Annotated in this window: 103 protein-coding genes and 2 tRNA genes (2 of these 105 only partly in view); 49 read left to right on the top strand and 56 right to left on the bottom strand. The window is 64.0% G+C overall.

What is annotated here, in order from left to right; all coding sequences use genetic code 11:
- From HWE04_RS05985 to argH, 6 genes are all read right to left on the bottom strand, one after another.
- Positions 1 to 224: the 5' portion of an ABC transporter ATP-binding protein gene (locus HWE04_RS05985; RefSeq protein WP_006463332.1), read on the bottom strand. The gene continues 508 nt to the left of window position 1, outside the view; the window shows 224 of its 732 coding nt (coding positions 1-224); the start codon lies at positions 222 to 224; the stop codon falls past the left edge of the window.
- Positions 221 to 982, bottom strand: a complete 762-nt coding sequence (locus tag HWE04_RS05980) for an ABC transporter ATP-binding protein (protein ID WP_006463333.1) — start codon at positions 980 to 982, stop codon at positions 221 to 223. The genes HWE04_RS05985 and HWE04_RS05980 overlap by 4 nt, the downstream gene beginning before the upstream one ends.
- A complete protein-coding gene (locus HWE04_RS05975; RefSeq protein WP_006463334.1) occupies positions 982 to 1857 on the bottom strand; it encodes a branched-chain amino acid ABC transporter permease in 876 nt (291 codons plus the stop codon). Before HWE04_RS05975 ends, HWE04_RS05980 begins: the two co-directional genes overlap by 1 nt.
- 1 nt (position 1858) lies before the next feature.
- Complete coding sequence (locus HWE04_RS05970; protein ID WP_013234894.1) at positions 1859 to 2740, bottom strand: branched-chain amino acid ABC transporter permease; 882 nt, start codon at positions 2738 to 2740, stop codon at positions 1859 to 1861.
- A 271-nt stretch (positions 2741 to 3011) separates the two neighbouring features.
- On the bottom strand, positions 3012 to 4169 hold the full coding sequence (locus HWE04_RS05965; RefSeq protein WP_006463336.1) for an ABC transporter substrate-binding protein: 1158 nt from the start codon (positions 4167 to 4169) through the stop codon (positions 3012 to 3014).
- A 451-nt stretch (positions 4170 to 4620) separates the two neighbouring features.
- On the bottom strand, positions 4621 to 6015 hold the full coding sequence (argH, locus tag HWE04_RS05960; protein WP_166757955.1) for an argininosuccinate lyase: 1395 nt from the start codon (positions 6013 to 6015) through the stop codon (positions 4621 to 4623).
- A gap of 459 nt (positions 6016 to 6474) precedes the next feature.
- Between argH and HWE04_RS05955 the strand changes: the two genes are divergently transcribed.
- Positions 6475 to 7299 carry an HDOD domain-containing protein gene (locus HWE04_RS05955; protein ID WP_077235139.1) on the top strand — a complete coding sequence of 275 codons (825 nt, stop codon included), beginning with the start codon at positions 6475 to 6477 and terminating at the stop codon, positions 7297 to 7299.
- Between the two features lie 109 nt (positions 7300 to 7408).
- On the opposite strand, the gene HWE04_RS05950 is transcribed toward HWE04_RS05955, so the two are convergent.
- Positions 7409 to 8347 (bottom strand): dienelactone hydrolase family protein, encoded by a 939-nt coding sequence (locus tag HWE04_RS05950; protein WP_241811843.1) that lies wholly within the window; start codon positions 8345 to 8347, stop codon positions 7409 to 7411.
- Between the two features lie 404 nt (positions 8348 to 8751).
- A complete protein-coding gene (gene ppc, locus HWE04_RS05945; protein WP_241811842.1) occupies positions 8752 to 11664 on the bottom strand; it encodes a phosphoenolpyruvate carboxylase in 2913 nt (970 codons plus the stop codon).
- Between the two features lie 209 nt (positions 11665 to 11873).
- Here ppc and hemC point away from each other — a divergent pair, with 209 nt between their 5' ends.
- The 5 genes from hemC (at position 11874) to ppa (ending at position 16821) form a co-directional block, all read left to right on the top strand.
- Positions 11874 to 12830, top strand: coding sequence for a hydroxymethylbilane synthase (hemC, locus tag HWE04_RS05940; RefSeq protein ID WP_182992322.1), 957 nt, complete (start codon positions 11874 to 11876; stop codon positions 12828 to 12830).
- Complete coding sequence (locus tag HWE04_RS05935; RefSeq protein WP_006463342.1) at positions 12814 to 13611, top strand: uroporphyrinogen-III synthase; 798 nt, start codon at positions 12814 to 12816, stop codon at positions 13609 to 13611. The genes hemC and HWE04_RS05935 overlap by 17 nt, the downstream gene beginning before the upstream one ends.
- A gap of 35 nt (positions 13612 to 13646) precedes the next feature.
- Positions 13647 to 14861 (top strand): uroporphyrinogen-III C-methyltransferase, encoded by a 1215-nt coding sequence (locus tag HWE04_RS05930; RefSeq protein ID WP_241811841.1) that lies wholly within the window; start codon positions 13647 to 13649, stop codon positions 14859 to 14861.
- A 20-nt stretch (positions 14862 to 14881) separates the two neighbouring features.
- Positions 14882 to 16081, top strand: coding sequence for a heme biosynthesis protein HemY (locus HWE04_RS05925; protein WP_006463344.1), 1200 nt, complete (start codon positions 14882 to 14884; stop codon positions 16079 to 16081).
- Between the two features lie 206 nt (positions 16082 to 16287).
- Positions 16288 to 16821, top strand: a complete 534-nt coding sequence (gene ppa, locus HWE04_RS05920; protein ID WP_006463345.1) for an inorganic diphosphatase — start codon at positions 16288 to 16290, stop codon at positions 16819 to 16821.
- A 243-nt stretch (positions 16822 to 17064) separates the two neighbouring features.
- On the opposite strand, the gene HWE04_RS05915 is transcribed toward ppa, so the two are convergent.
- Positions 17065 to 18762: a peptide chain release factor 3 gene (locus HWE04_RS05915; RefSeq protein WP_006463347.1), complete on the bottom strand. Its 1698-nt coding sequence runs from the start codon at positions 18760 to 18762 to the stop codon at positions 17065 to 17067.
- Positions 18763 to 18907: 145 nt separating this feature from the next.
- On the bottom strand, positions 18908 to 20482 hold the full coding sequence (locus HWE04_RS05910; protein ID WP_241811840.1) for a DUF3300 domain-containing protein: 1575 nt from the start codon (positions 20480 to 20482) through the stop codon (positions 18908 to 18910).
- A gap of 413 nt (positions 20483 to 20895) precedes the next feature.
- On the opposite strand from HWE04_RS05910, the gene HWE04_RS05905 reads away from it, so the two are divergent.
- Positions 20896 to 21354, top strand: coding sequence for a GNAT family N-acetyltransferase (locus HWE04_RS05905; RefSeq protein WP_006463349.1), 459 nt, complete (start codon positions 20896 to 20898; stop codon positions 21352 to 21354).
- A 454-nt stretch (positions 21355 to 21808) separates the two neighbouring features.
- Positions 21809 to 23884 carry a TonB-dependent siderophore receptor gene (locus HWE04_RS05900; RefSeq protein ID WP_039875293.1) on the top strand — a complete coding sequence of 692 codons (2076 nt, stop codon included), beginning with the start codon at positions 21809 to 21811 and terminating at the stop codon, positions 23882 to 23884.
- Between the two features lie 60 nt (positions 23885 to 23944).
- Here the strand turns inward: HWE04_RS05900 and HWE04_RS05895 are convergent, their stop codons facing one another.
- Complete coding sequence (locus HWE04_RS05895) at positions 23945 to 24850, bottom strand: LysR family transcriptional regulator (RefSeq protein WP_241811839.1); 906 nt, start codon at positions 24848 to 24850, stop codon at positions 23945 to 23947.
- A gap of 162 nt (positions 24851 to 25012) precedes the next feature.
- Between HWE04_RS05895 and HWE04_RS05890 the strand changes: the two genes are divergently transcribed.
- The 3 genes from HWE04_RS05890 to HWE04_RS05880 all read left to right on the top strand — a co-directional run bounded on the left by HWE04_RS05890 (position 25013) and on the right by HWE04_RS05880 (position 27292).
- A complete protein-coding gene (locus HWE04_RS05890) occupies positions 25013 to 25489 on the top strand; it encodes a PACE efflux transporter (RefSeq protein WP_006463352.1) in 477 nt (158 codons plus the stop codon).
- 78 nt (positions 25490 to 25567) lie between these two features.
- Complete coding sequence (locus HWE04_RS05885) at positions 25568 to 26203, top strand: FMN-binding negative transcriptional regulator (RefSeq protein WP_241811838.1); 636 nt, start codon at positions 25568 to 25570, stop codon at positions 26201 to 26203.
- Between the two features lie 180 nt (positions 26204 to 26383).
- Positions 26384 to 27292, top strand: coding sequence for an AraC family transcriptional regulator (locus HWE04_RS05880; RefSeq protein ID WP_241811837.1), 909 nt, complete (start codon positions 26384 to 26386; stop codon positions 27290 to 27292).
- Between the two features lie 74 nt (positions 27293 to 27366).
- Here the strand turns inward: HWE04_RS05880 and HWE04_RS05875 are convergent, their stop codons facing one another.
- The 5 genes from HWE04_RS05875 to HWE04_RS05855 all read right to left on the bottom strand — a co-directional run bounded on the left by HWE04_RS05875 (position 27367) and on the right by HWE04_RS05855 (position 30860).
- Complete coding sequence (locus HWE04_RS05875) at positions 27367 to 28926, bottom strand: sensor histidine kinase (protein WP_241811836.1); 1560 nt, start codon at positions 28924 to 28926, stop codon at positions 27367 to 27369.
- An 82-nt stretch (positions 28927 to 29008) separates the two neighbouring features.
- Positions 29009 to 29410 carry a response regulator transcription factor gene (locus HWE04_RS05870; RefSeq protein ID WP_241811834.1) on the bottom strand — a complete coding sequence of 134 codons (402 nt, stop codon included), beginning with the start codon at positions 29408 to 29410 and terminating at the stop codon, positions 29009 to 29011.
- Positions 29411 to 29659: 249 nt separating this feature from the next.
- The gene (locus HWE04_RS05865; protein WP_102661912.1) at positions 29660 to 29902 is read right to left on the bottom strand and encodes a DUF1427 family protein; all 243 of its coding nucleotides are present in this window, start codon (positions 29900 to 29902) and stop codon (positions 29660 to 29662) included.
- 13 nt (positions 29903 to 29915) lie between these two features.
- Positions 29916 to 30083, bottom strand: coding sequence for a DUF1427 family protein (locus tag HWE04_RS05860; protein ID WP_006463358.1), 168 nt, complete (start codon positions 30081 to 30083; stop codon positions 29916 to 29918).
- Between the two features lie 87 nt (positions 30084 to 30170).
- Complete coding sequence (locus HWE04_RS05855; protein ID WP_241811833.1) at positions 30171 to 30860, bottom strand: hydrolase; 690 nt, start codon at positions 30858 to 30860, stop codon at positions 30171 to 30173.
- Between the two features lie 305 nt (positions 30861 to 31165).
- Between HWE04_RS05855 and HWE04_RS05850 the strand changes: the two genes are divergently transcribed.
- From HWE04_RS05850 to HWE04_RS05830, 5 genes are all read left to right on the top strand, one after another.
- On the top strand, positions 31166 to 33049 hold the full coding sequence (locus HWE04_RS05850) for an amidohydrolase (RefSeq protein WP_241811832.1): 1884 nt from the start codon (positions 31166 to 31168) through the stop codon (positions 33047 to 33049).
- 2 nt (positions 33050 to 33051) lie between these two features.
- Entirely contained in the window at positions 33052 to 33474 is a 423-nt protein-coding gene (locus tag HWE04_RS05845; RefSeq protein ID WP_241811831.1) for a DoxX family protein, read from the top strand.
- A gap of 44 nt (positions 33475 to 33518) precedes the next feature.
- Positions 33519 to 34346 (top strand): alpha/beta fold hydrolase, encoded by an 828-nt coding sequence (locus HWE04_RS05840; protein WP_241811830.1) that lies wholly within the window; start codon positions 33519 to 33521, stop codon positions 34344 to 34346.
- A 5-nt stretch (positions 34347 to 34351) separates the two neighbouring features.
- On the top strand, positions 34352 to 34885 hold the full coding sequence (locus HWE04_RS05835) for a Dps family protein (RefSeq protein WP_241811829.1): 534 nt from the start codon (positions 34352 to 34354) through the stop codon (positions 34883 to 34885).
- A gap of 141 nt (positions 34886 to 35026) precedes the next feature.
- Entirely contained in the window at positions 35027 to 35902 is an 876-nt protein-coding gene (locus HWE04_RS05830; RefSeq protein ID WP_241811828.1) for an AraC family transcriptional regulator, read from the top strand.
- 45 nt (positions 35903 to 35947) lie between these two features.
- On the opposite strand, the gene HWE04_RS05825 is transcribed toward HWE04_RS05830, so the two are convergent.
- A complete protein-coding gene (locus tag HWE04_RS05825) occupies positions 35948 to 36568 on the bottom strand; it encodes a response regulator transcription factor (protein WP_102661917.1) in 621 nt (206 codons plus the stop codon).
- A gap of 308 nt (positions 36569 to 36876) precedes the next feature.
- Between HWE04_RS05825 and HWE04_RS05820 the strand changes: the two genes are divergently transcribed.
- Positions 36877 to 37563, top strand: coding sequence for a YoaK family protein (locus HWE04_RS05820; RefSeq protein ID WP_006463366.1), 687 nt, complete (start codon positions 36877 to 36879; stop codon positions 37561 to 37563).
- Positions 37564 to 37599: 36 nt separating this feature from the next.
- On the opposite strand, the gene HWE04_RS05815 is transcribed toward HWE04_RS05820, so the two are convergent.
- Together HWE04_RS05815 and HWE04_RS05810 are read right to left on the bottom strand one after the other, a co-directional pair.
- On the bottom strand, positions 37600 to 38175 hold the full coding sequence (locus HWE04_RS05815) for a TMEM175 family protein (RefSeq protein WP_241811827.1): 576 nt from the start codon (positions 38173 to 38175) through the stop codon (positions 37600 to 37602).
- A gap of 88 nt (positions 38176 to 38263) precedes the next feature.
- Positions 38264 to 38923, bottom strand: a complete 660-nt coding sequence (locus HWE04_RS05810) for an HAD family hydrolase (protein WP_241811826.1) — start codon at positions 38921 to 38923, stop codon at positions 38264 to 38266.
- A gap of 237 nt (positions 38924 to 39160) precedes the next feature.
- On the opposite strand from HWE04_RS05810, the gene HWE04_RS05805 reads away from it, so the two are divergent.
- A complete protein-coding gene (locus HWE04_RS05805) occupies positions 39161 to 40261 on the top strand; it encodes a hypothetical protein (protein WP_241811825.1) in 1101 nt (366 codons plus the stop codon).
- 223 nt (positions 40262 to 40484) lie between these two features.
- On the opposite strand, the gene HWE04_RS05800 is transcribed toward HWE04_RS05805, so the two are convergent.
- On the bottom strand, positions 40485 to 41165 hold the full coding sequence (locus tag HWE04_RS05800) for an MgtC/SapB family protein (protein WP_241811824.1): 681 nt from the start codon (positions 41163 to 41165) through the stop codon (positions 40485 to 40487).
- Between the two features lie 251 nt (positions 41166 to 41416).
- Complete coding sequence (locus HWE04_RS05795) at positions 41417 to 42718, bottom strand: UDP-N-acetylglucosamine 1-carboxyvinyltransferase (RefSeq protein WP_077235165.1); 1302 nt, start codon at positions 42716 to 42718, stop codon at positions 41417 to 41419.
- A gap of 258 nt (positions 42719 to 42976) precedes the next feature.
- Between HWE04_RS05795 and HWE04_RS05790 the strand changes: the two genes are divergently transcribed.
- Positions 42977 to 44152: a serine hydrolase gene (locus tag HWE04_RS05790; RefSeq protein WP_446719206.1), complete on the top strand. Its 1176-nt coding sequence runs from the start codon at positions 42977 to 42979 to the stop codon at positions 44150 to 44152.
- On the opposite strand, the gene HWE04_RS05785 is transcribed toward HWE04_RS05790, so the two are convergent.
- The 7 genes from HWE04_RS05785 to xylF form a co-directional block, all read right to left on the bottom strand.
- Entirely contained in the window at positions 44133 to 45650 is a 1518-nt protein-coding gene (locus HWE04_RS05785) for a sensor domain-containing diguanylate cyclase (RefSeq protein ID WP_241811822.1), read from the bottom strand. The two genes, HWE04_RS05790 and HWE04_RS05785, sit on opposite strands and share 20 nt — an antisense overlap.
- 130 nt (positions 45651 to 45780) lie before the next feature.
- Positions 45781 to 46707 (bottom strand): amidohydrolase family protein, encoded by a 927-nt coding sequence (locus HWE04_RS05780; RefSeq protein WP_241811820.1) that lies wholly within the window; start codon positions 46705 to 46707, stop codon positions 45781 to 45783.
- Position 46708: 1 nt separating this feature from the next.
- Complete coding sequence (locus HWE04_RS05775; RefSeq protein ID WP_006464775.1) at positions 46709 to 48493, bottom strand: IlvD/Edd family dehydratase; 1785 nt, start codon at positions 48491 to 48493, stop codon at positions 46709 to 46711.
- Positions 48494 to 48526: 33 nt separating this feature from the next.
- Positions 48527 to 49318: an SDR family NAD(P)-dependent oxidoreductase gene (locus HWE04_RS05770; RefSeq protein ID WP_241811819.1), complete on the bottom strand. Its 792-nt coding sequence runs from the start codon at positions 49316 to 49318 to the stop codon at positions 48527 to 48529.
- Positions 49319 to 49397: 79 nt separating this feature from the next.
- Entirely contained in the window at positions 49398 to 50555 is a 1158-nt protein-coding gene (locus HWE04_RS05765; protein WP_199181529.1) for a sugar ABC transporter permease, read from the bottom strand.
- 21 nt (positions 50556 to 50576) lie between these two features.
- Complete coding sequence (gene xylG, locus HWE04_RS05760) at positions 50577 to 52136, bottom strand: D-xylose ABC transporter ATP-binding protein (RefSeq protein WP_241811818.1); 1560 nt, start codon at positions 52134 to 52136, stop codon at positions 50577 to 50579.
- Positions 52137 to 52258: 122 nt separating this feature from the next.
- The gene (gene xylF, locus HWE04_RS05755) at positions 52259 to 53275 is read right to left on the bottom strand and encodes a D-xylose ABC transporter substrate-binding protein (protein ID WP_006464779.1); all 1017 of its coding nucleotides are present in this window, start codon (positions 53273 to 53275) and stop codon (positions 52259 to 52261) included.
- Positions 53276 to 53567: 292 nt separating this feature from the next.
- Here xylF and HWE04_RS05750 point away from each other — a divergent pair, with 292 nt between their 5' ends.
- From HWE04_RS05750 to HWE04_RS05720, 7 genes are all read left to right on the top strand, one after another.
- Positions 53568 to 54863 (top strand): DNA-binding transcriptional regulator, encoded by a 1296-nt coding sequence (locus HWE04_RS05750; protein WP_241811817.1) that lies wholly within the window; start codon positions 53568 to 53570, stop codon positions 54861 to 54863.
- Positions 54860 to 55924 (top strand): aldose epimerase family protein, encoded by a 1065-nt coding sequence (locus tag HWE04_RS05745; RefSeq protein WP_241811816.1) that lies wholly within the window; start codon positions 54860 to 54862, stop codon positions 55922 to 55924. The genes HWE04_RS05750 and HWE04_RS05745 overlap by 4 nt, the downstream gene beginning before the upstream one ends.
- A 229-nt stretch (positions 55925 to 56153) precedes the next feature.
- Entirely contained in the window at positions 56154 to 56579 is a 426-nt protein-coding gene (locus HWE04_RS05740; RefSeq protein ID WP_241811815.1) for a DUF4160 domain-containing protein, read from the top strand.
- The gene (locus HWE04_RS05735) at positions 56579 to 57031 is read left to right on the top strand and encodes a DUF2442 domain-containing protein (protein WP_077235172.1); all 453 of its coding nucleotides are present in this window, start codon (positions 56579 to 56581) and stop codon (positions 57029 to 57031) included. The genes HWE04_RS05740 and HWE04_RS05735 overlap by 1 nt, the downstream gene beginning before the upstream one ends.
- A gap of 265 nt (positions 57032 to 57296) precedes the next feature.
- Entirely contained in the window at positions 57297 to 57908 is a 612-nt protein-coding gene (locus HWE04_RS05730) for a (2Fe-2S)-binding protein (RefSeq protein ID WP_274620047.1), read from the top strand.
- Positions 57905 to 60154: a xanthine dehydrogenase family protein molybdopterin-binding subunit gene (locus HWE04_RS05725; protein WP_241811814.1), complete on the top strand. Its 2250-nt coding sequence runs from the start codon at positions 57905 to 57907 to the stop codon at positions 60152 to 60154. Before HWE04_RS05730 ends, HWE04_RS05725 begins: the two co-directional genes overlap by 4 nt.
- 18 nt (positions 60155 to 60172) lie before the next feature.
- Positions 60173 to 61531, top strand: coding sequence for a c-type cytochrome (locus tag HWE04_RS05720; RefSeq protein WP_241811813.1), 1359 nt, complete (start codon positions 60173 to 60175; stop codon positions 61529 to 61531).
- Positions 61532 to 61588: 57 nt separating this feature from the next.
- Here the strand turns inward: HWE04_RS05720 and HWE04_RS05715 are convergent, their stop codons facing one another.
- Complete coding sequence (locus HWE04_RS05715) at positions 61589 to 62623, bottom strand: XdhC family protein (RefSeq protein ID WP_241811811.1); 1035 nt, start codon at positions 62621 to 62623, stop codon at positions 61589 to 61591.
- 364 nt (positions 62624 to 62987) lie between these two features.
- On the opposite strand from HWE04_RS05715, the gene HWE04_RS05710 reads away from it, so the two are divergent.
- Positions 62988 to 64037, top strand: coding sequence for an NAD(P)-dependent alcohol dehydrogenase (locus HWE04_RS05710; RefSeq protein WP_241811810.1), 1050 nt, complete (start codon positions 62988 to 62990; stop codon positions 64035 to 64037).
- 185 nt (positions 64038 to 64222) lie between these two features.
- Here HWE04_RS05710 and HWE04_RS05705 read toward each other — a convergent pair whose 3' ends face one another.
- The 7 genes from HWE04_RS05705 to HWE04_RS05675 form a co-directional block, all read right to left on the bottom strand.
- A complete protein-coding gene (locus HWE04_RS05705) occupies positions 64223 to 65668 on the bottom strand; it encodes a c-type cytochrome (RefSeq protein ID WP_446719205.1) in 1446 nt (481 codons plus the stop codon).
- An 11-nt stretch (positions 65669 to 65679) separates the two neighbouring features.
- The gene (locus HWE04_RS05700) at positions 65680 to 67461 is read right to left on the bottom strand and encodes a GMC family oxidoreductase (RefSeq protein ID WP_241811808.1); all 1782 of its coding nucleotides are present in this window, start codon (positions 67459 to 67461) and stop codon (positions 65680 to 65682) included.
- A gap of 69 nt (positions 67462 to 67530) precedes the next feature.
- Positions 67531 to 68241: a gluconate 2-dehydrogenase subunit 3 family protein gene (locus tag HWE04_RS05695; RefSeq protein ID WP_241811807.1), complete on the bottom strand. Its 711-nt coding sequence runs from the start codon at positions 68239 to 68241 to the stop codon at positions 67531 to 67533.
- Between the two features lie 174 nt (positions 68242 to 68415).
- Entirely contained in the window at positions 68416 to 69675 is a 1260-nt protein-coding gene (locus tag HWE04_RS05690; protein ID WP_241811806.1) for a nitrate regulatory protein, read from the bottom strand.
- A 152-nt stretch (positions 69676 to 69827) separates the two neighbouring features.
- Entirely contained in the window at positions 69828 to 71168 is a 1341-nt protein-coding gene (locus tag HWE04_RS05685; RefSeq protein WP_446719210.1) for a YncE family protein, read from the bottom strand.
- A 120-nt stretch (positions 71169 to 71288) separates the two neighbouring features.
- Positions 71289 to 71759 (bottom strand): DUF305 domain-containing protein, encoded by a 471-nt coding sequence (locus HWE04_RS05680; protein ID WP_274620046.1) that lies wholly within the window; start codon positions 71757 to 71759, stop codon positions 71289 to 71291.
- Positions 71760 to 71877: 118 nt separating this feature from the next.
- Positions 71878 to 72711: an oxidoreductase gene (locus HWE04_RS05675; RefSeq protein WP_241811804.1), complete on the bottom strand. Its 834-nt coding sequence runs from the start codon at positions 72709 to 72711 to the stop codon at positions 71878 to 71880.
- A 175-nt stretch (positions 72712 to 72886) separates the two neighbouring features.
- Here HWE04_RS05675 and HWE04_RS05670 point away from each other — a divergent pair, with 175 nt between their 5' ends.
- Positions 72887 to 73774, top strand: coding sequence for an AraC family transcriptional regulator (locus HWE04_RS05670; RefSeq protein ID WP_446719209.1), 888 nt, complete (start codon positions 72887 to 72889; stop codon positions 73772 to 73774).
- Positions 73775 to 73792: 18 nt separating this feature from the next.
- Here HWE04_RS05670 and HWE04_RS05665 read toward each other — a convergent pair whose 3' ends face one another.
- Complete coding sequence (locus tag HWE04_RS05665; protein WP_241811801.1) at positions 73793 to 74500, bottom strand: YitT family protein; 708 nt, start codon at positions 74498 to 74500, stop codon at positions 73793 to 73795.
- A 264-nt stretch (positions 74501 to 74764) separates the two neighbouring features.
- Between HWE04_RS05665 and HWE04_RS05660 the strand changes: the two genes are divergently transcribed.
- Together HWE04_RS05660 and HWE04_RS05655 are read left to right on the top strand one after the other, a co-directional pair.
- On the top strand, positions 74765 to 75613 hold the full coding sequence (locus tag HWE04_RS05660) for an AraC family transcriptional regulator (protein ID WP_241811800.1): 849 nt from the start codon (positions 74765 to 74767) through the stop codon (positions 75611 to 75613).
- A gap of 53 nt (positions 75614 to 75666) precedes the next feature.
- Positions 75667 to 76074, top strand: coding sequence for a DUF2000 family protein (locus HWE04_RS05655; protein WP_241811799.1), 408 nt, complete (start codon positions 75667 to 75669; stop codon positions 76072 to 76074).
- A 70-nt stretch (positions 76075 to 76144) separates the two neighbouring features.
- On the opposite strand, the gene HWE04_RS05650 is transcribed toward HWE04_RS05655, so the two are convergent.
- Positions 76145 to 77026, bottom strand: coding sequence for a MurR/RpiR family transcriptional regulator (locus HWE04_RS05650; protein ID WP_241811798.1), 882 nt, complete (start codon positions 77024 to 77026; stop codon positions 76145 to 76147).
- Positions 77027 to 77325: 299 nt separating this feature from the next.
- Here HWE04_RS05650 and HWE04_RS05645 point away from each other — a divergent pair, with 299 nt between their 5' ends.
- The 7 genes from HWE04_RS05645 to HWE04_RS05615 are packed head-to-tail and all read left to right on the top strand — an operon-like array spanning position 77326 to position 82341.
- Complete coding sequence (locus tag HWE04_RS05645) at positions 77326 to 78159, top strand: transporter substrate-binding domain-containing protein (RefSeq protein WP_102661951.1); 834 nt, start codon at positions 77326 to 77328, stop codon at positions 78157 to 78159.
- A 22-nt stretch (positions 78160 to 78181) separates the two neighbouring features.
- The gene (locus tag HWE04_RS05640) at positions 78182 to 78817 is read left to right on the top strand and encodes a DUF1989 domain-containing protein (protein ID WP_241811796.1); all 636 of its coding nucleotides are present in this window, start codon (positions 78182 to 78184) and stop codon (positions 78815 to 78817) included.
- Positions 78818 to 78822: 5 nt separating this feature from the next.
- A complete protein-coding gene (locus HWE04_RS05635) occupies positions 78823 to 79458 on the top strand; it encodes an urea carboxylase-associated family protein (protein ID WP_077235188.1) in 636 nt (211 codons plus the stop codon).
- Between the two features lie 16 nt (positions 79459 to 79474).
- Positions 79475 to 80164, top strand: a complete 690-nt coding sequence (locus HWE04_RS05630) for an amino acid ABC transporter permease (protein WP_241811795.1) — start codon at positions 79475 to 79477, stop codon at positions 80162 to 80164.
- A gap of 1 nt (position 80165) precedes the next feature.
- The gene (locus HWE04_RS05625) at positions 80166 to 80870 is read left to right on the top strand and encodes an amino acid ABC transporter permease (protein WP_077235190.1); all 705 of its coding nucleotides are present in this window, start codon (positions 80166 to 80168) and stop codon (positions 80868 to 80870) included.
- The gene (locus HWE04_RS05620; protein WP_241811793.1) at positions 80867 to 81682 is read left to right on the top strand and encodes an amino acid ABC transporter ATP-binding protein; all 816 of its coding nucleotides are present in this window, start codon (positions 80867 to 80869) and stop codon (positions 81680 to 81682) included. The genes HWE04_RS05625 and HWE04_RS05620 overlap by 4 nt, the downstream gene beginning before the upstream one ends.
- Complete coding sequence (locus HWE04_RS05615; RefSeq protein ID WP_234293897.1) at positions 81679 to 82341, top strand: DUF1989 domain-containing protein; 663 nt, start codon at positions 81679 to 81681, stop codon at positions 82339 to 82341. Before HWE04_RS05620 ends, HWE04_RS05615 begins: the two co-directional genes overlap by 4 nt.
- Positions 82342 to 82377: 36 nt before the next feature.
- On the opposite strand, the gene HWE04_RS05610 is transcribed toward HWE04_RS05615, so the two are convergent.
- On the bottom strand, positions 82378 to 83265 hold the full coding sequence (locus HWE04_RS05610; RefSeq protein ID WP_006464815.1) for a LysR family transcriptional regulator: 888 nt from the start codon (positions 83263 to 83265) through the stop codon (positions 82378 to 82380).
- A gap of 126 nt (positions 83266 to 83391) precedes the next feature.
- Here HWE04_RS05610 and HWE04_RS05605 point away from each other — a divergent pair, with 126 nt between their 5' ends.
- The 6 genes from HWE04_RS05605 (at position 83392) to HWE04_RS05580 (ending at position 89685) form a co-directional block, all read left to right on the top strand.
- Positions 83392 to 84345: an amidohydrolase family protein gene (locus tag HWE04_RS05605; protein WP_446719208.1), complete on the top strand. Its 954-nt coding sequence runs from the start codon at positions 83392 to 83394 to the stop codon at positions 84343 to 84345.
- 11 nt (positions 84346 to 84356) lie between these two features.
- On the top strand, positions 84357 to 85709 hold the full coding sequence (locus HWE04_RS05600; RefSeq protein WP_241811791.1) for an MFS transporter: 1353 nt from the start codon (positions 84357 to 84359) through the stop codon (positions 85707 to 85709).
- Positions 85706 to 86626, top strand: coding sequence for an SMP-30/gluconolactonase/LRE family protein (locus HWE04_RS05595; protein WP_234293893.1), 921 nt, complete (start codon positions 85706 to 85708; stop codon positions 86624 to 86626). The genes HWE04_RS05600 and HWE04_RS05595 overlap by 4 nt, the downstream gene beginning before the upstream one ends.
- 47 nt (positions 86627 to 86673) lie before the next feature.
- Positions 86674 to 87363, top strand: coding sequence for an RraA family protein (locus HWE04_RS05590; RefSeq protein ID WP_006464819.1), 690 nt, complete (start codon positions 86674 to 86676; stop codon positions 87361 to 87363).
- A complete protein-coding gene (locus tag HWE04_RS05585; RefSeq protein WP_241811789.1) occupies positions 87360 to 88301 on the top strand; it encodes a hydroxyacid dehydrogenase in 942 nt (313 codons plus the stop codon). The genes HWE04_RS05590 and HWE04_RS05585 overlap by 4 nt, the downstream gene beginning before the upstream one ends.
- A 61-nt stretch (positions 88302 to 88362) precedes the next feature.
- Positions 88363 to 89685: an MFS transporter gene (locus HWE04_RS05580; protein ID WP_077235196.1), complete on the top strand. Its 1323-nt coding sequence runs from the start codon at positions 88363 to 88365 to the stop codon at positions 89683 to 89685.
- Between the two features lie 107 nt (positions 89686 to 89792).
- Here HWE04_RS05580 and HWE04_RS05575 read toward each other — a convergent pair whose 3' ends face one another.
- Entirely contained in the window at positions 89793 to 90722 is a 930-nt protein-coding gene (locus tag HWE04_RS05575) for an amidohydrolase family protein (protein WP_241811787.1), read from the bottom strand.
- Between the two features lie 790 nt (positions 90723 to 91512).
- Between HWE04_RS05575 and HWE04_RS05570 the strand changes: the two genes are divergently transcribed.
- Entirely contained in the window at positions 91513 to 91755 is a 243-nt protein-coding gene (locus HWE04_RS05570; protein ID WP_182992273.1) for a hypothetical protein, read from the top strand.
- Positions 91756 to 91952: 197 nt separating this feature from the next.
- Here HWE04_RS05570 and HWE04_RS05565 read toward each other — a convergent pair whose 3' ends face one another.
- Positions 91953 to 93197 carry an alpha/beta hydrolase family protein gene (locus HWE04_RS05565; RefSeq protein WP_241811786.1) on the bottom strand — a complete coding sequence of 415 codons (1245 nt, stop codon included), beginning with the start codon at positions 93195 to 93197 and terminating at the stop codon, positions 91953 to 91955.
- A gap of 274 nt (positions 93198 to 93471) precedes the next feature.
- On the opposite strand from HWE04_RS05565, the gene HWE04_RS05560 reads away from it, so the two are divergent.
- Entirely contained in the window at positions 93472 to 93858 is a 387-nt protein-coding gene (locus HWE04_RS05560) for a hypothetical protein (RefSeq protein ID WP_241811785.1), read from the top strand.
- A 564-nt stretch (positions 93859 to 94422) separates the two neighbouring features.
- Here the strand turns inward: HWE04_RS05560 and HWE04_RS05555 are convergent.
- Positions 94423 to 94845, bottom strand: coding sequence for a hypothetical protein (locus tag HWE04_RS05555; RefSeq protein WP_241811783.1), 423 nt, complete (start codon positions 94843 to 94845; stop codon positions 94423 to 94425).
- A gap of 623 nt (positions 94846 to 95468) precedes the next feature.
- On the opposite strand from HWE04_RS05555, the gene HWE04_RS05550 reads away from it, so the two are divergent.
- Both HWE04_RS05550 and HWE04_RS05545 read left to right on the top strand, forming a co-directional pair.
- The gene (locus tag HWE04_RS05550) at positions 95469 to 96383 is read left to right on the top strand and encodes a hypothetical protein (protein WP_241811781.1); all 915 of its coding nucleotides are present in this window, start codon (positions 95469 to 95471) and stop codon (positions 96381 to 96383) included.
- Positions 96376 to 96837 carry a hypothetical protein gene (locus HWE04_RS05545; protein WP_241811780.1) on the top strand — a complete coding sequence of 154 codons (462 nt, stop codon included), beginning with the start codon at positions 96376 to 96378 and terminating at the stop codon, positions 96835 to 96837. The genes HWE04_RS05550 and HWE04_RS05545 overlap by 8 nt, the downstream gene beginning before the upstream one ends.
- A gap of 271 nt (positions 96838 to 97108) precedes the next feature.
- Here HWE04_RS05545 and HWE04_RS05540 read toward each other — a convergent pair.
- From HWE04_RS05540 to HWE04_RS05485, 12 genes are all read right to left on the bottom strand, one after another.
- Positions 97109 to 97185 (bottom strand) — tRNA-Arg (locus HWE04_RS05540).
- Positions 97186 to 97298: 113 nt separating this feature from the next.
- Positions 97299 to 97375: transfer RNA gene (locus HWE04_RS05535), tRNA-Pro, on the bottom strand.
- A 67-nt stretch (positions 97376 to 97442) separates the two neighbouring features.
- Positions 97443 to 100223 (bottom strand): nitrate reductase, encoded by a 2781-nt coding sequence (locus HWE04_RS05530; protein WP_241811779.1) that lies wholly within the window; start codon positions 100221 to 100223, stop codon positions 97443 to 97445.
- 16 nt (positions 100224 to 100239) lie between these two features.
- Complete coding sequence (locus HWE04_RS05525) at positions 100240 to 101481, bottom strand: NAD(P)/FAD-dependent oxidoreductase (protein ID WP_241811778.1); 1242 nt, start codon at positions 101479 to 101481, stop codon at positions 100240 to 100242.
- A gap of 1 nt (position 101482) precedes the next feature.
- Positions 101483 to 101845: a nitrite reductase small subunit NirD gene (nirD, locus tag HWE04_RS05520; RefSeq protein WP_234293887.1), complete on the bottom strand. Its 363-nt coding sequence runs from the start codon at positions 101843 to 101845 to the stop codon at positions 101483 to 101485.
- A 15-nt stretch (positions 101846 to 101860) separates the two neighbouring features.
- On the bottom strand, positions 101861 to 104434 hold the full coding sequence (gene nirB, locus HWE04_RS05515) for a nitrite reductase large subunit NirB (protein WP_241811777.1): 2574 nt from the start codon (positions 104432 to 104434) through the stop codon (positions 101861 to 101863).
- 11 nt (positions 104435 to 104445) lie between these two features.
- Complete coding sequence (locus HWE04_RS05510) at positions 104446 to 105753, bottom strand: MFS transporter (RefSeq protein WP_006462975.1); 1308 nt, start codon at positions 105751 to 105753, stop codon at positions 104446 to 104448.
- A 376-nt stretch (positions 105754 to 106129) separates the two neighbouring features.
- Positions 106130 to 106447, bottom strand: a complete 318-nt coding sequence (locus HWE04_RS05505) for a YnfA family protein (RefSeq protein WP_241811776.1) — start codon at positions 106445 to 106447, stop codon at positions 106130 to 106132.
- A 12-nt stretch (positions 106448 to 106459) separates the two neighbouring features.
- Positions 106460 to 106951, bottom strand: coding sequence for an MgtC/SapB family protein (locus tag HWE04_RS05500; protein WP_006462977.1), 492 nt, complete (start codon positions 106949 to 106951; stop codon positions 106460 to 106462).
- Positions 106952 to 107209: 258 nt separating this feature from the next.
- On the bottom strand, positions 107210 to 107614 hold the full coding sequence (locus HWE04_RS05495) for a hypothetical protein (protein WP_241811774.1): 405 nt from the start codon (positions 107612 to 107614) through the stop codon (positions 107210 to 107212).
- A 165-nt stretch (positions 107615 to 107779) separates the two neighbouring features.
- Positions 107780 to 108601 carry a helix-turn-helix transcriptional regulator gene (locus HWE04_RS05490; protein WP_006462980.1) on the bottom strand — a complete coding sequence of 274 codons (822 nt, stop codon included), beginning with the start codon at positions 108599 to 108601 and terminating at the stop codon, positions 107780 to 107782.
- 30 nt (positions 108602 to 108631) lie between these two features.
- Positions 108632 to 109198, bottom strand: coding sequence for a kinase inhibitor (locus tag HWE04_RS05485; protein WP_241811772.1), 567 nt, complete (start codon positions 109196 to 109198; stop codon positions 108632 to 108634).
- Positions 109199 to 109433: 235 nt separating this feature from the next.
- Between HWE04_RS05485 and HWE04_RS05480 the strand changes: the two genes are divergently transcribed.
- Together HWE04_RS05480 and HWE04_RS05475 are read left to right on the top strand one after the other, a co-directional pair.
- The gene (locus HWE04_RS05480; protein ID WP_077235206.1) at positions 109434 to 109847 is read left to right on the top strand and encodes a nuclear transport factor 2 family protein; all 414 of its coding nucleotides are present in this window, start codon (positions 109434 to 109436) and stop codon (positions 109845 to 109847) included.
- A gap of 49 nt (positions 109848 to 109896) precedes the next feature.
- Positions 109897 to 111327, top strand: coding sequence for an NAD(P)/FAD-dependent oxidoreductase (locus HWE04_RS05475; protein WP_241811771.1), 1431 nt, complete (start codon positions 109897 to 109899; stop codon positions 111325 to 111327).
- 79 nt (positions 111328 to 111406) lie between these two features.
- Here the strand turns inward: HWE04_RS05475 and pdxR are convergent, their stop codons facing one another.
- Positions 111407 to 112918 (bottom strand): MocR-like pyridoxine biosynthesis transcription factor PdxR, encoded by a 1512-nt coding sequence (gene pdxR / locus HWE04_RS05470; protein ID WP_241811770.1) that lies wholly within the window; start codon positions 112916 to 112918, stop codon positions 111407 to 111409.
- A gap of 68 nt (positions 112919 to 112986) precedes the next feature.
- A protein-coding gene (locus HWE04_RS05465) for an ABC transporter permease subunit (protein WP_241811769.1) crosses the window boundary here: on the bottom strand, positions 112987 to 113633 show its 3' portion. The gene runs 265 nt beyond the window's last position; only the last 647 of its 912 coding nucleotides appear in the window; the start codon falls outside the window, past its right edge — the gene reads right to left on this strand; it ends in the stop codon at positions 112987 to 112989.

Here is a 113633-nt window from a genome sequence, read left to right as displayed (position 1 = left end):
AGCAGGTCCTGGCCATTGAGGAGCACGCGGCCGCGCTGCGCCTTCACCAGACCCGAGATGGCCAGCAGCGAGGTGCTCTTGCCGGCGCCATTGGCACCGACCAGGGCAGTGATCTCGCCTTCGTTCAGCGACAGGCTGATGCCCTTGACGGCTTCGATGTGGCCATAGGCCACGGCCAGGTCTTCCACCTGGAGGATGGGTTGCTTGTTACCGCTGGCGCTCATGCTTCTTCCTTGCCGAGATAGGCCTCGATCACTTCCTGGTTGTTCTTGATCTGGTCCGGGGTGCCTTCGGCGATGATCTTGCCGAAGTTGAGCACGGCAATGCGTTCGCACAGGCCCATGACGAAGCGCATGTCGTGCTCGATCATGAAGATGGTGAAACCGCGTTGCTTGATGTTGACGATCTCGCTCATCAACTCGGTCTTCTCGGCCGGATTCATGCCGGCCACCGGTTCGTCCAGCAGCAACAGCTTGGGCTTGGTGGCCAGCGCCCGGGCGAACTCCAGCTTGCGCTGCTCGCCATAGGACAGGCTATCGGCCAGCATGTGCGCCTTGTGGTCCAGGCGCACCCAGGACAGCAGTTCCAGCGCACGTTCACGGGCTTCCTTCTCTGCCTTGCGGAAACCGCCCAGGTTGAACAGCATGCTGGCCACGCCATAGTTCAGGTGCTCGTGCATGCCGACCACGACGTTTTCCAGCAGCGTCATTTCCTTGAACACGCGGATGTTCTGGAAGGTGCGGGCGATGCCGCGTTCGGTGATCTTGTGCGGGGCGACGGCACCGATGTCGTCGTCGTTGAAGCGGATGCTGCCCGATGATGCGCGCAACAGGCCCGTGATGAGGTTGAAGACGGTGGTCTTGCCGGCGCCGTTGGGGCCGATCAGGCCGAAGATCTCGCCTTCCTTGACGTTGAAGTTCACGCCCTGCAGCACCTGCAGGCCACCGAAGTTCTTGCTGATGTCGTTCAGTTGTAAAAGCATTACTTCACCTTCTTCTCAGCGTTGCGGCCCAGGAAGGCGCGGATGCGGCGCGGGTCCCAGATGCCCTTGGGCAGGTACAGCACCACCAGGATCAGGATCAGGCCGTTGATGGCCAGGCGGAAGTCCTTGAAGTGACGCAGCACTTCCGGCAGCAGCGACAGGATGGTCGAGCCGATCATCGGGCCGATCAGGTTGCTGGTGCCACCGAAGACGGCCATGGTCAGGATGTCCACCGCATTCTCGAAGCCATAGTTGTTGGGGCCGATGGTGAAGGTGTAGTGGGCGTTCAGGCCACCGGCGACGCCGGCGATGGCGGCACCGATGACGAAGGCCAAAAGCTTGTAGCCGGCCACGTTCACGCCCATCAGGCGGGCCGCCACCTCATCTTCCTTGATGGCCTCGAAGGCACGCCCGGTCTTGGAGCGGCGCAGGCGCGCCAGCGCGTAGATGGTCACGCCCAGGATCAGCACGATATGCCACCACTCGGTGATGGGCGGCACACCGTTCAGACCCATGGGGCCGCCGGTGATGTCCAGGTTCAGCACGATCACGCGTACCACCTCGCCAAAGCCCAGTGTGGCCATGGCCAGATAGACGCCGGACAGGCGCAGCGTGGGGATGCCGATCACCAGCGCCACCAGCGAGGGCAGCACGCCGCCTGCGGCCAGGGCGATGGGGAAGGGCAGGTCGAACTGCATCGTCAGCAGCGACGCGGTGTAGGCGCCGATGCCCATGAAGGCGGCATTGGCCAGCGACAGCAGGCCGCAGGACAGGGTGACGTAGATCGAGAGTGCCAGCATGGCATTGACGCCGATGCTGAAAATGACGGTGTTGTAGGTGGCCCAGAAGCCATCCCACCATTCCATGAAGCCCATCTTATGCCTTCCTTTCCAGCACTTTGCCAAACATGCCGGAGGGTTTTACCAGCAGGATCAGGAACAGGAGGCCGAAGGCCACCGCGTCGCGGAAGTCGCTCGAAATGTAGGCGACCGTCAGCACCTCGGCAAAGCCCAGGAACAGGCCGCCGATCATGGCGCCGCGGATATCGCCCATGCCGCCCAGGATGATGACGGCGATGCCCTTGTGCAGCATCGGCTGGCCCATGAAGGGGGAGATGGCGTTGAAGGACACCCCCACCAGCACGCCGGCAGCACCGCCCAGGGCGGCGGCGGCAAACGAGGTCAGCAGGAACAGGCCTTCGACGTTGATGCCCAGCAGGTAGGCTGCCTTGGGGGATTCGGCGATGGCGCGCAGCGCCCGGCCCAGCTGCGTCTTGCGCATCACGCCCAGCAGCACCACCATCAGCACGAAGGCGATGACGATGATGGCCACTTGCACGGCGGTGATGTGCAGGTTGCCCAGGCTGACGCTCTCTTCAGGGATGGTGCCCTGGGGGAAGCGCTTGTTCTCGGCGCCGAACAGGCCCTGCGAGATGTTGGTGATCATGATGGCCACGCCGATGGTGGCGATCATGGGGATCAGGTGAGGCGCATTGCGCTTACGCAAGGGCTTCAGGACCAGCACGTCGATGATGAGGCCCAGCAGGCCCGTGGCCACCATGGCCAGCAGCAGGGCCACCCACAGGGGCAGTGCCATCTGTTCGACCAGCAGCAGGGCGGCATAGCTGCCCAGCATGAAGATCGCTCCGTGCGAAAGATTGATCACGCCCAGTACGCCGAAGACCAGCGTGAAGCCGAGCGCGAAGAGCGCATACACGCTGCCCAGCGAAAGGGCATTGATGAGCTGTTGTTCTAACATTGGAACCTGCGATAGGTGATGGGGCGCGGCGCTCGCTGCCTGCACTGCATGCATGGCGCGGACGAAGTCCCTCGTTACGTCGTATTGCCGGAATCAGCGGCCTGTCATCCCGACTGGCTGCCTGTGGTTCCCCGTTCCGGCCTGGCAGTGTCTTGCGCATCCCGCGCCAGGATCGCCGCAGGGACAAGGCAATGCCCCTGCGGCGGAACTGCGGGAGAGTATGGTTGCAGCTGCCGGCGTACCGGCAGCCTTGCCTGCAGGCGTCGTGTGCTTACTTCAGCAGCACGAACTTGCCGCCCTTGGCGATGTTGACGATGGCTTCCTGGTCAGCATCGAAGCCGACCTGCTTGCCGGCCACGGCCGGGGCTGCGCGGAAGGCGAACTTGCCGGTGGCGCCATCGATCTTCACGGCCGGCAGCGCGGCGCGCAGGGCGTCACGATCCTTGGCCAGGTTGCCCGACAGCTTCACGTTCTTCAGGGCATCGGCCACGATGTACATGGCGTCATAGGCTTGCGCAGCGAACTGGTCAGGATCGGAACCGAACTTGGCCTTGTAGGCCGCGATGAAGGCCTTGTTGGCCGGAGTCTGGTTCTCGGCCGACCACGGGCTACCCATCAGGGTGTTGTCGCCGGCATCCTTGGCGATCTCGAACAGCTTCGGCGAGTTCAGGCCATTGCCGCCGATGAACGGCTGCTTCATGCCCAGTGCGCGGGTCTGCAGGATGATGTTGGCTGCTTCTTCGGCCAGGCAGGAGCAGACGATGGCGTCCGGGTTGCCGGCCTTGATCTTGGTCAGCTGGGCCTTGAAGTCGACGTCACCCTTGGCATAGGCCTCGGTGGTGGTGACGGGGATCTTCTGCTGTTCAAGGGTGGCCTTGAAGACGTCGTAGCCGGACTTGGTGAAGGCGTCGTCGTTACCGTAGATCACGGCGACCTTCTTGATGCCGAAGTGCTTCACGGCGGCCTTCACGGTCACGGGCAGCACGTCGGCTTCCATGACGGAGTTGCGGAAGGTGAAGGGGCCCATGGCCGTGATGCCGTCAGCGGTGTTGCTGGTACCGAAGACCACCACCTTGGAGGCGTTGGCGATCGGGTCGGCAGCGAAGGCCGAGTTGGACAGGGTGGGGCCGAACACCGCCAGCACCTTGTCCTGGAAGATCAGTTTCTTGAAGACGTTGATGGCTTCTTCCTTCTTGCCTTGTTCGTCTTCGATCACCAGGGCCAGCTTGTCGCCGTTGACGCCGCCCTTGGCGTTGATTTCTTCGGAAGCCAGGGTGAAGCCGTTCTTGATGGCTACGCCGTACTTGGCGGCCGGGCCGGTCAGGGCTTCAGCGACGCCCAGCTTGATGTCGGCGGCCAGTGCGGCCGAGGACAGGGTGGCACCGATCAGCAGGGCCGGAATGGTCTTGAGCATGGTATTGAATTGCATCGAGTTCTCTCCTCAGTTAGATATTGTAGAAACCGTCCCCGTCAGGCAGCGCAGACCAGCGCCACGTCACAAGGCGATTCCTTCATCGAGGATGATGCAAAAGACGCCCGGGATGGCCGGGACTTGTGCTCCATCCTCTGAAGACCGTTTTGCGGCCTCTTTCGATACAGCCGGCACAGCATACCCGAAAAAGCAGGCTGCGCCAGCAATTACAACCCGCCGCCACGCACCCGGGTAGGGTGCGCCGCAGCGGCATGCGAATGTCGTCCGGCCAGCGGACGGGGTGGTGCTGTTGCCTGGTGCCGTGGCGAAATCCATCTATTCCCGTTCGGACTGAGTAGGCCCGTCAGGGCCGTATCGAAGGCGCAGCAATGGCGCGCCTTCGATACGCGGCTACGCCGCTACTCAGTCCGAACGGGTATTGAAAGGAAAACGGGTTCGCCACCTGTGTTTAGTTCAGTTCCTTGCGGATATGGGCGATGGCCGCGCGCACCTGGTTGGGTGCGGTGCCGCCGATATGGTCGCGTGCGGCCACCGAGCCCTCCAGCGTGAGGACCGCGAAGACGTCTTCGCCGATCAGCTCCGAGAAGGCGCGCAGTTCGTCCAGCGACAGGTCGGCCAGGTCACAACCCTTGTCCACGCAGGTACGCACGGCGTGGGCGACGGCTTCGTGGGCGTCGCGGAAGGGCAGGCCCTTCTTGACCAGGTAGTCGGCCAGGTCGGTGGCGGTGGCGTAGCCCTGCAGGGCAGCAGCGCGCATGGCATCGGGCTTGACGCTGATGCCGCGGGCCATGTCGGCGAAGATGCGCAGGGTGTCGGTGAGCGTGTCGACGGTATCGAACAGCGGTTCCTTGTCTTCCTGGTTGTCCTTGTTGTAGGCCAGGGGCTGGCCCTTCATCAGGGTCAGCAGGGCGATCAGGTGGCCGTTGACGCGACCGGTCTTGCCGCGTGCCAGTTCGGGAACGTCCGGGTTCTTCTTCTGCGGCATGATCGAGGAGCCGGTGCAGAAGCGGTCGGCGATGTCGATGAAGCCCACGCGCGGGCTCATCCAGATCACCAGCTCTTCGGACATGCGCGAGATGTGGGTCATCACCAGCGCCGCGGCGGCGCAGAATTCGATGGCGAAGTCACGGTCCGAGACGGCATCCAGCGAGTTGCGGCAGACATCGTCGAAGCCCAGGGTCCTGGCCACGCGCAGGCGGTCGATCGGGAAGGTGGTGCCGGCCAGGGCGGCGGCGCCCAGCGGCAGGCGGTTGATGCGCTTGCGGGCGTCCAGCATGCGCTCGGCATCGCGGCCGAACATCTCGACATAGGCCAGCACGTGGTGGCCGAAGGTGATCGGTTGCGCGACCTGCATGTGGGTGAAGCCCGGCAGGATCACGTCGGCGTGTTGCTCGGCCAGGTCCAGCAGGGCCAGGCGCAGTTCGCGCAGCAGGCCCACGATGTCGTCCACGGCGCCGCGCATGTAGAGGCGGATGTCGGTGGCGACCTGGTCATTGCGCGAGCGGCCGGTATGCAGGCGCTTGCCGGCATCGCCGACCAGCTCGGTCAGGCGCTTTTCGATGTTCAGGTGGACGTCTTCCAGGTCCAGCAGCCATTCGAACTTGCCGGCGTCGATCTCGCCCTTGATCTGGGCCATGCCGCGCTGGATTTCGGCGTGGTCGGCCGCGCTGATGATGCCCTGGTGGGCCAGCATCTCGGCGTGCGCCAGCGAGCCCTGGATATCGACCTGGGCCAGGCGGTTGTCGAAGAACACCGATGCGGTATAGCGCTTGACGAGATCGGAGACGGGTTCAGAAAAGCGAGCCGACCAGGCTTCGCCCTTTTTAGCAAATTGGTCTGTCATATTGGGAATTCCGGAGAATGGGCGATTATAGCAAGCACAACTGCGCCAGGCCACGCCAATGCAGCCGGAAATGCTGCGGGGCGCGGATTTTTCGCATTTGCCAGCCGTCAGCCTGCACGCTTTTTTCGTCCCTTCTCGCCCGATGGTGTTGGAGAGCTTCCGTTGGCCTCGATGAAATGTGATTATTTCCACATGGCATCATTTTTGCTTGTTGTTTTTGCGCAAGTCTTCCTGCAGCGCAAAAAACCCTTGTACTGATGACAAAAGCTAAGGCTATACTCGATTGGCGATGACTGATCCGGGGAGCGGGAATCCCGGTGAGGAAAGGGCTACCTCTTCCGGCCAGGCCGGCATGAACCGATGCAAAATCGGGACGACGGCGGGTCGCAGTTGCCACGGGGGTGGTCCTGTTAGCGCTCATGAGCAAGATGTTTGGGGGTCGTCTTACAGGAGAGAAGCATGAATCTGGAAGCACTGTTTCAGCAGCAAACTGCATTGCCGAGCATTCCCAAGGTAGTGCAGGAAGTCATCGAAAGTTTCAACAACGAGTCAGTCTCGATCGAAGAGATCGCCAAGAAACTGGCCGCCGACCAAGTCCTCAGCGCCAAGATCCTGCGCCTGGCCAATTCCTCCTATTACCACGTCTCGCGCACCATCGGCACGGTGGAGGACGCGGTCCTGATGCTGGGCTTCATGACCGTGCGTACGCTGGTGGTCAGCACCGGCATGGCGGGCAGCTTCAAGAAGCTGCCGGGCGTGGACCTGAAGCTGTTCTGGCGTTACAGCCTGGATACGGCCGTGGTGTCCAAGTGGCTGGCCAAGCAGGCCAAGCTCAATTCCGATTTCGCCTTCACCGTGGGTCTGATGCATGCCATCGGCCAGCTGGTGATGCATGCGGCCATGCCGGAACAGGCGCTGCAGGTGGACAAGGTGGCCGGTCCCCTGGACGCCCGTCGCCTGGATGTGGAACGCAAGTCCTTCGGTTACGACTTTGCCGACGTGGGCGCCGAACTGGCCCGCCGCTGGCGCTTCCCGGACGAGTTCAGCCAGGTCATCAAGGCCTTCCCGCAGCCGCTGGAAGGCAAGTTCGATCCCTTCGCGGCCATCGTGCACCTGGCCACTTGGCGTGCCCGGGCCGAAGAAAACAAATACTCCGCCGATGAAATGGAATCGACCTTCCCCAGCGAGGTGGCCGCCAAGCTGGGCCTGACGCTGGCGACCTTCACCGAAGAGATGCCGCCGCTGCCGGAACTGAGCGAGGGCATGCAGGAACTGGTGGCCTGATCGCCTTTTGCCTGCTTCTGGCAGACCACAAATGACAAATGCCGGCACCCGCAAGGGGCCGGCATTTTGTCTTGGTGCTTCCGCAGTACGGTCAGTGTGGCCGCTGCGCTCAGTAGTTCAGCTTGGCGTCCAGGAAGTTGAGCATGGAGCGGTAGGCCTGGCTGCGTGCGTCCGGGTTGCCGCCGCTGGTGACGCCTTCGCCCCGCTTGCCCACGCCGGCCACGTCCATGCGCACATGCACCGGCAGGCCGGGCGCGTCGAAGTCGTGGTAGGTGTCGGGGTAGAGGCGCAGGGCGATTTCGGTATCGCTGCCCTGCATCTTCTGTTCGATCGCTTCGCAGGCCTGGGGTGGGGTCCAGTCGTCGTTTTCGCCCATCAGGATCAACAGCGGCGCGGCCGGCTTGAAGGCTTCGCCGGTCTTGGCATAGGGGCGGCAGTCGGGATAGAAGGCCACGGCTGCGCGCGGCTGGATCTTGCGCACGGCCACATCGGTTTCCGCCAGGTTGATCGAGGCCAGCAGGGTCGAGGCGCCGTGCGACCAGCCCAGCAGGGCGACGCGCTTGACGTCCACATCCGGCTGGGAGGTGACCCAGTGCATGGCCGCCTGCACATCGAAGCGCCGGTTCATGGCACTGATCTCGCGCTGGGCCACGGTGTCCTGGCAGGTGGAACGGCGGCCACGCGGGGTAAAGCTGTCGGGGAACAGGACGTTGTAGCCGGCGTCGGTCAGTACCCGCGCCATGGCCAGGTGGCGTGGCGTGAATTCGCCCTTGCCATCACGCACCATGCTGTAGAGACCGCCACAACCATGCAGGGCGATCACGGTGGGATAAGGTCCCTTGCTGTTGAGCGACTTGCGCGCCTTGATCCACACGCCATAGAGCGCGGTCGCCTTGCCACCCTTGATGTCCACGCTGGTCAGCGAGACGCGGCGGGCTTCCAGTGGCGGCGGCGGTGCGGAATTGGGCGCAGCCTGCACGCGTGCGCCGATCAAGGCCAGCGTTGCTGCAATGCAGAACGCAGCTACCGGTTTTCCCCAGTGTTGCATAGTGTGTGATTCCCCGTATCGATGCCGCACCGTCTTTTTCCAGGCCCGCCCCATGGCCCGGGAAAATGGTCTCTGAAGCAATATCCTTCAGGGTTTGCGACGGTGACGTGTTCTAAATTCGTTCAGCCTTTATTTTACAAAAGTGAAGAGCTCGTCGGCGTGGCAAATCGGTTTTTTGCGCTGCAAAAACCTGATCCTGCACAAACCTCGGGCGCGGCTGTCCATCCTTCGCAACAGCTTGCCGTCTTGCCAAATGTCACTTCATCCATCTGTTATCGGCATGTAAAGCCTGAACTTGAGACGAGGCGTCTCCCGGCGATGATCGCTCTTCTCATGGCAGGGCGAAAAAAAAGCTGCCCGGTCATCCCGGGCAGCTTGCGGTGAAACACCTGATGGGGCGACGCTCAACCGGTATTGCGCAAGCCGGCGGCCACCCCGTTGATGGTGAGGTGGATGCCGCGCTGCACGCGTTCTTCCGGCGTGCGCTTGGCCGCTGCGGTGGCGCGGTGGCGCTTGATCAGTTCGACCTGCAGGTGGTTCAGCGGGTCGAGGTAGGCGAAGCGGTTCTTGATCGAGCGTGCCAGCAGCGGGTTGGCGGCCAGCCGTTCCTTGCTGCCGGTGATGGTGGAGAGCACGGCGCTGGTGCGTTCATGTTCGTCGGTGATACGGCCGAAGATGGTATTGCGCAGCTTGCGGTCGGCCACCAGCCCGGCGTAGCGCGAGGCCACGGCGAGGTCGGTCTTGGACAGCACCATGTCCATGTTCGACAGCAGGGCGGCGAAGAACGGCCATTCCTTGCACATGGCGCGCAAGATCGCCAGGCGCCTGGGCGTCTCCTTGGCGTTGCCGGCCTCGCCCAGCCAGCCCGAGACCGCGCTGCCAAAGCCATACCAGCCCGGCAGCAGCAGGCGGCACTGGCCCCACGAGAAGCCCCAGGGAATGGCGCGCAGGTCTTCGATGCGCTGGCTGGCCTTGCGTGACGCCGGGCGCGAACCGATGTTCAGTTGCGCGATTTCGGCGATCGGCGTGGCGGCAAAGAAGTAGTCGGTGAAGCCCGGGGTTTCATAGACCAGGTTGCGGTAGGCCTGATAGGCGCGTTCCGACAATTCCTCCATCACCCGCTCGAACTCGGCCAGCTTCCTGGCTTCCTTGCTGTCGGTGTTGGTCGGCATCAGGCTGGCCTCCAGGGTGGCGGCAACCAGCAGTTCCAGGTTGCGGCGACCGATCTCCGGGTTGGAGAACTTGGAGGCGATGATCTCGCCCTGTTCGGTCAGGCGGATCTGGCCGTTCACGGTGCCCGGCGGCTGCGCCAGGATGGCCTGATAGCTGGGGCCGCCGCCACGGCCGACGGTGCCGCCGCGACCATGGAACAGGCGCAGCTTGACGCCGGCCTCGTTGAACAGCTCCACCAGCTGGTTCTCGGCCTTGTAGAGCTCCCAGTTGGAGGTCAGGAAACCACCGTCCTTGTTGGAGTCCGAGTAGCCCAGCATCACTTCCTGCAGCTTGCCGTGCTTGGCGATGAGGCCCTTGACCTGGGGTTGGGTCAGCCAGCCGCGCATGATCTCGGCGGCGCAGCGCAGGTCGGGGATGGTCTCGAACAGCGGGATCACCATCAGCTCCAGCGCCTGCAGCTGGTTGCCTTCGATATGCAGCAGGCCGGTCTCCTTCTGCAGCAGCAGCACTTCCAGCAGGTCCGACAGGGTTTCGGTATGCGAAATGATGTAGTTGCGGATGGCGCGCTCGCCATAGCGGCGGCGGATCTCGCGGGCCGCGCGCAGGATGGTCAGTTCGGAGTCGGTCTCGTCGGCATACTGCACGTAGGGCGAGTACAGCAGTCGTGGTCGCGACAGTTCACCCAGCAGCAGCGCGATCTTGCGCTCTTCGCTCAGGGCCGCGTAATCGGCCTCGACCTGGGCCTTGGCGAACAGGTCGGCCAGCACGCGTTCGTGCACGTCCGAGCTCTGGCGCATGTCCAGCGTGGCCAGGTGGAAGCCGAAGATTTCCACGGCGCGCTTGAGGCCGGCCAGACGCGGCTTGACCAGTGCGGCGCCGTGATGGGCCTGCAGCGACGTCACCAGCACATCGAGTTCGGCCACGCAGTCGGCCGGGTTGGCGTAGGGGGCGGCACTGCCGATTTCCTGGCGCAGGATGTTGACCACGCCCAGCGAGCGGGCGGTGGCGGCCAGGCGCGCATAGATGCCGATCAGGGCGCGCCGGTAGGGCTCGTCGGCGCGATGTTCGGAGTGATCCGGCGAGGTATCGGCCAGGGCCAGCAGTTCCGGGCTGGCATCGACCATCAGGGTCGAGATGGACAGCTCGGCACCCAGTGTGTGCACTTCATCGAGGTAGTAATCGAAGATGGTGGTGGACTGGCGCTTGAGGGCATGCTGCATGGTGGCAGCATTGACGTTGGGATTGCCGTCGCGGTCGCCACCGATCCAGCTGCCCATCTGCAGGTAGGGGGGCAGCTCGGCCACGCGCGCCTTGGCACGCGAGGGGAACTGGCTGTCGATCTCGGCTTCGATGTCGTCATACAGCGCCGGCAGCTCGCGCAGGAAGGTGATGCGGTAGTAGGAGAGGGCGTTCTCGATCTCGTCGGCCACCGTCAGCTTGGTGTAGCGCAGCATGCGGGTCTGCCACAGGGTGGCGATGCGCGCGCGCAGCAGTTCGGTGTTGTGGCGCAGTTCGCGGGGCGTCAGCGGCAGGTCGCGCTCGGCCACCAGGCGGGCGATTTCGCGCTCGGCGTCGAGGATGGACTTGCGTTGCACTTCGGTCGGGTGGGCGGTCAGCACCGGCGACACCAGCGCTTCCTTGAGGAAGCTGCGCACCTGGGCGCCTGAAACACCGGCATCATCCAGGCGCGACAGCGCATAGGCCACGCTGCCCGGTTGCGCTTCGGAACCGGCCAGCAGGTGGGCGCGGCGGCGCCGGTTGTGGTGCTGGTCCTCGGCGATGTTGGCCAGGTGCGAGAAGTAGGAGAAGGCGCGCACCACCGAGTTGGTCTGGTCGCGGGTCAGCTTCTTCAGGAGCTTGTCGAGCTCGGCACCGGCTTTGGCATCGGACTCGCGGCGAAAGCGCACGGCGGTCTGGCGGATGGTCTCCACCACCTCGAAGACGTCATCGCCTTCCTGTTCGCGGACCACCTCGCCTAGCAGGCGGCCCAGCAGACGGATGTCTTCCTTGAGCGGAGCATCCTTGTCGGTCCCGCGTGCGGGTTTGCTGGGTGCAATGGCAGGCTTGGCAGTCTTGGCGCCAGCCGGACGGGAGTTGGAAGAAGCGGAGCGGGCACTGCGTGTAGTTGGATTTGTAGTCGCCATGATCAACGGTTGCTGCGGTTTTCGGGGAGGAAAGTCGTGCTTGTGGATCGGATTGCCAGTGGTGTGCGTGCTAGAATTTGCCTCGTTTTTTATGGTTGCGTTTCGCTTCTGAACTGCGTTTTTGATCGTTTTACAGTCTGGATTCGCCGGTCTCCTGCTTTCCTTGTCTCCTCTGCCGCGGGTGCCACGACTGAATCGGAAAGCCCGTCTTGAAAGAATTTCCTCCTTCCAACATCGTCATCGTTTCGCGTGAAAGTCGCCTTGCCATGTGGCAGGCCGAATACGTGCGAGACCGTCTGGCGGCATTATATCCGCAGTGCAGCATCAATATCCTCGGCACCACCACGCGCGGCGACCAGATCCTGGATCGCACGCTCTCCAAGGTCGGCGGCAAGGGTCTGTTCGTCAAGGAGCTGGAAGTGGCGATGGCCGAAGGCCGCGCCGACCTGGCCGTGCACTGCCTGAAGGACATGCCGATGGATCTGCCCGAAGGCTTCGAGCTGGCCGCCGTGCTGGAGCGCGAAGACCCGCGCGATGCCTTCGTCTCCAACGACTACGCCTCGCTGGACGAGCTGCCCGACGGCGCCGTGGTCGGCACCAGCAGCCTGCGTCGCCAGGCCATGATCGCCGCCCGTTATCCGGAACTGGTGGTCAAGCCGCTGCGCGGTAACCTCGATACTCGCCTGGGCAAGCTGGATCGCGGCGACTATGCCGCCATCATCCTGGCCGTGGCCGGCCTGAATCGCCTGGGCCTGAAGGCGCGCATCCGTGCCTTCCTGGCGCCCGAGCAGAGTCTGCCTTCGCCGGGGCAGGGGACGCTGGCCATCGAAATCCCGGAGGGCCGCGACGACATCAAGCGCCTGCTGGCGCCGCTGCATGACGAAGCCGCTGCCGTGGTCTCGGCGGCCGAACGTTCGGTCTCACGCATCTTCGGTGCCAGCTGCCAGATTCCACTGGCGGCCTATGCCACGCTGGACGGCGATCGCCTGCACCTGCGCGCCATGATCGCCACGCCCGACGGCGAACAGGCCGCTGCCGCCGAAGCCGAAGGCACGGCAGCCGCGCCGGAAGCGCTGGGCGCCCAGGTTGCCGATCTGCTCAAGGCCCGTGGCGCCGACGCCATCCTGGCCGCCTGCAAGGCCCAGGCCGATGCCGCTGCCAGCTGAGCCGGCAAGCCGCTTGCCGGTGGTGGTCACGCGACCACTGCAGCAGGCGCAGGCCTTTGCCGACGCCGTGCGGCAGCTGGGGCGGGCAGCGGTGGTGTTCCCGCTGCTGCAGATCGCGCCGGTCGAGGATGTCGGCACCCTGCGGGCCACACTGTCGCGCTTGCAGGAGTTTGCGCTGGTGGTCTTCGTCAGTCCCAATGCCATCGATGCCGCATTCGCTCACCTGGATGGCTGGCCAAGTGAACTGCCGATAGGCATCGTCGGCGAGGGCAGCCGGCTGGCCCTGTGCGCGCATGGCGTACAGGCTTCCAATACCACTCTCTACGGCCCGCAGCGGGCCGACAAGATGGATTCGGAAGAATTGCTCAAATCCCTCCCCTTGGAACAATTGCGCGGTCGTCGTGCTCTGATCGTGCGCGGCCAGAGCGGCCGTGACTTCCTGAGTGAAGCATTGCAACAACACGGCGTGATGGTCGAACACCTGACCGCCTATCGTCGCCTGGCCCCGGTGCTGGATGCGCAAACTCGCCCGCAGCTGCTGGATTTGCTGGACGGTGGAGCCGACTGGGTGATCACCAGTTCGGAGGCCTTGCGCAATTTGCTGGAGTTGGCAAGACTAGCCGGGGGCGAGGAACGTGTGGTAAAACTGCAACGACAGCGTATCTTCGTCTCGCACCACAGGATCGCCGAGAACGCACGGGAGCAGGGCTTCGTGCAGGTGATCCAGACCGGTTCGGGTGATGAGCGCCTGCTTGCTGCCCTTGCTGCCTCTGCTACTTGAGTGGCCGCGTAATTTGCCGCGTTACAATCCAGCCCATGAACGAACAGCAATCCACTCCCCAATTGCCGGAGCCCCAGTCGCAAGCCAGCCAGAGCGCTGGTGCGGCCGCCTCGCAGGCGTCCTATACCTTCACCACGCCGGACGGCACCGCCGTGATCCGCCGTCGCCAGCGGGCACAGACCGTCGTGCTGCTGCTGGTCATCGCCGGCCTGGGCGCACAGTGGTGGGTCTCGCATACCGAATTGCGCGACCTGCGCAGCGAAGTGGCGCAGCGCCTGCAGAGTGGCGACAACAGCAGCAATGAGCTCAAGGGCGTGTTGAAGAGCGTGCAGGAAAGCACCAAGGAACTGCAGTCCAAGGTCAGCGTGCTCGACAGCAAGCAGGCCGAATCCCAGAGCCAGCAACTGGCCCTGGAACAGATGTACCAGGACCTCAACAAGAACCGCGACGACTGGGCCCTCTCCGAGATCGAGGAAGTGCTCTCCACCGCCGACCAGCAGCTGGAACTGGCCGGCAACGTCCAGGGCGCCCTGATCGCCCTGCAGAATGCCGACAAGAGCCTGTCGCGCTCGGACAAGGCGCAGTTCATCGTCATCCGCCGCGCCATCGCGCGCGACATCGAACGTCTGAAGGCACTGCCGACGGTGGATATCGCCGGCATCGCCGTGCGCCTGGACAGCGCCATCGGCCAGATCGACAACATGCCGCTGCTGGTGGACGAGCGTCCGGTGGAATCGGCCACCGAACCCCGGCCACAGCGCGTGAGCCCGGCGCCCGCTGCGGCCCCGGTCAGCAAGGCCAATGCCGCGCATCCCAAGACCAACACCAAGGCCGAAGCCGCACCGGCCGAAGCCTCCGCCTGGTCGCAATGGCTGGCCGGCGCCCGTGAAACCTGGCAGAGCATGAGCACCGAGATGTGGTCCGAGCTGCGCCAGTTGGTGCGCATCCGCGAAGTGCAGACGCCCGAGGCGATCCTGCTCTCGCCCGGTCAGGCCTATTTCGTGCGCGAGAACCTCAAGCTGCGTCTCTTGAATGCCCGCCTGGCGCTGCTCTCGCGCAATGAGTTCGCCTTCCGCAACGATCTGGCCTCGGCCCAGGACACCATCGCCAAGTATTTCGATACCCGCGCCAAGCAGGTCCAGACCACCCAGTCGCTGTTGAAGCAGGTGCAGGGCAGCAACCTGTCCATCCAGTTGCCCACGCTGGCGGAAAGCCTCAACGCGGTGCGCAACTACAAGGCCCGTCCCTGAGCCGCTGACGCATACCTGATATGAAAATACTGCTCTGGCTCCTGACCCTCTTCGCGTCCGCCATCGGCCTGGCCGTGCTGGCACGCTTCAACCCGGGCAATGTGGTGCTGTTCTATCCGCCGTACCGCATCGACCTGTCCCTGAACTTCTTCATCTTCGCCGTGCTGGCGGTGTTCCTGGCGATCTACGTGGTCATCCGCGCCGTGCGCCTGACCCAGAAGCTGCCTGGCCGCGTGATCGCCTATCGCCGTGCCAAGCGCGAGAACGAAAGCAACAAGGCCCTGCGCGATGCGCTAAAGGCCTATTTCGAAGGTCGCTTCGGCCAGGCTGAAAAGTCGGCCACCCGTGCCTCCGACCTGGCCGACAATGCCGGCATCGCGGCCCTGATCGCCGCCCGCGCCGCGCATCGCATGCGCCAGGGCGAACGCCGCGACATCTGGCTGGCCAGCACCGAGGTCGATCCCACCCTGAAGGCGGCGCGCCTGATGACCGCGCTCGAACTGCAGGTGGATGAACACCACTTCAAGCAGGCGCTGGAAACGGTGGAAGAACTCAACGCCAACGGTACGCGCCACATCCAGGCGTTGCAGTGGGCGCTCAAGGCCAACCAGCAAGCCAAGAACTGGCCCGAGGTCTTGCGTCTGCTGCAGACCCTGGACAAGCGCAATGCCCTGCATCCGGCGCTGTCCAACCGTCTGCGCGAGATGTCCTACGACGCCTTGCTGTCGGACAGGGCGCACGATGCCGAATCGATCCGCCTGCTCTGGAACGGTGTTCCCGGCACCGACAAGCTCAAGCCCTACATCGCCGTGCGCGCGGCCCAGGCCTTCTCCAGCCGTGGCCTGCATGACGAAGCGCGCAGCCTGCTGGAACGCGCCCTGGCGGCCGACTGGGATATCCGCCTCTTGCGTGCCTACCGCGAATCGACGGCCGAGGCAGGCTCGCCGGCGCTGCTGTCGCAGATCGAGCATTGCGAATCCTGGCTCTCCCGCAATCCCACCGACGCCGAACTGGCCCTGACCCTGGGCATGTTCTGCCTGCGCCAGAAGTTGTGGGGCAAGGCCCAGCGCCATCTGGAGCAAGCCCTGTCGGACGCCATCGAGCCGCGCACCGTGCGCGAATCGCATCTGGCGCTGGCGCAGCTGCATGAAGCGCTGGACCAGCCGGACCAGGCCGCCGCCCACTACAAGCAATGCGCCCTGGCCACGGCCATCCGTTGAACTTGTTGCAGGCAGGAATGACCAAGGCGGAAGCGGCGCAAGCCCTTCCGCCTTTTTTGCAGGCGGCTGTCATGTTGGCGTAAGTTGCAGCCGCCAAGATGCAGACCCAAGTCCGATTGCCGCTATAATTGCGGCTTTCCGCGATCAGGCCCGCCGTACGGCCTGCGCGAAAAAGCTTTCTGTTTTCTTTCCCTAGTGAGAATCCCATGAGCCTGAACAACGTCCCCGCCGGCCGCGACCTGCCCAATGACTTCAACGTGATCATCGAGATCCCGATGAACGCCGATCCGATCAAGTACGAAGTGGACAAGGACACCGGCGCCATCTTCGTCGACCGCTTCATGGGCACCGCCATGCACTACCCGTGCAACTACGGCTACATTCCCCAGACCCTGTCGCAGGACGGTGACCCGGTGGACGTGCTGGTGATCACCCCGTTCCCGCTGATCCCGGGCGTGGTGGTGCGTTGCCGCCCGATCGGCGTGCTCAAGATGGCCGACGAATCCGGTATCGATGCCAAGCTGCTGGCCGTGCCGGTCGACAAGATCCTGCCGATCTACACCCACTGGCAAAAGCCGGAAGACCTGAACGAACTGCGCCTGAACCAGATCAAGCACTTCTTCGAACACTACAAGGACCTGGAAAAGGGCAAGTGGGTCAAGGTCGAAGGCTGGGAAGGTCCGGACGCTGCCCGCGCCGAAATCCTGGCCGGTGTGGAAGCGTTCAAGAACGCCAAGTAATCCCGACGCCGTACCAAGAAAAATCGCCCGACAGGCGCAAACCTGTCGGGCGATTTTTTTTGATCCGTCGGTTACCAACCACACCCGTTCGGACTGAGTAGGCCCGAATGGGCCGTATCGAAGCCTGTCCTGAGCCTGGCGAAGGGGCGCTCCGTCAGCGCCTTGTCTGCGGCTGCCGCGTCTTCGATACGACGCTGCGCGTCTACTCAGTCCGAACGGTCTGGAGAGGGGCTCAGGCTAGTCTTAATCCAGCTTGGCGGCGTGCTCGCGGGTGGCGTGGAAGGTCACTTCCGGCCAGCGTTCCTGGGTCAGGCGCAGGTTCACGCCCGAGCTGGCCAGGTAGGCCAGGTTGCCGGCCGCATCCACAGCCAGGTTGGCACCGGCCGAGGAGCGTTCGAAATCGGCCAGCTTCTTCTTGTCCTCGCAGGTGATCCAGCGGGCGCTGCTGATGCTGGTCCCTTCGAAGACGGCATCGACGCCATATTCGTTCAACAGACGGCTGGCCACCACTTCGAACTGCAGCACACCCACCGCACCCAGGATCAGGTCGCTGCCGGTGACCGGCTTGAAGACCTGCACCGCGCCTTCTTCGCCCAGCTGCTGCAGGCCCTTGTGCAACTGCTTGATCTTGAGCGGATTGCGGATGCGTGCCACCCGGAAGAAGTCCGGCGCGAAGTAGGGGATGCCGGTGAACTGCAGCATTTCGCCTTCGGAGAAGCTGTCGCCGATCTGCATGTTGCCGTGGTTGGGCAGGCCGATGATGTCGCCGGCATAGGCCTCTTCCACCTGCTCGCGGCTGGAGGCCATGAAGGTCACCACCGAGGACACCTTGATGTCACGGTTCAGGCGCAGGTGCTTCAACTTCATGCCGCGCTCGAAGCGGCCCGAGCACACGCGCAGGAAGGCGATACGGTCGCGGTGCGCCGGATCCATGTTGGCCTGGATCTTGAAGACGAAGCCGGAGAACGGCTCCTCGGTCGGCTTGACCTCGCGCACGGTGGCGTCGCGGCCGCCCGGACCGGGCGCCCAGTCCAGCAGCGCGTCGAGGATCTCGCGCACGCCGAAGTTGTTGATGGCCGAACCGAAGAACACCGGCGTCTGCACACCGGCCAGGAAGTCGTCCAGGTTGAAGGGGTGGGAGGCGCCATGCACCAGCTCCACCTCCATCTTCAGTTGTTCGATCTCCAACGGGAACATTTCTGCCAGCTTGGGGTTGTCGATGCCCTTGATGATTTCCACGTTGCCGTTGGCGCGTTCTTCGCCGGCCTTGAAGAGCATGATCTCGTCGCGCAGCAGGTGATACACGCCACGGAAGTTCTTGCCCATGCCGATCGGCCAGGTCACCGGCGCGCACTGGATCTTGAGCACCGACTCCAGCTCATCGAGCAGCTCCAGCGAATCGCGGGTTTCGCGGTCCAGCTTGTTCATGAAGGTGATGATGGGCGTATTGCGCATGCGGCAGACGTTCAACAGCTTGATGGTCTGTTCTTCCACGCCCTTGGCGGCGTCGATCACCATCAGCGCCGAGTCCACGGCGGTGAGCACGCGGTAGGTATCTTCGGAGAAGTCCTGGTGGCCCGGGGTGTCAAGCAGGTTGACCACGTGGTCGCGGTACTCGAACTGCATCACCGAGCTGGCCACCGAGATGCCGCGCTGCTTTTCGATCTCCATCCAGTCCGAGGTTGCATGACGGCCGCTCTTGCGGGCCTTCACGGTACCGGCCAGCTGGATCGCACCCGAGAACAGCAGCAGCTTTTCGGTCAGCGTGGTCTTGCCGGCGTCAGGGTGGGAAATGATGCCGAAGGTACGGCGGCGCTTCACTTCGCGCGCGATCAGGTCGGATGAGACCTTGCGGCCACCGCTGGAGACGTCCGAAGCGTCGGAGGCGTCGTCGGCAGCGCTGCTGGCGACGTCGGGGAGTGCGTTGCTGGGTTCTTGCATGGCGGGTCGCCTGTTTGGAAAGCTCTGGAGAACCCGAGATTATAACTGAAGCGGCCCGCGCTCCCGCATGTTTGCCGGATGGCAAGCTCTGCCGGGGCGGGCCGTTGCGAAGAGTGCTTTGTAACGGTGCTCAGGAACGTTCTCCTCAGGAACGTTCGTCACGGCGCTCTTCGCGCCGAGGATGCTGGTCGCGTTGCTGCTCCCTCTGCTGTTGCTGGCGTGCCTGCTGCTGGACCTGCTGGCGTTGCGCCTGTTCCTGGTGCTGGCGGGCCTGTTCCCGCGCCTGTTCCATCTGGCGCTGCTGATCATGCTGCTGGTTCTGCAGCTGCTGCTGGCGCATCTGCTGTTCACGCTGTTGCTGTTGTAATTGCCGTTGCTGCATCTGTTGCTGGTGCTGCAGTTGCTGTTGCGTCTCCTGCTGGCGCATCTGCTGTTCACGCTGTTGCTGTTGCAATTGCCGTTGCTGCGTCTGTTGCTGATGTTGCAGTTGCTGTTGCGTCTCCTGCTGGCGCTGCTGCCATTGCCGCTCCTGCGCCTGTTGCTGCTGGCGTTGTTCCCGGCCTTGCTGCTCGCGCTGATCCTGCTGCTGGCGGATCATCTGTTCGCGCTGGCGTTGCTGCTCATTGGCCTGCTGCTCCCGATGGTGTTGCTGCTCCACCGCCTGGCGCTGACGCAACTGATCCTGCTGGGCCACACGCTGCTGGACATTGTCGGCCACCGGGAGCGGCCGCGGCTGGGCGCCCGGCATCGGGTGATCGCGCCACGATGGTGCGGCCTGGGCCTGAGCTTGCCCCGGACCGGGCGGCGGAGTCAGGGCGGGTGCCGGTTGCCGGGCGTAACGGCCACCACCGCCATAGCGCGCATCGTGATGCCAGACCACCGGCCGCTGGTTGACCGTGACGTTATTGACCACCCGGGTGTTGTTGATGTTGTTCACGTTGGTGACATTGGTGACGTTATTGATGCGGGTCTGGCTCACCATCACTTGCCGCTGCCGCCAGTCGGGACGGGCATCGCCGAACACCGCGTTCATCACGCCGATGCCGGCGCCAAAGCTGATGCTGGCCGAGAAGCCCGGCGCATAGCTGGGCGGGCGGTAGCGCGGCGGCGGCGCCCACACCACGGGCGGTGCCGACGGCCACCACCAGTCGCCATACACCACCACCGGGTTGTAGTAGGGCACATAGACCACCTGCGGGTTGACCGGCACGATCTCGATCATTTCATCCTGCACCACTACGCGCTGCTGCGGGCTGGATTCCAGCGTACCGGCAATGCGCGCACGCTCGCGCAGGTTCTGCACCGTGTCCATCACCGATGCCTGCTGGCCGAGGAAGGCCTGGCCCATCTGCTGGGTCCAGTCCAGGCGGTCATTGAGCATGGCCAATACCGAGGGGAATTGCACCAGCGCCTTCACGCTCGGGTCCCAGGGCATGGGCGCCACCGCCCGCGCCAGGCCCTCGCCTTGCAGGCCGGGGCGGGCTTCCACGAAGCGCTGCGCCTGCACCACTTCCAGCGGATAGGTCGAGGCCATCAGCACCTGTGCCAGCAGCGAATCGGGATACAAGGCCACCGGCGCCAGCATCTGGTCCAGTTGTTGCTGGGTGTAGACGGGCGGGGCGGCCTGTACCGCGGGGTAGGCGCTTTGCGCCTGCGCGGGCAGGCCCGAGACCAGTGAAAACAGCAGGCAGGCGGCCCAGGCCAGGGATTTCTTGTTCACGTCATTCTCCTTACCGAGTTGCGCGGGAAGGAAGGGGCTTGAAGAAGTATTCGGCTTCCAACGCATTGAAGTGAACCTATAGTCCGTCAACCGGCAAGAGGGAGGTGTAACGGAAGTGCAAGCGATGTTTCAGTGGCCGGATGGGGGCGCAACCTGGTGGCAACTTGGTCGTGCAGGCCGCTTGCCCGGTGGAAAGCCTTGCGCAAGGCGGGGGCGGGTGTGGCATCATGAACGGCCACGGAACAAATCTCATCAATGGAATCGATCAATCGAGCAATTAATCGGGCGGCCTTTAGCCCTTGCGCAGATCAATCATTGACACGACCGGAAGAGGGGAAACGTTCCAAACTGTTTTCGCAGCACCGCATCAGGCAATCTTTTTACGACAACAAGCCATCAAGCAAGGAACGACCATGAGCCATCACCTGATCTGGCGGCGCGATGATTTCCTCATCGACACCGATCCCGACCGGCTGGACATCCCCCTCATCCACGACGTATTGACCCAATCGAGCTGGTCCCCCGGTATCGACCTGAACACTGTGCGCACCGCCATTGCCAACAGCCTGTGCTTCGGCCTCTATCGCGGCAAGGAGCAGATCGGCTTCGCCCGCGTGGTGACCGACCACGCCACCTTCGGCTACCTGTGCGACGTCTTCGTCATCAGCGACCTGCGCCGCCAGGGCCTGGGCCGCTGGATGATCGAGTCGGTGAACCAGCATCCCACCCTGCAGAAGCTGCGCCGGGTCATGCTGACCACCTCGACGGCCCCCTGGCTGTATGCCAGCTGTGGATTCGAAGCCATCAATCGCGGCGATTTCGTCTGGCACATCTCCCGGCCGGACATCTACCGGCAGGCCAGTCCGCAGTAAATGCATCGACGGCGGAGCGCAGCGCGTCGCTCCGTCGTGGTCTTTACCTTCGCTCTCTTTTTTCTCCGCCTTCTCTACCTTCCCCGCACTGCGCTGCCGTTGGTCGAATGGCTGTCGCCGCACCCTCCGCGCCTTCCCCGTACTTTTTCCTGTATTTCCCACTGTCGTCTTTGTCTGCTTACGTGTCCACATCGCTCGGCAAGCTGCTTCGCCGTCCAGGACAAATGTAAAGACGCGTCGAAATGAACGAAATTCCCTGACGAAATCTACGATACAGCATAAAATTTGTCACAAATACGAACCATTATCATTCGTATTTATATAAATGAAACTGACAAATTTTTCTTCGATCAGGATAACTTTGATGTCACCCTCCCTATTTGCATCTGCCGTTCCCGCATCAAACTCCCATCCCTCCCTGCGTCCTCTGTGCCGTGCGATGCTGATGGCCGGCATGGCCGGGTTCACCCTGTGTGCGCAGGCACAGCAAGCAGTCGCCGACCAGAGTGGCGCCTTGCCTGAGGTCACCGTCTCGGCCCCGCAGGTCGAGCAGCCGCCCACCGAAGGCAGCGACAGCTATACCGTCAAGCGCAGCCGCTCGGCGACCAAGTTCTCGCTCTCGCCGCGCCAGACGCCGCAGTCGGTGTCGGTGGTCACGCGTGCCAGGATGGAAGACTTCCATCTCACCAGCATCAACGATGTCTTCGCCACCACGCCCGGAGTGACGGTGGACCGCGTGGAAACCGACCGTACCTACTACACCTCACGCGGTTTCGACATCACCAACTTCATGTTCGATGGCATCGGTATCCCCATGACCTACGGCCTGATGTACGGCGATACCGAAATGGCCATGTTCGACCGCGTGGAGATTGTGCGCGGCGCCAACGGGCTCACCACCTCCACGGGCGACCCGTCGGCCACGATCAACTTCATCCGCAAGCGGCCGACCACGGATTTCCAGGCTTCGGCGGCGCTCAGCTATGGCTCGTGGAATACCCGCCGGCTGGAAGCCGACATCTCCGGTGCCGTCAACGAGGCCGGCACTGTTGCGGCGCGAGTGGTGGCAAGCCATCAGGAGGGCAATTCCTACCTCGACCGCTATCGCCCTACGCGCGACCTGTTCTACGGCGTGGTGGAGGCCAACCTCAGCAGCAGCACCCTGCTGACCCTGGGCTACAGCTATCAGAAAGTGCATGGCAAGGGCGCCATGTGGGGAGCCTTGCCCCTGAGCTATACCGATGGCACGGCCACGCATTACGGCAGCAATACCAGCACATCTGCGGACTGGTCGCGAATGGATACCGAACAGCAGCGGGTCTTTGCCGAACTGAGTCAGGACCTCAGCGCAGGCTGGCAATGGAAGAGCACGGTGGGCTATAACGAGATGCGTACCGATTCCGCCCTGTTCTATGTCTATGGCACACCCGACAAGAGCACCGGCGGCGGGCTGTATGCCTATCCCAGTCTGTATGCCGGCGTGAACCGCCAGGCCTACCTGGACAGCAACCTCAGCGGCAAATACAACTTGCTGGGGCGCGAGCATGAATTCAACCTGGGCGTGAATCTCTCCAACTCCCGCGTGGTCGATGTCAGCAACTACGGCCGTGGCATCGGCACCGAGCTGTTCGGGCAGCAGGCCTTCGATGGCAGCTTTGCGCTGCCGGTCTTCGATGACGGGACCGATGGCAGTCGCTACACCGACCGCCGCAAGAGCGTCTATGGGGCCACCCGCCTGAACCTGTCGGACCGGGCGAAACTGATGCTGGGGGCCAACTACACCCAGGCCGACGCCTCCGGCTACGCCTATGGCGAACCGCATGCGCTGGCGCAGTCGGCGCTGTCGCCCTATGTCGGCCTGACGGTGGACCTGGATGAGCATTTCTCGGTGTACGGCAACTACACCAAGATCTTCAATCCCCAGACCCGAACCGATGCTGCCGGCGCCGTGCTGGCCGCCGCCCGCGGTCGTTCGTATGAACTGGGCGTGAAGGGGGAGTTTGCCGACGGCAAGCTCAATACCTCGCTGGCCGTGTTCCAGGTCGACCAGAGCAATGTGGCCGAACAGGCCGGTACCATCGGCGCCCGCGCCTATTACCGTGGCATCAATGCGCGCTCCGAAGGGATCGAATATGAGGTGTCGGGTGAGCTCACCCGCGACTGGCAGGTCGGTGCCGGCGTGGTCTGGCAACGCATCACCGGTGACGAGGGCAAGCAGGTACGCCTGTACGTCCCGCGCCGCCAGCTGCGCCTGTCGACCACCTACCGCCTGCCGCAGCTGGAAAAGGCCAAGATCGGCGCCAGCCTGAACTACCAGAGCAAGAGCAGCTACGACAGCAGCAATACCGCCTACCAGGGCGGTTACTCGGTGTTGAACCTGATGGCCAGCTATGACATCAGCAAGAACCTGACCCTGTCGGCCAGCCTGAACAATGTGCTCAACAAGCAGTACCTGACCACCGTCTACTGGAGCCAGTCCTACTATGCGGCACCGATCAACGGCACGGTGAGCCTGCGCTGGAAGTATTGAGCGGCGCGTCGCATTGCCGTTGCCATTGCCTGCGCCGGCCCGGATGCCGGCGCAGGCCGCTCATTTGCGCTTGCGCCGGCTCGGTGCCATCTCCCGCATGAGGGCCACGAAGCGCTGCGCGCCCAGGCCCAGCGGGCGGTCCTTGCTCCAGACCACGTCCACCCACATGCGCTGCTGGTTGCTGATGTTGTCGAAGTCGATCACCACCAGCGCGCCAGCCTCGATCTGGTTCTGCACCAGGCTGTGTGGCAGGTAGGCCCAGCCCAGGCCCTCGCGCACCAGCGACAGCGTGGCCAGGTGATTGTCGGTGCGCCAGATCTGCCGCGCCAGGAAGAAGCGCGGGTCGGAGATGCGGGCATCGCGGCTGGCCACGGCGATCTGGCGGATGTCGTACAGGTCCTCGTAGCGCAGCTTGCGCTTCTTGCGCAGCCGTGCCGGATGATCCGGCGCGATCACGGCCACCATCATCTCGCTGCTGAATTCCTGGAAGGCCTCACGGTCGTTGCCGGCATGGCGCTCGAAGACCAGCGCCAGTTGCGCCGTATTGTCGTAGAGCATGCGCATGGCGTCGGCCTGCGGCGAGGACAGCACCTCCACTTCCAGCGAGGGGAATTCCGTGGCCAGGACCGCCAGCGGCCGGGCCCAGGGAATGGACAGCAGTTCGGGCGCCACGGCCAGCGTCAACTTGCGCTCCAGCCCGCGATGCATGGCCAGGGCGTGGGTGTCGAGCTGGCGCAGGGTGCTGGCCAGCAGGCGGGCATCCGGCTCCAGCGCCCGCGCCAGTTCGGTGGGACGGGCGTCGCGGGCGGTGCGGTCGAACAGCACCAGGTCCAGTTCCGCTTCGAGCTGGCTGATGGTCATGCTCACCGAGGAGGGCACGCGCCCCAGCGCGCGTGCTGCCGCAGAGAAGGAGCCGCTGTCGAGGACGGCCAGGAAGACCTTGACGTTGTCGCTGGAGAAAGCCATGGCAGGGAAGGGTGGCGAAGCGACCAGCGATCTATCAGAAAAACTGAAAGAAGCCGACTTCTTCTATCAAAAACATCATCATAGAATGCTTTCCATTGCAAGACCAGCCGTGTTGCTTCATCCACAGCCTGTGGCCGGCCAGGGCTTGCAACAGGAGAACTCATGCAAGGTTTCAAACGCAAGCTGGTCTACGCCAGCCTTTTCGAGGCGCTGGCCATCGTCTTCACCACGGTGGGCCTGACGGTATTCGCCGGCCACGACAGCAGCCATTCCTGGGCAGCGGCGGTGGCGTCTTCCACCATCGCCTTCCTGTGGAACTTCGTGTTCAATGGTCTTTTCGAGCGCTGGGAAGCACGCCAGCCGCGTCGCGGCCGCAGCTTCGGCCGTCGCGCTGTCCACGCCATCGGTTTCGAGGGCGGGCTGGTGATGATGCTGGTACCGCTGTTCGCCTGGTGGCTGGATATCAGCCTGTGGGACGCGCTGGTGCTGGACTTCGGGCTGATCGTCTTCTTCATGATCTATACCTACCTGTTCAACCTGCTGTTCGACCGCATCTTCGGCCTGCCCAGTTCAGCCTTGCCGCTCGAGTCGCAGCCTGTCCAGGCGAAGCCGGCGGCACCGATCGCAGGCACCCGCTAATCCCGGCGCGGGTGGCGCCACTGTCTGATTGTCTTATTGTTTTAAAATAGCGCGCTACCCATCCCGCCAGGAACCGCCATGTACGTCCCCGCCCATTTCGCCCAGACCGATACTGCCGAGCTGCAACAGCTGATCACCGCGCATCCCTTCGGCGTGCTGGTTTCGCACACCGCTGGCGGGCTCGATGCCAACCACCTGCCGTGTCACCTTGATCCCGCGCAGGGCGCGTTGGGGACCTTGCACCTGCACGTGGCACGCGCCAACCCGCTGTGGCGCGAACTGGCCGACGGCGATGCGGTGCTGGTGGTGTTCTCGGCCGGCGACGCCTATATCTCGCCCAGCTGGTACCCCAGCAAGCATGAAGCCCATCGCCAGGTGCCCAGCTGGAACTACATGGTGGCGCATGCCCATGGCCGGGTCACCATCCGCGACGACGAGCGCTACGTGCGCGGCGTGGTGGCCCGCTTGACGCGCACCCATGAAGCTGCCGAAGAAAAGCCGTGGAAGATGTCGGATGCGCCCGCCGAATTCACCGATACCCTGCTGCAGGCCATCGTCGGCATCGAGATCGAGATCACACGTCTGGAAGGCAAGCGCAAACTTAGCCAGAACAAGGAAGTGCGTGACATCGTCGGCGCTGGCGAGGCCCTGCTGGCACGTGGCCACGAGGCCGTCGGCCAGGCCATGCTGGAGGCTGCAACGAAAAAGTCATAAGGCCTCGGTGCAGCTTGTCCGCTGATGGACTGCAAATTGGCTGCATAGCGGCGCTTACTGGTAACTAATTGCGCGATGTCAGTGAAGTTACGTACACACGTACTGACCGCCTCTGTGTAGAATTCCCCGCATCGGTGCCTGGACACCGTTCCGTTTTTCCCGCTTGCAACGAGGGTGCCCATGTCTTCCCCGACCCCTTTGTCCCCCCATGCTGCCCGCAGCGATTCCCTTGGCTGCTCCGCCCGGAGCCTGGGCCAGAGCCAGGAACTGCAGGGCAGCGAGTTCAGTTTCTATCGCAAGCGGGTCGACGGCAAGGAGTTGTCCCAGGTGCAGACGCCGCCCTCGGATCGCGGTTTTCTGGTCGGCATCTCGATGGCGCCGCAGCACCGGCGCAGCATCTTCCGGGGCAGTCAGGCGGCCCGCTTCGATTTCGGCGCCGGCGCCGTCTATACGCGCGATTTTTCCGAGGAATATCGGGCCGATCTGCAGGGACCGTTTGATTTCCTGCTGATGGAGCTACCGCTGTCCTGGTTTCATACTGCCAGCGATGAGCTGCGCGCCGGGCAGCGGCGCGTGACCGGCCTGGCGACCGTGACCGGCCAGTCCGACCTGATCCTGGCCCATCTGGCGTGTGCGCTGGCGCCGGCGCTGGCACAGCCTCGGCCTGACAGCCTCCTGTTCGTAGACCAGCTAGGCGTGGCCATCGGTACCCACCTGTTGCGGCGTTATGGCGGAGCGTCGGCACCTTCTGCTCAGACCGTGCGCCTCTCGCGCCTGCATGAGGAGCGCGCCAAGCAGATGCTGTTGCAAAAGGGGCGGGGCAACGTTTCCATTCCCGAGATCGCGCGCGAGTGCAATATGTCGGCCAGTTATTTCCTGCGCGCCTTCAAGGCCAGTACCGGCCACACGCCCCACCAGTGGCTGCTGGTGCAGCGCGTGGAAATGGCACGCCACTACCTGCGCCAGACCGAACTGTCGCTGGCGGAGATCGCGCTGGCCTGCGATTTCTGTGACCAGAGTCATTTCAGCCGTGTGTTCACGCAGGTGGCAGGGACCACGCCGGGCGCCTGGCGTCGTAGTCAGCGCTGAGGTGCGCTCGGCTGAAAAGGGAAGAAGGTCGGATGGTCGGATACCAATCCGGCCCCTGCCTCCGTGCGGGCTGCTTAGGGCACCCGCGGCAGGTCGAAGCTGAAGATGCTTCCGCCGGAGGGCGCGGCGCTCGCGTGCAGACGCCCCCGATGGCTTTCAATGATGGAGCGGCAGATGGCCAGCCCCATTCCCATGCCATCGTCCTTGGTGGTGTAGAAGGCATCGAAGATGCGTGACATCGCCTCCTCGGCAATGCCCACCCCGTTATCCTGCACCCTGACCTCGACCCGCTGCTCGTTGCAGCAGCTGGCGCTGATGCTGAGCGTAGCGGGCTTCTCCGGTGCCGCATCCATGGCATCGAGGGCATTGACCACCAGATTCAGCAGCACCTGCTGCAGCTGCACCAGATCCCCCAGCACATAGACGTCCACCGGATTGAGCGCCAGGTTCAGCGCCACCTCGCGCCGCTCCAGTTCGCTGCGCGAGAGCATCAGGATGTGCCGGATCAGCGCATGCAGATTGACCCGCGTGAAGGCAGGCGCTGCATTGCGCGTCAGGTTCTGCAGCCCCTGGATGATGCCGGCGGCACGCTTTCCCTCGGTGATGATGTCGCGCAGTCCGGCGCGCGCCTGTACCAGTTCGGGTGTGGGACGGTCCAGCCAGCGCAGGCTGGCGCCGGCATTGGAGACGATGGACATCAGCGGCTGGTTGATCTCGTGGGCAATGGAGGCCGTCAGTTGTCCCACGGTATTGGCGCGCGAAACGCGCTCCATGTCGATCTGGGCGGCGCGGATCGCATATTCGGCCTGGCGTCGTACGGTGATGTCAGTGGCGGTGCCCATGTATTCGACGAAGGTGCCGTCCAGCCACACCGGCTTGCCGATGCCGGAGAGATAGCGCACCTCGCCGGTGTCCTGGCGGCAGATGCGGTGCTCCACGCGGATGGTGCCACCCATGGCGACAGCGGCGTTGACGGTATCGATCACTTCCTGCCGGTCATCCGGATGCATGATGGCGGCGAACTCGTCATAGGTGATGCAGTTGCGGCCCGGTGCCAGGCCGTAGATGCGGCACAGCTCGTCAGAGCAGAACATCAGGTCCTCGCGTACCAGGTAGCGCATGCTGCCGGTATGGTTGAAGCGCTCACCCTGCTTGAGCAGTTCGCGGCTGGTGCGCAGTTCGCGTTCGATGCAGAGCAGTTGTTCATTTTCCTGCAGCAACTGGGCGTGGGCAGTGGCGTTGCCCAGCGCCACCGCCGCGTGGGCCGCCAACTGTCCGGCCAGATGGGCGAGCTCGGGTGCCGGAGCGGTCTCGTAGTAGAGATACAGCCAACCCTGTTGCACGCCCTGGTGCAGCAGGGAGAGAGACAGGGCCGCGCCTGCCAGTTCCTCGGTGCTGGCGATGCGGTCGCTCGTAGGGAAGTCACCAGGGTCGTCGGCCCGACGCGTCTCGGCCTCGATCAGCGGTACCCCGGCCTGCTGTCTTACCAGCAGGCAGCGTCGGGCGCCGGCCAGCAGGCAGACGGTATGGGTGATGGCGGCCTTGAGGCGATCCGGGTCGCGTATGGCACTGAGGTCGCGCAGGGCTTGCAGCAGGGCATCGTGGTCGGCGGGAGACGATGGGGCGGACGGCAAGGGGTTCTCCTGGCGAATGGGGCAAGATGGGACAGGTCCGTATTGTGCCGTATCCGATGGCGTCGCGCCGCCTGGGAGAGTGTCAGAAGCGGCCATACAGCAGGGTTGCGGTCAGCAGTACCAGGAGGGTATCGGCATCGACCGGCTTGGCCAGCAGCGGAAAACCCAGCGAACTGGCACGCATGCGCTGCGGCGGGGTGACCTGGGCCGAGATGAACAGGATTGGCAGGTCCGGCCGCAGACGGGCCAACTGTTCGGCCAGTTCGAAGCCGCTCATCTGCTTCAAGCCGACGTCGACGATGGCGCAGCAAGCCTGGGCCAGACAGGTGCTGTCCAGAAAATCCTCGGCGGTATCGAAGCTGCAGCTGCGGTGCCCGGCCGAATCCAGCAGGTTGCACAAGGCAGCGCGTACCCAGAGGTCGTCATCAATGACCGCGACAGGGCGGTACTGTGACAGTGGCGTGTTCTCCCCTTCGCTCATCATCGTCGGCCATGGTCGGCGCCGGCACAGGTTCATCCGCGCGACGCCGGGGTTGCCCGCACCGGCCATTGGCGCGGGCCGGCGCAGCTGTGCGCAGCCAGACGGGCGGCGCACTGGAAAAAGGTCGCTGTGTGGGCAGCGTGGCAGGTGATGCGGCGGTGTTATGCACCCTCGCGGGCGACGGCTCTATGGCCTGGTCAATCTGTGATGCCAGGCTTTCCTGGCCGATGCGTCCGGCCGGAAAGCCGGCATTCATTTCTGGTCCGGCGGCGGGTTGCCCGTGATCTTGGGAATGCACTCACGGTGGAACCAGGAAGCCGTCAGCGGTTCTCCGGCCAGCTTGCGCCGTACGATCGGTACCAGTTGCTCGCCGATCAACATGCCTAGCAAGCCCAGCAGGGCGATGATGGGAGGGGCTGGCGACTGCACCTGCAGGGCGGCATAGATCAGGCCGGCCAGGATGCCCATCAACAGGGAAATCAGATAGGGTTTCATGGGGACTCCCGGATCAGCCGCCAAACAGGTGGCCGACCCCAGTGATCAGACGTTCGCCCAGCACCATGCCGAGCAGGCCGATCAGGGCGATGCCCGGCGGCGCCGGAGAACGCACCTTGAACAGGGCATAAAAGACGCCGATCAGGATGCCGGCGCCCAGTGAAATCAGATAAGCGGACATGGCCCGGCTCCTCGTGAAGATAGTGCACTGCCACCTGGGTTGCGGCCCGCGGAGGAGCCGCGACGCAGGTGGCGAGGGCAGACCGTATTACTTGGCCGGGACCGGTGCCAGGGTCTTCTGGTTGCCGTGCGGACGTTGCTCGGCCTTGTGCACCATGGTGTAGGCGTAGTCCACGCCCATGCCGTAGGCGCCGGAGTGCTCGCGCACGATGTCCATGACGGCGGTGTAGGTTTCCTTGCGGGCCCAGTCGCGCTGCCATTCCAGCATGACTTGCTGCCAGGTCACCGGGATCACGCCGGCCTGGATCATGCGCTGCATGGCGTAGTCGTGGGCTTCCTTGGAGGTGCCGCCGGAGGCGTCGGCCACCATATAGATTTCATAGTCACCTTCGGCCATGGCGCACAGGGCGAAGCTGTTGTTGCAGACTTCGGTCCACAGGCCTGCCACGACCACCTTCTTCTTGCCGTTGGCCTTGAGGGCGTCGCGCACCTTCTGGTCATCCCAGGAGTTCATGGAAGTGCGTTCCAGGACGTCGTGCTCAGGGAACACTGACAGCAGTTCCGGATAGGTGTAGCCGGAGAAGCCCTGGGTTTCCACGGTGGTGATGATGGTGGGGATGTTGAACACCTTGGCCGACTTGGCCAGGGCGACGACATTGTTCTTGAGCACCTGACGGTCGATCGATTGCACGCCGAAAGCCATCTGCGGCTGGTGGTCGATGATGATGAGCTGGCAGTTGTGCGGGGTCAGCACGTCGAGTTTGGTATTGGTGGTCATGATGATTCCCTAGATGGGTAGTGTATGGAGGAGTGTGGGCGACCCGGCGACGGGGAGACGCGGCCAGGGCCGACCCGGCAGACGGGAGTGAGGCTGCCGGAGGCGATCATAGGCAAGAGGGCAGGGCGCTGCCATTATCTGTTCGTATAGCTAGACGCTGGCACGGCGTTTTTGCACACTGCCAACACCAATAAAAGCACATAGGATGACTGGCACCTGAAGTTTTGATGACCTCCGCGCCGGCATCGACATGTGCGATCCGCCACCCTCATTCTCCATCGTCCCTGTCTATGTCCGGAGCCTCCATGACGACCGCAACCAGCGTTACCCCCGATCTGATCCTGCTGAACGGCAAGATCCACACCGTCGACAAGCAGAACCCCATTGCCGAGGCCGTTGCCATCGGCGGCGGCAAATTCCTCGAAGTCGGCAGCGCCGCCGACGTCATGCGTCTGAAGCAGGCCCAGACCAAGGTCATCGACCTGGGCGGCCGCACCGTCATCCCCGGCCTGAACGACTCGCACCTGCATTTGATCCGCGGCGGTCTGAACTACAACCTGGAACTGCGCTGGGAAGGCGTGCCCTCGCTGGCCGATGCGCTGCGCATGCTGAAGGACCAGGCCGCCCGCACCCCGCACCCGCAATGGGTGCGCGTGGTCGGCGGCTGGACCGAATTCCAGTTCGCCGAAAAGCGCATGCCCACGCTGGAAGAACTGAACGCCGCTGCACCCGATACCCCGGTCTTCGTCCTGCACCTGTACGACCGTGCGCTGCTCAACCGTGCTGCGCTGCAGGCAGTCGGCTATACCAAGGACACCCCCAACCCGCCGGGTGGCGAGATCGTGCGCGATGCCTCGGGCAATCCGACCGGCATGCTGATCGCCCGTCCCAATGCCATGATCCTGTACGCCACCCTGGCCAAGGGACCGACCCTGCCGCAGGAATACCAGGTCAATTCCACCCGCCAGTTCATGCGCGAACTGAACCGCCTGGGCGTGACCAGCGCCATCGACGCCGGTGGTGGTTTCCAGAATTACCCCGATGATTACCAGATCATCAACAAGCTGGCCGCCGATGGTCAGTTGACCATCCGCATCGCCTACAACCTCTTTACCCAGAGCAAGGGCGCCGAGCTGGCCGACTTCCAGAAATGGACCGGCATGGTCAAGCCGGGCGATGGCGACGACTTCCTGCGCCATAACGGCGCCGGCGAAATGCTGGTGTTCTCGGCGGCCGACTTCGAGGACTTCCTGGAGCCGCGCCCCGACCTGGCCGATGGCATGGAAGAAGAACTGGAGCGGGTGGTGCGCCATCTGGTCTCCAACCGCTGGCCGTTCCGCCTGCACGCCACCTATGACGAGTCGATCTCGCGCATGCTGGACGTGTTCGAGAAGGTCAACCGCGACATCCCCTTCGATGGCCTGCACTGGATGTTCGACCACGCCGAGACCATCACCGAGCGCAACATCGAGCGCGTCAAGGCGCTGGGCGGCGGCATTGCCATCCAGCACCGCATGGCCTTCCAGGGCGAATACTTCATCGACCGCTACGGCGTGGAGGCGGCCGAGCACACCCCGCCGATCGCCAAGATGCTGGAAATGGGCGTGCCAGTTGGTGCCGGTACCGATGCCACCCGCGTGGCCAGCTACAACCCCTGGACCGCGCTGTATTGGCTGGTGTCCGGCCGCACGGTCGGTGGTGCCAAGCTGTATGGGGCCGCCGGTCGCCTGCCACGCGAGACCGCGCTGGAACTGTGGACTGCAGGCAGCGCCTGGTTCTCCAGCGAACAGGCCAAGAAGGGCCGCATCCAGGCCGGTCAACTGGCCGACCTGGCGGTGCTGTCGGCCGACTTCTTCAGCGTCCATGAAGATGACATCAAGAGCATCGAATCGGTGATGACCGTGGTCGATGGCAAGGTGGTCTATGGGACCGGTGCGTTTTCCTCGCATGGTCCGGGCGAGATTCCCGTGCTGCCCGAGTGGTCGCCGGTGGCCAAGGTTCCGGGGCACTATCGTGCCGTGGCCAAGACCGATGCTGCCCGCCAGAAGAAGGCGACCCTGCCGCACGCCTGCGTCGGTTCCTGCGGCGTGCATGGTCACTCCCACGACGTGGCGCGCAAGTCCAGCGTCCCGGTCTCCAACTTCGCCGGCTTCTGGGGCGCGTTGGGTTGCAGCTGCTTCGCGTTCTGATCATGCAGGCGCGCCAACTCCCCCGCCGGCAGGGTCTGCCGGTCCCGCCCCTGGATCTGGGCCTGCTGTTCCTGCGCCTGGCGGGCAGTTTCATGCTGTTCTACGTGCATGGCCTGCCCAAGCTGCTGCATTACGCGCATGAACTGACCGTGATCGAAGACCCCTTCGGCATGGGGCCGACCGTCTCGCTGTGGGCGGCCATCTTCGCCGAAGCGCTCTGTCCCATCCTGATCGTGCTGGGCCTCTTCACCCGCCTGGCCTGTCTGCCCATCATCGGCGTGCTGCTGGTGGCAATGCTGGCGGTGCATCCCGGCTGGAGCATTGCCGAGGGCCAGTTCGGCTGGCTGCTGCTGGTGATCTTCACCTCCATCGCGCTGTGCGGCCCCGGCCAGTGGCGCCTGGGACGCGGTAGTGCCCAATCGTAGGCAGCGTCTTCTCTCCACCTCACACTCACCCAAGGAGCATATCCATGAGCACCATCACCACCCGCGACGGCACCGAAATCTATTATAAGGACTGGGGCAGTGGTCAACCCGTCGTGTTCGGCCATGGCTGGCCGCTGGACGGCGACATGTGGGAATACCAGATGAACTTCCTGGCCGAACGCGGTTTCCGCGTGATCGCCTATGACCGCCGTGGCTTCGGTCGTTCCAGCCAGCCCTGGAGCGGCTACAACTACGACACCTTCGCCGACGACCTGGCCCAGCTGATGGATCATCTGGACCTGCAGGGCGCGACCCTGGTGGGCTTCTCCATGGGCGGCGGCGATGTCGCCCGCTATATCGGCCGCCATGGCACCAAGCGCGTGGCCAAGGCCGCCCTGCTGGGCGCGGTCACCCCGATCTTCGGCCAGGCGCCGGATTTCCCCCAGGGCGTGCCGGCCGAAGTGTTCGCCGGCATCCAGGCCGGTCTGTTGAAGGACCGCGCACAATTCATCAGCGACTTCGCCGCCGTCTTCTTCGGCACCAATCGTCCGGGCAAGGCTGACGCCGTCAGCCCGGGCGTGCTGGCACAGACCTTCAATATCGCCATGCTGGCTTCGCTCAAGGGCACGCTGGACTGCGTGACGGCCTTCTCCGGCACCGATTTCCGCGAGGACATCAAGAAGTTCAACTTCCCCACCCTGGTGATCCACGGTGACGACGACCAGGTCGTCCCCTTCGCTACCACCGGCAAGCTGGTGGCCGAGATGGTGCCGGGTGCGCAGCTGAAGGTCTATAGCGGCGCTCCGCACGCCCTGTGCGCCACCCACAAGGACCAGATCAACGAAGACCTGCTGGCCTTCCTGAAGGCGTAAGCATCATGAGTCTCGATGCCAACCAACGCCAGCAACTGGAAAAGCGCCGCCTGGCGCCACTGACCACGCCTGGCCTGCTCTCCGGGCAGGCCAGCCAGGAAATCGGCGGCGCCTTGACCATGCTGCTGGCCGATATCTTCGCCCTGTACCTGAAGACGAAGAACTTCCATTGGCACATGTCCGGGCCGCACTTCCGCGACTACCATCTGCTGCTGGACGACCAGTCCCAGCAGATCATCGCCATCACCGATGCGGTGGCCGAGCGGGTGCGCAAGATCGGCGGTACCACCCTGCGTTCGACCGGGCATATCGGCAAGCTGCAGCGGCTGGCCGACAATGATGCCGACTTCGTCACCCCGTCCGACATGCTGGCCGAACTGCGCGAGGACAACCTGCGCCTGGTCGGCTTCATGATGGCCACCCACGAACTGTGCGACGAGCATGGCGACGTGGCCAGTGCCAGCCTGCTGGAGAACTGGATCGACGAGGCCGAGCAGCGTGCGTGGTTCCTGTTCGAATCGGGGCGTACTTCGGTCTGAGTCCGCCCGGATTCAACTGAACGAAGCCTTGATCGGAAGCTGAGCAATGGGCAGGGCCTGCGGGTCCTGCCCATTTGCGTTTTTTGTTAAAGTCGGCTTTCTGCCTTCCTGTTCTCCTGTTGAATCAGTCTTTGGAAATCGATGATGGCAAGTTCCTCCGTCTCCCGTCTCGTGAAGCACATCCGCATGCAGGATGATGTCGCCCTGGTGCGCGCTACCCAGAACCACGCGGCGGCGTCGGTCCTGCCCCCACCGCCGGTACTGGATATTCCCAGTGATGACGCCTTTTCGGTCATCGTGCAGTTGCAGGATTTTCGCCAACACAAGCTATGGCGTGGTCAGCGGCTGGTGCATGCCGGTGGCCACCGGCTGGGCGACATGGCCATCACCGACCTGCGCGAGCAGTGGCGTTGCCAGCATCTCTCGGACTATGACAATGTGCGCCTGCATCTGCCGCGCGCCTCCCTCGAGCGGGTGAGCGAGGAAGGCGGGCGTCGTATCGGCGCCTTGCAGCAGGTCCAGGCGATCCGCGATCCGGTGGTCTGGCATCTGCTGCATGCCATGCTGCCTGCGCTCACGGGGGCGGCCAATGACAGCGATACCGTCTACCTCGATAGCGTCACCCTGGCCCTGCATACCCACCTGGCGCAACGTTATGGAGGTCAGCCGGTGGGTCGTGGCGGGGGCGCTGGCCTGGCCGGCTGGCAGCAGGTGCGGGCGCGCGAATACATGCTCTCGCACCTGGCGCGACGTCTGACCCTGGCCGAGATTGCGGCCGAGTGCGGCATCTCGCGGGCGCATTTCGCACGTGCCTTCAAGCACAGCTTCGGTGTGCCGCCGCATGCCTGGCTGCAGCGCCAGCGCGTGGAGCTGGCTTGTCGCCTGCTACGCCAGAGCGACAAGGGCATGACGGCCATCGCCCTGGAATGCGGCTTTTCCGACCAGAGTCATTTCAGCCGGGTGTTCAAGCAGATTCAGGGAGTGGGGCCGGCGGCCTGGTTGCGGGCGCAGGGCTAGACCGGCTACAGCGGTGACCGGTGCACGGCGCCCGAATCGCTGGCCTTAGCGCTGACGCGCGGAGTGGATCTGCAGCCGCTCGGCGGCCCGCACGAGGTCGGCCAGGGTCTTGGTCTGCATCTTGTCCATCACGCGCCGTTTATGGACCTTCACGGTGATTTCGCTGATGCCCAGTTCGGTGGCGATCTGCTTGTTGAGCAGGCCACCGATGGCCAGTTCCAGCACTTCACGTTCGCGCGGGGTCAGTGTTTCCAGGCGCGAGGTGCTGGCGGCATGCTCGGTGCGCATGCCTAGTTGCCGATCGGCAATAGCCAGGGCGTCGCGGACCGCGCCCAGCAGCCGTTCATCCTCGATCGGTTTGGTCAGGAATTCATGGGCACCTGCCTTCATCGCCAGCACCGTCGTCGGTATGGTGCCGTAGCCGGAGATGAAGATGACGGGAATGGCATCGCCCCGCTGTTCCAGCCGGCGCACTACCTCGAAACCGTCGGACCCGGGCATCTTCATGTCCAGCAGGAGGCAGCAGGGTTGGGCTGGAAGAGGCTCGCGCAGGAACGCATCGGCCGAGGCGAAGCCACGTGCATTCAGGTTGGCCGAGGCCAGCAGTCGTAGCAGTGCTGTCCTGACCATGCCATCGTCGTCGACGACAAATACCGTACTTTCCATGGTTCCTTCCGTGCTGCCTGGTTGCGAGAATCTGTGCGACAGGGCAGGGCGGTGATCGGGCGGTCAGGAGCCCCAGCGCCAAGCTGTGCAGTGTTGCCTATCATCTGCATTCGGGCCGGATTTGGATTGTACAAATGTGCTGTTTTTTGTAAAAAATGCCTTTGTTGCATTTTTTTGCCGATGGATGTGATCTTTTTTGCAAGGCTTTCGGGCGCCCCTGCTATCCCCAGAGATAATGGGCGCGGGCGGCAGGCGATGCTATGGTGTGCGGCCTCTTCAACACTTTCCCACCCTCTGCGAGACGCTCCATGAATGCCGCACAACGCAACCGCCTGCAGTCCTCCGGACTGGCTTTTCTCGCCGCCTATGTCGATACACTGGGCTTCATCGCCCTGTTCGGTCTGTTCACGGCCCACGTCACGGGCAACTTCATCCTGATCGGTTCGGCCCTGGCCGACACGTCGCAGATGTCCATCCTGCTGAAATTCCTGGCCTTCCCGGCTTTCATCATCGGGGTGGCGGTGGGGCGCCTGCTGATTGCCGCCATCCAGCGCCGCAATGGCCGTGCACTGGGCTGGTCGCTGGTGCTGCAACTGGTGTTGCTGATTGGTTTCATGGTCTGTGGCATGGCCGCGGCGCCCGTGCAGTCGCCCACCGCCGGCTGGGTGATGGCGTCGGGCCTGCTGGGCACGGCCTCGATGGGCGTGCATAGTGCCATCAGCCGCCTGTTGCTGGCGCACCTGGCGCCGACTTCCCTGATGACCGGCAACGTCACCCAGGTGGTGATCGACGTGGTGGACATGCTGCGCGGCGCTTCCGACGCCGGCACCACCGAGCGCTGCATCAAGTTCGTCTGGCCGGTCCTGTCCTTCGGTGTGGGTGCGATTGCGGCGGCGTTTGCCTATCACGCCATCGGCTTTGCCGCCCTGGTCGTGCCGGTGCTGATCCTGGTGGCCTTGATCGGATGGGAATTCACCCAGCAGCCCGCCAGCTGAGTGAATCGAGCGGGTTGCTGCCCGTCCGGACGAGCCTCAGGGGCGGGACGCAGCCGTGGCGGCCCGCGTCGGCAGCAGCCAGACGATGGCCAGCGCCGCGTAGATCGCCGAGGCCATCAGCGGTGCCCATTGCGAGAGCAGGATCGCCAGGGCGTAGAGCAGGATGGAGGTATTGTTCTTGCGACCCTGTCCGAGGATGCGTGCGGCTTCCGGATGATTGCTTTCGGAGGCGCGCAGCGTGCGCTTGAGCACCAGGAAGGACACCGAGCACATCAGCAGGATCAGCCCATAGGCCGCCACCGGCGCCATGTCGCGGTGATGGCCGGCGATCCAGGCGGTGGCGAAGGGCAGCAGCGAGAGCCAGAACAACAGATGCAGGTTGGCCCACAGTACTCGCAGATTGACGCGATCGGCGAGCTGGAACAGGTGATGGTGGTTGGTCCAGTAGATACCCACGTACAGAAAGCTGAGTGCATAGCTCAGCAGTGCCGGAGCCAGTGCCAGCAGGGCGCTCGGCTCGGCTGAGGCGGGCGCGTGCAGTTCCAGGACCATGATGGTGAGGACGATGGCGAAGACGCCATCGCTGAAGGCTTCAAGCCGGGATTTGTTCACGGAGGCAGGGGGCTAGGGATGATCCCGCGCACCTTAGCACCCCGTTGCACAGGCCGACATTATCCCTTCGGATAGGGCGCTGGCGGGCTCAGCCTTGTGGCGCGATCTTGTCCCACAGGTCGGCGCCGTTGAAATCACGGATCACCGCATGGGCACCGGCCGCGCGCAGCCGGACCTCGTCCAGGCCGCCCAGCATGCCGAAGGTCCAGATGCCGGCACTGCTGGCCGCCTTGACACCCGAACTGGAATCCTCGAAAGCGACCGCCTGTGCCGCCGTGCCACCGAGTAACTGCAGCCCGGTCAGGTAGGGCAGGGGATCGGGTTTGGCGCGTTCCAGCTCGTCGCCGATGACCAGGGCATCGAAGCGGCCAGCCAGTCCGGTGGCCTTCAACATCAATTCGGCATTGGCCCGGGGGGCATTGGTGACGACGGCGCTACGCCCGCCAATACGGGCGATATGCTCCAGCAGACGCTCGATGCCGGGGGTAGGCGCGACGTGCTGGTCCAGCTGCGAGCGGAACAGGCTTTCCTTTTCTTCAGCCAGCGGGATGTACTGCTCAGCCGGCATGCCGGGGAAGAGGTGACCGAAGATCATGGCGTTGGAGGCGCCCATGATGTGGGTCTTGTAGTAATCGACATCGATATGCCGGTCCCAGCGCGCCAGGATGGTGTTGAACGCGGCGTGATGCAGGGCGTCGCTGTCCATGAGCGTGCCGTCGAGATCGAACAGGAAAGTGGTGATGGCCATGATGGTCCGTGCAAGAGGGAGGCGGCCATTCTACCCAAGAGTGAGGGGGTGTGGGCTGCAGCGACCCTCATCGTCCCTTCGCGCATGCCTGCATGCGTTTTTCCAACTCTCCTACGATAGCTGCCGAAGTCCGCCGATGGCGCCTGCGCTAGCGCAGCCCTACAGTCTCTTCGTGGCAATGCCCCCGGCCCTGCGCTCCCGCAGGGGATCAATCCATCAAGAAACACGAGGAGACTCATGACCACCTCAACCATCCACTCCCTTCCTGCGGCCAGCGTCGAGGCCGTCAACAGCAACGGCTCAGGCGTCTCGTGGGGCGCCATCCTGGCGGGTGCCTTTGCGGCCGCCGCACTGTCGTTCATTCTCGTGATGCTGGGCTTTGGCCTGGGCTTTTCGTCCATCTCGCCGTGGTCCGGCGAAGGGCTGTCGGCCAAGACCATCGGCTATTCCACGGCCGGCTGGTTGCTGTTCACCCAGATCGCGGCATCGGCCATCGGCGGTTTCCTGGCCGGGCGCCTGCGTGTGAAATGGGCCGGGCTGCATACCCGTGAAGTCTATTTCCGCGATACCGCGCACGGGCTGCTGGCCTGGGCCGTGGCCTCGCTGGCTACGGCTGCGCTGCTGGGCTCGGCCGTGGGCAGCGTCATCTCCGGTGGCGCCAAGACACTGGGTGCTGCCGGTGGCGCCCTGGGTACCGGTGCTGCTGCGGCCACCATGGCAGTGGGCCAGGACGGTGCACGTCCGACTGGCGGCGCTGGCGACATGGCCGATCGCTTCTCCGGTTACTTCATCGATTCGATGTTCCGTAGTGGTAACACCGCTAATGCAGGTAATGCAGGCGCTGCATCGTCCGCAAACCAGCCCGCGGTGCCGGCCGCAACCGACGGTGCTGCTGCTGCGCCGGTGGCCCCCTTGGCAGCTCCGACGGCCGCTGATGGTCGCGATCTGACGCAGGCCCAGCGCATGGAAGTGGTGCGTGTATTTGGCTATTCGCTGGCGAGCGGCAAGCTGGCCGATAACGACCGCCGTTACCTGGGCCAACTGGTGGCGCGCCATACCGGCGTATCCCAGGCCGATGGTGAAAAGCGTGTCACCGATACCTTCGCGGCCTACCAGGGCGCTATCGCTGACGCCGGCACCAAGGCCAAGGAAGCCGCCGACGCTGCCCGCAAGGCTGCTGCCTACGCCTCGCTGTGGATGTTCCTGGCCCTGCTGTGCGGTGCTTTCGTGGCCAGCCTGCTGGCGACCTATGGTGGCCGCCTGCGTGACCGCAATGAGCTCTACGCAGAGGCAGTGGTCCGTCGCGACGGCCGCCTGGGCGAACCCGAACTGCACTGAAACCTGACGACATCGACCTGAACCCCAACCTTGAGAGGAGACTGACATGGGCGCAATTCTGCTCTGGCTACTGGGTATCCCCATCCCCATCATCCTGCTGCTGATCCTGTTGTTCTGAGGACGCAGGAGACGCAGTAGAAATACTCGCAGTAGATTCAGCAAGGGCGGCCAGATGGCCGCCCTTGTTCATTGTATGGGTGACCGGACTTCCCGGGGCCTCGCGTCAGAGATCCGTGTAATCGAAGGACTTGATGCCATCGAGCTTGAGAAAGCCCTGAACGATGCGATGGAATTCCTTCTCCGAGGTATGCGAGAGCACGATGGACACTTCGTCGAAAGCGCCGCCGTCGGCTTCGCGCCTGACCACGAACTTGCTCACCCGCGCCGCCGAGGCACCCATCAGTTGGTGCAGATGGCCGATATTGAAAGTATCGGCCTGGATCAGGAAGGTAATGCCACGCTTGTGCTTGTCGGCGAAATAGCGCCGCTCCAGGGGTTTCATCCCGGCCAGGATCAGCAGCACGATGGAGGTCCCGGCCACGGCGGCGACATACATCCCGCCACCGACGGCCAGGCCGATGGCGGCCACTGTCCAGAGGCTGGCGGCGGTGGTCAGGCCACGGATGATTTCTCCGCGCAGCAGGATCGACCCGGCGCCCAGGAAGCCGATGCCCGAGACCACCTGCGCTGCCATCCGCGATGGGTCAAGGACCACCTTGTCGGACTGCAGGATCCCGGAAAAACCATAGGCCGAGACCAGCATGATGAGCGAAGAGCCGACACAGACCAGCATGTGGGTACGCAGACCGGCTGCCCAGGAAAGGCGTTCACGTTCGATGCCGATCAGGCTGCCGAGAACGGCAGCTGCGGCCAGGCGGAGGATGACGTCCGTTGCGGGAAGCATGGATTCTCCTTCTGAGGGGATGGGAGGCAGCTTACGCAATGCTCAGCCTGGAAGGCATGGATGAGCTTGCGTAAGCGTGTGGAGCGATGTCTGATCGTTAAAAGTATATATTATTTATATTGTTTGATCTTTATCGCTGCCATTCGGGGATCCCATTACCGATAGGTGAGAGCCCTTGAGCCTGGCGTGCGAGCGGTGCCTTGGTCATTGATGTCAATGACGCCGCATGCACCGGACACGTCCTTGCCGCTTCAGTCTTCCTCGACCCAATCCACCACCGCGCCCAGCGAGCGCAGGTTTTCCACGAACTTGGGATGGGCGCGTCGGATCGGCAGGGCATTGCGGATTTCCGAGCGACCTTCGATGCTGGCCGCCACCATGAACAGCGCGATGGCCACCCGGATGATGTACGGACTTTCCACCGATGCCGGCGTCAGCGGCAGGCCGCCGAAGGTGATCAGCCGATGCGGGTCGCCCAGGAAGACGTGGGCGCCGAACTTGGACAGTTCACTGCTCCAGCCCATGGCGCCGTCATAGATCTTGTTCCAGAACATGGTGTTGCCATCGGCCTTGACCCCCAGCGCGATGAAGATCGGCAGCAGGTCCACCGGCAGGTAGGGCCAGGGCGCGGCCTCCACCTTGGTGAGGATGTTGCTGGTGAAAGGCTTGACGACTTTGAGCGGACCGTTCTGGCGGGTGTGCGACCAGCCGTTTTCGTGCACCACTTCCACGCCGAACTTGGCGAAAGTGCGATCGATCAGCGGGAACTGCTCCGGCGCGCTGTTGCGCACCCGCACCTGACCGCCGGTGATGGCGCCCATGGCCAGGAAGGTGGCGATCTCATGGAAATCCTCATCGAAGCGGAATTCGCCGCCCCCCAGTTTTTCACCGCCACGCACCGTCACGCGCGAGGTGCCGATACCCTCGATCTGCACGCCCATCATCGCCATGAACCGGCAGAACTCCTGCACGTGCGGCTCGGAGGCGGCATTGGTCAGCACCGACTCGCCGCCGGCCGAGGCCGCGCAGAGCACGAAGTTTTCAGTGGTGGTCACCGAGGCATAGTCCAGCCAGTGATGGTTGGCCTGCATGCGGCCGCTGGTGCGGATGATGAGCGAATCGGGACTGCTTTCCACCCGCGCGCCGAAACGCTGGAACACCTCCACGTGCGGATCGATTTCCCGCACGCCCAGGGTGCAGCCCTTGACGTCGTTTTCCAGCCGCGCCACACCGAAGCGCGCCAGCAGGGGCGGTACCAGCATGATGGAGGAACGCATTTCCTCCGGCAGATGGTGAATTTTTGGGTCGAAGCAGGTATCGCGGTGATGCAGTTCCAGGATGCCGCTGGCATAGTCCACCGATACCTCGCTGCCCAGCACGCGGAAGATCTCCAGGATCTTCTTGACGTCGGTGATCTCGGGGATGCCGATCAGACGTAGTGGCTGGTCGGTCAGCAAGGTGGCGCAGAGGATGGGTAGGACGGCATTCTTGTTGGCGGAGGGGATGATGTCGCCGCGCAGCGGGCGGCCACCGTGTACGATGAGATTGGACATGAAGGTATGTTGAATCGGGCTGACAAAATCGACCGGAGAGGGCAATGCCTGGGTCCGGCCTGGAATGGACAGATTATGCGCCGGCCGGTTGCAGGCAGGGAAGCAAATTTGCGGCGGCGCGGCGTCTTGTCTTATTGTCACTAGAACGCATTTTTAAGCTTCACTTTATCGATGCAAAGCTGAACGTTGCTGCATCATCGGCCAAGTTTCCGTATCATGGCCGGTCTTGAATGAATGCTCCGACTGAGGTTTTCGACGATGTTTTGTACGCAGCAGCCCCGTTCCGACGATAGTTTCCCTTTGTTTCTGCAGATTTTGCGCCGCGCTGGCGTGTTGGCCAGGCTCCTGATGTGCAGCGTCCTGCTGCTGATGTTGACGGTCATCTCGGGCAAGGTGAGCGAGGCGCAGGCGGCCGGTTCCAGCGCCGGCAAGCACAGGCCGGCCGCGAGCGGCGCCAAGGGACGCAAGCGGGTAGTGCGCAAGAAGGCGGCCCCGGCCGCTGCGCGTGCACCGGCGCGGCCCCGCCGACGTGGGCGGGCGGCTGCCGTGGGTGTGGCTGCCGGCGCTGCGACTGCAGCCACGGCGGGTGCTGCCGTCGCCGCCAACGCGTCGTCAAACGCAGCGGCGCTGCCGCCGGTCAATACCAAGCCCGAACTGCTCCCCCGTTGCGGCTTCACCGCCGCGTCGAAGCAGCACATCTTCTCGCGTGGGGTCTATGTGCTTGACGAGCAAACCAATACGCCGCTCTTTGAACGCAATGCCGATACGGTGGCACCGATCGCTTCGGTCACCAAGCTGATGACGGCCATCGTCTGGCTGGACCAGAAGTCGCTGCCCATGAGCAACCGGCTGGAAGTCACCGAGGACGATCTCGATACCCTCAAGTTCACCCACTCGCGCCTGAACGTCGGCGCCAGCCTGTCGCGTGCAGACATGCTGCACATTGCTTTGATGTCTTCCGAGAACCGTGCTGCCGCGGCCATGAGCCGTGACTATCCGGGTGGCCGTCCAGCCTTCATCGCGGCCATGAATGCGCGGGCACAGGCGCTGGGCATGAAGCAGACCCGCTTCGAGAATGCCACCGGACTGTCGCCGGACAATGTCTCTACCCCGCGCGAACTGGCCGAGCTGGTCAAGGCCGCCAACCGCTACCAGCTGATCCGTAACGATTCTCTGGACAAGCAGAAGATCATCAACATCGGTCGCGGCCAGCTGCAGTACATCAATTCCAATCGCCTGATCCGTTATGGCCAGGTCAATGCCACGGTGCAGAAGACCGGTTTCATCAACGAGTCCGGCCACAACATGGTGCTGCGCCTGCTGGTGCATGACCGCCGCCCGGTGATCGTCACCATGCTGGGCAGCGGCAGCGCCGACGGTTCCCGCCTGGATGGCGTGCGTATCGCCAAGTGGCTCAACTGCTCGTTGAACTAACGGGCGTTGCATTCTGCGCCGGGGCCGGTTCAGGCTGTGCCATCTGGACCCGGTTGCGCCCCATGTGCTTGGCCTGGTAGAGCGCCTGGTCGGCGGCCTTGAGCACTTCCTCGATGCTGTGATGCACCTGCCGGTCCAGGCAGGTCGCACCTATGCTCACCGAAAGCCGCCCGAAGGGGCTGCGTTCATGCGGAATCTTCATCGCCTGCAGTGCCGACATGATGTTGCCGGCCACGTGCAGCGTGCCGGCGGCATCGGCCTCGTCAAGCAGGATCACGAATTCCTCCCCGCCATAGCGGCCGGGCTTGTCACACTGCCGTGCCACAGCGCCGGTGATGCAACGTGCTACCGATACCAGCGCATAGTCGCCCGCCTTGTGGCCGTAGGTGTCGTTGTAGAGTTTGAAGAAATCGACATCGACGAACAGGATCGCAAAGCGCGCCGAGGTATTGCGCTGGCTCTTGTGCCAGGCGTCTTGCAGGCAATCGTCCAGTGCCCGGCGGTTGAGCAAGCCGGTCAGCTTGTCGGTGCGGGCCTGCTCTTGCAGTTGCTGGTCCAGTTTGCTGCGGCGGAAGAACTCCTCGCGTAACCGTCGGATCAGACAGGCGCAGATGGCGCTGAAGGCGGCCGCAAGAAACAGGACTGCATAGAGCATCCGCTCCCATTCGCGGAACAGTTCGGCATGGGTCCGGCCCACGAAGACCAGCCAGGGTGTATCGGGGATGCGCACGTAGGCGTACAGGCGCTTGACGTCGTCCTGCTGGGATCGCGCGGTATAGCTGCCCTGCAGGCTTTCCGGCGCTGACGAGGGCAGGGCCATGATGCGTCTGAAATTGGGCGTGTAACTCAAGCGAGAACCGATGAAGGCTTCATCGTAGGGCAGGCGCATGTAGGCCACGCCGTCCAGGGCGTAAAGCGACATGACGGCCTGTTTCTCCAGCGACAGGCTTTCGAACAGATGCCGGAAGTAGTCCAGGTACAGCACCATGAAGGCCACGCCGCCGAAGGACCCATCGGCGTTTGCCAACCGCTTGGACAGTACGATGACCTGCATTCTCCGTTCCAGGCGGATGCTCAGTGGTCGTGAGACAAACAGTTTTACCGTTGGATCGTCGCGATGCCTGGCGAAGAAATCCCTGTGTCCGTAATTGCCCGGCATGATCTCGGCCAAGGTGGGAGAACCAACCAGCAGTTCGCCATCGCGGCCGACGATGCCCATGGCGGCGATATAGGTGGCTTCAGCATTTTCACCCAGAAGGAAGTCGCGTCGCTGCTGCTCCGGCATGAGCTGCAGGCTGGCATGCCGATGGCGCCAGACCAGGCTGTCCAGATCCAGTGACAGCAATTCCATGTTGCGCGAGATCGAACGCTGGGCAATGCGCGCGACGTTGAGGGCATGCTCGATCGCGCTGCGCTCGGTCTGCACATGGCTCTGGTAGAGCACCACGCCCGTGATGACAGTCGCCATCAGCGCGAGCGCACTGATGGTCAAGGTCATGTTGCGTTTGAGTCTTTTGATGTCCGTCTCCCCGTATCCCAGGTTGTTTCCCGCCATCGGGGGTGACCCCTGCGGCGCAATATCGCACCGGGCTTGACGGTTGGCAACGAAAAGGAATCGGGGGAAAACCTTATGACATCAGTCCATAAATCCTGGCCGAGGATTCGCCCCACAAGGCGTCCTGGTCGGTAGGAGAGAGGCGCTTGGCAGCCCATTCGCGCACCACGGCCACCACGCGCGCGTAGGACGCGGCGAGCAGGCATACCGGCCAGTCGGAGCCGAACATGAGCCGCTGCGGACCGAACAGGTCCAGCGCGGTATCCAGACATTGCACGATATGTTCGAAGTCGCGTGTGCACAGGCCGCGCAGCCAGTCCGCCTCGGTCAGCAGGCCGGAAATCTTGCAGGCCACATGGGGCATGGCGGTCAGCTCGCGCATCTCCTGGCGCCAGCGTTCGAAGGCGGCGCGGCCCTTGCGGAATTCCTTGAGGGCCGGCTTGCCCAGATGGTTCAGCACGATCCAGTGCTGGTCGTGATGGGCGCACAGCTGGCGCAACTGCGGCAGGTGGCGTTCATGGGCCAGCAGGTCCAGGACATAGTCCCGCTCCTGCAGCCAGCGCACTCCCTGGTTGAACTGTGGCAGGGCCAGCAGCAGTTCGGCGTCGTCGTCTTCCTGCATGGGATGGCGCAGCCCCAGCAGCTTGCTGCCACCCCAGTGCTCCATGCGCTCGGCCAGCATGGGCGAGCCGATGTCTTCCCAGCCGATGATGCCGGCGATGCGTTGGTCGCGTCGTGCCATCTCCAGCAGGAATGCCGTCTCGTCGTGGCCGGGACGTGCCTGCACCGTAATCGACGCATGCAGGCCCTGTGCATCCAGCAGGGGCTGGAACTGGTAGGGCAGGCGGTCTTGCGCCAGCAGGTCCATGCCGGTACCGATCCACGGATAGTCCTCGCAGCGGTAGCGCCAGAAATGCTGGTGCGCGTCGATGCGCATCGGCCCCTTGAGCTTTCTCACCGGGACCGGTGGCATGCGCAGTTCACGATGCAGGGTCAGCATGTCAGTGGTTGTGCCGGGGCATGGTCTGCGCCACACCCTGGTACTTCAAGGCCAGTTCCATGCAGGCACCGGTTTCCAGTTGACCCACGGTGCTTCGGTAGATCTCCTGCCAGGGCGTCTGGCTGGGTGGCACGGGCGGAATACCCTCGCTCTTGCGGCGGGCCAGTTCTTCTTCGCTGATGAGCATATTGCACTCCCCGGTGTTGAGGTCGATGCGCACGCGGTCGCCGTCGCGCAGCCAGGCCAGACCACCACCGACCGCGCTCTCGGGCGAGGCGTTGAGGATGGAGGGACTGTCGGAGGTACCCGACTGGCGCCCATCACCCAGCGTGGGCAGGGTAGAGACGCCGCGTTTGATCAGCGCATCGGGCGGTTGCATGTTGACCACCTCGGCCGAACCCGGCCAGCCCACCGGACCGGCGCCACGGATGGCCAGCAGGGTGTTGTCGTCGATGTTGAGTGCCGGGTCGTTGATACGGGCGTGGTAGTCGTCCGAACCATCGAAGACCACGGCGCGGCATTCGAAGATGTTTTCCTGGCCGGGTGTGCTGAGGTAGCGCTGGCGGAAGGTCTCCGAGATGACACTGGTCTTCATGATGGCGAAGTCGAACAGGTTGCCCTTCAAGACCAGGAAGCCGGCCCGTTCACGCAGCGGCGCGCTGAAGGGGTAGATCACTTCGCGGTCGTTCGACTGGCGGCCCTGCAGGTTCTCGGCCATGCTCTTGCCGGTGGCGGTGATGCGGTCGGCGCGCAGCTTGCCGGCCTGCTGCAGCTCCCACATGATGGCCGGCACGCCGCCGGCACGATGGAAGCGCTCGCCCAGGTACTTGCCGGCCGGCTGCATGTTCAGCAGCAGCGGCACGTCGTAGCCGAACTTCATCCAGTCTTCCGACTGCAGATCCACGCCGGCATGGCGCGCCATGGCCATGATGTGCGGCTGGGCGTTGGTGGAGCCGCCGATGGCAGCATTGACCACGATGGCGTCGAGGAAGGCTTCGCGTGTCAGGATGGCCGAGGGCCGCAGGTCTTCGTAGGCCATGCCGACGATGCGGCGTCCCGTCTCGTAGGCCATCTGGCCGCGCTCGCGATAGGGGGCGGGAATGGCCGAGCAGCCGGTCAGCGACATGCCCAGCGCCTCGGCCATGGCGTTCATGGTGGAGGCCGTGCCCATGGTGTTGCAGTGGCCGGAGGAGGGTGCCGAAGCGGCAGCGATCTCCAGGAATTTCTCATTGTCGATGGCGCCGGCCGAGAGTTGCTTGCGGCCCTTCCAGATGGCCGCGCCCGAGCCGACCAGCTCACCATCGAGCCAGCCATCCAGCATCGGGCCGCCGGACAGCACGATGGCCGGGATGTCCACCGTGGCCGCGGCCATGATCTGCGACGGTGTGGTCTTGTCGCAGCCGGTGGTCAGTACCACGGCATCGATGGGATAGCCGTGCAGGATTTCCACCAAGCCCAGGTAGGCCAGGTTGCGGTCGATGGCGGCGGTGGGACGGCGGCAGTTCTCGAAGATGGGGTGCAGCGGGAATTCCATGGGAATGCCGCCGGCATCGCGGATGCCATCGCGCACCCGCTTGGCCAGTTCCAGGTGGATGCGGTTGCAGGGGCTGATGTCGCTGCCGCTCTGGGCGATGCCGATGATGGGGCGCCCCGAGCGCAGTTCCTCGGCGGTGATGCCGTAGTTCATGAAGCGCTCCAGATAGAGCGCGGTCATGTCGATGTGGTCGGGATTGTCGAACCAGTCCTGGGAGCGGAAGCGACGGGGTGTGGCAGATGGCTTGTTCATGGATTCCTCTTGGCCCGTGGGCGATTGGGTGGGTTACGCGCCCAGCCAGCCCGCATCGACGTAGTATTCGCGGCCGGTGCACTTGGCTGCGCTGTCGGAGGACAAGAACAGCGCCAGTGCGGCGACATCATGCGGATCGACGCGGGTGGGCAGGCATTGCGCAGCCAGGATTTTCGCCTCTTCTTCGGGGGTGTGCCACAACAGTGTCTGACGCGGGGTGCGGATGGCACCGGGGATGATGGCGTTGACCCGGACGCCATCACGCCCGAAATCACGCGCCATGCCGTGCGTCATGCCCTCGATACCGGCCTTGGCGGTCATGTACAGGGTCAGGTCGGGCAGGCCTAGATGCCAGGAAATGGAGCCGAAATTGAGGATCACGCCCGATTGCTGCGCGCGCATGCCCGGCAACACTGCTTGGGCGCAGAAGAACTGATGGCGCAGGTTGACGGCGATGCGCTCGTCCCAGTAGGCCGGGGTGACCTCGGTGGTCTTGTGGCGATCATCGTTGGCGGCGTTGTTGATGAGGATGTCCACGGTACCGGCCGCGGCGATGACCTCGGCGAAGGTGCCGCGCAGGGCCTCCAGGTCCATCAGGTTGCAGCGGAAGAAGCGCGGCGGTACGGGTGCCTGCTGCAAGGAGGCCACCAGCGCCTCGGAAGGTTCGCTGGCGATATCCAGGAAGAACACCTGCGCACCCTGGGCGGCGAAGGCTTCTACCAGCGCCGCGCCGATGCCGCTGCCGCCGCCGGTGATGACGACCCGCTTGCCGGCGAGGCTGCGGTAGAGGGCGTGTTCGAAAATGGGGGCGGTGGCTGCGGTCATGCTGGGTAACTCCTGCTAGGTAAGGTGGGCCGCCAATGCGGCCCGGATACGAATTGAATGATTGTGTTGAAACGGCCGATCAGCGGCCTGAACGGGTACTCACATCGACCCACACGGCCAGCACCAGGATGCTGCCCTTGACGATCATCTGCCAGTAGGTGCCCACGTCCAGCATGGACATGCCGTTGTCCAGGCTGGCCATCACCAGTGCGCCGATCAGGGCGCCATAGATGGTGCCGGAGCCGCCGCGCATGGAGGTGCCGCCAATGAAGCAGGCGGCGATGGCGTCGAGCTCACCCATGTTGCCGGCCGAGGGCGAACCGGCAGCCAGGCGGGCGGTATTGACCAGGCCGGCCAATGCGCACATCACACCCATGATGCCGAACACCCACAGCTTGACGGCCTGCACGTTTACACCCGACAGACGGGTGGCTTCCATGTTGCTGCCCACCGAATAGATGCGGCGGCCGAACACGGTCTGCGTGCTCACATAGCTGAACAGGCCCAGCAGCGCCAGCAACAGCAGCACCGGCACCGGGATGCCGTCATAGCTGTTGAGCGTACGCACGAAGGCCAGCAGCACGGCACCGATGACCACTACCTTCAGGCCGTCGCGCCACAGTGCCGTCAGCGGCAGGCCATGACGGCTGCGGTTGACCCGGCTCATCCAGGTCAGCGCCAGCGCCAGCACGAACAGCGCCACACCCAGCGCCACGCCCATCTGCGGCGGCAGGTAGCCCTGGCCGAGGTAGACCATGTTGTCCGAGACCGGGGCGATGGTCAGGCCACCGGTGATGCCCAGCAGGATGCCGCGGAAGGCCAGCATGCCGCCCAGGCCGACGATGAAGGAGGGGATGCCCAGGTAGGCCGTCAGGTAGCCGTTCAGCAGCCCCAGCGCCAGGCCGAAGCCCAGCGCCAGTACCAGGTTCAGCGCCAGCGGCAGGTGGTGGCTCACGTCCAGCAGCGCCGCCAGGCCGCCCAGCAGGCCCAGCAGCGAGCCTACCGAGAGATCGATCTCGCCGGCGATGATCACCAGCACCATGCCGCAGGCAAGGATGCCGGTCACCGACATCTGGCGCAGCAGGTTGGACAGGTTGCGCGGTGTCAGGAAGCCACCCTCGGTCATGAAGCTGAAGAAGCCCCAGATGATGGCGATGGCGATCAGCAGCGCAATGATCTTGTAGCGCCGGAATACCTGCTTGAGGTCAGCCATGTTGGCCAGATTGCTTGAAGTCATACCGAATTTACCTTGTGATTTTTATCCTGCCGCCGCAGAGCGCGCGGGCGCCTGCGGTACGGGTTGGTTGATCGCCGCAGCCAGCACGGTTTCCTGGCTCAGTTTGTCGTTGACGAAGTCGCCACGCAGGCGGCCTTCGCCAATCACCAGTACGCGGTCCGACACGCCCAGCACCTCCGCCAGTTCGGAGGAGACCATGATGATGGCCAGGCCCAGCTTGGCCAGTTCCGAAATGAGGCGGTAGATCTCGGCCTTGGCGCCGACATCCACGCCGCGGGTCGGCTCGTCCAGGATCAATACCTTGGGCTGGGCCAGCAGCATCTTGGAAAGTACCGCTTTCTGCTGATTGCCGCCGGAGAGGCTGGTAATGGGCAGGAAGGGCGTGGCCGTCTTGACCCGCATGCGGCTGATTTCGTCCTGGATGGTCTTCAGTTCGGCGCTGCCATCGATGCGGCTGCCACGGGAGAAGCGCTTGAGCACGGTCAGGGTGATGTTCTGGCCGACATCGAGGTCGGGCACGATGCCGTGGTGCTTGCGGTCTTCCGGCACCATGCACAGGCCGCGCCGGATCGACTTGAGCGGCGAACCGGTATCGGCCAGCTTGCCTTCCAGCAGTACCTGGCCTTCGTGACGGCCGCGATAGGCGCCGAAGATGGCTGACACCAGTTCCGTGCGGCCGGCGCCCACCAGGCCGGCAATGCCCAGGATTTCGCCACGACGCACCGAGAACGACACATCGTCCACACGCTTGCGGCGCGGGTTGTCGATGTCGTAGCAGGTGATGTGGCGCGCCTCCAGGACCACTTCGCCGATGGAATGATTACGTTCGGGATACATGGCGGTGATTTCACGACCGACCATCTGGGTGATGATCTTGTCCACGTCCATTTCCTGCATGGGCGTGGTGGCGATGTGTTTGCCATCGCGGATCACCGAGATGGTGTCGCAGATCTCGGCCACCTCGTCCAGCTTGTGCGAGATGTAGACGCAGGCCACGCCACGCGCCTTCAGGTCCTTGATGATCTTGAGCAGCACCGCGATCTCGGAGGCGGTCAGCGAGGACGAGGGTTCGTCCAGGATCAGCAGCCGCGCATCCTTGTTGAGTGCCTTGGCGATCTCTACCAGCTGCTGGTGGCCGCCGCCATATTGCGAGACCGGCAGGGCCACATTGATGTCGGGCATGTTCAGCTCGCGCATGAGCTCTTCAGCGCGGCGATACATGGCGGGGTAGTTCATGCGACCACCCGGCAGGGTGATCTCGTGGCCCATGAAGATGTTCTCGGCCACCGACAGTTCCGGCACCAGCATCAGTTCCTGGTGGATGATGACGATGCCGGCCGCTTCGGTATCGCGCACCGAGTGCGCCTGCAGCGGCTTGCCGTCCCACAGGATTTCGCCGTCCCAGGTGCCGTGGGGGTAGACGCCGGAGAGAATCTTCATCAGCGTCGACTTGCCTGCGCCGTTCTCGCCGCACAGGCCCACGCATTCGCCGGGCCGGATCCTGATGTCGATGCCGTCGAGTGCGCGCACACCGCCAAAGCTCTTGACGATGCCTTTCATTTCTAACAGATACTCGGACATGCCTGTTCTTTCCAAGAAGCCTCTGGAATCCCTACCGGCGGGTGTCCAGCCGGTAGGGACGGCGTTGCCGGCTACCGCGGGGGCGGCCGGCAACGCCTCATGCATTACGCCTCATGCAGGAATCAACGGCCGTCGATCTGGGCCTGGGTGTAGAAGCCGTCGTCGACCAGCACCTTGACGTTCTCCTTGGTCAGCAGGATGGGCTTCAACAGCAGGCTGTCGACCTTCTTGAAACCGTTGTCATACTGGGCGTTGTAGGTCGGCTTTTCGTTGCGCGCCAGTTGCACGGACAGGTTGGCGGCCTCGGTGGCGATCTGCTTCAGCGGCTTGTAGACGGTCATGGTCTGGGTACCGGCCACGACACGCTTGACGGCGGCCAGGTCGGCATCCTGGCCCGAGACCGGCACCTTGCCTGCCAGCTTCTGCGCGGCCAGAGCCTGGATCGCGCCACCGGCGGTACCGTCATTGGAAGCGACGATGGCGTCGATCTTGTTGTTGTTGGCGGTCAGCGCATTCTCGACGATGGAGAGGGCTTCGGTCGGGTTCCATTCCTTGACCCATTGCTGGCCGACGATCTTGATGTCGCCCTTGTCGATGTAGGGCTTCAGGGCCTTCATCTGGCCTTCGCGGAACATCTTGGCGTTGTTGTCGGTGGGCGAGCCGCCTAGCAGGAAGAAGTTGCCCTTGTTCTTGACCTTCAGGATGCCCTCGGCCTGCATTTCACCGACCTTCTCGTTGTCGAAGGAGATGTAGGCATCCACGTCGGCGTTGAGGATCAGGCGGTCATAGGACAGCACCTTGATGCCGGCCTTCTTGGCTTCCTTGATGGTGTTGGTCAGCACGGTGGCATTGAAGGGCACGATGACGATCACGTCCACGCCACGCGAGATCAGGTTTTCGATCTGGGAAATCTGGCGCTGTTCGCTGGCATCGGCCGATTGCACGAACACCTTGGCACCCAGCTTCTCGGCAGCGGCGGTGAAGAAATCGCGGTCACGTGCCCAGCGCTCCACGCGCAGGTCGTCGATGGAAAAGCCGATCTTGGGATTCTTGGCATCGGCCATGGCGCTACCGGCCACCATGGACAGGGTGGTCACGGTCATCAGCGCCAATACGGTCTTCTTCAGCATTGCCTTCATAGTCCAGTCTCCGATTTGAATTAAATTTGATTATGATTTTTGAAGCGGCGCTGTCCGGTGGATGTGGAGGCCTGATCTGGTGCAAAAGCTTCCAAAGCCGCATGGGGCCGGGTAGGGCAGGGGACGAATGCGCCGCATGATGGTGCGAGGGGGATACTAGCCCCGGGCCAATCCCCTCTACAATTACGAAATTGACCAAACGGCTTAGTGATTCTTTTTGTTGCAGGAGCACATATCGGTCATTTCGACCACGGCTCGCTACAATTCGACACCAGAGCCCATCCAGACAAAAATGGCGCGCGCCAGCGACGCCACCCCAAGGAGACACAGCGTGGCAAAAGTACCCACGGTGCACAGGATTGCGTTGCTCTTCAATGGCAACAAGATATTCGACCGGGAAATCATTTCCGGCATCGGCGAATACATCAGCAGTACCCGCGCTTCCTGGGACCTCTACCTGGAAGAGGATTTCCGCTGCCGTCCGCAAGGCATAGAGCGCTGGGCCGGACACGGCATCATTGCCGACTTCGACGACCCGGTCACCACCGCCGCGCTGGAAGGGGTGCAACTGCCGGTGGTGGCCATTGGCGGCTCCTACGCCGATCCTTCCCAATATCCGGCCAACCGCCCTTATGTGGCGACCGACAATGTGAAGATGGTCAAGCTGGCCTACGACCACCTGATCGAGGCCGGCCTTCAGCATTTCGCCCTGTTCAGTCTGCCCGAGTCCGACTGCAACCGCTGGGCGCAGGAGCGCGAACGCATCTTCACCGGCCTGACAGCCGCCGACGGCATCGAAGGGCATATCTACCGGGGCGTGGGCACCAGCGCGCAATCCTGGGATACCGCCGTGGAACAGCAGATCGCCTGGGTGCGCAGCCTGCCCAAGCCGGTGGGCATCATCGCCGTCACCGATGCCCGTGCGCGCCAGCTGCTGCAGGCTTGCCTGTTTGCCGGCATCGCCGTGCCCGAACAGGTGGCGCTGATCGGTATCGACAACGATCCCCTGGCCCGCGTGCTGACGCGCATTCCGCTCAGTTCGGTGATCCAGGGCAGCGTGGAAATGGGTCGCACCGCCGCTCACCTGCTGCATCAGATGCTGCATGGGGCGCGCTTTCCGGACACCCGCATCATGGTGCCGCCGGTGGGCATCAATGTCCTGGCCTCCAGTCGCCACGAGGTACGCAATCACCCGCATGTGATGCAGGCGCTGCATTTCATCCGGCAATACGCCTGCCAGGGCATCAAGACCGATCAGGTGGCCGATTACGTGGGCATCTCACGGTCCTCGCTGGAATGGTATTTCCGGCGCGAACTGGGACGCAGCGTCCATGATGAAATCCTGCGCTTCAAGCTGGAAGCCGCCAAGCGCATGCTGGAGCAGGCCGGCAGCCATGCCGCCGAGATCGCCGTGAGCTGCGGCTTCACCACCGTGCAATACATGCACGCCGTCTTCAAGCGCGAACTGGGCTGTACGCCCAGGGAATACCAGGAACAATTCGTCGCCGGGCTGGAGCATTGCGCCGCTCCTGCACCACGGCAGAAAAAGAAAACCGCAGGGAACGCCCTCCTCACCTCCACAAAATGACCCATTTCACCCTTTCCCACACCACCGCCGCCGACGGCATCCAGCTCTATACCCTGCGCAACCATACCGGCATGCGCGTGACCATCAGCGACCTCGGTGCCACCATGGTCAACTGGTGGGCGCCCGACCGCTATGGCCGTGAGGCCGACATCCTGCTGGGCTTCGACCGGGTGGAGCAATACCAGCGCAACCCGGCCTATTTCGGGGCCATCGTCGGTCGCTGGGGCAACCGCATCGCCGGTGGCCGTTTCACCCTGGACGGCACGCCGCGACAGGTCGATTGCAACGAAGGCGAAAACCATCTGCATGGCGGCCGCGACGGTTTCCATGCCCAGCGTTGGCAGGTCCAGCCCGACCCGGAAGGCCTGCGCCTGATGCTGGTGTCGCCCGACGGCCAGGCGGGCTTTCCCGGCACGGTGATGGCATCGGTACTCTATCGCCTGGACGACGATGGCCAGTTGCGCATCGACTACACCGCCACCAGCAATGCTCCCACCCCCATCAACCTGACCTCGCACGCCTACTTCAATCTCAATGGCGGGGCCAGCGATATCCGTGACCACATCATCGCCATCGATGCCGACGCCTATCTGCAGGTCGATGCCAGCCTGATCCCGGAAGCACGCGCCGAGGTCGCCGGCAGTCCCTTCGACTTCCGCCAGCCGGCCCCCATTGGCCCGCGCCTGGACTGGCCCGATCCGCAGCTGAAACTGGCCGGTGGCTTCGATCACTGTTATTGCCTGCGCAGCGAGCACGAACCTGTGCCCGGCGAGAGCCGCGTGGCGCAGACACTGCGTGAGGTCGCCACCGTCTACGAACCGGGTTCGGGACGCGAATTGCGCGTGTCCACCACCGAAATCGGCCTGCAGTTCTACAGTGGCAATTTCCTCTCCGGTGTACAGGGGCGGGGCGAACAGCCGTATGCCATCCATGACGGCTTCTGCCTGGAAGCGCAGTCCTACCCGGACCAGGTCAACACACCCCTGAGCGAAGCGGTGATCCTCCGACCGGGTCAGGTCTATCGGCAGACCACGGTATATCGCCTGGGCGTGCGCGACTGAAAGATTGAAATTTTTGAATAAAGCAGTCCTACATCCGCGTTACTGCTGACTTGCCCTTCCTCTCTCTTTAGCCTCCTCCGATCGCGGTGCCGCTGAACGTGGCATCGCGTCCGCTCCCCGTACGCATCCATTTGTTGTTTTGGTGCTTTAGGTAACTCATCTGGGTGAACCTGTTTGCGTCCATGACTTGCGTTGGGGCTTACAATCCAATAACCTAACGGTTAGGTTTATGAGAATCTGCAGCTACAAGGGTCTGGTCGTTTCCGTCTTCACCCGTGACGAGCACTGCCCGCCGCATGTCCATGTAGGTCACGAGCGTTGGGACGCGCGTTACCAGTTCAGTTTCTGGCAACACGGCGTGGCCTTGTGGGATGTGAGGCCCATGTGGGCTGCCCCCGGCATCGCGCTGCTGGAGGAGTTGAGGCAGGTGATCGAACAGCCGGACCATCTGCGGCGAGCGCGCCAGCGATGGTGGCAGAGCCGGGCTTCGGTCTGCCTCGATCACCAGCAGTGGGACCCGCGCCGGGAAGAAGTCGTCAGTCCCAGCGTTTTCCGGCGGCATGCCGTCGATATTGTGTGGGCGCGTTACGCACCTGAACGTGACAGCACCTTGATTCAACTCGCGGGGCAAGCCAGTCCCCTGGAGATACAGTAATGACCATCATCAAAGCGAAGAAACGCGACAATCCGCCCGTCACCGAAGAGCTGCTTGCACAGGCCCTGGCCCGCGGCAGCAAACGCGCTGGCGCCGCCCTGCAGGCTACGGAGGTGGAGTATCTTCCCGCCTTCGCAGCCATCGCCATCGGTTTTGCTGACAAGACTGCCGTCCTGCTGCCCATCGACAACTACCCCGAGCTGGCCGAACTCAGTGCCGCCGAACTGGGGCGCATCGAACTGGGGTACGCCGGCAGTGCCTTGTGCCTGGAAGAGCGCGACCTGCATGTCTCCATCGCCGGCCTGGTGGCCGCCAGCCCGGCCTTGATGAAACTGGCGTCGACGGTGGTCGCAACCCGCAACGGCAGCCGCAGCAGCGAGGCCAAGGTCCTGGCCGTGCGTGAAAACGGCAAGAAGGGCGGCCGGCCCCGTAAGCTGCCGCAGGACGTCTAGCCCCTCTTGGCAATACCCTCGTTCAACGGGACCTCCCACTGCCGCCACCACCACCGCCACCAACCGCATATCCGTCCGCTCTGCGACGGAATTCATTAGTTCGTCTAATATCCCCATTAAGCCCAGGTCAGCTAATCGTCTCCCGCGTGATGCGTCATCATGCGGGAGCTAATGCTCATGCACGGGCTCGCCTTGCTGCGTCCGTTTGCTCCCCCAGGGCTGCGTCCCGCCCTGATTTGCGTTCTCAACCCCGATGGCAGGAACCATGGAACTCCAGATAAACGACAAGACTTACCAGATCACTTCCGACGTCGAGACGCCCCTGCTCTGGGTGATCCGCGACGAACTGGGCATGACCGGTACCAAATACGGCTGCGGCCTGGCCCAGTGCGGGGCATGCTCGGTCCTGGTCGATGGCGAGGTGCTGCGCTCCTGCGTCATGCCGGTGGGCGCCATGGCCGGCCGCAAGGTCAGCACCATCGAGGCGGTGAGCGCCGATCCGGTAGGCAAGCAGGTGGTCGACGCCTGGGTCAAGCACCAGGTCCCGCAATGCGGCTACTGCCAGTCCGGCCAGGTGATGGCCGCAACCGCGCTGTTGAAGCAGGTCGCCCAGCCCAGCGACGAGCAGATCGCCGCCGCCATGGTCAACCTGTGCCGCTGCGGCACCTACAACGCCATCAAGGCCGCCATGCACGACCTCTCCGGCAGCAAGGGTAGTCCTGCGGCAGCGGCATCGACCCTGCCGGCAGCCCCCGCCGGGCCGGCCGGGGTCAACCAGACCACCGTCGCCGCCGCTGCCGTGGCGGGTATCGGTGCCGTGGCCGCCATCCAGTGGAGCCGCACGCAGAAAGCCAAGGCCGGAAAGGAGCAGGCATGAACCCCTCGTACGATCTTTCCGCCCAGGACCTGCCAGCCGATGGCGAGCCGGTCAATGTCTCGCGCCGCCACTTTCTCCTGACCTCCGCCGGCACTGCTGCCGGCTCTCTGGTACTGGGCTTTGCGCTACCGGCCGGCAACGCCCGGGCACAGGGCAGTGCGGCACCCGCCGCCGGCACGCGGGTGCCGGCCTTCCTTGAGATCCGCCCGGACAACAGCATCCACCTGCAAAGCCCCTTCGTCGAAGGCGGCCAGGGCATCTTCACCGCCATGGCCCAGATCGTGGGCGAGGAGCTCGACGCCGATCCAGCCGGCTTCGTCGTGCACAACGCCCCCGCCAACGACCAGTACAAGGTCATGGACATCGGTATTCGCATCACCGGCGGCAGCATGTCGGTGCGTACCAGCTATCCCACCATGCGCCGCGTGGGCGCGCTGGCGCGCCATTTGCTGATGCAGGCGGCCGCTACGCAATGGAAGGTGCCGCTGGAGAGCCTGTCCACCGAGCCAGGCCGCGTGGTGCATGCCGCCAGTGGCCGCTCGCTGAGCTATGGTGAACTTGCCCCCAAGGCGCTGGACCTGCCCAATCCGCCGCTGGACACCATCAAGCTCAAGCAGGACAGCCAGTTCCGCTGGATCGGCAAGCCCCTGGCGCGCCTGGACGTGCTGGACAAGTCCACCGGTCGCGCCCTCTATGGCATCGATACCCAGGTGGAGAACATGCTCCAGGCCGCCGTACAGCACGCGCCGCGCCTGGGCCTGGAAGTGGGTGGCATCCGCAACGAGGCCGAGGTGCGCAAGATGAATGGCGTGCATTCGGTGCACCGCCTGCCTGGTGCGGTGGCCGTGGTGGCCGAGCGCTGGTGGAACGCCAAGCGCGCCGTCGAAGCCCTGCAGGTGGACTGGAGCGACCCTGGCCCGGCGCCAGACCGCCGCTATGTGCCGGCGGACTTTTCCACCGAACAGTTCGCCGCGCAACTGGCCAGCTCCACCGCTGCCGTGGATGAGGCCGAGAGCGAAGGCGATGTGAACAAGGCCATCGCCGGTGCCAAGACCGTGGTGCAGGCCAGCTACCGCAGCCAGTACCTGAATCACGCGCAGCTGGAGCCGCCTTCGGCCACCGCCCGTTTCAATCCCGATGGCACGCTGGAAATGTGGATCCCCAACCAGGCGCCCGAGATGTTCCAGGGTGCCATCGCCAAGCAGACCGGCTTGCTGCCGGAAAAGATCCAGATCCACTCGCCGCTGCTGGGCGGCTTCTTCGGCCGCCATTTCCTCTACGAGAGCGCCATGGTATTCCCGCAGGCGATCCAGCTGGCCAAGGCGGTCGGTCGCCCGGTCAAGGTGATCTGGAGCCGCGAGGAAGAGTTCGCCCGCGACACCATGCGGCCCATGGCGGTCGTGCAGTTCCGCGCTGGCCTGGATGAAAAGGGCTTCCCCATCGCCATCGAAGCCATCAGCGCCACCGAAGGTCCCGCCGAATCGATTGCCAACAAGCGCAACAAGATCGACCCGACCGCCCTCGAAGGCCTGGCCGGCAAGTCCTACCAGTTCGCCCACAAGCGCATCGGCCAGCGTTTCGTCAAGAATCCGCCGGTACTGGGCTACTGGCGTTCGGTGGGCAACTCGATGAATGACTTCTTCTACGAAGCCTTCCTCGACGAGATCGCCGACAAGGGCGGCCAGGACCCCTATGAAATGCGCCTGCGCCTGCTGCAGGGCAACGAGCGCCTGACCACGCTGCTGCGGGCGGCGGTCGATCTGTCGGGCGGCTGGAAGCGCGGCCCCTTCACCGCGCCCGACGGCACCCGTCGCGCCCGTGGCGTGGCCATGGCCAAGGCCTTCGGCACCGAGACTGCGGCCATCGCCGAAGTCTCCATCGAGAACGGCCAGGTCCGCGTGCACGACATCTGGGAAGCCATCGACCCCGGCCGCATCGTCAACCCGGCCATCGTGGAGGCCCAGGTCAACAGCGCCATTTCACTGGGCCTGTCGCAGGTCTTGCTGGAAGAAGTGGTCTACAAGGAAGGGGCCAGGGTGGCGCGCAACTACGACCTCTATCCCATCCTGCCGCCCCAACGCATGGCCCGCGTGCATGTGAAAGTCATCGAGAGCGGCGCCAAGATGGGCGGCATCGGCGAGCCCCCATTGCCGGCCGTGCCACCCGCGGTGGGCAATGCGGTCGCACACCTGACCGGCCAGCGCATCCGCAGCATGCCGCTGTCCCATTACACCTTCAAGGCCTGATGGCGGACTGACGCATCCATGACCACTCCAAAAACCGGGAAGCTGCGCATCTTCCTGCTGATCCTTGTCGCGCTCATCATCGGCGCCGCCTGGGTCGCCCTGCGCACGCCGGCCTCGCCCTTCGACGGCAGCGCACCGCCCCCGGCGCCTTCGGCCGAACTGCTCCAGCGCGGTGAATATGTGGCGCGCCTGGCCGATTGCGTGGCCTGTCACAGCACGCCCAACAGCAAGCCCTTCGCCGGTGGCCTGGAGATGGCCACCCCGCTGGGCGCCATCTACGCCACCAACATCACGCCGGATCGCGCCAGCGGCATCGGCGAATACAGCCTGGCCGACTTCGACCGCGCCCTGCGACATGGCGTGGCCCGGGATGGCCACCGGCTCTATCCGGCCATGCCCTATCCTTCCTACGCCAAGATGGCCGATGAAGATGTCAGCGCGCTCTATGCCTGGTTCATGCATGGCGTCAAACCGGTGGTGCAGGCCAACCGCGAGAGCGATATCCCCTGGCCGCTGGACATGCGCTGGCCGCTGGCGTTCTGGAACCTGGCCTTCACCCGTCCGCAACCGTATCAGCCCCAGCCAGGCAAGGATGCTCTCTGGAACCGGGGCGCCTATATCGTCCAGGGTGCCGGCCACTGCGGCAGTTGCCATACCCCGCGTGGCGTCGCCATGAACGAAAAGGGGCTGGATGATGGCCAGCCCCTCTATCTCTCCGGCGCGCTGCTCGATGGCTGGTATGCGCCCAGTCTGCGTGGCGACGTCAATATCGGCATCGGCCGCTGGAGCGAAGAGGAAGTGGTGCAATTCCTCAAGACCGGCCGCAACCAGCACGCCGTGGTCTTCGGCTCCATGGCCGACGCCTTCAACAACTCCACCCAGTTCATGAGTGATGACGACCTGAAGGCCGTCGCGCATTACCTGAAATCCTTGCCGGGCGACCCCGGTCGCGATGGTACCCCGTGGAAGTACGACGCCAGTACCACCGTCGCCCTGACACCGCAACGCCTGGAGGGGAGCGGGGCGCGCACCTTTATGGCCAAGTGCGCTGCCTGCCATGCGGTCGACGGGCGCGGCAGGGCGCCCTGGATTCCTCCGCTGGCCGGCGCCGTGTCATCGCTGGCCAGGGAAGATGCCTCGGCCATCAATGTCACCCTCAATGGCTCGGCGCGGGTGGTGGCCGACGGCGTGCCCGATGCCTACCGCATGCCGCCGTTCCGCAGCCAGTTGTCGGACGCTGAAATCGCCGACGTACTGAGCTTCATCCGCACTTCCTGGGGCAACCATGGTGGCGCCGTCAAGGTGGACGATGTCAGCAAACTGCGCGAACGGACCAATCCGGCCAGCAGCAATCCCATCGTCCTGCAGATGCGCTGAAGCGCTTTTCGGGGAAGTCGTACCGGAACCGCCGCCTGCACAGGCGGCGGTTTTTTTTCAGGTCGGGGAGGGGGATGATTCAGCCGTCACGCGTGCCTGCTTCATGGCCGCCACCGACATGGCCGCAGGCACGGCCACGCCATTCTTGACGGCCAGCACTTCAGCCATGACGCTGACCGCGATCTCGGAAGGCGTCTTGCTGCCGATATAAAGACCGATAGGGCCACGTAGGCGCGCCAGGCTTTCTTCGGTCTGGCCGAAGTGGGTCATCATGCGATCCTTGCGGGCGGCACTGTTGCGGCGTGAGCCGATGGCACCCACATAGAAGGCCGGACTGGCAACCGCTTCCATCAACGCCAGGTCGTCCAGCTTGGGATCGTGCGTCAGGGCGATCACGCAACTGCGCTGATCGGGGCGGAAGGCCTGCACGGCGTCGTCGGGCATGTCGGTGACGATGCGCACCCCCGGTACCGCCCAGCCGCCCAGGTATTCCGAACGCGGATCGCACAGCGTCACCGAAAAACCGTTGAAGAGCGCCATCGTCGCCAGGTATTCGGCCAGCATGCCGGCTCCGATCAGGAGCATGCGATAGTCCGGCCCCATCGTATGGCGCAGGGTCTGTCCATCAAACACCAGGTCGGCCGGCGACGGGCTGACGTCCATGCGGCTCTGGCCGGTAAGGCAGTCGACGCTGCGGCAGACCAGTTGCCCGCTTTCTAGCGCCAGTACCAGTTCCTGCAAGGGCGCGGCCGGTGGATCGAATTCCAGCAGCAGCTCCAGCGTGCCGCCGCAGGGCAGGCCGAAGCGATGCGCCTCGTCGGCGTCGATGCCATAGCGCACCAGCTGCGGCGCCTCGGGGCGGCCCCAGGCAGTGGGGGCGTCCTTGATGTATTGGAACAGCAGGTCATCCTCGATACAGCCCCCCGACACCGAACCGATGAGCCGGCCGTCGTCACGGATTGCCAGTTGGGAGCCCACCGGGCGGGGCGACGAGCCCCAGGTGGAGACAACAGTGGCCAGCAGTGCCCTACGGCCGGCCTGGCGCCACTCATGCAGGGCGCGCAATACCTTCAGATCAGTGGTGTCGTTCATGATGCGCTAGAAATACGGTGATGGAGCAAGTCTGCCACGACATCGTGGCCGGAACTAATTGCGCTGACCAATAGACCAAGCAAGCCCCGGACCAGCGAATCCCGGCCCACATGATGAGGCAGAATCGGCCAGCCTGCTTGCTTGCCCTTCGGAAAGCCGCTGCCCGCCGTCAGGCCCCGTTTGCCCGCTTGCCGTGCATGCAGTCATCCGGCTTCGTGCGGACCGGTGGAATTTCAGGCAATAATCGTAGCGGAATAGGTCTGTCTTCACTCCGCCCGCCACGTCACAATGCCCTGTTCCGCGACAGGTTCCCCGCCCGTCTGCACGTCCGTTTTCAATTCCCGTCTGACTCAAGGAGATTCCCATGCAAGTACATGCCTACGGCGCCCATGCAGCCGACAAGCCGCTGGAACCCCTGCAGATCAACCGCCGCGCCACCGGTGCGCATGATGTGCAGATCGACATCGCCTACTGCGGCATCTGCCACTCCGACCTGCACCAGGTCCGTTCCGAATGGGCCGGCACCCAATACCCCTGCGTTCCCGGCCACGAGATCGTCGGCCGCGTCGCCGCCGTGGGCGACCACGTCAGCAAGTTCAAGGTCGGCGACCTGGTCGGCGTAGGCTGTATGGTCGACAGCTGCCAGACCTGTCCCGACTGCGAAGAAGGCCTGGAAAACTATTGCGACAACATGGTCGGTACCTACAACGGCAAGACCGACGACGCTCCCGGCTGGACCATGGGCGGCTATTCGCAGCAGATCGTGGTGCATGAACGCTTTGTGTTGAACATCCGCCATCCGGAAGCCGACCTGGCTGCCGTGGCACCCTTGCTGTGCGCCGGCATCACCACCTATTCGCCGCTGCGCCACTGGGGCGCCGGCCCTGGCAAGAAGATCGGCGTGGTCGGCATCGGCGGCCTCGGCCACATGGGCATCAAGATCGCCCATGCCATGGGCGCGCACGTGGTGGCCTTCACCACTTCCGACTCCAAGCGTGCCGATGCCCAGGCACTGGGCGCGGATGAAGTCGTGGTCTCGCGCAATGCCGATGAGATGGCCGCCCATGCCAAGAGCTTCGACCTGATCCTCAACACCGTGGCCGCCCCGCACGATCTGGATGCCTTCCTTGGCCTCCTGAAGCGCGACGGCACCATGACCCTGGTGGGCATCCCGGCCGAGCCACACCCATCGCCCAGCGTGGTCGAGCTGATCATGAAGCGCCGCTCCCTGGCCGGCTCGCTCATCGGTGGCATTCCCGAGACCCAGGAGATGCTGGACTTCTGCGCCCAGCACGGCATCGTCGCCGACATCGAGCTCATCCGCGCCGAGGACATCAACACCGCCTATGAGCGCATGCTCAAGGGCGACATCAAGTATCGCTTCGTGATCGACAACGCGAGCATGGCGGCCTGATCCCCTTGCCAACCTCTGTGGAACGGTCCTGAGCGCAGGATCGTTCCACTTGTCTATCGCTCCCCGGCGTCATGGGAAAGATCACCCGTGCGAGCTTGCGCGCTTGATCAAGGCAAGTTCGCCTTATCCGCAGCTGTTTGGTGAGTACCTTGGCCGGTGTAGTGCCAGGCCATTTGCTCCCGCCCTCACGGCGCCCGATCCTCCACCGGCTTCGCCGTCTTCCTGATCTTCGCCACATCGGCCGCCGACACCGTCCCACCGCGATTGCCCCAGGCGGTCTGGATATACGAGGTCACTTCCGCCACCTGCTGGTCATTGAGCAACTGCGCGTAGGGCCCCATCACCAGTCCGCCCTTGATCGAATCGGTCGCCGGCTGGCGTCCGCCCTGCAGGATGATGCGGATGGCCGAGGTGGCATCGCCCGTCTGCAGCACCGGATTGCCCGCCAGTGCCGGGAAGGCCTTGCCGTAACCCGTGCCGTTGCTGCGGTGGCAGGCGGCACAGCGATCCAGGTAGAGCGCCGCGCCCGGCGTCTGCGGGCGGCCCTCGTAGGCGGCCGTGGCGCTCACCTCGTCATAGCGATAGGGCGCCGCATCGTTGCGCGGCGACAGACTCAATAGGTAGCGCGAGATGGCATTGAGATCGGCCTCGCTCAGGTATTGCATGGAATGCTCGACCACGTCATTCATGGCCCCGAAGGAGGCTGTGAACTGGTTGCGTCCGGTGCGCAGGAACTCCACCAGATCGGCCTGGCTCCAGCCAGCGATGCCGCCACCATGCTCGTTGCGCAGCGACGGCACGCTCCAGCCATCCACCACCTGGCCACCGGAGAGGTAGAGACGGCTGCTGTCGTCACGCAGCGATTTTTCCTGCAGCGTGGTCGAGCGCGGCGTATGGCAGCTGCCGCAATGTCCCAGTCCCTCCACCAGATAGGCACCCCGTGCCAGTTCCTGGTCGCCGCCGGCCGGTGCTGCATAAGGCGTCGGCGCGAACAGCTTGCGCCAGATCGCCAGCGGCCAGCGCATCGACAGCGGCCACGGGATGTCATTGGCGCGATTGACCTGGGCAGACGGCGGCACGGCCTTGGTGAAGTAGGCATAGAGCGCCTGCATGTCCTCCTCGCTCAGCCGCGAATAGGACGGGTAGGGCATGGCCGGGTAGACCGTATAGCCAGCTCGGGTGACGCCGGTACGCATCAGACGCGCAAAGTCCTCGTAGCTCCAGTCGCCGATGCCGTGTTCCTTGTCCGGCGTGATGTTGGTCGAGTAGATCGCGCCCAGCGGGGACGCCAGCGCCAGTCCGCCCGCAAAGGGTGCGCCACCCTTGCTGGTATGGCAGGCCACGCAATCGCCGGCCCGCGCCAGGTAGGCACCCCGCAGCAGCAACTGGTCGTCCGCACTGGGGCTGCCCTGGCCGGCGATGCGCTGCGACAGCGCGGCATCGGCCGGCGGTACCGCGAAGGGCTGCAAGGGCGCCGTTTGGCGATTCAACAGCCGCCCGCCCATCGGCGGCTTGGGCGGCGCCGCAACGGTCAGCGAATCATCGGCATACGCCAGGTTGTAAGCGGCTGCCGCGGCCAGCATGGCCGCGCCCAGTGCCAGGGAGGAGGTCAGGATCAGTCGTTTCATCATCACTCCCGTGCTCACGCGCTGACCAGCGGACGCGGGTCCTTGAGGTATTGCTCGCGGATGGCGCGGGCCGACCAGTAGGTCAGCGCCACCGCCGCCCCGGTCGGGTTGTAGCCGATGCCCTGGGCGAATACGCCCGAGCCCACCGCAAACACGTTGTGTACGTCCCAGCTCTGCAGGTAGCGGTTCACCACGCTGGTGGACGGGTCATTGCCCATGGCCACGCCACCGGCCCAGTGCGTGGTCTGGTAGCTGCGCAGGTCCGGCGCCGCGCCGAAATCCTTGACCGTGACCTTGATCTCGCGCGCCTTCAGTTCATGCGCGATCTTGACCGCCTGATCAGTGACATAGCGGCTCATGCGGATGTCGTTGTCCTTCCAGTCGAAGGTGAAACGCAGCAGCGGCTGGCCGAAGGCGTCCTTGTAGTTCGGATCGAGATCGACATAGACGTCCCGATACACCATGTTGGCGCCATGCACGTCGAAGGACATGGTGTTCAGATAGTTGTCCTTGACCGCCTGCTTCCAGGCGCGCCCCCACTTGGGTGTGCCGGGCGGCACGGCAATCCCCGAGATTGGCTTGGCCCCGGCCGGATTGCTCCAGATCGGGGAACCGCCCACGAAGCCCAGCGGCCCGTGGTCCATGTGGTCGCCATTGAAGTCATCCACCGCCACCCCGTTGCCACCGGCACCGATGAAGCCATTGATGTTCTTGCCCGGCGCGAAGAAGGCATTGATGGTCGACATCATCTGGAAGGCGATATTGCGGCCCACCACACCGGTATTGGAGACCGGGTCATACGGCTTGCCGATGCCCGAGAGCAGGAACAGCCGCGCATTGTTGTAGGCGAAGGTACTGGCCACGACGATATTGGCTGGCTGGAACACGGTGTCGCCGTTGGCATCGATGTAGGTCACGCCGGTGGCCTTCTTGCGGGTGCTGTCGAGTTCGATGCGCAACACATTGCACTGGCTGCGCAGTTCGAACAGCTTGCTCTGGCGCAGCGCCGGCATGATGTTGACGTTGGGCGAGGCCTTCGAATAGTTGTAGCAGGCATAGCCCGAGCAATAGCCGCAGAAGGTGCAGGGCCCCATCTGGCAACCATACTGGTTCACATAGGGTGCCGAGGCATTGGCCGAGGGCAGCGTAAAGGGATGGAAGCCCGCCTGCTGCGCCGCCTTGCGAAACAGCGCCGCCTGGTATTGCTCCTTCTGCGCCGGCAGCGGGAAGGCGTCGGAGCGGTCGGCCTCGAAGGGGTTGCCACCATTGTCCACTACGCGACCCTTGACCCGATAGGCGGTGCCGGAAGTCCCCATCATCTTTTCGGCGAAGTCGAAATACGGTTCCAGTTCTTCGTAGCTCACCCCCCAGTCCTGCAGGTTCATATCCTTGGGGATGAAGTTCTTGCCGTAGCGTTCTTCGTAATGACTGCGCATGCGCAGCTCTTCCGGCAGGATGCGCCAGTGGCAGCCCGACCAGTGCAAGCCAGCACCGCCCACACCTTCGCCCGGCTTGAACATGGCGATCTGGCGATAGGGGATAGCGCTGTCGCCCATCTTGCGGCGGAAGGTGAAGGAGGATTTATTGAGGTTCTGGAACAGCTTGAAGCGCTGCTGGTAGTCCAGCTCATTGATGGTCTTGGGATAGGCGCCATCGGGATAGGTGTCGCGATAGACACCACGTTCCAGCGCCACCACGCTTTGGCCGGCCTCGGTCATTTCCTTGGCCATGATGGCCCCGGTCCAGCCGAAGCCGACGATGACGACGTCGACTGCTTTCATGTTCTTGTTGGCCATGTGCTTGTGCTTCCTGGGGAAGGGGAAGAGGGAAAGAAGTAATGGGCAGGGGCAGGGAAGCCCGGGCCATCAGCCGCGCGAGACCGGCGGCAGCGGATAGGTGCGACCGTACTGGTCCACCCAGTCGTAGTAGTCGGCGCGGGCACCGGGGAAGCCGATCATCTTCCATGCGGCCATGCCCTTGTTGCCGCCATCGACGGGGTCGCAGAAATAGCCTTCGTGCACGTTCTGCAGCAACTGGTTGAACAAGGCCGCAGGGGGAATGCTGGCCATCTTCACATTGCCCTTCTCGAACTCGCCCATCATCTTTTCGCGCTGCTGCTGGTTCAGCCCGACGTAGCCCTGGCCGTACTGCTGCTTGATGGCGGCGTCGAACTCGGCCAGGCCCTTCTTGTACAGTTCACGCGGCGGGTAGGGCAGCTGGTAACCGAACTCCGCTGGTGCATCCGGCGTGAACGGCCCCTGCATGTACCACAGCTGTCCCTGGCCGTAGGGCGTGTTCATCTGGGCATCGATGAATTCGGGCACGCCTGCCTCCAGCGCACCCGGGCCGTTTTCATCGGCCGGGATGAGCACCTCGGCCAGGGCACTGAGCAGGGCGAATTCATCCTGATTGAAGAAGCTGGGTTTGTAGGGCGTGTTGTCGCCGGGCTTGGCCGACTGGCCCTGGGCAGCCACGGTGAGGCCACCGGTGGTCACCGCCAGCGCGGCAGCCGGCGCGGCAGTCAGGGCGCCGCGCAGGAAGTGGCGGCGATTGGCGGAGATGCTTATTTTTTTCATGGCGCGTTTCCGTGTGGGAAATCGGGGCCGCAGCAAGGCAGATGCCTTCCGTACGGATGAGCCATGATGCGCGCTTGCGCAGCGCGAAGGGATCAGTGAATCTGAGGTTTTGGTGTCGGAAACGTCTGACATCGCAACGCTGTACCAGCACCGCGATGTCCGCATGTCCGCTGCTCAGGCGTCCGGCAGGATCTCGGTCAGCGAGAGGATGGCCTGGGCCACTTCGGCGATGCGCCGGTTCTGGTTCATCGCATGCTTGCGCAGCAGGCGATAGGCGTTTTCTTCGTTGAGCCCCTGCTTCATCATCAGCACGCCCTTGGCGCGTTCGATGAGCTTGCGTTCTTCCAGGCTCTCGCGCACGGTGGCCAGTTCCTGGGTCAGGTTCTGCAGCCGTTCGGATTGCGCCCGCAGCAGGTCGACGATGGATTGTGTCAGGTGCGGCCCGACCCCGGCATCCATGGGGCCGCCGCTCAGGTGCCCGCCATCCAGGCTGGAGGAGAAGGTCGCCAGGGGTGCCAGCGGATCGAGCGCCTCTTCCTGGCTGAACCACTGGCCCTGATCGTCCAGCTCCTTCTGCAGTTCGATGATCTTGGCGCGGCATTGCGCCTGCACGTATTGCGCCAGGTGAATCTCGACCTGATGCAGACCGTCAATGCGGGTGGAGCAGCACTGGTACCAGGCATCGGCCATATCGGAATCCAGCGGCCGCTCGTGCGAGGTCAGCAGCTTGCGGCGCAGTCGCTCGAGCTCCGCCAGCGGCAGCGTGGCCTGCATCGCCGTCCACTCATTGCGGAAACCCTCGGCGAAAGACTCGAAACGGCGCAGCGCCTGCTCCTGCATCTCGATCTGGTATTCGATGCTCTGTTCCTGCTCGCGCGTGATCTTGCCCATGGCAAAGGCCGCGGCCCCGCCGGCGCGTTCGCGGCCAGCGAATTCCTTGCCCTGCATCAGGTTGAACAGCGCCACCAGCAGGCGTGAGATCTGTGGATCGACTGCCACATCGGCGGCCTCGAACACCAGCGCCAGCAGCGCCCCCACCAGCGTCTTGAAACGTTCGTAGCTGGCGGTCGGCGAGCAGGCCAGGGCCGCCACGTCGGCGCGCAGGCGCGGCAGGCCGTCCAGGGCGTGCAAGGCAAAGGCGATGCGGGTGTAGAGGCGGGCACCGTTGGAAAGTGCGTTGTCATGTTCGGTTGCCTCCAGCCAGGAGGCAAATTCCTGCTGGGCCACCTCGCTGGCGGCCACGCGCTCGCGCCACACCAGGGCATCACGCTCACCGCGCGAGCCCAGGTAGATATTGGAAATGCCGCGTTCCTGCTGCAGGCAGTGGATCAGTTTGCCCACCGTCAGCACCAGCTGGCAGGTGCGGGCGAGGCGTTGCAGTTCTTCCACTTCGCAGCGGCGGGCAGTGATCAGGTAGTTGAGGACGTTGCTCATGGGCGCAGGAAAGGGGGGGAGCGGGCAGCCGCCAGGGCATGCAATATTCGTGCAATGCCCGGCGCTGCCGCGATTGTAAAGGATCGCTCCCCTGCCCGAAACCCCGGGGCGGGCCGGCGACCTTGCACCCTGGTCCGCCCCGCCGTACCTGATTACATGTCGCTGACCAGCACGGCACGGCTGGCGTCGGCTGGTGCCGTGCCTTCCATCACGATCAGTTTCAGCGGGCCGGACTGGGAAGATTGCGCACCCGGTTCGGCCAGGCGGCGCGCCGGACCGATGGCCGTGCCGTTGGACATGCCCTTGGCATCGGTCACGAAGCTGGCCACCGGCGCACTCTGGCCACTCAGGTAGACGTTGTAGTTGGTCTGCGGCTTGAGCTTGAAGAGCGACACCTCCAGGGCATCGACCACGCCCAGGTTGCGCGACACCACGAAGCCCTTGGCTTCCGGCGCCGTCACGGGTTTCAGGCGGATATTGAGCGGTTCGGCATTGGCCAGCGGCGCCAGGTTCTGCTTGCCATCCCCGTCGCCGACCACGTTGGAAAGGAAGATCAGGGCCTGCGGCGCCTGGCCACCGGCGACGTGGGCGATCACCTTGTTCTGCGCCGGATCGATCACCTCCATGCCGTCACCGTTTTCCAGACCCACATAGACCCGGCTGCTGTCGTCGGAACTCCAGATGCCATGCGGCAGCGCACCGGTCGGGATGGTCGCCAGCAACTGCGCCTGGGCATCGGTGCTGTAGACCTTGACCACGTTCTCGCCACCCACCGTGACATAGGCCAGCACCTGGCCGTTGACCGTGGCAAAGGCCAGGTGATTGGTGATGAAGCCGGTATCGATGACGCCGCTCACCTTCAGGGTGCGGGTGTCGATGCGGGTCACCTTGCCCACGTCCTTGTGGGTCATCCACAGTTCCTTGTGGTCGGGCGTAAATTGCAGGAAGGGCGAGAAGGGGCTCACCACGTCGATCTTCTTGATCACCGTATGCGACTTCACGTCGATCACATCCACCTGCGGCGTAAAGCTCGATACCGAGAAGGCCAGCTTGTTGTCCGGCAGGAACTGCACCATGCCGGGACCGACGGCGGTCTGGATGCGACGGGTTTCCTTGAAGGTCTGCGGGTCGATGACGGAGATGTAGTCCTCGCCGCGCACCACCACCCAGACTTCCTTGCCGTCGGCACTGAAGAAGCCCTCGTGCGGCGAGCGGCCGACATAGGTCACGCCCTTGACGGCATTGGTGGCGGTATCGATGAAGGTGACCGAGTTGGACCCGTTGGAGATCACCACCAGGGTCTTGTGGTCCGGCGAGAAGCCCATGCCGTGCACGTTGATCTGGCCGCGATACAGGGGCGAGAGCACGTCCGGACGCGGATTGCCCAGGCGGATCTGGCCCACCAGCGTATTGTCGGCAGGATTGAAGACCGACACTGTATTGCTGTTCTGGTCGGCCGTGTACACCCGGTCATGGGCGGTGGGCAGGGCCATGGCTGAGCAGGACAGCAAGGACAGCAGCGAAATGGTGAGGGTGGAAAGTGCGAGTCTGGATGATTTCATGGCGTTGGCGCGGTGGTTGGAAAAGCGGGGGGAGGCACAGTGATGGCGGGCTCAGGGCGCGCTGGAGGGGTAGCCGTGGCGCTTGAGCCAGGCCTGCATCACCTGGATCTCGTTCTGCTGTTCGGCCACGATGCCCAGTGCCAGATTGCGTATCTCCGGGTCCTGGCTGTACAACAGCACGGCACGCGCCATGTCGACGGCACCCTGGTGATGGGGCAGCATCATGCTCACGAAATCGTGGTCAGGTTGACCGTTCATGGGCGCGTGCTGCATGCCGTAGTCCATCACGGCCATGGCATCGTCGTTGAGGGCGGAAAAGGGTTTGGCGCTGCTGGCCACGAAGACGGGGGGCGTTGCCGTGGTGAGTGGTGCCGGGCTGTCATGAGCCATACCATGCATGGCCCCCATGTCATGGGCCGGTGCGGTGGCCGCGAACGCAGCCAGGGAACATGCCAGCGAAGCCGCCAGCATCAGGCGCCAGCCCCGGGCCGACCGGCCGTGCGTTGTCGATACTGCCTTCATGCTATCTCCTGGAGGTGATGAGTACGGGCAGTCTAGGCAGCGCACGGCGTCGTCTGCATGACAATCGAATGACAAATCTGTCACCCGCTCATGCCCAACGACGGCTAGGAGGATAGGCTCAACCGTCGGTGGAACGGCTCAGCGCTTCATGGGTCTGGATTTCCTGTTCCAGCGCGGCCACGCCGGCGCGCACCAGTTGCAGCGCATCGCTGCCCAGCAGCAGATGGGCCGGTGGCTGCGGCATGGAGATCAGGGCCAGCATCGCCTGCGCTGCCTTTGCCGGGTCCCCCAATTGCTTGCCGTGCTTGTCTTCGCGGGCCTTGCGGACTGGGTCGAAGAGGGCGTCATAGTCGCTGATGGTACGCGGCGAGCGCGCCATCGACCGACCCGCCCAATCGGTGCGGAACGAGCCCGGCGCCACCGCCGTGACGGCGATGCCCAGCGCCTTGAGCTCCTGGCCCAGAGAGGCCGAGATACCCTCCAGCGCGAACTTGCTGCCGCAGTAATAGCTGATCCCCGGCATGGTGATATGCCCGCCCATGGAGGTGATGTTGATCAGGTGGCCGCGGCGGCGGGCGCGCATGAAGGGCAGCACCGCCTTCATCATCGCCACCGCGCCGAAGACATTGACCTCGAACTGGCGGCGCATGTCCGCCAGCGGCGATTCTTCCATCACGCCTTCGTGGCCATAGCCAGCATTGTTGACCAGTACGTCGATGCCACCGGTCTGCGCTTCGGCCGCGCTGACCATGGGCGCGATGGCGTCGGTATCGGTCACATCCAGTACGTGACCCCAGGCCCGGCCCGGCGCCAGGGCCTCGAAGTCGGCCACCGCCTGTGCGTGGCGTGCGGTACCGACCACGCGGTGGCCGGCGTCCAGTGCCGCCACGGCCAGCGCCCGGCCGAAGCCGCTGCTGATGCCGGTGATGAGCAAGGTTTTCTGCAGGGACATCATGCTTCTCCAGTTCAAGTAGGGGAGTGCATAATAGTCAGCCATCACCGAATCATTAAGCCGTAATCACCTGTTTTTATTGCCTGAAACTATGAAACGAGAGATTCCCGTGCGTACCGCCAAGCCCACCCTGCAAGCCCCTGTACAGCAGCGCATCATCCACCTGCTGCAGGACATGGCGCCCACCGAGGGCTATCACCTCACGCCCATGGAGAGCGTGCGCGTACTGCGCGCCGACGGCCCGCTGGCGCGCACGCCGGTGCTCTACGACCCCGGCATCGTGATCGTCTGCCAGGGGCGCAAGCGTGGTTATTTCGGCGGGGAGCTGTATCTCTACGACGAGCAGCACTACCTGGCGGTCTCGGTACCGGTACCTTTCACCATGGAGACCGATGCCACGCCGCGACGGCCCTTGCTGGCCCTGTACCTGCATCTGGACTTCACCCTGGCTGCCGAGCTGGCGCTGCAGATCGACCGCCAGGGCGCCCCCGCCGTGCAGGCGGCGCGCAGCATGATGTCCTCGCCCATGGAGCCAGCCTTGCAGGGCAGCCTGCTGCGTTTTCTGGAAGCGATGGTGCAACCGCAGGAGGCCGCCATCCTCGGTACCGCGCTGCTGCGCGAAATCTACTATCGGGTGCTCACCGGTGCCCAGGGCGAGGCGCTACGCAACGCCCTGGCCATGCGCGGTCATTTCGGCAAGATCGGGCGGGTGCTGCGGCGTATCCACACCGACTATGCGCAGGACCTGGACGTGATGCAGCTGGCAGCCGAGGCCGGCATGAGCGCGCCCAGTTTCTACGTGCATTTCAAGGACATCACCCAGGCCTCGCCGATGCAGTACCTGAAGTCGATCCGCCTGCATCAGGCGCGTCTGCTGATGGTGCGTGAAGAGATGACGGCCGAGGCGGCCGCCCATGCGGTGGGTTATGTCAGCACCAGCCAGTTCAGCCGCGAGTTCAAGCGCCTCTTCGGCGCCACCCCGGTGGCCGAATGCCGGCGCCTGCGCGAGAGCTTTGCCCTGCCGCCCGGCTTTGCGGATGCGCAGTTCGTGTCCTCACATTGAGCCCTCCGGCCGCAGCGTTCAGCGGGCGATATACCACTCGTAACGGTGGTTCCAGGCCACGAAGAGGTTCATGACGATGGCCCCCACCAGGGAATAGAGCACGCGGTCGGCCGGCATGAAGCAGGCCGCCGTGGCGAACAGCACCAGGTCGAAGCCCATCAGCAGCCAGCCGGCCTTGAAACCGGTGCGCTCCTGCAGGTAGCTGGCCAGGATGCTCATGCCGCCGCAACTGGCCTGGTGGCGGAACAGGCCGATCAGCCCGATGCCCACGCACAGACCCGCCAGCACGGCACCCACCAGCGGATCGAGGTGGCTGTAGCTGATGTAGTTACCGGCGATATTGGTCAGCACCGACACGGCGGTCACCGCCGCCAGTGTGCGCCAGGTGAAGGCCGCACCCATGCGCAGGGCCGCCAGCAGGTAGAAGGGCAGGTTGATCAGCGCAAAGGCCGTACCGAAGCTGACCCCGGTGGCATAGCTGACCAGGAAGGCCACACCGGCCACCTGGCCGATGATGAGACCGAGACTATGCAGCATGGACATGCCGAAGGCGATCATCACCACCCCGAACAGCTGGCCCTGCAGGTTGTCGATCCAGTTGTGGCGCACCTGGGGAAGCGCTGCAGCGCGCTCGCGCGGGCGGGGTAGGGACGAGGAAGACGAGGAAGAAGCGGGTGCCACGGAGGCAGGGGAGGCAGACGAAGAGCCGGCAGTAGAGGTCGTCATGGCAATACCAATCATCAATCGTGGATAACGAACGCGTTACGGCAATGGACAGGCCAGCGGGTAAGCCGGCACCACCATTGCATTTGCGACTGCCTTCTGTCGTCGACAGTCGCCGCAGGGGCGCATGGTAATTGATTTGTTGCGACGCAGCGACTACTGGATGCGGCCGCGCTGCGTCCTCGCAACATTTCCCATCTAGCAGGAAATATGCCAGGGGGTCCGAGGGATGAGCACCGGAATGTAGCCTCCGGCTAGAATCCCGTCATGGATATTCTTTCTCCCACGCCCGCCCAGGAATGGATCAGGCTGCAGCGCGACGAGGACAGCGGCATCGAGAGCATCGGCGCCCATTTCTCCGGCCATGCCTACGATCCGCACGACCATGACGAGATGCTGGTCGGCGTGACCCTGCAGGGCGTGCAGCGCTTCCGCTGCGGCACCGCCTTGCACGTCAGCACCCCCGGCAAGTCCATCCTGATCGAACCCGGTGCCCTGCACGACGGTCACGCGCCCCATGAGAGCGGTTTTACCTACGCCATGCTCTACCTGCCTACGCCCTGGCTGGACAGGATGACCGACCACCTGCGCCTGCCCGCGATGACCCGCTTCGCTACCTTCCGCCAGACCCTGCACGACGACGCCCAGCTCGCCGGGGCCATCCACCGGGCCTTCCTGGCCTTGCACCAGCGCGAGGGCAAACTGGCCCGCGACCTGGCCCTGGACCGCATGCTGGTCTTGCTCTCCGGCCAGTTCGACGACAGTGTCGCGGGAAGCAACGAGCCACCTTCCCCGGCCCTGCAACGGGTACGCGATCTGATGCATGCACGTTTTTCCGAGGATCTGGGCCTGGAAGACCTGGTCGCCTGTTCCGGCATGGACCGGTTCCGCCTGAGTCGCCAGTTCAGCCGGGCCTTCGGGCGCAGCCCGCATGCCTATCTGGTGCAATTGCGCCTGCGCCGGGCGCGTAGCCTGCTGGCGGCCGGCCATGATCCGGCCCAGGTCGCGGCAGACGCCGGCTTTGCCGACCAGAGCCATCTGGGCCGCTGGTTCCGGCGCGCCTACCGCATCACCCCGGCCGCCTACCGGCGCGTCTGCACAAACGTTCTAGAGTGAAGCGCGGCGGCTTCCTAAGATGGAATGCTCTGAATTCTGATCGGGAAGACCGCATGTTCGATACCAAAATCGCCATCCTGGTGCGCAATGACCTGCCCATGTGGCAACGCCTGAACGTCACCGCATTCCTTGCCACCGGCATCGTCGCCGCCGCGCCGCAAGCCCTGGGCACGCCCTATGTCGATGCCGCCGGGAAAAGCTACACCGCCCTGTGCGGCCAACCCATCCTGATCTTCGAGGCCGACCTGGCCGGGCTGCAGGCGGCCCATCGCATCGGCCTGGAACGTGAGCTGATCGTCGCCCCCTATGTGCAGGCGATGTTTTCCACCGGCCATGACGACGCCAATCGCCAGGTCTTTCTGGCGGAAGACCCGGCATCCATGAATCTGGTGGGACTGGCCCTGCGCGGCGGCAAGAAGGCGGTGGACAAGGCCACCAAGGGACTGGCGCTGCATCCCTGAAGGAAGGCCAGAGCGGGGAGGGGACAGGGCTGGGCAGGCTGGATGGCGACGGCCGCTCAGACCGGTCGCGTCATTCCAGTTCCTTCAACTTCTGGTGCAGCACCTCCACCCGCTGCAGGTGGCCATTGCCGCGTTCGCGCAGCCGTTCGGCCGTCAGCGAACAGATCAGGTTGATTATCGCGGAGACGGCCACCACGCTGTCGAACAGCATCATGCCGTCGGTATGGCAGCGGATCACCCAGTCGGCGCGTCGGGCCGGCTTGCCGGCGATCACATCGGACACGTACAGGGTCTTCACGCCGACCTCGGCCAAGGCTTCCATCGCCAGGGAGATCGCCGGCACCCGGCGTCGCAGACCGATCACGATCGCCATGTCGCGCTCGCCCAGGTCACCCAGGTACTCGGCCAGCGTATCTCCTGGCGCCGGCAGTACCAGCACATTGCTGCGCACCTGGATCAGCTCGCGCCGGATCATCTGCGCAATCGTATGGCTGTGACGATAGCCGATGATCGCCACGCGCTGCGCATTGGCAATGCCATTGACCGCATCGGTCAGGACCTGCGGGTCCAGCGAGCGGTAGGTATTGGCCAGGTTGGCGACCTCATGGTTCAGGTGCGCCTCGATGGTGGCGCCGAGCCCGCTTCGGGCTTCCTTCTCTCCGCGCTTCTGCAGATACAGGGGCGAGCCGCCCATCAGCGCCGCCCGCGCGTCTTCCCGGGCATCGTCGTAGGATGCATAGCCGAGTTTCTGGAAAAAGCGGGTGGCCGTGGCCTTGGACACCTGCGCGCTTTCGGCCAGCTCCGTGGCCGTCTGCATGGCCAACTGACCCGGTGCGCTGAGGATGATGTCGGCCAGCCGCTGGTCAATTCCCGAAAGCTGTTCGTACTGCGCCGCGATGCGGCTTTCGATGGAGGCCGAAGCCTTGTTCTTCTTGGTCGGAATGCTTGCCATGGTTGTCTGGACGGCCTGGTCTGGGATGCTGCGCGATGGTGCAAGAATCATTCCAGTGCAGCGCGGCGCACCTGTCTTGTGCGGGGCGGCGCTGCCCTGGATCGAGAGGCATTGTACGTCGTCGGCGTGGTCGTGAAACAGATATTTCAGCTTTAACCTGATTGTATCTGGTGTTTCACGGCATTCCTCGCAGGAAACTGGTGTTTCAGGATGGATTGGCATGAAACATGCATTGCATGATCGGGCTTGCCCGGATCGCCTGTGCGATCCCATCGTCCCTCAACCTCCAGGAGCCGCCCATGTCCGCACCACGTCTGTCCCGCTATCTGCTTTCCGCACTGCTGTTCTGCAGCGTCGCCGCCCATGCCGACACGCTGGACGACATCAAGAGCCGCGGCAAGATGATCGTCGCCATCGATCCGACCTTCGCGCCCTATGAATACACCGATGCCTCCAACGCCATCGTGGGCTACCACCCGGCCGTGCTGGCGGCGGTGGCCAAGAGCCTGGGCGTAAAGATCGAATACCAGCGCATGGCCTTCAGCGGCATCATTCCCGGCCTGTTGTCAGGTTCCTTCGACATGGAAGGCTCGGCACTGAACGTGACGGCCGAACGCGCCAAGCGCATCGCCTACGTGGTGCCGACCGGCAAGACCGTCAACGGCCCCCTGGTGCGCGATGACTTCACCAGGATTCCCGCCAACCCCACTCCCGAATCGCTGGCCGGCCTGACCGGCGCGGTCAAGACCGGCAGCGCGCCCGAGGGCATCCTCAAGCAGTTCAACGACACGCTCAAGGCCAAGGGGCTGGCGCCGATCACCCTGCTCAGCGTCGATAGCGTGGACCAGACCGTGGCCGCCCTCATGACCCGCCGCGCCGACTTCGTCTTCGATGACCTGACCGTGCTGGCCGACGTCATCAAGCAGCACCCCGGCAAGATGAAGATCACCGGCGAACTGGGCCCCTCGCAGTGGATCGCCCTGGCCACCCGTCCCGAAGACAAGCGGCTGAACAAGGCCGTCAGCGACCAGATCCTGGCCATGAAGAAAAGTGGCGAACTGGCCCGCCTGCAGCAGCAATACCTGGGCGTCACCTTCGCCACGCCCGATGCCGATTTCATTCCCGCCAAATAAGCGCCCAATACGACCTGCCAGCATGTGTAACCACACCCACTCCCTGACCGTCCCCGCCGGTCACGGCCGGACCTTTGAAGTCAAGGCCGGCCAGTTTCTCACCATCACCGATGTCGAGGGTCAGCAGGCGGCCGATTTCGTGGCCGTCGTCGCCGGCGACAAGAGCGAGAAACTCTCGCCCACGCATACCCGCCGCAGGCTGCAGTCGATCTTCTTCGACGTCGGCGACCACCTGTATTCCTCGCTGGACCGGCCGCTGCTGCGCGTGGTGGCCGACACCGTCGGCGTGCATGATGCCAATGTCCCGGCCTGCGACGACACCCGCTTCACGGTCGACTTCAACGTGATCGGTCACCGCAATTGCCTGGACAACATGCACGAAGGCCTGGCGCTGCACGGCCTGTCCAAGTTCGACGTGCCGGAGCCCTTCAATCTGTTCCAGAACGGCCCGGTTACCCCGGACCGCCGCATGCAGGTCACCGACCCGACCAGCAAACCGGGGGATCACATCACCTTCGAGGTGCTGGAAGACCTGCTCTGCGCCGTCTCGTCCTGCCCGCAGGACATCATTCCCGGCAACGGCCTGCGGGTCACCGATATCGCCATCTCCATCCATGACGCCGATCCGCACCGCCGTGCTGTGGCGTCCACCGACTGACCATCATGCTGCTGCTCAAAGAAACCCCGCCCCGTCAGCCCTTGCCACCCACGCGCCTGGTGGTGCCGGCCGGCGAAAGCCGCGCCATCGACGTCAAGGCCGGCCAGATCCTGCGCATCGAAGCGCGCGAGGACGGCGCCACCGCCATGCTGTTCGCCTTCGACCGCGCCCAGCCTGACATCTTCATGTCGGTGCACCATACCCGCGTCTTCAGCAATTCCTATGTCCTGCAGGCGGGCATGCGCATCGTCAGCAACCGACGCCGCGCGCTGATGGTGCTGGGCAAGGATAGCGTCGGCACGCACGACCTGCTCATGCCGGCTTCCACCACCGCCTGGCTGGCCGCCAACGGCTATGCCGGCCAGACCGGCTGCGTGGAGTCGGTCTCGGCCGTCATCCGGGAGCAGGGTTTGACGCCGCCGCGCCTGCCGGACCCGATCAATCTCTTCATGCATGTCGACCTGGACCAGCAGGGCCGTATCATTCCCTTGCCCAGTCGCACCCGGGCCGGCGACTTCATCGCCTGCCGGGTGGTGGCCGACATGGTCTTCGTGGTCTCGGCCTGTTGCACCGGCGTGCCCGGCAACGACCGACCGGGGGCGCTGGAAGTGGCCACCGCCGAAGAACTGAACGCCCTGTAGGCAACGGAGAGCGCGCATGTGGTTTAGCCCCCAGGTGATCCAGAGTTTTCCCGCGCTGCTCGACGGCTGGATGATGACGGTCTCGCTCACCGTGCTGGGCGCCATCGGCAGTCTGGCCTGGGGCCACCTGGCACTGGCCCTGCAACTGGCGCCGCTGGCCCCGCTGCGCTGGCTGGTGCGGCTCTACATCAGTTTCATGCGCGGCACGCCCGCGCTGGTGCAGTTGTTCCTGGTGTTCTTCTCCCTGCCGCTGATCGGGCTGGGCGGTCATCCGCTGCTGGCGGCGGCATTGACGCTGGGCCTCAACAGCGGCGCCTACACCGCTGAAATCCTGCGCGGCAACCTGCGTGTCGTCCCCCGTGGCCAGATCGAGGCCGCCACCGCGCTGGGCATGGCGCCCTGGCGCATCGCCACGCGCATCGTGATGCCGCAGGTGCTCAGGGCCAGCATCCCGCCGCTGGTCAATGAATTCACGATCCTGCTCAAGACCACGCCGCTGGCCTCGGTGGTGGCCGTGACCGAACTGACCTACGCCGGGCAGATGGTGATCGCCCGCACCTATACCTCGTCCCAGATCATGCTGATCGTGAGCATCGGCTATCTCGCCGTCGTGCTGCCGGTCCTGGCGCTGGGCAAGCACCTGAGCCGGGTGCCACGGTCCGGTCAGGCCCGACTGACCAGCCCGGCCACCCCGGGGAGAAGCTGACATGGCCTTCGATCCCGGCATCCTGCGCCCGCACGTCCCGGCCCTGCTGGCAGGTCTGGTGGACACTTTCTGGCTGTGCGCAAGCAGTGCCGTGCTGGCCTGCCTGCTGGGCATGGTGCTGGTGGTATTGCGACGCATGGGGCCGCGGCCGCTGGCCGTGCTCATCGACGCCTATATCGCCGTCACCCTGGCCTTGCCCCTGCTGGTGCTGCTCTATGTGAGCTTCTACGTACTGCCCGATTTCGGCCTGCTGCTGCCGGCACCGCTGGTGGGGGTGTTGACGCTGGCCATCTATTACGCGCCCTATATCGCCCAGGTGATCCAGGCCGCCATCGACGGCCTGCCCCGGGGCACGGTGGAAGCGGCGGTCGCCATCGGCATGCCGCCGCTGGCCATCGCACGCCGGATCGTGGCACCCCAGGCCTTGCCCCTGCTACTACCCACCATGACCGGGCTGGGTATCGGCCTGTTCAAGGATTCCGCATTGCTGTCGGTGATCTCGGTGCATGAATTCATGTTCGCTGCCAAGAGCGTGGTGGCCGAGACCTATGCGCCACTGGAAGTCTATTGCATGGTGGCGCTGGTCTACTGGGCCGCCACCGGCTTGCTGCATGCACTGACGCGACGCTGGGAGCAGCGCATCGCCATCGCCCATGGCGTCCAGTCCTATGGCATTTCATCTTCTTCAAACGCTAGCACGCCATGAACCCGACAGAACCGAATTCCCCCGCCGATGGCGCGATCGCCCTGCGCGTTCGCGACATCGTCAAGTCCTTCGGCCCGCAGCGCATCCTCGACGGCGTCAGCCTCGATATCGAACGCGGCAAGGTGGTCTGCATCCTCGGCCCCTCGGGGTCGGGGAAGTCGACCCTGCTACGCTGCCTGAACTGGCTGGCACCGCCCGACGCCGGTGAGGTCTGGATCGGCGATGAGCGCGTGGGCGTGCGGGAAGGGCCGCACCAGCGCCTGCAGCCCCGTCCCGCGCGCGAGATCCGTGCCCAGCGCAGCCGCATCGGCATGGTGTTCCAGAACTTCAACCTGTGGCCGCACATGAGCGTGATCGACAACGTCATGGAAGGCCTGATCTCGGTCAAGGGCATCCCGCGCCTGGAGGCCAGCGACATCGCCGCCGAAGCATTGCGCAAGGTCGGCCTGGCTGGCAAGCACACCGCGATGCCAGCCGCGCTGTCGGGCGGGCAGCAGCAGCGGGTGGGCATCGCCCGCATGCTGGCCATGGCACCGGAAGTGATTCTTTTCGACGAACCTACCTCGGCCCTCGACCCCGAGCTGGTCGGCGAGGTGCTGGCCGTGATGCGCGCCCTGGCGGCCGCCCAGACCACCATGATCGTGGTCACGCACGAGGTGGCCTTTGCGCGCGACGTGGCCGACGTGGTGGTCTTCATGGACGGCGGCAAGGTCGTCGAGATGGGGCCGCCTGAGCAGGTGATCGACCAACCGTCTTCGGCGCGACTGCGCCAGTTTCTTCAACGCTTCAACCCAGGAACCCCGACATCATGACTTCTCCCGCTTCCATTACCGTTCCCGCCGGCCACGGCAAGGCCGTGCGACTGCAGGCCGGGCAGGCCGTGCGCGTCATCAATACGCACGGCACCCAGGTGGTCGATTGCTGGGCATGGAACGCCTACGACCTGGCCGAATACATGTGCATGGAGACCACCCGCGTCTGGAACCAGCGGCTCAACCCGGTGCTCGGCGACAGCTTCGTGACCAACCAGCGCCACCCCATCCTCACCGTGGTGGAAGACGCCACGCCGGGCGTGCATGACACCTTCATGGCCGCCTGCGACCGCCGCCGTTACGAATTGCTCGGTGTGCAGCACTACCATCGCAATTGCTGCGACAACATGTTCGAGGGCATGTTCGAACTGGGCGTGACCCCGCCACGGCCCAACCTGGCCTCGTTCAACATCTTCATGAACATCCGCGTCCAGCCCGACGGCATCACCCTCAAGACCCTGCCCACGGTGACCAAGCCGGGCGACTTCATCACCCTGCGTGCGGAGATGGATTGCTTTGTCGCTTTCTCGGCCTGTCCGCAGGACATCGTGAAGATCCAGGGGCAGGGCGACAATACCCCCAAGCCAGTCGAGATCAGGGTGCTGGAGCAGTTCCAGTCCGACCTGCCCGGCACGCGCACCTGGGTGCCGCAGGATTGAGGGGGCAGGGCCGCGCGGTCAGCAGGCGGGTACCGGTCACGGCTGGCCGGCCGCCTTTTCGCGAATGATGCGGATCAGCCGCAGCGCCGCCGGTGACAAGTACATGTCGCGCCGGTGGGTCAGGCCCATGCGGCGCAGCATGGTGGTTTCCTTCAGGGCCACCTCGCGCAGGTGACCCCGGCCGCCCAGCAGATTCAGCTTGGACGCAAAGCCCAGCAGATTGCTGCGCTCGATGAGCGGCAGGATCATGTTCAGCACCGTGGGCGTGATCTGCACGTCGGGCCGGGGCAGGTGATGGCGGTCGAAGACATTGTCCAGCCACTGCCGGCTCAATACCGATTGCGCCGGCAAGACCCACTGGTATTCCAGCAGGTCGCGCAGCCTGACCTTCCTGTCGAAGATGGGGTGATGCGGGCTGGCCATCACCACCATCTGGTCCTGCATGATTTCCTCGGTATGGAATAGCTCGTCATCCTGGATCATCGGCCCCAGTACGATATCCAGTTCTCCCGCCTTCAATCCCGTCAGCAGGACATCGTTCATCGACACCTTGAGGTCGATGGTCACCTTGGGCGCCTCCGCCAGCAACTGCTGGCAGATGCCCGGCAGCACGTGCTCGGCCAGCGTGGGGACGCAGCCCAGGCGGATGTTGCCGTCCCGCCCATTGGCATAGTCGCCGATCTCGCGTGCGGTCTCGTCCATCATCAGGCTGATCTGGCGCGCCCGGGTCAGCAGCGCCTGGCCCACGGCGGTCAGGCGGATGCCGCGCCCGGCCCGTTCAAACAGCGGCGCCCCCAGTTGTTCTTCCAGACGATCGATGCACTTGGTCAGTGCCGGCTGGGTCTTGTAGAGCCGCTCGGCGGCCCGCCCCACGTGGCCTTCCTCGGCGATGACGGCGAAATACTTGAGGTCGCGGAAGTCCATAAATCATTCCTGAAAGTTATCGAACGTAAAATAAAAGCAAATATACATTAAATATTCGCCCGCGTAGACTGCCCTCCAAACAAGAACCCCGCCCACCGTGGCGGCGACAACATGGAGACCAGCACGATGCACGTCCAGCCTTCCCGGCGCCACTTCCTGCGGCGCAGCGCCCAGTGGGCCATCAGCCTTGGCGCCGGCAGTTATCTGCCGTCCGCGCTGGCCCAGCCCCAGCCCGTCAGCTACCCCCATTCTTCCGGCAGCGAACCCGCGTCGGCCAGGCTGCCGGCCGATGCCTGCGACTGCCACATGCATGTCTACGACCCGCGCTTCCCCTGGGCACCCGGCGCCAGGCTGCTGCATCCGGCGGCCACCGTGGCGATGTACCGCCAGCTGCAACAACGGCTGGGGACCACCCGCAACGTGGTGGTCACGCCCTCGGCCTATGGCGTGGACAACCGCTGCACGCTGGACGCCCTGGCCCAACTGGGCCCCCGCGCACGCGGCGTGGCCGTGGTGAACGACCAGGTCAGCGACGACCAATTGCAGGCCCTGCATCAGGCCGGTGTGCGCGGCCTGCGTTTCAACCTGGCCCTGGGTTCGGTCACCACCGTAGAGATGATGGAGCCGCTGGCGCGCCGCGTCGCCCCGCTGGGCTGGCACCTGCAGGTCAACATGCCCAACGAGGTCTTGCTGGCCAACCGCGCAGTGCTGGCCCGCCTGCCGGTGCCGCTGGTGTTCGACCACTTCGCCCGCATCCCGCTGCAGGCCGATGCAACGCATCCGGTATTTGATTTCGTGACCGGCCTGATGCGCGAGCAGCGCGCCAGCGTCAAGCTTTCCGGCGCCTATCTGTACAGCAAGCGGGGCGCGCCCGACTACGACGACGTCGCACCGCTGGCCCGCACGCTGGTCCAGCTTGCGCCTTCGCAAGTGGTCTGGGGCAGCGACTGGCCGCACCCGACCGAAGAGCACAAGCCCGATGACGCCCGACTGCTCGATGTGATGACCACCTGGCTGGGCTCGGACGCGCTCATGCGCACCGTGCTGGTCGACAACCCGACCCGCCTCTACCACTTCTGACGGAGCCCCACATGTCCCAGGCATCGATCAATCCGCTGGCGCAGCCGGCTGTCACCGAAGCGGCCGTCAGCGAGCAGGCCACCATGAAGAAGGTGATGCGTCGCCTCATTCCCTTCATCCTGCTGTGCTACGTGGTCAGCTATCTGGACCGCATCAACGTCGGCTTCGCCGCCTTGACCATGAACAAGGACCTGGGCCTGACGCCCTCGCAGTTCGGGCTGGGTGCGGGTCTGTTCTTCATCGGTTACTTCTTCTTCGAGATTCCCAGCAACCTGGCGCTGCACCGTTTCGGCGCCCGCATGTGGATTTCGCGCATCATGATTTCCTGGGGTCTGATCTCGATGGCCACCGCCTTCGTGGTCGGTCCCAAGAGCTTTGCGCTGGCGCGCTTCCTGCTGGGCATGGCCGAGGCCGGCTTCACCCCGGGCATCTACCTGTACTTCACGCAGTGGTTCCCCGGCGCCTGGCGCGGCAAGGCCACGGCCTTCTTCCTGATCGGCATCCCGGTGGCCAACATCATTGGCTCGCCCTTGTCGGGCGCGCTCATGGAGTTGCACGGCATGTGGGGCTTCCAGGGCTGGCAGGTGCTGTTGCTGCTGGAGGCTGTACCGGCCGTGTTGCTGGGTGTGCTGTGCCTGTTCCTGCTGCCGGACCGTCCGTCCAAGGCCGCCTGGCTCAGCAGTGATGAGAAGCGCTGGCTGGAAAACGAACTCTCGACCGAACAGAACGTGCTGGCCGCCCGTCATGGCAACAAGCTTAAGGACGCCTTCACCAACTGGCGCGTGTTCGCCCTGGCCGCGGCCAACTTCTGCGGCATCATCGGCTCGCTCAGCATCGGCCTGTGGCTGCCGCAGATCATCCGCGAATTCGGCCTGCCTTCGCACCAGGTCGGCCTGGTGGCCGCCGTGCCCTATCTGGTCGGTGCCATCGCCATGACGCTCTGGGCGCGCCTGGCCAACCGCAGCCAGCATCGGCTGTTCTACGTGGCGGGTGCCATCGTGCTGGCCGCGCTGGCGCTGGCGATCTCGGCCTTCCTGCATACGCCGCTGCTGAAGATGCTGGCCATCACGGTGGCGGTGGCATCCATCCTGTCCTTCCAGGCTACCTTCTGGGCCATCCCCTCGGGCTTCCTGACCGGGCGTGCCGCAGCCGGCGGACTGGCCCTGATCGTCTCCATCGGCAACCTGGGTGGCTTTGTCGGACCGTCGGTGATCGGCTTCATCCGCGAATCGACCCAGGGCTTTACCTATCCCCTGATCTTCGTGGCCGCCGCCTTGCTGCTGGGCGCCGTGATCACGCTGGCCCTGGGCGATCCTTCCCGCAGCAATTCCCGCACGACGTCTTCTTCCAAGGAACCCGCATGAGCTTCTTTGCCCCGCCTCCGGTGGTCGAGGCCACCGTCTTCACCCGCCTGCCGGACCATTTCCGTACCCCCCGCAAGAACGCGTGGGGCGATGCCAACCGTGGCGGCCAGCCCATCGATTCCTTCCTCGAAGGCCCGTCCTTCGACCGCCAGGGCCGGCTCTACGTGACCGACATTCCCTACGGCCGCATCTTCCGCATCTCGATGCAAGGCGAGTGGGAACTGGTCACCGAATACGACGGCTGGCCCAATGGCCTCAAGATCGACAAGACCGGTCGCATCGTCATCACCGACTACAAGCGCGGCCTGGTACAACTCGACCCCGACACCGGCACCGTCACGCCACTTTTGGAAACGGTCGGCTCGGAAGGCTTCAAGGGCGTCAACGACCTAGTCTTCGGCCCCAAGGGCGAGATCTATTTCACCGACCAGGGCCAGACCGGCCTGCAGGACGCCACCGGCCGCGTCTACCGGCTGGCGCCGGACGGCCAGCTGACCTGCCTGATCAATACCATTCCCAGCCCCAATGGCATCGTCTACGACCCGGCCCTGAACCATCTGCTGGTGGCCGTGACCCGCGCCCAGCAGATCTGGCGCATTCCCCTGCATCACAACGGCGTGGTCGGCAAGGTCGGCGTCTTCGCCAACCTGCACGGCGGCATGGCCGGCCCGGACGGACTGGCCCTGGATGCGGAGAGCTGCCTGTACATCGCCCACACCGGATTCGGCTCCATCTGGCGGCTCTCCAAGTTTGCCGAGCCGCTGCTGCGCATCCGCTCCACGGCCGGCATCTCCACCACCAATCTCGCCTTCGGCGGGCCGGAGGGCAAGAGCCTCTTCATCACTGAATCCCAGACCGGCAGCATCCTGCGCGCCGACGTGCCGGTGGCCGGTCTGCCCATGTATTCCCATGCCTGAGGCTGAACCCTCGGCCCTGACTTCACTTCCAGCAAAGGACCCACACCATGAGCCAGCAACCTGATTTCATCCGTGACTTCGACCGTGTCGACGCCGCCATCGTCGCCAAGGCCGCCGAATTCCCCGCCTCCATCCTGGCCGACGTGGCCGGCCGTCGCGGTACTCTGTGCAGCCGCGTCGCGCCGCTGTCGCCCACCATGCGCGTGGCAGGTCCCGCGCTGACCGTGGAAGTGCGCCCCGGCGACAACCTGATGATCCACGCCGCCATGGCCATCGCCAAGCCGGGCGACGTGCTGGTCATCGATGGCAAGGGTGACGAGACCAGCGCACTGATGGGCGAGATCATGGTCTCGCAATGCAAGGCCAGCGGCCTGGCCGGCATCATCATCTACGGTTCGGTGCGCGACACCGAGGCCCTGCGCGAGATCGGCTTCCCCGTCTATGCCGTCGGCGCCAACCCCAACGGCCCCACCAAGAACATCGCCGGCCGCGTCAACTGGCCCATCTCGGTGGGCGGCACCGCCGTGCAGCCGGGTGACCTGATCGTCGGTGACGCCGACGGCGTGGTGGTGGTCGAGCGCGAGAAGGCCGCCTCCCTGCTGGAGGCCGCCGCCAAGAAGGTAGCCGACGAAACCAAGCGCCTGACCGAGATCCGTGGCGGTGGCCCGCTGCGTCCGGGCTGGCTGGAAGGCGCGCTGCGCAAGGGCGGCGTGCTGGCCGAAGGAGAAACACTGTGAGCGGCGCCCACAAGGACGTGGTGATTGTCACCGGTATCGATCTGGCCCCGGCCGCCGTCGATATCCTGCGCGACTACCAGCTGGTCTACACCAGCGCCAAACCGACCGAGGACGACCTCATCAATCTGGCGCAACTGCACCAGCCGGTGGCCATCATCGTGCGCTACGGCGGCGTGAGCGCGCGCGTGATGGATGCCAGCCCGGCGCTGCGCGTGATCTCCAAGCACGGTACCGGCATCGACACCATCGACAGCCAGGCCGCGCAGCAACGCGGCATCGCCGTCAAGGCCGCCGTCGGCGCCAATGCCCCGGCCGTGGCCGAGCATACCTGGGCACTGATCATGGCTTGCGCCAAGAACGTGGTCGGCCTGGACCGCCGCATGCGCGAAGGTCACTGGGACAAGTCCACCCACAAGAGCCTGGAGCTTCAGGGACGCACCCTGGGGCTGGTCGGCTTTGGCGCCATCGGCCGTCGCGTGGCCGCCGTGGCGGCCGCGCTGGGCATGCCGGTGCTGGCCTATGACCCGTATGCCAAGGAAGCGGCACCGGGCGTGCAACTGGTCGACCTGGACACGCTCTATGCCCGCTCCGACGTGGTCTCGCTACATTGCCCGCTGACCGCCGAGAACAAGCACATGATCAACGCCCAGTCGCTGGCCCGCATGAAGGATGGCACCATCCTGGTCAACACCGCACGCGGTGGCCTGATCGACGAAGCGGCCCTGATCGCCGCCCTCAACAGCGGCAAGCTGCGCGCCGCCGGGCTGGACAGTTTCGAGAAGGAGCCCTTCGCCGCGCCTCATCCCTTGCAGGACGTTGGCAACGCCATCCTGAGCCCGCACATCGGCGGCGTGACATCCGACGCCTACATCGCCATGGGCACCGGCGCTGCCCGCAACATCCTGGCAGTGCTCAACGAGCAGGCCATTGCCGGCTGATCCATAATCACCCCCGGGCCAGCCGCCGACACAGGCGGCGCCCGCCTTCCGAGAGAGACACATGGAGACCATCCAAGACGACAAGCAGCTGGAGCAGGAGACCGTAAAAAAGGTCACCTGGCGGCTGCTGCCATTCCTGATGCTGTGCTACCTGTTTGCCTTCATCGACCGTGGCAACATCGGCATGGCCGCGCTGCAGATGAACCACGACCTCGGGCTCTCGCCCAAGATGTTCGGCTTTGCCAGCAGCCTGTTCTTCATCGCCTATTTCATCTTCGAGGTGCCCAGCAACCTGGCGCTGCAGAAGTTCGGCGCCCGCAAATGGCTGGCGCGCATCATGATCAGCTGGGGCCTGATCTCGGCCTGTACCGCCCTGGTGCAAGGGCCGAACTCCCTGTACGTGGTGCGCTTCATCCTGGGTGCAGCCGAAGCCGGCTTCTTCCCCGGCGTGGTGCTGTACCTGACCTACTGGGTGCCCTCGGCCTATCGCGCCCGTATCGTGGCGCTGTTCATGGTGGCCATCCCGGCGGCCAGCTTCATTGCCTCGCCGATCTCGGCATTGCTGCTGCAGATGGATGGCATCGGCGGCCTGCGTGGCTGGCACTGGCTGTTCATGCTGGAAGGCCTGCCCACGGTGCTGCTGGGCGTGGTCTGTCTGCGCTTCCTGACCGACCGCCCTGAACAGGCCCGCTGGCTCGACGAGCGCCAACGCAACTGGCTGACCGCCACCATGAACAAGGAGGCCGCCGGCCGCGCCGCCAAGCAGCATGTGCCGCTGTGGAAGCTGTTCAGCCAGCCGCACGTCTGGGGCATGGCGCTGGTCTGCGCCTGCGCCTCGGCAGCCGGCTCGGTGCTCAACGTCTGGCAGCCGCAGTTGCTGAAGTCCTTCGGCCTGACGGTGATGCAGACCGGTCTGGTGAACTCCATTCCCTACCTGATCGCCTCGGTGCTGATGGTGTGGTGGGGCCGTCATTCCGACCGTAGCGGCGAACGTCGCTGGCATACCGCCATCCCGCTGATTCTGATCGGCGGCGGCCTGGCCATGGCCACCCTGGCCAATTCGCTGGTGCCGGTGGTGTTGCTGCTGACCATGGTGTTGATCGGCGCCTATTCCTTCAAGGGACCGTTCTGGGCCATGGCCTCCAGCTGGCTGGCCACCGGTTCGGCAGCGGCCGGGCTGGCGGGCATCAACGCCGTCTCCAACCTGATCGGCGGCGGCCTGATGGTCAACGTCTACGGCTGGGTGAAGGATGCCACGGGCAGCTACGCCATGGCCCTGCTGCCGATGGTGGGCCTGTCGGTGGTGAGCGTGGGGATCCTGCTGTTCCTGTCGCGCAAGGCGCGCTCGCAGGGCAGCGGCGTGATGAAGGAGGCGGTGCGCTGAGCAGGACCCGCTCACCACGCAATCCGCATCACCCATACAAAAACGCCTTGCGTTCAATCGAATGCAAGGCGTTTTTTACTGGCGCCTGAGGCGCCAGTCCAGGCAGATCAGCGGAAGCCGAACAGCGCCGCCGGGTTGCTCACCAGCACCTGTTCGCGCAGCGCCGGGTCCGGTGCCCAGTCGGCCAGCAGGTCGAACAGCACGGCATCGTCCGGCTTGATCTTCTCGGTCGGATGCGGCCAGTCGCTGCCCCACAGCGTGCGCTGCGGCGCCGCCTGCAGATAGGCGCGGGCCAGCAGGCTGGTATCCGGATAATCCGGTGCCCCGCGCAAGGTATCGGCATACGGCTCGGACAGCTTGATCCAGACATGGCCCTTCTCCAGCAAGCGCAGGATCGCCCGGGCACCCGGATGGTCCAGACCGTCCGGCTGCGGGATGCGGCCCAGATGGTCGATCACCACCGGTGTGGGCAGCCCGGCCAGCACCGCCTCATGCTGCGCGATCTGCGCTCCCGACATCAGCACCTGCACATGCCAGCCCAGCGGCGCAATGCGCTCCGCCGTGCGACGCAGGCGGTCCACCGTGGTTACGCCCCAGCTCTGCGCCGACAGGAAATTGACCCGCACTCCACGTACGCCCAGCCGGTCCATCTCCTGCAACCGGGCCAGATCAACATCGTCGTCGATCACCACGATGCCGCGTGCCTGCGGGCCAAACTGCGCCAGTGCATCCAGCAGGCAGCGATTGTCACTGCCATAGGTGGAAGGCTGCACCACCACATGCCGCGCGATGCCCAGCTTGGCCATCAGCAGCCGGTAGTCGGCCACGGTAGCGCCATCCGGACGCCCGCCGCGCCAGTGCGGCGACACCGGAAAGCGCGCGTCGTAGATGTGGTGATGGCTGTCGCACGCCAGCGCCGGCGCCTTCAGGCGCGGGGCCTCGGTGCCGGCCGAGTTGGGAACGGATTGTGCCAGCGCAGCGCGCAAGCCGGTGCACGCGAGCAGGCTGCCCGCGATGAAGCGTCTTCTGTTGACCATGGGTCTCCCTGGTGATTGTTGTTGTCGGCATGAGCGGCACAGGCGCAGGATATGAGCGCGCGTGGCCTGCCTGTGCGGGAGTCTAGCGAGGGGGAGGGAGCAGGACTATTTCCTTTTATTTTCCCAACGATAAATGGCGGGAATGGGTGCGGCCGGCGCGTCCTGTGTGCGTTCAGCCTGCAGGGCGACATGCGGTCAGACACGGCGCCGATCACTTTGCTATTCTGCTGGCGGCCCGCACGGGGCAGGGGGCAGGGCGCTGAATCCGGGCATCGGGGCCGGATCGCGATCTTGTATGGATCTTGTCTTCTGGATGTATGGACGCTAGCTGGTTAGAATGGCTAAAAACAAGTGTTACCGGGACAGTGACACACCTGTGCTGGGGCCTGTTCCCACTAAATCTGCGAGTGCGAGAGGTCGTCAAGCGTTGACTGCCTAGGCGCAGCGACGCGCCGTAGTGGTGCTACGGCAAGGAGCTGTAACAACGGCAGGCGACGCTTGCCGGCCTCTCCCGGAGGGTTGCGCCCAGAAGGCGCGCTGGCGGCGTTGCCCGGTAAGGCTGGTGGTACCACCACCAGCCTTACCGGGCGCCTTGCCACCACGCCTTCTGGGTGCAACGCATCTCGCAGATTTAGTGGGAACAGGCCCGACTTCGGATTCAAGGCTGGCGCCGCAGAGAAGGGCGCCCACATCAACAAGGGTTTTGACTGTGGTGGTATCCGATAGCGCTCAGGCAACTGCAGCGCTATCGGCTTTTTTCGTCACTGCCCGCAACTGGAAAACACGCATCATGGATTGGGTCCCTATCGTCTTCGTCATCTTCAAGCTCGGTGTACTCTGCACGGGGATGTTCTACGCCATCAAATGGCACTACGACCAAGGAAAGAAAGAAAAGGAAAAAGGCAAGGAGAGGCGCGCCGTGCTGCGGGGAGCGGTGACGGTGATTGTGATCTTTCTGGTCTTGCTGGTGGGGTTGGGGGTGGTGACGTATGACGTCGCGAAGATGTTGGGGTTGGAGTTGACGTTTCCCTGATGGGAAGTCTCCCTGGCCCATATCGTTTGATGCGACAGCCACCCGCTGATGGGTACGACGCATTGCTGTCTCCGGACTGAATGCCTTGCCTGAGCCGTAGTCTTTAGCTGACCGGGCGCCGAACAACACGGCTGCCGCAGTCGCATCAGCAAAAATCCGTCGTTGAGAGGCCCGGCATGCGCCGCCAGGCCGACTCCTTACTTACCCGCCACCTTGTCATCGAACCAGCGTTTCCATGAGGGCACGGCCGTGGCAAAGGTCCCGCGATGCGTGGTCGGTCCGGTGGATACCGCCTGCACATGCGGATTGCCGGCACCCATGGCCTGCGCATACGTCATCGCCATGCGACCCACGCCGGGTGTGATGGCTTCATCCGATTCACCATAGTAATTGCGCACGTCGGAGCGGATCACCCAGCGATAGGCCTGGGTGGTCGCGATCAGGCGACCATAGGCGGACCGGGCGAAGTATTGCGGATCGAAATATTCCGGCCGCATCAGCTTGTGCAGGTCGGTTGGAATGTCGGCCACATTGAAGGGCTGGCGATTGTAGGCTTTCTGGGCGACCTCGTAGGAGGCGTCGTTGAGCACTGAGCGTGCCAGGCCAGGTACGCCGTAATAATTTTCGAAGGCGAAGGCCGACAGGATCACGATGCTGTTGAGCCAGTCCGCATCATTGGGACGCGGATAGGTGAGAAAACCTTCGAGCAGCGCGAAGACATCCAGCGGTGCACTGGCGGTGGTCGCTGCATCGACCTTGATACCGGCCGCTTCCAGCTTTTCCAGGAAGGCCATGGTCACGAAACCGCCCTGGGACCAGCCCGAAAGAAACAGCTTGTCCTCGCGCACGCCCATGCTGGCCAGCACGCTGCGCGCGGCCAGCAGCATGTCATAGGTAGCTTGCTGATGGCTGCCCTTGACCATGTAGCCCTCCGGTTCGCTGGAAATGCCCATGCCGAAATAATCAGCGCCGATGAGTGCATAGCCCTGGCCGGCAAACTGGGCAATCATCAATTGCGTTTCAGGCGATTGATCGGGGAAGGACGGCACCTGCTGGCGCCCATACACCGTGCCATGCTGGTAGGAGACCAGCGGGTAGGACTTGGCCGGGGTATCTGGCAGGGCCAGCAGGCCGGAAGCCAGGATGGGCTGGTTGCCGCGCTCCGGGATGACCGAGGGATAGGTCACCCGATACAGCAGCACGGCGTTGCGTGCGGGCGAGTAGGTGACAGGAACGCCGGAGAAGGCCGGTGTGTCCTTTTGCAGAATGGTATTGAGCTTGTCGACATCCCAGCGGCCAATCAGCTGGACGCGCACGCCTGAGGCCACCGCCTGCACGGTCGTGGTGGCCGGGCTCTGTGCCCCCGCTGGCGCAGGCAGGATGGACAACACGGCGCTCAGTATTCCCAGCACCATGCTGGTACGCATCAGGCATGACTTCATCGCTACCCCTTATGTTTGTATTGGAAATGCATTGCTGCAATCATTTGTACCGGCGCTGTGCGGCAGGTCTGAGACGCGTACGACGCATGCCCAGCCTGGCGCATTATGACGAGCCGGGGCACAGCGCAAAGCGGGAAAAGCGGGAGCTTTACCTTGCAAGCGCCAGTTTGGAGGTGCCCTGACATCTGGTATAAACACGGTCTGGAACGTCGCTCCCCTTCCTCCGATGGCGGACGGCGCCATTCACCTCCCGATTTCGAGAAACGAGCAAGCCATGAACAAGCCTACTCACTCCCGCTTCCGCTTCCTGAAGCTGGTCGCCCAAGCTGGGCTGATCTGCGCCGCCCTGAGCCATCAGGCACATGCGCAGGCGAACCTGGACTTCTTCGCCAATACGGCCGTGGCCGATCTGCAGAAGGAACAGATCAACTCCCTCTATGCCGCCATCACGGCGTCGCTGGATGCAGGCGTGAGCGGCAAGACCTCGCAGTGGACCGATGGCCCCAAGCCCTCCACCACGGCCAAGATCACGCCGACCTTCGAGCAGGGCACCCCGCCCTGCGCCAAGGTGGACCTGGTGGTCAGCAGCAAGCGCGGCACCGAGCCACTGAAATTGCGCTATTGCAAGAACAGTGCAGGCAAGTGGGCATTGAGCAATTGATGTCCTGGTCGGCTACGCGGCCGCTTGGAGGCTGGCTGCATCGACAGCAGATGCCACGAAAAAAAGACGACTTGAGGGTCGTCTTTTTTTGTGGCAGTCCTGTGGAGACAGCCATGCGGAAGGGCAAGATAGTCGGTATCCGTTGGAGCACGTCAACCTACCGCTGGGGGGGCAGTGTACTTGCCCCGGCCTAAGACCGATCAGCCACCTCCTGTGCTGCTGTCCACGCCTGTCCTAGAGCTGCTGGAATGTATGGAGGCCGGAGGATGCCGGGAAGGTCTTCTCTCTTGCACCGTATTTGGTTACTCAAGCATTCAAGCGTGCAGCCGTCCTCGCCTGGATGGATGAAATCAACTTCCATGGCCTGCGGCATGAGGCCACGAGTAGGTTATTCGAGAAGGGATGAATGTCGTTAAGGTGACGGATTACCGGACACAAGACGCTGGCGATGCTGGATCGATACACGCACCTGGATGTGTCCAGGCTTGTAGCGAAGCAGGGTGATTCAGGGCAACTCCTAAGCAGGAACAAGCCCATAACTTACCGGTACTTATTGTCTGTGCGTCAAGATTTTGTGGTGGCGCCTAGTTCGTTCGTGGGAATTCGCGTCGTATTGCCTTTGAAACGAAATACCCGCTTGGAGACCTTTCTCCCAGAGCCGGACGCGCCGAGCGACAATGTTCCCTCGGTGGCTTGAACGCCGAGACTACCTTCCCCTGACGTGTCATAGTACTCTTCCATTTCAACCTCTTCCGCAGTCTCTATTCTGGATGCGAGAGCAAGCTCTTGGGCAACACGTGCTTGCGCCTCGGCCATTTTCATTTCTATTTCCTGCCGCTCGGCGAGTAGTCGTAAATCATCAATGGCAGTCGGAGATGTGGATTCTTCAGCAATCACTTTTTTTGCGAGGCGCTCAATAAGATATCCACTTGGGTTGAACGAAAATTTAATTGCTTCAACCGCCATCTTTGCCGTTTCCGTGGTCATAGATTTATGCCTTTCCTTGAGTTCAACTAAAAGCGCTTTGTGGGCGTTGAGTTTAACTAACTGTGTGCAAACTCGTAAACGGTCAGGGAGTGCTTATCGGTCAACGGAACGCTGGTTAGGCAGTTGCTCTCCAGATGTATCTCTAAGGGCGGTAGCACATCCCAAGAGCACTCACGGTTACGGTCCTTGCTTGGAGCCCGCACAGCCCACATTCTGCATTGTCGCAACTGGCGCCACTGTTGTAGCAACGGTGAGGCATGGTGTCGCCACAGCGGTCGTACACGCTCATGCGACGCTTACCGCTTGCACAGACCTTCAAGAGGCCTCGTGCGTTGCTACAAAAGCTGATCACATCGTTCTTTCCCCCAGGATCTCTATCATTCGCCTGCTGTGGGGATGAGTGTGCGTTCTCAGTCGCAGGGTGATCCAAAAAGAATAGCGGTGCATGCTCAACCATTCTCGTATGATGAGGATAATTGCCGAGGCTGCTAGTTTGTGGCAGCATTAATTTCTGGAGGGCAAGCTAGATAACTAAAAAGCTCTGCCTAAATAATTAGTGGCATCTGAGGTGCTAAGACTTACCTAGCGGGGGGGCAGAAGTGTCGCGGAGATTTACCTTTGATTTGTTCCGACTGAATATTGAAGACACCTTCGATTTGTTTTCTCAGAACACTCTTCCTCGGCTGCGGACAGATGATGATCTGCGCAGACTTTTTCAGGTCGCAACTCTTCCTGAGCAAGATCAAATTCAAGAAACACGCTCTGCGGTATTCAAGTGGAGCTTACGGGATTACCGAGACTTCTCTGAGATTCTGCCAGAGCGGCCAATTCTGTCTGTTGTATTGGCCCGAAGTGCGCTAAAGCGAGATGGGGTAATTGTCACTGACGAAGGTATGTCTCTTGGAACGTCACTTCCAAATCCACCGCTGGCAAGCACCGCTGTATGTTTGATCGATTTAGATCGGCATTTAGTTGTCGTTGAGCACACGGGAGAATTGGGGACCACTGCTTGGAAGGATTTCATCCAGAAAATTCTTTCGTCAGCAGCGTCGACGATGGAGAGATCATCGGTAGTGGAGTTAGAGGCGATCCCAGAGAAAAATGGCATCGTTGATTTATTTCGCTCGTTTGAACGTATTACCCGGATGAAGGTGACGCTCCGAATTCCTAATCCGGAACTCAATCGTTACACCCGTGCATTGTTCGACGATCTGACGGTTAGCGGTGTACGTGAATTTATGCAAGACATGAAGAACCCAAACGGCATGTCTAAAGCAGAGAACGCTCGTCCCTTTGCCTCTGCGGTTTTGGCTGGGCAGGGTTACAAAAAGGGCGAGGTTCAGATCGAGGGATTCAGAAACGACACCTATGAAATTGCTACGTCAGGCTCGGATGCTGTTCGGGGCAATGTGAGAGGTTTGCGGGACTTTGTTAGAGGACTTCTTGCCAATGCAACGACTCAGGAGGGGCGACGAGTTTTAAACGCCGTATGTCAAGAAATTGATCGTATTCATCCTCGCCCAGAAGACAATGTCTAAGAAAAATTTAATCGTATGGGCCTATGCTATTGAGTTGATTGCCGCAGCTTTAATCTTATTGCTGCTCGCACTGCTCATTGGGACGCCAGCAATGGCGGCATTTATTCGGGAAACTGCAAATGATTTTGCTACGGTATTTAGCGGCGTTATGTTAGCGGCTGCTCTTGCTTTTTTGTGGACCCTTTACTCGAAGTCAGATACCGATTTTTATCAATGGCTTGAGTCGAAAGGGGCATTCGCAGTTTATTTGCATGCGTGTATGTATGCCGTCGCAGTATATGCACTTTCCGCATGCAGCTTAATCGCGATTAAACATGTCAAATCGCTTTGCTTTATGTGGGCGACCTCTTTCCTCCTAATCCTCGCCGTTTTGAACCTTTACACACTGATTAAAAACGTGTGCGACCTAATGCGATTGACGGCAAAATTCCAGCAACTTACTCGGCATCAGTAGGATTCTGTTCTGCCCGAACGTCGTGAGGGCGTGTAGATTTTAGATCGGCTTGGGCGGCCTTATTGCAGTCCGATCGGCACTGTTTATGCCTCCGACGCGTGTGACGGGCTGGAGTGTATTTGCCCCAAGGTCGCCTAGAGAAATTCGCTGACGAACCAGCTTTAACTGTTTATTAGATTTGTTGCAGCAGCGGAATCTAATACAGTTGTTATCGATGAGCATAGGCAGCCTCGCTCGATAAGACCAATATCTGCAGGGAGCTTACTAAAGCTGGCCTGCCCTGAGGGACTCGAACCCCCGACCTATGGCTTAGAAGGCCATTGCTCTATCCAGTTGAGCTAAGGGCAGTTCGGCGTGGCTGGCGGGAAGGGCGGGGTGCGACTGCATCAGTGCGTCACCGCAATTCCACCAGCGAGCCAGAAAAGGAAAACGGGCTGTAAAAACAGCCCGTTTTTCAAGTGTGGTCGGAGTACAAGGATTCGAACCTTGGACCCCCTGGTCCCAAACCAGGTGCGCTACCGGGCTGCGCTACACTCCGAGAAGCGAGATAATAGCAGCATCTCTTGCGAATGGTCAACAAGGTTTGCAAGCAAGTTCAACAATCCTCAGGAAACCGCCTCTCCCTCGCGGGATTCGGCCACTTTCTGCAGCCTGATTTCCACCAGCAGCTTCTTGATCTCCGGCACGCACGAGCCGCAGTTGCCGCCAGCCTTCAGGCAGGCCGTGACCTGGCTGACCTCTTCCAGGTCCTGCTTCCTGATGGTGTCGCAGATGGTGTTGCGGCCCACGCCAAAGCAGGAGCAGACGGTCGGTCCGGTGTCGGCGCCTTTTTCGATGGGCTGGCCCACCAGCAGGCCGACGCGGTCGGCTTCTTCCAGCTTGTCCTTGGCGAACAGGCCGGCCAGCCAGGAGCGCGAGGGCAGGTCGGGGCGGGCGGACATGAACAGGCACATGTCGATGTGGTCATCCACCACATGCACGGCACGATAGCTGCCGTCGCTCAGGTCTTCATATTCCAGCCAGTCGGCGTCGTCGTCGCGTACGCCCAGCAGGCTGCGCGCCCAGGCGGTGTGGTCGTTGATCTGGTTGCGGCCGGCCAGCTCATAGCGCAGGAAGTCGCGGCCCTGCACGCGGGTCCAGTGGGTGATGTCGTCCAGTGCCGGCGCATGGCGGGTGAGGATGAAGCCGTGCCAGCCGACGCGGAATTCTTCGATGGCCACCGGCGTGTGCTTGAACTCGGGCTCGCCCGAGACCGGGTCGACCACCGGGTTGACCACCGCGCCCACGCGGGCGTCCGAGGCCGACTGGCTGTTCCAGTGGATAGGCACGAAGACCGCGCCACGCGGGATGCCGCCGCCGTGCTGCACCCGCGCCACCATGGCGCCCCAGCGGCTGCTGATGCGCGCCAGACCGCCTTCGCGCAGGCCGTAGAGCAGGGCGTCCTGGGGATGGATGTCGATGAAGGATTCAGCGATGTGGCTGCCCAGGGTGGCTGATTTGCCGGTGCGCGTCATGGTGTGCCAGTGGTCGCGCACGCGGCCGGTGTTGAGGATCAGCGGGTAGTCTTCGCAGGCGGCATGCAGCGGGCTGCGCGGCGCGGTCGGCACAAAACGCGCACGGCCGTCGGCGGTGCTGAAACGGTAGTCCTGCAGCACCCGTGCCGTGCCGGCCACGCTGCCATCGGACAGGCGCTGCACCGGCCACTGGATCGGTGCCAGGGTGTCGTAACTGCTGCGGTCCATGCCGGTCAGGCCGGCCAGGTTGAAGACGCGGCGCACTTTGCCCGGTTCGGTCTCAGCATGGGCCTCGCCATTGCGATAGGCCGACAGGCGGGCATGTTCGTCGAAGATGGCATGCGGGCCGTCAAAGTCGAAACCGTCGAAGCCCATGCGCTGCGCCACGTCACACAGGGTGCGCCAGTCGCCACGGGCTTCGCCGGGGGCGCTCAGGAAGGCGCGCTGGCGCGAGATGCGGCGTTCGGAATTGGTGACCGTGCCATCCTTCTCGCCCCAGGCCAGGGCCGGCAGCAGCAGGTGGGCGTAGGCATTGGTATCGGTCTGGGTGACCACGTCCGAGGCCACCACCAGTTCGCATTTCTGCAGGGCGCGTTGCACCAGGTCGGCATCGGGCAGGCTGACCATGGGGTTGGTGGCCATGATCCACACTGCCTTGATGCGGCCGTCCTCGATGGCGCGGAACATGTCCACCGCCTTCAGGCCGGGTTTGTCGGCGATGCGCGGGGATTGCCAGAAGTCTTGCACGATCTCGCGGTGCAGCGGCTGCTCCAGATCCATGTGGGCGGCCAGCATGTTGGCCAGGCCGCCGACTTCGCGGCCGCCCATGGCGTTGGGCTGGCCGGTGATGGAAAACGGTCCCATGCCGGGCTTGCCGATGCGGCCGGTGGCGAGGTGGCAGTTGATGATGCTGTTGACCTTGTCGGTACCGGCGGAGGACTGGTTCACGCCCATCGAGAAACCGGTGACGACCTTGTCGGTCTCGGCAAAGGCCTGGTAGAAGGCCAGCAGGTCCTGCAGGTCCACCTTGCAGATGCGCGCCACCGTGGCGGGGTCGGCGCAGTCGGCGTCGGCCACCGCCAGGGCGTCGTCGAAGCCGTTGGTGTGGGCGCTGATGAAGGCGTTGTCGCGCAGGCCGCGATGGGCCAGGTAGCTCATCAGGCCGTTGAACAGCCAGACATCGGTGCCAGCCTTGATCGGCAGGTGCAGGTCGGCCAGTTCGCAGGTGGCGGTGCGGCGCGGATCGATGACGATCAGGCGCATCGCGGGGCGGGTTTCCTTCAGGCGGGCGATGCGCTGGAACAGGATGGGGTGGCACCAGGCGGCGTTCGATCCCACCAGCACCACGAGGTCGGCCAGTTCCAGGTCTTCGTAGCAGATCGGCACCAGGTCTTCGCCAAAGGCGCGCTTGTGTCCGGCCACGGCCGACGACATGCACAGGCGCGAATTGGTATCGATGTTGGCGCTGCCGATGTAGCCCTTCATGAGCTTGTTGGCGATGTAGTAGTCCTCGGTCAGCAACTGTCCGGAGACATACAGGGCCACTGCATCCGGCCCGTGTTGGGCGACGATGGCGGCGAACTTGCTGGCGACTTCGTCCAGGGCATCGTCCCAGGACACCTGCTCCAGTTCGCCCTGGGCGTTGCGGCGCTGCGGATGCAGCAGGCGGCCGTCGAGATCGACGGTCTCGCCCAGGGCCGAGCCCTTCACGCACAGGCGGCCCAGGTTGGCGGGGTGCTGCTCGTCGCCCTTGATGCCCAGGCTGCCGTCCTCTTTCAGCGATGCCGTTACGCCGCAGCCCACGCCGCAATAGGGGCAGGTGGTGCGGGTGGTCGTCACGGCCAGGGCGAGCGGGGTCTGGGAGAGATTCATGAAGTTTCCTTTGGAGCTAGGCGGCTTGCTGGCACATGGCCTGGCCGAAGGGCAGTTCGCGGCGGAAGGCGCTGATGTCGCGGCCGCTCTGGATCAGGTCGAAGTACCACGGCCCGTCCTTGACGTCGCCATACAGCACCGCGCCCACCAGGCGCGTACCGCGCAACACCAGCCGCTTGTAGATGCCGCGACGCGGGTCGCGCACCACCAGGTCTTCGGTATCCTCGCCGCCGATGAAATCACCGGCCGAATACAGGTCCAACCCGGTCACCTTGAGCTTGGTGGCGGTGGCCTGCTGCACGTAGCGGCGATGGCCGGCGCCGGCCAGGTGCGCACCGCAGACGCGGGCCTGGTCCCAGATCGGCGCCACCAGGCCGAAGGTGGCCTTGCGGTGCTGCACGCATTCGCCCACGGCATAGACGCGCGGGTCGTAGGTCTGCAGGGTGTCGTCGACGATGATGGCGCGTTCGCAGTGCAAGCCGGCGGCCTTGGCCAGGGCGATATTGGGGCGCACGCCGGCGGTCATCACCACCAGGTCGGCGGGGATGGTGCTGCCATCCTTGAAGCGCAGGGCGGTCACGCGGTCCGGCCCGACGATTTCCTCGGTATGGGCATTGAGCAGAAAGCGCAGGCCACGGTCTTCCAGCGCCTTCTTGAGCAGGGCGGCGGCGGGCTTGTCCAGTTGCTGGTTCATCAGGGCGTCGGTGACGTGCACCACGGTCACCTCCATGCCCTGGCGCATCAGGCCATTGGCCGCTTCCAGCCCCAGCAGGCCACCGCCGATGACCACCGCATGCCGGTGGGTACGGGTCGCTTCCAGCATGGTGTCGACGTCCTGGATGTCGCGGAAGGCGATCACGCCCGGCAATTGATGGCCCGGCACCGGGATGATGAAGGGCGTGGAGCCGGTGGCCAGCAGCAGGCGGTCGTACTTCACCGCCAGGCCGGAGCGTGCATGCACGGTGCGCTGGCGGCGGTCGATGTGGATCACCGGGTCGCCCGCGTGCAGGGTGATGCCGTTGTCGTCGTACCAGGCGCGGGGGTTGAGCATGATGTCATCGATGCTCTTGTCTCCAGCCAGCACCGGCGAGAGCATGATGCGGTTGTAGTTGCCGTGCGGCTCGGCGCCAAAGACGGTGATGTCGTACAGGTCCGGCGCCAGCTTGAGCAGTTCTTCCACGGTGCGCATGCCGGCCATGCCATTGCCGATCACTACCAGCGATGGTCTGGCGGCGCGCTTGTCGGCCCCGGTTTCCATCTCAGGCCCCGATCCAGACCTTGCCCTGCTCGATGCGCGCCGGCCAGGCGGGTACCGAGTGGGCGGGTTCTTCCAGGCATTCGCCGGTGGTCAGGTCGAAGTGATGCTTGTAGATCGGCGAGGCCACCACGATGCGTTCGCCCAGGTTGCCCACCAGGCCGCGCGAGAGCACGGCGGCGTCGGCGTTGGGGTCGTAGTTGCCGATGGCGAAGACGCGTGCCTGCGCCTGGCCCGCGCTATGGTCGATGACGTGGAAGATCGCCACCTGCTGGTCGCCGATCAGGGCGGCCACGCCGGTGTTGGGAACGATCTCGCCCAGGTCGCAGATCGGGGTCCAGTGCTGGATTTGCTGGTCGCTGTGCATGCTTGGCTCCTTGGTTCAGACCGTTTCGACGACGACGGGGATGTCGAGCAACTTCTTCTCCGCCACGGTGGCGGGGCGGATCTGGCCGCGTTCCTCGACAAACCTGATATTGCCGTCGGCAGCCTTGCTGTTGACGAAGTGGCGGAAGCGCTTGCGGGTTTCCGGATCGGTGACGGCCTTCTTCCATTCGCATTCGTAGGTGTCGACCACGTGCTGCATCTCGCTTTCCAGCTCCGCGGCGATGCCCAGCTTGTCGTCGATGACCACGCTCTTGAGGTAGTCCAGGCCGCCTTCCAGGTTCTCGCGCCAGGTGCTGGTGCGTTGCAGGCGGTCGGCGGTGCGCACGTAGAACATCAGGAAGCGGTCCACATAACGGACCAGGGTGGCTTCGTCGAGGTCCGAGGCGATCAGCTCGGCATGGCGCGGCTTCATGCCGCCATTGCCGCAGACGTAGAGGTTCCAGCCCTTGTCGGTGGCGATGATGCCCACGTCCTTGCCCTGCGCCTCGGCGCATTCGCGGGTGCAGCCGGAGACGCCGAACTTGATCTTGTGCGGCGAGCGCAGGCCCTTGTAGCGGTTTTCCAGGCGCACCGCGAAGCCCACGCTGTCGCCCACGCCATAGCGGCACCAGGTCGAGCCCACGCAGGATTTGACGGTGCGCAGCGACTTGCCGTAGGCGTGGCCGGTCTCGAAGCCGGCGGCGATCAGTTCTTCCCAGATATCGGGCAACTGGTCCACGCGGGCGCCGAACAGGTCCACCCGCTGGCCGCCGGTGATCTTGGTGTAGAGGCCGTATTTCTTGGCGATCTGGCCGACCGCGATCAGGCCGTCGGGAGTAACTTCGCCACCGGCCATGCGCGGCACCACCGAGTAGGTGCCATCCTTCTGGATGTTGCCCAGGAAGTAGTCGTTGGAATCCTGCAGGCTGGCATGCTCCTTCTTGAGCACGAAGTCGTTCCACAGCGAGGCCAGCACATTGGCCACCATCGGCTTGCAGACGTCGCAGCCCAGGCCGCGACCGTGCTTGGCGAGCAGTTCGTCGAAGCTCCTGATCTGGCCCACGCGCACCAGATGGTGGATTTCCTGGCGCGAATAGGGGAAGTGCTCGCAGACGTGGTTATTGACCGCCATCCCCTGTTTCTTCATTTCCGCCTTCATGACCTGGGTCACCAATGGCACGCAACCCCCGCAGGCCGTGCCTGCCTTGGTGCAAGCCTTCAGATCACCGATATTGGTCACGCCAGAAGCGACAGCGGCGCACAGCTGGCCCTTGGAGACATTGTTGCAGGAGCAGATCTGCGCCGAATCCGGCAGCGCATCCACGCCCAGGCCGGGCTTGGCCTTGCCATCGGACTGCGGCAGGATCAGGAATTCCGGCGCCTCCGGCAGTTCGATCTTGTTCAGCATCATCTGCAGGAGCGTGCCGTATTCGGCAGCGTCGCCCACCATCACCGCACCCAGCAGGTGCTTGCCGGATTCGGAGACCACGATCTTCTTGTAGATCTGGCGGCGCTCATCGGTGAACTGGTAGGAGCGGCTGCCGGCTTCCTTGCCATGGGCGTCGCCGATGCTGGCCACGTCCACGCCCATGAGCTTGAGCTTGGTGCTCATGTCGGCGCCGTTGAATTGCGGCACTTCGATGGCGTCGTCGCGGTGCGACAGCAGATGCTTGGCGGCGGTGCGGGCCATGTCGTAGCCCGGCGCGACCAGGCCGAAGATCTTGCCGTTCCACAGCGCGCATTCGCCGATGGCGTAGACCGCCGGGTCCGAGGTCAGGCAGCAGTTGTCGATCACGATGCCGCCCCGGTCGCCCACCTTCAGGCCGGCACTGCGCGCCAGTTCGTCACGCGGGCGGATGCCGGCGGAGAAGACGATCATGTCGGTTTCCAGGTGCGAGCCATCTTCGAAGTTCATGCGATGGGTGTGCTGCTTGCCATCGACGATTTCCACGGTGTTCTTTTGCGTATGGGCGGTCACGCCCAGTTCCTCGATCTTCTGGCGCAGCACGCGGCCGCCGCTTTCGTCCACCTGCACCGCCATCAGGCGCGGGGCGAACTCGACCACATGGGTCTCCAGCTTGAGGTCGCGCAGGGCCTTGGCACATTCCAGGCCCAGCAGGCCGCCGCCGATGACCACGCCGGAGGTGGAACGGCTGCCGCATTCCAGCATCGCTTCCAGATCTTCGATGGTGCGGTAGACGAAGCAGTCCTTGCGCTGGTTGCCGGCCACCGTCGGCACAAAGGGATAGGAGCCGGTGGCCAGCACCAGCTTGTCATAGGACAGGGTTTCTTCCACGCCGGCCACGTTGACCAGCACCTGCTTGCGTTCCAGGTCGATCTGCTGGGCCTTGGCGTTGAGCTTGAGGTCGAACTGCACCGCGCTGCGGCCGGCATCGAAGAAGCCCGGCGCCACCAGCGACAGGTCCTCTGCGCTCTTGCCGGCGAAGAATTCGGAGAGGTGCACGCGGTCGTAGGCCGGGCGCGGTTCTTCACACAGGATGGTGACCTGCAGTTCCCCGGCGCCGCTTTCGGCCAGGCTTTCCAGGAACTTGTGGCCGACCATGCCGTGGCCGATGACGATGATCTTCATGGGTTGTCTCCTCAGGCTGCAACTTTGCTGTCGGCCAGGACGGCTTCGCCGTTCTTGTCCGAGGCAGTGAAACGGATGGCCACGGCGCACAGTGCCGAGACGGTCACCAGCACGCCCAGCGCCGACAGGGTCTGCTGGGTATTGCCCAGGCCCTTCATCAGGAAGCCCGCCAGCACCGCGCCCACGTTGCCGCCGGCGCCGATGATGCCGGCCACGCCGCCCAGGGCCTTGCGGTCGATGAAGGGCACCAGCGCGTAGGTGGCGCCGCAGGCCATGTGGGTGAACAGGCCGAAGCACAGCATGGCGAAGATGGCCGCTGCGACGCTACCGGCATGGGCGAACCACAGCAGGCCCAGGCCTTCGCCCAGCATCATCACGAACAGCAGGGTGGCGCGGCGGTTCAGGCCGCCCGCGAGGGCTACCTTGTCCGAGATGAAGCCACCCAGGGCGCGGGCGAACAGCGCCAGCAGGCCGAAGCTGGCGGCGGCGATGCCGGCCGACTCCAGCGACAGCTGGAAGTGCTCCACGTAATAGATCGCAGCGATGTTGTGGATGAAGATTTCCACGCCGAAGCAGGCGCCGTAGGTGATGAAGAGCATCCACACGCGGTAGTTGGCGGCGGCGGCGCGGAAGCTCGCCCAGCCACCGCGCTTGCCGCTTTCGATGGTCACGCCGGCGGCGCGCAGGTCGTCATAGTTGCCCTCCGGGCAGTCTTGCGTAAAGCGCCAGTAGAGCGCCGCCATGATCAGCATCAGCACGCCCGGTACCAGCAGTGCCACGCGCCAGCCCCAGGCCTGGGACACGCCCAGCATCAGCACGGCCGCCATCAGCAGCGGCATCACACCCTGTGCCACGCCACCGCCGGCATTGCCCCAGCCGGCCGTGGCCGCGTTGGCGGTACCGACCACATTCGGGGCGAACATCACCGAGGTGTGGTACTGGGTGATCACGAAGCTGGCACCGACCGCACCGATCAGCAGGCGGAAGAACAGGAAGCTCTCGTAGCTCTGCGCAAAGGCCACGCCGATCACCGGCACGGCGCCGGCCAGCAGCAGGCCGGTATAGGTCTTGCGCGGGCCGAAGCGGTCGCACATGGGGCCGATGACCAGGCGCACCAGGATGGTCACGGCTACGGCGGCGATATTGATGTTGGCGATCTGGCCGGGCGTGAGATGGAATTCACCCTTGATCACCGGCATCAGCGGCGCGCAGGCGAACCAGGCGAAGAAGCAGACGAAGAAAGCCATCCAGGTCAGGTGGAAGGCGCGCATCTGCGGCGTGCGCAGGGAGAACAGCTCGATACGATTGGATTTGCTCATCTCGGGTCCTGTAAAAACAAAAAGGCGCCCGCTGGAACCAAGCGCAGGGCTCGGTTCTAGCGGACGCCATTGTCCGTGTGTCTTGCAGATCCATCGTTAGATCGGCATCGAATTGGGGAATCGTCCTTGATCCTGGGCTCTTATGAGCAAAGGTCGTGCCAGGCCGTGGGAATCGGGCGGGGCGCCCGTGCGGTGCGGGTTTGCGGCGGGAAGAGGGAGAGCAGGGCACCACTGCAGAGCTGACGGGTGGCCCCGATATATATCATTGTGTGATGTATTGCAGTGCAAGCTGCGCGTTCGTGGTGCAGTGCATCGTGAGGGTGCAGGGCGTCACATCCGGTGCGCCGGCATGTTGCCGCCCGGCCATGGCCGGTGTTCAGCGCGGCTGGAAGGCGATGATGCCCATGCCGGCCAGCGCTACCGCCACGCCCGCGCAATCCCAGGCCGAGGGCCGGATGCCGTCCACCGCCCACAGCCAGGCCATGGCCACGGCGATGTAGACCCCGCCATAGGCCGCATACACCCGCCCCGAGGCGGCGTCGTGCAGGGTCAGCAGCCAGGCGAACAGCGCCAGGCTCAGCGCGGCCGGCAGCAGCAGCCAGGCCGAGCGGTCCTGCTTGATCCAGAGATAGGGGAGGTAGCAGCCGACGATTTCGGCCACGGCGGTGCAGAGGTAGAGCAGCAGGGTCTTCATGGCCGGCCAGGCTCAGTCTTCTTCACGCGCGGTGATGTCGGCCCGCTCATCGTCGCTCTTGCGCAGCCATTGGCGGTGCATGAACTGCTCCAGCGGCCGGCCCACCACGAACAGCAGCAGGATCAGTGCCGTCGCCATCAGGGCCACGCGCCACCAGCCACCGCCGCAGACGATGCCCACCGCCGCCGTCACCCAGATTGAGGCCGCCGTGGTCAGCCCCCGGACTTTCTCGGTCCGCTGTTCATGGATGATGACGCCGGCGCCCAGGAAGCCGATGCCGGTGATCACGCCCTGGATGGCGCGGCTGACGGCGTCACGATAATGGTCGTCGGCACTGAAGGAGAAATCCATCGCCGCCATCGTCACCAGCGCCGAGCCCAGGGCCACCAGACCCAGCGTCTTCATGCCGGTGGGCTTGCCACGCAGGTTGCGGTCGATGCCGATGATGCAGCCGATCAGCATGGCAAAGCAGAGACGGTAGAAGACTTCGAAATGGTCGGTCATGGCACGGTCGGGGCGGCTAGGGAAGCTTGCAGGACGTAGGGAATCAGCCCGCCATTGTACCCTCGCACTCTGTCATTTCCTGCAGACGGCGCCGGACGAACGTGCATAAAAAAGCCCCGTCAGGATCGACGGGGCAAATCAGGCATGGCGGGAAGGAACGGAGGCTACGCCATGCCGCGCTCAAACGTGCAAGCCGGTCAAGCCCTGCTGACCGACTTTCGTAAGTCGGCTCATGTCAGGAAAGACTGTCGCGACAGATCAGGAACCGGAGCCGCCAGCGCCCGCACCGCCGGCACCGCCCGCGCCGGAACCGCCACCCGTGCCGCCATTACCGCCGGGGGAAGTGCCCATGGGACCATCCTTCATCTCGGTGGCATTCGGGTTGTTACCCGAACGGGACTTGGTGCTGCTCTTGTCGGACTTGTTGTGGTTGCGCATGGTCTTGCTCTTGCTGGAGGAACTGCCCGCATCGGAGGCGCCGCTGCTGCCGCTACCCGGGGTGGTCTGCGCGCCGGTGGCACCGGTGGCGCCGGAGCCGGCCGAACCGGAGCCGGCCGAACCGGAGCCGGCAGCGCCGCCCGAAGTCTGCGCCATGGCGCCAGTGCTGAAGGCGGCAACAATCAGGGCAGTGCCGAGGAATTTCAGAGTCGGTTTGGATGACATGCGTATCTCCTTGAGTTTTGGGGGCGTCCCGCTGTCGCGAGCCGTTGAAGCCATACTAGGCTTCGCTCCCGTTTCCCACAGTCGGACGTCACTTCATACGCTTGTCGGTGCTTTCGTACCGGGATGACGGTGCATGTTGTTGAGCTGGGTGGCGCCAGCTCACCGTCACGGCAGGGTCTGCCGCAGTTCGCTAGGGCTCAGTCCGTAATGCTGGCGAAAGCGGATCGCAAAGCGCGAGGCGGAATCGTAGCCGCAGGAGGCGGCGATGTCGGCAATCGGCAGGGATGAGGCCTGCAGTTGTTCCAGCGCCTGGCCCAGCTGCACCTTGTCCAGCAGTTCGCGAAAACCGGTCTGCTCGCGTGCCAGGCGGCGCCGCAGGGTCGACACGCTGCAGTGGAAGGCATCGGCCACCCGTTCCAGGCTGCGCTGCTCCGGGGCCAGCATCAGCAGATGCTGTTCGATGCGCTGGCTGATCGCGTCGCCCCGTTCACGCAAGAGACCACCCACCACCCCGCGCAGACTGAGCGCCAGCAACAGGCCTTCGGCAGCCTGGCACTGCAGGTCAGCGGCCGCGTCATCGCGGATGCAGTCGAGCAGGTAGCGCCAGGCGCGCAGGATGTCCGCATCCTGCTGCACGCTGACCAAGGCCGTGGCTTCGCTGCTGCGTACGCCCTGGCCGGGATAATGCAGGCGGAAGCGCTCCAGCAGCGATGACGGCAGCGAGACCATGTCGGCCGCATATTCGCCAGCCCGGGGCAGGTTGGCCACGTTCATCTGCATGCCGGGGGCGATCAGCAGCAATACATCCTGACCGCATTGCAGCTGACGGCTGCCCCATTCGACCCGCTTGCGTCCCTGCCGCACGTGGCAGATGCTGGCCAGTCCGATGAAGACCTGGCGCAGCTTCTGCTCCTGGCGGGCGCGGATGCGGGTCAGGGTCGGTGCGGGACCATGCGCGAAGGGCAGGATGGCGAGATCGTTTTGCATGCGGGGATGGGGGGGAAATCAGCGGCGGAGTCAGCGTCCGTAGTGGGCGGTCAGTCGGGCCTGGCCGAGCACCGAGGCATTGAGCATGAAGCCGAGCATAGCACCGCTGGCTTGTGCGTCCAGTGGTAACTTGTCGGTTTTCAAGGCCCAGACCACGAATTGGTAACGGTGCGGCTTGTCGCCTTCCGGCGGGCAGGCGCCGCCGAAGCTGCTGCTGCCGAAGTCGGTGCGGCCCTGGATGGAGCCGGCCGGCAAGCCCTTGCCTTCGGCGGTGATCCCGCCCGGCAGGCTGGTCACCGAGGCAGGGATGTTGAAGACCGTCCAGTGCCACCAGCCACTGCCCGTTGGTGCATCGGGATCGTAGACCGTGACGGCAAAGCTCCTGGTGCCGGCTGGCGCGCCCGACCAGGACAATTGCGGCGAACGGTTCAGGCCGCTGCAGCCGAAGCCCTGGAAGACCTGGGCGTTGCTCAGGGTCTGGCCTTCCTGGATGTCCTTGCTGGTCACGCTGAAGTCGGCCGCCTGGGCCGACAGTGCGGAAAGCGTCAGGGCAGCGCTGGTGGCCAGGGTAGCGGCCAGGTGTTTGGGATGGTTCATGCATGTGCTCCACAGGGGTTGAAGAGCGCTCATCGTAGAGGCCACGCCTGCCGCCCATGGTGCAGAAAACGTCAGGCGCGGTGCAGAAGGCGTCATCCTGCCCGCCGCACATCGACTGGCTCCATCGCCGGCCGCCCTGGCCTGATCAAAAGCCTCCGCTGGCTCTATGGCCTTCAGGCCAGGCTCCAGTAGGCTGTGCCGTATTCGCCTGTATCAGGTATCCCATGGAGTTCGCATGTCCTCGCCATCCCATTCGCTCAGCACCGCACCGGCCGTGACGGTGGAAACCCTGCAGGCCTTCTCCGATGCCTGGAACCGCCACGACATCGCTGCCCTCATGAGCTACATGCACCCCGACTGTGAATTCCTCACTGCCGCCGGGCACGATGCCCACGGCACCCGCCATGCTGGCCAGGAGGCGGTCGCCAAGGCCTTTGCCTCGGCCTGGATCGCCGTGCCCGATGCGCAGTGGCGCAATGGTCGCCATTGGGTGTCCGGCGAGCGTGGCGTGTCCGAATGGACCTTTACCGGCACCGCCGCCGATGGCTCGCCCATCGAGGCCGACGGTGTCGATCTGTTCATCTTCCGCGATGGCAAGATCCTGCAGAAGAACGTCTTCCGCAAGAACCGCACGGTCAGGCCGGCCTGATCCGCAGCAAACACCGCGCCGCCCGCTCACTGCTACCAAGGCCACTGCCATGAACAGCCTGTCCCGCGCCGAAGTCGGCGCTGCCTTCACCGATTCCCGCGCTCCTGCCACTCCCTACGATCCGGCCTTCGATCCGCTGGTCTCGCGCTCGCCCGGTCATAACATGCAGTACGCGCCGACCTACTGGGTCGCCAGCGCCGGTGATCCGCCGCCGGACGATGGCCCCATCACGGGTGACACCGATGCCGACGTGGTCATCATCGGCTCCGGCTTCACCGGCCTGGCCACGGCCTTGTTCCTGGCACGCGAGCACGGTATCCGCGCCACCGTGCTGGAAGCCAACCAGGTCGCCTGGGGCTGCACCAGCCGCAATGGCGGCCAGGGGCAGAACGCCAGCGGTCGCCTGTACCGCTCGCAGTGGATTGACCGCTGGGGCTTGCCGACCGCGCTGAAGCTGGACGAGGAAATCCGCAACGGCTTCGAGACCTTCCGTCAGCTCACCGAGGAAATCGATTGCGATCCCCAGCCTGGCGGCCATCTCTACATCGCCCATCGGCCCAAGAAGATGGACTTCCTGCGCAACGAAGCCGAGGTCATGCGCAGCCGCTTCGGTTACGACACCCGCATCCTCACCGGCGAGGAAGTACGGCGTGACTGGTGCGGCGACCAGGAGGCCGCCGGCGCCATGCTCGAACCGGTGGGCATCTGCGTGCATCCGCTGAAACTGGCCTTCGGCTACATGAAGATGGCCCGCGCACTGGGCGCCCGCGTGCATCCCTCCAGCCCGGTGACGGGCTGGGAAACGCGCAATGGCGTGCATCACCTGCGTACCCCCGGCGGGGTGGTGCGGGCGCGCGCGGTGGCGGTGGCCACCGGGGCCTACGGCCTGCAGGGCTTGACGCCGCTGCTGAAGAATCGCGTGTTCCCGGTATTGTCCAATTCCATCGTCACGCGCCCGCTCACCGACGAAGAACTGCAGGCCACCAACTTCTTGACCCATCAGGCCATCACCGATACCCGCACGCTGCGCTTCTACTACCGCCTGCTGCCGGACCGCCGGGTGCAGATCGGCAGTCGCAGCGCCATCAGTGGCGCCGCTGCCCATCAGGAGCATCACTACCGCCTGCTGGTCGACGGGCTGGCCCGCAAGTTTCCCGCCCTCAAGGGCATCCGCATCGATCACTCCTGGTGGGGCTGGGTCGATGTCAGCCACGACATGATGCCGCGCGTGGTGCAGCCTGATCCGGCGCAGAGCATCTACTACGCCCTGGGCTATGGCGGCAACGGCGTGTCCTTCTCGGCCCATGCCGGGCGCCGCATGGCCGAGCGCGTGGCCGGGCTGCGTGGGCCGGAAATCGAGCTGCCCATCTACGACAGCGCCTTGCCCTTCCCGCGCCAGGGTGAGTGGGCCGCACCCTTCCGCCGCCTGGGGCAGAGCATGCTCTATCGCTGGTACTGGCTGCGTGACGAAATCCTGTAGGCAGGGGTGAGGGAAGAGACAAGGGCCGTGCGGGGCGTGCGCCCTGCACGGCTGCAAGACGCTGAAGGAGAGTGTCTCCTCAGCGCAGGCGACAGCGCGGCACCAGGGCCGCCAGCGCCGCAATCCCGGGTTCGATGCGTTCGGCCTGGATCGATGAAAACCCCAGCCGCAGTCCATTGACCATGCCCGGCTCGGCCAGCCAGAAGGCTTCGCCCGATTCCACCAGGATGCCTTGCTCGAAGGCCGCCTGCCGCAGCAGCCGGGTATCGATCTCCGGCGCAAAGCGTCCCCACAGGGCAGAGCCACCATCCGGTGGCGTGAAATCCATCATCGGCAGATGCGTGCGCACGGCGTCGATCAGGAGACCCGCCCGGCGCGCCAGTTCATCGCGCATCAGGTGCAGGAAGCGGTCGTAATGGCCGTGCGAGATGAACAGCGCCGCCGCCAGCTGGTTGTTGGTGGCCGGATGGCGGATCATCAGCCGCCGCAAGGCGCGCAGCCGCACCACCACCTCCGCCGGTGCCACGATATAGCCGATGCGCAGGCCCGGCGAAAGCGTCTTGAACAGGCTGCCGATGTAGATCACCCGGCGCTCATGGTCGATGGCCTTCAGGGCCGGGGAGGGCTTGCCGACGTATTGCATCTCGGCGTCGTAGTCGTCTTCGATGATCACACCATCATGGGTGCGCGCCCATTCCAGCAAGGCCAGCCGCCGCTCGGTGGAGAGCGTGATACCGGTCGGGCACTGGTGGCTGGGCGTGCAATACAGCATGCTGGCCCGGGCCAGCACCACCGGATCGGGCAGCACGCCGTCGCGGTCCACCTCCAGCCCCACCAGTTGCGCGCCCCGGCGCAGGAAGATGTTGCGGGCATCCATGTAGCCCGGATCTTCCACCGCCACGGTGGAGCCAGGCGGCGTCAGCAGTTCGCTCACCAGGTACAGGGCCTGTTGCGCCCCCACCGTCAGCAGGACCTCGTCCCGGCGCGCCGCGATCCCGCGCCGGGGCAGCACGCGCTTGATCAACTGGTCCACCAGGGAGGCATTGTCGTGGTCGATGGCATCCGGCGCCCAGCCCCGGATCGAGCTCACGTCCAGCGCCTGGCGGCTGCACTCACGCCAGTCGGCGATGGGGAACAGGCTGGGATCGAACTGGCCGTACAGGAAGGGATAGCGATGGCGCTGCCAGTCTTCCGGCTTGTCCAGCCATTTGATACCGGCAGGCTCAGCCTGCATGCGCGCCTGCCAGTCCACCCCCTGCGGTGCGTCACGGCGGGGATGGTCGGGCGCGGTCTGCACCGGCCGGTGGTGATGCAGGTAGCGCTCGCTGACGTAGTAGCCGTTGCGCGGACGGTTTTCCAGGTAGCCGTCCTCGGCCAGCTTTTCATAGACCAGCACCACGGTATTGCGTGAAATGGCCAGCATGTCGGCCAGCTCGCGGCTGGAGGGCAGGCGCATGCCCGGCGCCAGTCGCCCGTCCAGCACGGCATCGACGAAGCACACCCGCAACTGGCTCTGCAGGGTACTGCCCTGGCGCTCCGGCTCGGGAAAGATCTGTCGCCACATCACCTGATGGGCCTGGTGGTCACGCACGCCTTTGCTCCGCTGTCCCAAAGCCTGCGTTGTCGCAGGAAGCGTGCCAGCAGCCGGCTGTGCGGGTTTCACATCTTGCCCTTCCACGGAATCAGCTTTTCTTCCATCTTGCGCATGAGCAGGTCGATCAGGTAGGCCAGCACGCCGATGACGATGATGCCCATGATCACGATGTCGGTACGCAGGAAGTTGGAGGCATTGAGCACCATCTGCCCGATGCCGGCGGTGGCCGCCACCATCTCGGCCGCCACCAGGGTGGTCCAGCCGAAGCCCACGGCGATGCGCATGCCGGTCAGGATTTCCGGCAGTGCCGCCGGAAACACCACCATGCGGATCACCTGCCAGTTGCTCGCACCCAGCGAGCGCGCCGCATTGATCTGTTCGATCGCCACCGAGCGCACGCCGGCCTTGGAAGCCATCGCCAGCGGGGCGAAGCAGGCCAGGTAGATCAGCGTGACCTTGGCGCTTTCATCGATACCCAGCCAGATCACGATCAGCGGCAGGTAGGCCAGCGGCGGCAGCGGTCGATAGAACTCGATGATCGGGTCGGCGATGCCGCGCACCAGGCGCGAGGTGCCCATGGCCAGCCCCACCGGCACGGCCGTGACCACTGCCAGCAGGAAGGCCGCCATCACCCGGCTCAGGCTGATGAGCACGTGTTGCGCCAGCGGCGTGTCGCCCTGGGTCTGGCCGTGCAGGGCGCCAATCAGCGCAT

Source organism: Herbaspirillum sp. C7C2 (genome assembly GCF_022627865.1).
In the GTDB taxonomy this organism is placed as follows: domain Bacteria; phylum Pseudomonadota; class Gammaproteobacteria; order Burkholderiales; family Burkholderiaceae_D; genus Herbaspirillum; species Herbaspirillum frisingense.
This window is presented reverse-complemented; position numbering and strand designations above follow the sequence as displayed.

Coding starts and splice junctions, on each gene's coding strand:
- HWE04_RS05900 (WP_039875293.1), top strand. CDS start 21,809: ATGGCCGGGTTCACCCTGTGTGCGCAGGCACAGCAAGCAGTCGCCGAC.
- HWE04_RS05530 (WP_241811779.1), bottom strand. CDS start 100,223: ATGAATCTCTCCCAGACCCCGCTCGCCCTGGCCGTGACGACCACCCGC.
- HWE04_RS05730 (WP_274620047.1), top strand. CDS start 57,297: ATGGAACTCCAGATAAACGACAAGACTTACCAGATCACTTCCGACGTC.
- HWE04_RS05955 (WP_077235139.1), top strand. CDS start 6,475: ATGAATCTGGAAGCACTGTTTCAGCAGCAAACTGCATTGCCGAGCATT.
- HWE04_RS05830 (WP_241811828.1), top strand. CDS start 35,027: ATGATGGCAAGTTCCTCCGTCTCCCGTCTCGTGAAGCACATCCGCATG.
- HWE04_RS05860 (WP_006463358.1), bottom strand. CDS start 30,083: ATGTCCGCTTATCTGATTTCACTGGGCGCCGGCATCCTGATCGGCGTC.
- HWE04_RS05880 (WP_241811837.1), top strand. CDS start 26,384: ATGTCTTCCCCGACCCCTTTGTCCCCCCATGCTGCCCGCAGCGATTCC.
- HWE04_RS05970 (WP_013234894.1), bottom strand. CDS start 2,740: ATGTTAGAACAACAGCTCATCAATGCCCTTTCGCTGGGCAGCGTGTAT.
- HWE04_RS05800 (WP_241811824.1), bottom strand. CDS start 41,165: ATGCTTCCCGCAACGGACGTCATCCTCCGCCTGGCCGCAGCTGCCGTT.
- HWE04_RS05565 (WP_241811786.1), bottom strand. CDS start 93,197: ATGAAGTCATGCCTGATGCGTACCAGCATGGTGCTGGGAATACTGAGC.
- HWE04_RS05480 (WP_077235206.1), top strand. CDS start 109,434: ATGTCCTCGCCATCCCATTCGCTCAGCACCGCACCGGCCGTGACGGTG.
- HWE04_RS05475 (WP_241811771.1), top strand. CDS start 109,897: ATGAACAGCCTGTCCCGCGCCGAAGTCGGCGCTGCCTTCACCGATTCC.
- HWE04_RS05620 (WP_241811793.1), top strand. CDS start 80,867: ATGAACCCGACAGAACCGAATTCCCCCGCCGATGGCGCGATCGCCCTG.
- HWE04_RS05770 (WP_241811819.1), bottom strand. CDS start 49,318: ATGACCGCAGCCACCGCCCCCATTTTCGAACACGCCCTCTACCGCAGC.
- HWE04_RS05805 (WP_241811825.1), top strand. CDS start 39,161: ATGACCACCTCAACCATCCACTCCCTTCCTGCGGCCAGCGTCGAGGCC.
- HWE04_RS05635 (WP_077235188.1), top strand. CDS start 78,823: ATGCTGCTGCTCAAAGAAACCCCGCCCCGTCAGCCCTTGCCACCCACG.
- HWE04_RS05615 (WP_234293897.1), top strand. CDS start 81,679: ATGACTTCTCCCGCTTCCATTACCGTTCCCGCCGGCCACGGCAAGGCC.
- HWE04_RS05750 (WP_241811817.1), top strand. CDS start 53,568: ATGGCGCGCGCCAGCGACGCCACCCCAAGGAGACACAGCGTGGCAAAA.
- HWE04_RS05485 (WP_241811772.1), bottom strand. CDS start 109,198: ATGAACCATCCCAAACACCTGGCCGCTACCCTGGCCACCAGCGCTGCC.
- ppc (WP_241811842.1), bottom strand. CDS start 11,664: ATGGCGACTACAAATCCAACTACACGCAGTGCCCGCTCCGCTTCTTCC.
- HWE04_RS05925 (WP_006463344.1), top strand. CDS start 14,882: ATGAAAATACTGCTCTGGCTCCTGACCCTCTTCGCGTCCGCCATCGGC.
- xylG (WP_241811818.1), bottom strand. CDS start 52,136: ATGTCCGAGTATCTGTTAGAAATGAAAGGCATCGTCAAGAGCTTTGGC.
- HWE04_RS05575 (WP_241811787.1), bottom strand. CDS start 90,722: ATGGTCAACAGAAGACGCTTCATCGCGGGCAGCCTGCTCGCGTGCACC.
- HWE04_RS05870 (WP_241811834.1), bottom strand. CDS start 29,410: ATGATGAGCGAAGGGGAGAACACGCCACTGTCACAGTACCGCCCTGTC.
- HWE04_RS05495 (WP_241811774.1), bottom strand. CDS start 107,614: ATGTCATCCAAACCGACTCTGAAATTCCTCGGCACTGCCCTGATTGTT.
- HWE04_RS05680 (WP_274620046.1), bottom strand. CDS start 71,759: ATGAAGGCAGTATCGACAACGCACGGCCGGTCGGCCCGGGGCTGGCGC.
- HWE04_RS05825 (WP_102661917.1), bottom strand. CDS start 36,568: ATGGAAAGTACGGTATTTGTCGTCGACGACGATGGCATGGTCAGGACA.
- HWE04_RS05560 (WP_241811785.1), top strand. CDS start 93,472: ATGAACAAGCCTACTCACTCCCGCTTCCGCTTCCTGAAGCTGGTCGCC.
- HWE04_RS05930 (WP_241811841.1), top strand. CDS start 13,647: ATGAACGAACAGCAATCCACTCCCCAATTGCCGGAGCCCCAGTCGCAA.
- HWE04_RS05505 (WP_241811776.1), bottom strand. CDS start 106,447: ATGAAGACCCTGCTGCTCTACCTCTGCACCGCCGTGGCCGAAATCGTC.
- HWE04_RS05695 (WP_241811807.1), bottom strand. CDS start 68,241: ATGAAAAAAATAAGCATCTCCGCCAATCGCCGCCACTTCCTGCGCGGC.
- HWE04_RS05855 (WP_241811833.1), bottom strand. CDS start 30,860: ATGACCACCAATACCAAACTCGACGTGCTGACCCCGCACAACTGCCAG.
- HWE04_RS05630 (WP_241811795.1), top strand. CDS start 79,475: ATGTGGTTTAGCCCCCAGGTGATCCAGAGTTTTCCCGCGCTGCTCGAC.
- HWE04_RS05580 (WP_077235196.1), top strand. CDS start 88,363: ATGGAGACCATCCAAGACGACAAGCAGCTGGAGCAGGAGACCGTAAAA.
- ppa (WP_006463345.1), top strand. CDS start 16,288: ATGAGCCTGAACAACGTCCCCGCCGGCCGCGACCTGCCCAATGACTTC.
- HWE04_RS05775 (WP_006464775.1), bottom strand. CDS start 48,493: ATGAACAAGCCATCTGCCACACCCCGTCGCTTCCGCTCCCAGGACTGG.
- HWE04_RS05835 (WP_241811829.1), top strand. CDS start 34,352: ATGAGTCTCGATGCCAACCAACGCCAGCAACTGGAAAAGCGCCGCCTG.
- HWE04_RS05700 (WP_241811808.1), bottom strand. CDS start 67,461: ATGGCCAACAAGAACATGAAAGCAGTCGACGTCGTCATCGTCGGCTTC.
- HWE04_RS05795 (WP_077235165.1), bottom strand. CDS start 42,718: ATGTCCAATCTCATCGTACACGGTGGCCGCCCGCTGCGCGGCGACATC.
- HWE04_RS05640 (WP_241811796.1), top strand. CDS start 78,182: ATGTGTAACCACACCCACTCCCTGACCGTCCCCGCCGGTCACGGCCGG.
- HWE04_RS05570 (WP_182992273.1), top strand. CDS start 91,513: ATGGATTGGGTCCCTATCGTCTTCGTCATCTTCAAGCTCGGTGTACTC.
- argH (WP_166757955.1), bottom strand. CDS start 6,015: ATGACAGACCAATTTGCTAAAAAGGGCGAAGCCTGGTCGGCTCGCTTT.
- HWE04_RS05740 (WP_241811815.1), top strand. CDS start 56,154: ATGAGAATCTGCAGCTACAAGGGTCTGGTCGTTTCCGTCTTCACCCGT.
- HWE04_RS05500 (WP_006462977.1), bottom strand. CDS start 106,951: ATGACCGACCATTTCGAAGTCTTCTACCGTCTCTGCTTTGCCATGCTG.
- HWE04_RS05905 (WP_006463349.1), top strand. CDS start 20,896: ATGAGCCATCACCTGATCTGGCGGCGCGATGATTTCCTCATCGACACC.
- HWE04_RS05510 (WP_006462975.1), bottom strand. CDS start 105,753: ATGAGCAAATCCAATCGTATCGAGCTGTTCTCCCTGCGCACGCCGCAG.
- HWE04_RS05655 (WP_241811799.1), top strand. CDS start 75,667: ATGTTCGATACCAAAATCGCCATCCTGGTGCGCAATGACCTGCCCATG.
- HWE04_RS05845 (WP_241811831.1), top strand. CDS start 33,052: ATGCAGGCGCGCCAACTCCCCCGCCGGCAGGGTCTGCCGGTCCCGCCC.
- HWE04_RS05785 (WP_241811822.1), bottom strand. CDS start 45,650: ATGACCTTGACCATCAGTGCGCTCGCGCTGATGGCGACTGTCATCACG.
- HWE04_RS05650 (WP_241811798.1), bottom strand. CDS start 77,026: ATGGCAAGCATTCCGACCAAGAAGAACAAGGCTTCGGCCTCCATCGAA.
- HWE04_RS05590 (WP_006464819.1), top strand. CDS start 86,674: ATGAGCCAGCAACCTGATTTCATCCGTGACTTCGACCGTGTCGACGCC.
- HWE04_RS05810 (WP_241811826.1), bottom strand. CDS start 38,923: ATGGCCATCACCACTTTCCTGTTCGATCTCGACGGCACGCTCATGGAC.
- xylF (WP_006464779.1), bottom strand. CDS start 53,275: ATGAAGGCAATGCTGAAGAAGACCGTATTGGCGCTGATGACCGTGACC.
- HWE04_RS05850 (WP_241811832.1), top strand. CDS start 31,166: ATGACGACCGCAACCAGCGTTACCCCCGATCTGATCCTGCTGAACGGC.
- HWE04_RS05735 (WP_077235172.1), top strand. CDS start 56,579: ATGACCATCATCAAAGCGAAGAAACGCGACAATCCGCCCGTCACCGAA.
- HWE04_RS05715 (WP_241811811.1), bottom strand. CDS start 62,623: ATGAACGACACCACTGATCTGAAGGTATTGCGCGCCCTGCATGAGTGG.
- HWE04_RS05705 (WP_446719205.1), bottom strand. CDS start 65,668: ATGATGAAACGACTGATCCTGACCTCCTCCCTGGCACTGGGCGCGGCC.
- HWE04_RS05645 (WP_102661951.1), top strand. CDS start 77,326: ATGTCCGCACCACGTCTGTCCCGCTATCTGCTTTCCGCACTGCTGTTC.
- HWE04_RS05685 (WP_446719210.1), bottom strand. CDS start 71,168: ATGGCCCTGCCCACCGCCCATGACCGGGTGTACACGGCCGACCAGAAC.
- HWE04_RS05915 (WP_006463347.1), bottom strand. CDS start 18,762: ATGCAAGAACCCAGCAACGCACTCCCCGACGTCGCCAGCAGCGCTGCC.
- HWE04_RS05975 (WP_006463334.1), bottom strand. CDS start 1,857: ATGGGCTTCATGGAATGGTGGGATGGCTTCTGGGCCACCTACAACACC.
- HWE04_RS05865 (WP_102661912.1), bottom strand. CDS start 29,902: ATGAAACCCTATCTGATTTCCCTGTTGATGGGCATCCTGGCCGGCCTG.
- HWE04_RS05720 (WP_241811813.1), top strand. CDS start 60,173: ATGACCACTCCAAAAACCGGGAAGCTGCGCATCTTCCTGCTGATCCTT.
- HWE04_RS05980 (WP_006463333.1), bottom strand. CDS start 982: ATGCTTTTACAACTGAACGACATCAGCAAGAACTTCGGTGGCCTGCAG.
- HWE04_RS05525 (WP_241811778.1), bottom strand. CDS start 101,481: ATGGAAACCGGGGCCGACAAGCGCGCCGCCAGACCATCGCTGGTAGTG.
- HWE04_RS05745 (WP_241811816.1), top strand. CDS start 54,860: ATGACCCATTTCACCCTTTCCCACACCACCGCCGCCGACGGCATCCAG.
- HWE04_RS05885 (WP_241811838.1), top strand. CDS start 25,568: ATGTACGTCCCCGCCCATTTCGCCCAGACCGATACTGCCGAGCTGCAA.
- HWE04_RS05725 (WP_241811814.1), top strand. CDS start 57,905: ATGAACCCCTCGTACGATCTTTCCGCCCAGGACCTGCCAGCCGATGGC.
- HWE04_RS05820 (WP_006463366.1), top strand. CDS start 36,877: ATGAATGCCGCACAACGCAACCGCCTGCAGTCCTCCGGACTGGCTTTT.
- HWE04_RS05665 (WP_241811801.1), bottom strand. CDS start 74,500: ATGACGACCTCTACTGCCGGCTCTTCGTCTGCCTCCCCTGCCTCCGTG.
- HWE04_RS05545 (WP_241811780.1), top strand. CDS start 96,376: ATGTCTAAGAAAAATTTAATCGTATGGGCCTATGCTATTGAGTTGATT.
- HWE04_RS05950 (WP_241811843.1), bottom strand. CDS start 8,347: ATGCAACACTGGGGAAAACCGGTAGCTGCGTTCTGCATTGCAGCAACG.
- HWE04_RS05625 (WP_077235190.1), top strand. CDS start 80,166: ATGGCCTTCGATCCCGGCATCCTGCGCCCGCACGTCCCGGCCCTGCTG.
- HWE04_RS05490 (WP_006462980.1), bottom strand. CDS start 108,601: ATGCAAAACGATCTCGCCATCCTGCCCTTCGCGCATGGTCCCGCACCG.
- HWE04_RS05670 (WP_446719209.1), top strand. CDS start 72,887: ATGGCGCCCACCGAGGGCTATCACCTCACGCCCATGGAGAGCGTGCGC.
- HWE04_RS05555 (WP_241811783.1), bottom strand. CDS start 94,845: ATGACCACGGAAACGGCAAAGATGGCGGTTGAAGCAATTAAATTTTCG.
- nirB (WP_241811777.1), bottom strand. CDS start 104,434: ATGAAGATCATCGTCATCGGCCACGGCATGGTCGGCCACAAGTTCCTG.
- HWE04_RS05780 (WP_241811820.1), bottom strand. CDS start 46,707: ATGCTGACCCTGCATCGTGAACTGCGCATGCCACCGGTCCCGGTGAGA.
- HWE04_RS05790 (WP_446719206.1), top strand. CDS start 42,977: ATGTTTTGTACGCAGCAGCCCCGTTCCGACGATAGTTTCCCTTTGTTT.
- nirD (WP_234293887.1), bottom strand. CDS start 101,845: ATGCACAGCGACCAGCAAATCCAGCACTGGACCCCGATCTGCGACCTG.
- HWE04_RS05895 (WP_241811839.1), bottom strand. CDS start 24,850: ATGGCTTTCTCCAGCGACAACGTCAAGGTCTTCCTGGCCGTCCTCGAC.
- HWE04_RS05690 (WP_241811806.1), bottom strand. CDS start 69,675: ATGAGCAACGTCCTCAACTACCTGATCACTGCCCGCCGCTGCGAAGTG.
- HWE04_RS05935 (WP_006463342.1), top strand. CDS start 12,814: ATGCCGCTGCCAGCTGAGCCGGCAAGCCGCTTGCCGGTGGTGGTCACG.
- HWE04_RS05965 (WP_006463336.1), bottom strand. CDS start 4,169: ATGCAATTCAATACCATGCTCAAGACCATTCCGGCCCTGCTGATCGGT.
- HWE04_RS05710 (WP_241811810.1), top strand. CDS start 62,988: ATGCAAGTACATGCCTACGGCGCCCATGCAGCCGACAAGCCGCTGGAA.
- HWE04_RS05595 (WP_234293893.1), top strand. CDS start 85,706: ATGAGCTTCTTTGCCCCGCCTCCGGTGGTCGAGGCCACCGTCTTCACC.
- HWE04_RS05610 (WP_006464815.1), bottom strand. CDS start 83,265: ATGGACTTCCGCGACCTCAAGTATTTCGCCGTCATCGCCGAGGAAGGC.
- HWE04_RS05605 (WP_446719208.1), top strand. CDS start 83,392: ATGCACGTCCAGCCTTCCCGGCGCCACTTCCTGCGGCGCAGCGCCCAG.
- HWE04_RS05765 (WP_199181529.1), bottom strand. CDS start 50,555: ATGACTTCAAGCAATCTGGCCAACATGGCTGACCTCAAGCAGGTATTC.
- HWE04_RS05840 (WP_241811830.1), top strand. CDS start 33,519: ATGAGCACCATCACCACCCGCGACGGCACCGAAATCTATTATAAGGAC.
- HWE04_RS05675 (WP_241811804.1), bottom strand. CDS start 72,711: ATGTCCCTGCAGAAAACCTTGCTCATCACCGGCATCAGCAGCGGCTTC.
- HWE04_RS05600 (WP_241811791.1), top strand. CDS start 84,357: ATGTCCCAGGCATCGATCAATCCGCTGGCGCAGCCGGCTGTCACCGAA.
- HWE04_RS05890 (WP_006463352.1), top strand. CDS start 25,013: ATGCAAGGTTTCAAACGCAAGCTGGTCTACGCCAGCCTTTTCGAGGCG.
- HWE04_RS05660 (WP_241811800.1), top strand. CDS start 74,765: ATGGATATTCTTTCTCCCACGCCCGCCCAGGAATGGATCAGGCTGCAG.